This is a genomic window from Ruegeria sp. HKCCE4148 (genome assembly GCF_017872495.1).
Lineage (GTDB): Bacteria > Pseudomonadota > Alphaproteobacteria > Rhodobacterales > Rhodobacteraceae > Ruegeria.
In genome coordinates this window covers 57,344-172,686 of the sequence record NZ_JAEDOS010000001.1, presented here as the reverse complement: position 1 = coordinate 172,686, position 115,343 = coordinate 57,344, and the positions used below count along the sequence as shown (strand labels likewise).

113 protein-coding genes and 1 riboswitch (2 of these 114 running past the window's edge) are annotated in these 115,343 nt (G+C 56.5%); of the genes, 44 read left to right on the top strand and 69 right to left on the bottom strand.

All coding sequences use genetic code 11. The features are described 5' to 3' along the window. On the top strand, positions 1-1,021 hold the 3' portion of the coding sequence (locus I9187_RS00830; RefSeq protein ID WP_171620345.1) for a crosslink repair DNA glycosylase YcaQ family protein. Its footprint begins 200 nt before the window's first position; only the last 1,021 of its 1,221 coding nucleotides appear in the window; its start codon lies beyond the left edge, outside the window; its stop codon occupies positions 1,019-1,021. 3 nt (positions 1,022-1,024) lie between these two features. Here the strand turns inward: I9187_RS00830 and I9187_RS00825 are convergent, their stop codons facing one another. Beyond that, a complete protein-coding gene (locus I9187_RS00825; RefSeq protein ID WP_171237910.1) occupies positions 1,025-1,723 on the bottom strand; it encodes a fumarylacetoacetate hydrolase family protein in 699 nt (232 codons plus the stop codon). Between the two features lie 589 nt (positions 1,724-2,312). Next, positions 2,313-2,747 carry a homoprotocatechuate degradation operon regulator HpaR gene (gene hpaR, locus I9187_RS00820; protein ID WP_171178497.1) on the bottom strand — a complete coding sequence of 145 codons (435 nt, stop codon included), beginning with the start codon at positions 2,745-2,747 and terminating at the stop codon, positions 2,313-2,315. A 222-nt stretch (positions 2,748-2,969) separates the two neighbouring features. Between hpaR and I9187_RS00815 the strand changes: the two genes are divergently transcribed. Beyond that, complete coding sequence (locus tag I9187_RS00815; RefSeq protein ID WP_171178499.1) at positions 2,970-3,740, top strand: HpcH/HpaI aldolase/citrate lyase family protein; 771 nt, start codon at positions 2,970-2,972, stop codon at positions 3,738-3,740. Between the two features lie 4 nt (positions 3,741-3,744). Here I9187_RS00815 and I9187_RS00810 read toward each other — a convergent pair whose 3' ends face one another. Then, positions 3,745-4,887 (bottom strand): DUF3095 domain-containing protein, encoded by a 1,143-nt coding sequence (locus I9187_RS00810; RefSeq protein WP_171178502.1) that lies wholly within the window; start codon positions 4,885-4,887, stop codon positions 3,745-3,747. Between the two features lie 141 nt (positions 4,888-5,028). On the opposite strand from I9187_RS00810, the gene I9187_RS00805 reads away from it, so the two are divergent. The 5 genes from I9187_RS00805 to I9187_RS00785 all read left to right on the top strand — a co-directional run bounded on the left by I9187_RS00805 (position 5,029) and on the right by I9187_RS00785 (position 10,879). Continuing rightward, positions 5,029-6,201, top strand: a complete 1,173-nt coding sequence (locus I9187_RS00805; protein ID WP_171178504.1) for an MFS transporter — start codon at positions 5,029-5,031, stop codon at positions 6,199-6,201. Positions 6,202-6,222: 21 nt separating this feature from the next. Further along, complete coding sequence (locus I9187_RS00800) at positions 6,223-7,254, top strand: glycosyltransferase family 4 protein (protein WP_171178506.1); 1,032 nt, start codon at positions 6,223-6,225, stop codon at positions 7,252-7,254. Between the two features lie 103 nt (positions 7,255-7,357). After that, positions 7,358-8,380 (top strand): aspartate-semialdehyde dehydrogenase, encoded by a 1,023-nt coding sequence (locus tag I9187_RS00795; protein ID WP_171178515.1) that lies wholly within the window; start codon positions 7,358-7,360, stop codon positions 8,378-8,380. A gap of 375 nt (positions 8,381-8,755) precedes the next feature. Next, complete coding sequence (locus tag I9187_RS00790; protein ID WP_171178517.1) at positions 8,756-9,697, top strand: hypothetical protein; 942 nt, start codon at positions 8,756-8,758, stop codon at positions 9,695-9,697. A 264-nt stretch (positions 9,698-9,961) separates the two neighbouring features. Next, a complete protein-coding gene (locus I9187_RS00785; protein ID WP_209509331.1) occupies positions 9,962-10,879 on the top strand; it encodes an endonuclease/exonuclease/phosphatase family protein in 918 nt (305 codons plus the stop codon). A 93-nt stretch (positions 10,880-10,972) separates the two neighbouring features. Here I9187_RS00785 and I9187_RS00780 read toward each other — a convergent pair whose 3' ends face one another. After that, positions 10,973-11,623 carry a carbonic anhydrase gene (locus I9187_RS00780; protein WP_171178522.1) on the bottom strand — a complete coding sequence of 217 codons (651 nt, stop codon included), beginning with the start codon at positions 11,621-11,623 and terminating at the stop codon, positions 10,973-10,975. Positions 11,624-11,768: 145 nt separating this feature from the next. Here I9187_RS00780 and I9187_RS00775 point away from each other — a divergent pair, with 145 nt between their 5' ends. The 3 genes from I9187_RS00775 to I9187_RS00765 all read left to right on the top strand — a co-directional run bounded on the left by I9187_RS00775 (position 11,769) and on the right by I9187_RS00765 (position 14,338). Further along, positions 11,769-12,158, top strand: a complete 390-nt coding sequence (locus I9187_RS00775; protein ID WP_171178855.1) for a hypothetical protein — start codon at positions 11,769-11,771, stop codon at positions 12,156-12,158. A 63-nt stretch (positions 12,159-12,221) separates the two neighbouring features. Continuing rightward, a complete protein-coding gene (locus I9187_RS00770; RefSeq protein ID WP_209940036.1) occupies positions 12,222-13,604 on the top strand; it encodes a leucyl aminopeptidase family protein in 1,383 nt (460 codons plus the stop codon). Further along, complete coding sequence (locus I9187_RS00765) at positions 13,601-14,338, top strand: C40 family peptidase (protein ID WP_171178525.1); 738 nt, start codon at positions 13,601-13,603, stop codon at positions 14,336-14,338. The genes I9187_RS00770 and I9187_RS00765 overlap by 4 nt, the downstream gene beginning before the upstream one ends. Here the strand turns inward: I9187_RS00765 and I9187_RS00760 are convergent. The 10 genes from I9187_RS00760 to I9187_RS00715 form a co-directional block, all read right to left on the bottom strand. Further along, on the bottom strand, positions 14,335-14,685 hold the full coding sequence (locus I9187_RS00760) for a DUF2794 domain-containing protein (protein ID WP_171178528.1): 351 nt from the start codon (positions 14,683-14,685) through the stop codon (positions 14,335-14,337). The genes I9187_RS00765 and I9187_RS00760 overlap by 4 nt on opposite strands. A gap of 73 nt (positions 14,686-14,758) precedes the next feature. Next, positions 14,759-16,423 (bottom strand): iron ABC transporter permease, encoded by a 1,665-nt coding sequence (locus tag I9187_RS00755; RefSeq protein ID WP_171178530.1) that lies wholly within the window; start codon positions 16,421-16,423, stop codon positions 14,759-14,761. A 122-nt stretch (positions 16,424-16,545) separates the two neighbouring features. After that, complete coding sequence (locus I9187_RS00750) at positions 16,546-17,763, bottom strand: phenylacetate--CoA ligase family protein (RefSeq protein ID WP_171237904.1); 1,218 nt, start codon at positions 17,761-17,763, stop codon at positions 16,546-16,548. Positions 17,764-17,782: 19 nt separating this feature from the next. After that, positions 17,783-18,616 carry an ABC transporter ATP-binding protein gene (locus I9187_RS00745; protein WP_171178532.1) on the bottom strand — a complete coding sequence of 278 codons (834 nt, stop codon included), beginning with the start codon at positions 18,614-18,616 and terminating at the stop codon, positions 17,783-17,785. Between the two features lie 111 nt (positions 18,617-18,727). Then, the gene (locus I9187_RS00740; RefSeq protein ID WP_171178534.1) at positions 18,728-20,011 is read right to left on the bottom strand and encodes an ABC transporter substrate-binding protein; all 1,284 of its coding nucleotides are present in this window, start codon (positions 20,009-20,011) and stop codon (positions 18,728-18,730) included. Positions 20,012-20,087: 76 nt separating this feature from the next. Beyond that, a complete protein-coding gene (locus tag I9187_RS00735; protein ID WP_171178536.1) occupies positions 20,088-21,164 on the bottom strand; it encodes a branched-chain amino acid ABC transporter permease in 1,077 nt (358 codons plus the stop codon). A 3-nt stretch (positions 21,165-21,167) separates the two neighbouring features. Continuing rightward, positions 21,168-21,425, bottom strand: coding sequence for a hypothetical protein (locus I9187_RS00730; RefSeq protein WP_171178538.1), 258 nt, complete (start codon positions 21,423-21,425; stop codon positions 21,168-21,170). 3 nt (positions 21,426-21,428) lie between these two features. After that, positions 21,429-22,415 carry a branched-chain amino acid ABC transporter permease gene (locus I9187_RS00725; RefSeq protein WP_171092928.1) on the bottom strand — a complete coding sequence of 329 codons (987 nt, stop codon included), beginning with the start codon at positions 22,413-22,415 and terminating at the stop codon, positions 21,429-21,431. 29 nt (positions 22,416-22,444) lie between these two features. Then, entirely contained in the window at positions 22,445-23,263 is an 819-nt protein-coding gene (locus I9187_RS00720; protein ID WP_171092927.1) for an ABC transporter ATP-binding protein, read from the bottom strand. 52 nt (positions 23,264-23,315) lie between these two features. Beyond that, entirely contained in the window at positions 23,316-25,259 is a 1,944-nt protein-coding gene (locus I9187_RS00715; RefSeq protein WP_171178860.1) for an AMP-binding protein, read from the bottom strand. 294 nt (positions 25,260-25,553) lie between these two features. On the opposite strand from I9187_RS00715, the gene I9187_RS00710 reads away from it, so the two are divergent. Beyond that, positions 25,554-25,952, top strand: coding sequence for a hypothetical protein (locus I9187_RS00710; protein WP_171178542.1), 399 nt, complete (start codon positions 25,554-25,556; stop codon positions 25,950-25,952). 21 nt (positions 25,953-25,973) lie between these two features. On the opposite strand, the gene mutT is transcribed toward I9187_RS00710, so the two are convergent. From mutT to I9187_RS00695, 3 genes are read right to left on the bottom strand one after another with little or no spacing between them, the layout of a single operon-like run. After that, positions 25,974-26,372: an 8-oxo-dGTP diphosphatase MutT gene (gene mutT / locus I9187_RS00705; protein WP_171178544.1), complete on the bottom strand. Its 399-nt coding sequence runs from the start codon at positions 26,370-26,372 to the stop codon at positions 25,974-25,976. After that, the gene (argJ, locus tag I9187_RS00700) at positions 26,369-27,595 is read right to left on the bottom strand and encodes a bifunctional glutamate N-acetyltransferase/amino-acid acetyltransferase ArgJ (protein WP_171178546.1); all 1,227 of its coding nucleotides are present in this window, start codon (positions 27,593-27,595) and stop codon (positions 26,369-26,371) included. Before argJ ends, mutT begins: the two co-directional genes overlap by 4 nt. A 6-nt stretch (positions 27,596-27,601) precedes the next feature. Further along, on the bottom strand, positions 27,602-28,450 hold the full coding sequence (locus I9187_RS00695; protein WP_171178548.1) for a peptidylprolyl isomerase: 849 nt from the start codon (positions 28,448-28,450) through the stop codon (positions 27,602-27,604). Positions 28,451-28,626: 176 nt separating this feature from the next. Between I9187_RS00695 and secA the strand changes: the two genes are divergently transcribed. The 3 genes from secA to I9187_RS00680 all read left to right on the top strand — a co-directional run bounded on the left by secA (position 28,627) and on the right by I9187_RS00680 (position 33,937). Continuing rightward, a complete protein-coding gene (secA, locus tag I9187_RS00690) occupies positions 28,627-31,344 on the top strand; it encodes a preprotein translocase subunit SecA (RefSeq protein WP_171178555.1) in 2,718 nt (905 codons plus the stop codon). 100 nt (positions 31,345-31,444) lie between these two features. Beyond that, on the top strand, positions 31,445-32,362 hold the full coding sequence (locus I9187_RS00685) for a hypothetical protein (RefSeq protein WP_171178557.1): 918 nt from the start codon (positions 31,445-31,447) through the stop codon (positions 32,360-32,362). A 24-nt stretch (positions 32,363-32,386) separates the two neighbouring features. Further along, positions 32,387-33,937: a phosphate ABC transporter substrate-binding/OmpA family protein gene (locus I9187_RS00680; RefSeq protein ID WP_171178559.1), complete on the top strand. Its 1,551-nt coding sequence runs from the start codon at positions 32,387-32,389 to the stop codon at positions 33,935-33,937. 3 nt (positions 33,938-33,940) lie between these two features. On the opposite strand, the gene radC is transcribed toward I9187_RS00680, so the two are convergent. The 14 genes from radC to I9187_RS00610 all read right to left on the bottom strand — a co-directional run bounded on the left by radC (position 33,941) and on the right by I9187_RS00610 (position 45,627). Continuing rightward, on the bottom strand, positions 33,941-34,696 hold the full coding sequence (gene radC / locus I9187_RS00675; protein ID WP_171178561.1) for a DNA repair protein RadC: 756 nt from the start codon (positions 34,694-34,696) through the stop codon (positions 33,941-33,943). A gap of 35 nt (positions 34,697-34,731) precedes the next feature. After that, on the bottom strand, positions 34,732-35,466 hold the full coding sequence (locus I9187_RS00670) for an ABC transporter permease (RefSeq protein ID WP_171178563.1): 735 nt from the start codon (positions 35,464-35,466) through the stop codon (positions 34,732-34,734). Continuing rightward, positions 35,463-36,191, bottom strand: coding sequence for an ATP-binding cassette domain-containing protein (locus I9187_RS00665; protein ID WP_171178565.1), 729 nt, complete (start codon positions 36,189-36,191; stop codon positions 35,463-35,465). The genes I9187_RS00670 and I9187_RS00665 overlap by 4 nt, the downstream gene beginning before the upstream one ends. Beyond that, the gene (gene tenA / locus I9187_RS00660) at positions 36,188-36,862 is read right to left on the bottom strand and encodes a thiaminase II (protein ID WP_171178567.1); all 675 of its coding nucleotides are present in this window, start codon (positions 36,860-36,862) and stop codon (positions 36,188-36,190) included. The genes I9187_RS00665 and tenA overlap by 4 nt, the downstream gene beginning before the upstream one ends. Continuing rightward, positions 36,859-37,794 (bottom strand): ABC transporter substrate-binding protein, encoded by a 936-nt coding sequence (locus I9187_RS00655; RefSeq protein ID WP_171178569.1) that lies wholly within the window; start codon positions 37,792-37,794, stop codon positions 36,859-36,861. Before I9187_RS00655 ends, tenA begins: the two co-directional genes overlap by 4 nt. A gap of 20 nt (positions 37,795-37,814) precedes the next feature. Beyond that, positions 37,815-38,780 carry a HesA/MoeB/ThiF family protein gene (locus I9187_RS00650; RefSeq protein WP_171178571.1) on the bottom strand — a complete coding sequence of 322 codons (966 nt, stop codon included), beginning with the start codon at positions 38,778-38,780 and terminating at the stop codon, positions 37,815-37,817. Further along, positions 38,777-39,373, bottom strand: a complete 597-nt coding sequence (locus tag I9187_RS00645) for a thiamine phosphate synthase (protein WP_171178573.1) — start codon at positions 39,371-39,373, stop codon at positions 38,777-38,779. The genes I9187_RS00650 and I9187_RS00645 overlap by 4 nt, the downstream gene beginning before the upstream one ends. Beyond that, positions 39,370-40,134, bottom strand: a complete 765-nt coding sequence (locus I9187_RS00640) for a thiazole synthase (protein WP_171178575.1) — start codon at positions 40,132-40,134, stop codon at positions 39,370-39,372. Before I9187_RS00640 ends, I9187_RS00645 begins: the two co-directional genes overlap by 4 nt. Positions 40,135-40,136: 2 nt before the next feature. Beyond that, on the bottom strand, positions 40,137-40,331 hold the full coding sequence (gene thiS, locus I9187_RS00635; protein ID WP_171178577.1) for a sulfur carrier protein ThiS: 195 nt from the start codon (positions 40,329-40,331) through the stop codon (positions 40,137-40,139). Continuing rightward, positions 40,315-41,292 carry a glycine oxidase ThiO gene (thiO, locus tag I9187_RS00630; protein WP_171178579.1) on the bottom strand — a complete coding sequence of 326 codons (978 nt, stop codon included), beginning with the start codon at positions 41,290-41,292 and terminating at the stop codon, positions 40,315-40,317. Before thiO ends, thiS begins: the two co-directional genes overlap by 17 nt. Further along, entirely contained in the window at positions 41,289-42,092 is an 804-nt protein-coding gene (gene thiD, locus I9187_RS00625) for a bifunctional hydroxymethylpyrimidine kinase/phosphomethylpyrimidine kinase (protein ID WP_171178581.1), read from the bottom strand. Before thiD ends, thiO begins: the two co-directional genes overlap by 4 nt. 44 nt (positions 42,093-42,136) lie before the next feature. Then, positions 42,137-42,243: riboswitch (TPP riboswitch) on the bottom strand. A 208-nt stretch (positions 42,244-42,451) separates the two neighbouring features. Continuing rightward, positions 42,452-43,720, bottom strand: a complete 1,269-nt coding sequence (locus tag I9187_RS00620) for an ABC transporter permease subunit (protein WP_171178583.1) — start codon at positions 43,718-43,720, stop codon at positions 42,452-42,454. Continuing rightward, positions 43,717-44,523 carry an ABC transporter ATP-binding protein gene (locus tag I9187_RS00615; protein WP_171092888.1) on the bottom strand — a complete coding sequence of 269 codons (807 nt, stop codon included), beginning with the start codon at positions 44,521-44,523 and terminating at the stop codon, positions 43,717-43,719. Before I9187_RS00615 ends, I9187_RS00620 begins: the two co-directional genes overlap by 4 nt. Positions 44,524-44,625: 102 nt before the next feature. Beyond that, positions 44,626-45,627, bottom strand: coding sequence for an ABC transporter substrate-binding protein (locus I9187_RS00610; protein WP_171178586.1), 1,002 nt, complete (start codon positions 45,625-45,627; stop codon positions 44,626-44,628). 293 nt (positions 45,628-45,920) lie between these two features. Between I9187_RS00610 and I9187_RS00605 the strand changes: the two genes are divergently transcribed. Both I9187_RS00605 and I9187_RS00600 read left to right on the top strand, forming a co-directional pair. After that, positions 45,921-46,709 carry an IclR family transcriptional regulator gene (locus I9187_RS00605; protein WP_245222876.1) on the top strand — a complete coding sequence of 263 codons (789 nt, stop codon included), beginning with the start codon at positions 45,921-45,923 and terminating at the stop codon, positions 46,707-46,709. 48 nt (positions 46,710-46,757) lie between these two features. Beyond that, entirely contained in the window at positions 46,758-48,062 is a 1,305-nt protein-coding gene (locus I9187_RS00600) for an FAD-binding oxidoreductase (RefSeq protein ID WP_171178589.1), read from the top strand. A gap of 75 nt (positions 48,063-48,137) precedes the next feature. On the opposite strand, the gene dnaJ is transcribed toward I9187_RS00600, so the two are convergent. Together dnaJ and dnaK are read right to left on the bottom strand one after the other, a co-directional pair. Beyond that, the gene (gene dnaJ, locus I9187_RS00595; RefSeq protein WP_171178591.1) at positions 48,138-49,286 is read right to left on the bottom strand and encodes a molecular chaperone DnaJ; all 1,149 of its coding nucleotides are present in this window, start codon (positions 49,284-49,286) and stop codon (positions 48,138-48,140) included. Between the two features lie 74 nt (positions 49,287-49,360). Beyond that, on the bottom strand, positions 49,361-51,268 hold the full coding sequence (gene dnaK, locus I9187_RS00590; RefSeq protein WP_171178593.1) for a molecular chaperone DnaK: 1,908 nt from the start codon (positions 51,266-51,268) through the stop codon (positions 49,361-49,363). 212 nt (positions 51,269-51,480) lie between these two features. On the opposite strand from dnaK, the gene I9187_RS00585 reads away from it, so the two are divergent. Continuing rightward, positions 51,481-52,083 (top strand): alpha-ketoglutarate-dependent dioxygenase AlkB, encoded by a 603-nt coding sequence (locus tag I9187_RS00585; RefSeq protein WP_171178596.1) that lies wholly within the window; start codon positions 51,481-51,483, stop codon positions 52,081-52,083. Here I9187_RS00585 and I9187_RS00580 read toward each other — a convergent pair. Beyond that, positions 52,080-52,904 carry an ABC transporter permease gene (locus tag I9187_RS00580; protein ID WP_171178597.1) on the bottom strand — a complete coding sequence of 275 codons (825 nt, stop codon included), beginning with the start codon at positions 52,902-52,904 and terminating at the stop codon, positions 52,080-52,082. The two genes, I9187_RS00585 and I9187_RS00580, sit on opposite strands and share 4 nt — an antisense overlap. A 121-nt stretch (positions 52,905-53,025) precedes the next feature. Here I9187_RS00580 and cysQ point away from each other — a divergent pair, with 121 nt between their 5' ends. The 7 genes from cysQ (at position 53,026) to I9187_RS00545 (ending at position 61,054) form a co-directional block, all read left to right on the top strand. Next, positions 53,026-53,823: a 3'(2'),5'-bisphosphate nucleotidase CysQ gene (gene cysQ, locus I9187_RS00575; protein ID WP_171178599.1), complete on the top strand. Its 798-nt coding sequence runs from the start codon at positions 53,026-53,028 to the stop codon at positions 53,821-53,823. Further along, a complete protein-coding gene (locus I9187_RS00570) occupies positions 53,823-54,623 on the top strand; it encodes a manno-octulosonate cytidylyltransferase (RefSeq protein ID WP_171178601.1) in 801 nt (266 codons plus the stop codon). The genes cysQ and I9187_RS00570 overlap by 1 nt, the downstream gene beginning before the upstream one ends. A gap of 70 nt (positions 54,624-54,693) precedes the next feature. Beyond that, on the top strand, positions 54,694-55,677 hold the full coding sequence (galE, locus tag I9187_RS00565; RefSeq protein WP_171178603.1) for a UDP-glucose 4-epimerase GalE: 984 nt from the start codon (positions 54,694-54,696) through the stop codon (positions 55,675-55,677). A 7-nt stretch (positions 55,678-55,684) separates the two neighbouring features. Beyond that, positions 55,685-56,734, top strand: a complete 1,050-nt coding sequence (locus I9187_RS00560) for a glycosyltransferase family 2 protein (protein WP_245222875.1) — start codon at positions 55,685-55,687, stop codon at positions 56,732-56,734. A gap of 178 nt (positions 56,735-56,912) precedes the next feature. Beyond that, a complete protein-coding gene (locus I9187_RS00555; RefSeq protein ID WP_209940100.1) occupies positions 56,913-57,899 on the top strand; it encodes a glycosyltransferase family 2 protein in 987 nt (328 codons plus the stop codon). Further along, positions 57,896-59,596, top strand: coding sequence for a beta-1,6-N-acetylglucosaminyltransferase (locus I9187_RS00550; RefSeq protein ID WP_171237899.1), 1,701 nt, complete (start codon positions 57,896-57,898; stop codon positions 59,594-59,596). Before I9187_RS00555 ends, I9187_RS00550 begins: the two co-directional genes overlap by 4 nt. A 6-nt stretch (positions 59,597-59,602) precedes the next feature. Next, on the top strand, positions 59,603-61,054 hold the full coding sequence (locus I9187_RS00545) for a sulfotransferase family 2 domain-containing protein (protein WP_171178608.1): 1,452 nt from the start codon (positions 59,603-59,605) through the stop codon (positions 61,052-61,054). Here the strand turns inward: I9187_RS00545 and I9187_RS00540 are convergent. From I9187_RS00540 to I9187_RS00505, 8 genes are all read right to left on the bottom strand, one after another. Then, positions 61,038-61,556, bottom strand: coding sequence for a L,D-transpeptidase family protein (locus tag I9187_RS00540; RefSeq protein WP_171178610.1), 519 nt, complete (start codon positions 61,554-61,556; stop codon positions 61,038-61,040). The genes I9187_RS00545 and I9187_RS00540 overlap by 17 nt on opposite strands. Positions 61,557-61,616: 60 nt before the next feature. Further along, on the bottom strand, positions 61,617-62,402 hold the full coding sequence (locus I9187_RS00535; protein ID WP_171178613.1) for an ion transporter: 786 nt from the start codon (positions 62,400-62,402) through the stop codon (positions 61,617-61,619). Between the two features lie 21 nt (positions 62,403-62,423). Continuing rightward, the gene (locus I9187_RS00530) at positions 62,424-63,653 is read right to left on the bottom strand and encodes an RsmD family RNA methyltransferase (RefSeq protein WP_171237898.1); all 1,230 of its coding nucleotides are present in this window, start codon (positions 63,651-63,653) and stop codon (positions 62,424-62,426) included. A 39-nt stretch (positions 63,654-63,692) separates the two neighbouring features. Next, positions 63,693-65,525: an ABC transporter ATP-binding protein gene (locus I9187_RS00525; protein ID WP_171178617.1), complete on the bottom strand. Its 1,833-nt coding sequence runs from the start codon at positions 65,523-65,525 to the stop codon at positions 63,693-63,695. Beyond that, the gene (locus I9187_RS00520; RefSeq protein ID WP_171178620.1) at positions 65,522-67,360 is read right to left on the bottom strand and encodes an ABC transporter ATP-binding protein; all 1,839 of its coding nucleotides are present in this window, start codon (positions 67,358-67,360) and stop codon (positions 65,522-65,524) included. The genes I9187_RS00525 and I9187_RS00520 overlap by 4 nt, the downstream gene beginning before the upstream one ends. 191 nt (positions 67,361-67,551) lie before the next feature. Continuing rightward, entirely contained in the window at positions 67,552-68,706 is a 1,155-nt protein-coding gene (locus I9187_RS00515) for a CCA tRNA nucleotidyltransferase (RefSeq protein ID WP_171178622.1), read from the bottom strand. After that, the gene (locus tag I9187_RS00510) at positions 68,703-69,299 is read right to left on the bottom strand and encodes a CoA pyrophosphatase (protein WP_171178864.1); all 597 of its coding nucleotides are present in this window, start codon (positions 69,297-69,299) and stop codon (positions 68,703-68,705) included. The genes I9187_RS00515 and I9187_RS00510 overlap by 4 nt, the downstream gene beginning before the upstream one ends. Continuing rightward, on the bottom strand, positions 69,292-70,278 hold the full coding sequence (locus I9187_RS00505) for an Hsp33 family molecular chaperone HslO (RefSeq protein WP_171105761.1): 987 nt from the start codon (positions 70,276-70,278) through the stop codon (positions 69,292-69,294). Before I9187_RS00505 ends, I9187_RS00510 begins: the two co-directional genes overlap by 8 nt. Positions 70,279-70,354: 76 nt before the next feature. On the opposite strand from I9187_RS00505, the gene I9187_RS00500 reads away from it, so the two are divergent. Next, entirely contained in the window at positions 70,355-70,801 is a 447-nt protein-coding gene (locus I9187_RS00500) for an NUDIX hydrolase (RefSeq protein WP_171178626.1), read from the top strand. Here the strand turns inward: I9187_RS00500 and I9187_RS00495 are convergent. After that, positions 70,798-72,072 (bottom strand): SpoIIE family protein phosphatase, encoded by a 1,275-nt coding sequence (locus I9187_RS00495; protein WP_171237896.1) that lies wholly within the window; start codon positions 72,070-72,072, stop codon positions 70,798-70,800. The genes I9187_RS00500 and I9187_RS00495 overlap by 4 nt on opposite strands. A gap of 163 nt (positions 72,073-72,235) precedes the next feature. On the opposite strand from I9187_RS00495, the gene I9187_RS00490 reads away from it, so the two are divergent. After that, entirely contained in the window at positions 72,236-72,565 is a 330-nt protein-coding gene (locus I9187_RS00490; protein ID WP_171178630.1) for an Hpt domain-containing protein, read from the top strand. Here the strand turns inward: I9187_RS00490 and ilvA are convergent. Further along, on the bottom strand, positions 72,562-73,788 hold the full coding sequence (gene ilvA / locus I9187_RS00485; RefSeq protein ID WP_171178632.1) for a threonine ammonia-lyase IlvA: 1,227 nt from the start codon (positions 73,786-73,788) through the stop codon (positions 72,562-72,564). The two genes, I9187_RS00490 and ilvA, sit on opposite strands and share 4 nt — an antisense overlap. Positions 73,789-73,845: 57 nt before the next feature. Further along, positions 73,846-74,505 carry a hypothetical protein gene (locus I9187_RS00480; protein ID WP_348540057.1) on the bottom strand — a complete coding sequence of 220 codons (660 nt, stop codon included), beginning with the start codon at positions 74,503-74,505 and terminating at the stop codon, positions 73,846-73,848. A gap of 249 nt (positions 74,506-74,754) precedes the next feature. Here I9187_RS00480 and I9187_RS00475 point away from each other — a divergent pair, with 249 nt between their 5' ends. From I9187_RS00475 to I9187_RS00465, 3 genes are all read left to right on the top strand, one after another. Beyond that, complete coding sequence (locus I9187_RS00475; protein ID WP_171178636.1) at positions 74,755-75,981, top strand: argininosuccinate synthase; 1,227 nt, start codon at positions 74,755-74,757, stop codon at positions 75,979-75,981. A 32-nt stretch (positions 75,982-76,013) separates the two neighbouring features. Beyond that, positions 76,014-76,418, top strand: coding sequence for a DUF1810 domain-containing protein (locus I9187_RS00470; RefSeq protein ID WP_171178866.1), 405 nt, complete (start codon positions 76,014-76,016; stop codon positions 76,416-76,418). Between the two features lie 79 nt (positions 76,419-76,497). Next, positions 76,498-76,779, top strand: a complete 282-nt coding sequence (locus I9187_RS00465; protein ID WP_171178639.1) for an SCP2 sterol-binding domain-containing protein — start codon at positions 76,498-76,500, stop codon at positions 76,777-76,779. Between the two features lie 2 nt (positions 76,780-76,781). On the opposite strand, the gene I9187_RS00460 is transcribed toward I9187_RS00465, so the two are convergent. The 8 genes from I9187_RS00460 to I9187_RS00425 form a co-directional block, all read right to left on the bottom strand. After that, entirely contained in the window at positions 76,782-77,708 is a 927-nt protein-coding gene (locus tag I9187_RS00460) for a 3-hydroxyacyl-CoA dehydrogenase NAD-binding domain-containing protein (RefSeq protein WP_171178641.1), read from the bottom strand. Further along, on the bottom strand, positions 77,708-78,448 hold the full coding sequence (locus tag I9187_RS00455; protein ID WP_171178644.1) for an SDR family oxidoreductase: 741 nt from the start codon (positions 78,446-78,448) through the stop codon (positions 77,708-77,710). Before I9187_RS00455 ends, I9187_RS00460 begins: the two co-directional genes overlap by 1 nt. Next, positions 78,448-79,866, bottom strand: a complete 1,419-nt coding sequence (locus I9187_RS00450; RefSeq protein WP_171178646.1) for a gamma-aminobutyraldehyde dehydrogenase — start codon at positions 79,864-79,866, stop codon at positions 78,448-78,450. Before I9187_RS00450 ends, I9187_RS00455 begins: the two co-directional genes overlap by 1 nt. A 12-nt stretch (positions 79,867-79,878) precedes the next feature. After that, positions 79,879-80,808: a 3-keto-5-aminohexanoate cleavage protein gene (locus I9187_RS00445; protein ID WP_171178648.1), complete on the bottom strand. Its 930-nt coding sequence runs from the start codon at positions 80,806-80,808 to the stop codon at positions 79,879-79,881. Next, a complete protein-coding gene (locus I9187_RS00440) occupies positions 80,805-81,599 on the bottom strand; it encodes an SDR family oxidoreductase (protein ID WP_209509327.1) in 795 nt (264 codons plus the stop codon). The genes I9187_RS00445 and I9187_RS00440 overlap by 4 nt, the downstream gene beginning before the upstream one ends. Beyond that, positions 81,596-83,131, bottom strand: a complete 1,536-nt coding sequence (gene betC / locus I9187_RS00435; RefSeq protein WP_171237895.1) for a choline-sulfatase — start codon at positions 83,129-83,131, stop codon at positions 81,596-81,598. Before betC ends, I9187_RS00440 begins: the two co-directional genes overlap by 4 nt. Continuing rightward, positions 83,128-84,267 carry a ring-hydroxylating oxygenase subunit alpha gene (locus I9187_RS00430; RefSeq protein ID WP_171178662.1) on the bottom strand — a complete coding sequence of 380 codons (1,140 nt, stop codon included), beginning with the start codon at positions 84,265-84,267 and terminating at the stop codon, positions 83,128-83,130. Before I9187_RS00430 ends, betC begins: the two co-directional genes overlap by 4 nt. A gap of 140 nt (positions 84,268-84,407) precedes the next feature. After that, entirely contained in the window at positions 84,408-85,424 is a 1,017-nt protein-coding gene (locus I9187_RS00425) for a GlxA family transcriptional regulator (protein WP_171178664.1), read from the bottom strand. Positions 85,425-85,605: 181 nt separating this feature from the next. Here I9187_RS00425 and msrA point away from each other — a divergent pair, with 181 nt between their 5' ends. After that, a complete protein-coding gene (gene msrA, locus I9187_RS00420) occupies positions 85,606-86,277 on the top strand; it encodes a peptide-methionine (S)-S-oxide reductase MsrA (RefSeq protein WP_171234640.1) in 672 nt (223 codons plus the stop codon). Here msrA and I9187_RS00415 read toward each other — a convergent pair. Next, positions 86,274-87,146: a ribokinase gene (locus tag I9187_RS00415; protein ID WP_171178668.1), complete on the bottom strand. Its 873-nt coding sequence runs from the start codon at positions 87,144-87,146 to the stop codon at positions 86,274-86,276. The genes msrA and I9187_RS00415 overlap by 4 nt on opposite strands. A gap of 3 nt (positions 87,147-87,149) precedes the next feature. Beyond that, a complete protein-coding gene (locus I9187_RS00410; protein ID WP_171178670.1) occupies positions 87,150-89,405 on the bottom strand; it encodes an NADP-dependent malic enzyme in 2,256 nt (751 codons plus the stop codon). A 163-nt stretch (positions 89,406-89,568) separates the two neighbouring features. Here I9187_RS00410 and mutS point away from each other — a divergent pair, with 163 nt between their 5' ends. After that, the gene (gene mutS, locus I9187_RS00405) at positions 89,569-92,184 is read left to right on the top strand and encodes a DNA mismatch repair protein MutS (RefSeq protein ID WP_171727704.1); all 2,616 of its coding nucleotides are present in this window, start codon (positions 89,569-89,571) and stop codon (positions 92,182-92,184) included. A 59-nt stretch (positions 92,185-92,243) separates the two neighbouring features. Here mutS and I9187_RS00400 read toward each other — a convergent pair whose 3' ends face one another. Together I9187_RS00400 and hrcA are read right to left on the bottom strand one after the other, a co-directional pair. Then, on the bottom strand, positions 92,244-92,807 hold the full coding sequence (locus I9187_RS00400; protein WP_171178672.1) for a nucleotide exchange factor GrpE: 564 nt from the start codon (positions 92,805-92,807) through the stop codon (positions 92,244-92,246). Positions 92,808-92,817: 10 nt separating this feature from the next. Continuing rightward, entirely contained in the window at positions 92,818-93,882 is a 1,065-nt protein-coding gene (gene hrcA / locus I9187_RS00395) for a heat-inducible transcriptional repressor HrcA (RefSeq protein ID WP_209940035.1), read from the bottom strand. 112 nt (positions 93,883-93,994) lie between these two features. Here hrcA and rph point away from each other — a divergent pair, with 112 nt between their 5' ends. Genes rph through I9187_RS00375 form a run of 4 tightly spaced genes read left to right on the top strand, consistent with a single transcriptional unit; the run spans position 93,995 to position 96,819 of the window. Then, positions 93,995-94,708, top strand: coding sequence for a ribonuclease PH (gene rph / locus I9187_RS00390; RefSeq protein WP_170655392.1), 714 nt, complete (start codon positions 93,995-93,997; stop codon positions 94,706-94,708). Further along, positions 94,705-95,319: an RdgB/HAM1 family non-canonical purine NTP pyrophosphatase gene (gene rdgB, locus I9187_RS00385; RefSeq protein WP_171178676.1), complete on the top strand. Its 615-nt coding sequence runs from the start codon at positions 94,705-94,707 to the stop codon at positions 95,317-95,319. The genes rph and rdgB overlap by 4 nt, the downstream gene beginning before the upstream one ends. Next, a complete protein-coding gene (hemW, locus tag I9187_RS00380; protein WP_209940034.1) occupies positions 95,309-96,463 on the top strand; it encodes a radical SAM family heme chaperone HemW in 1,155 nt (384 codons plus the stop codon). Before rdgB ends, hemW begins: the two co-directional genes overlap by 11 nt. A 2-nt stretch (positions 96,464-96,465) precedes the next feature. Beyond that, positions 96,466-96,819, top strand: a complete 354-nt coding sequence (locus tag I9187_RS00375) for a YbaN family protein (protein ID WP_171178680.1) — start codon at positions 96,466-96,468, stop codon at positions 96,817-96,819. On the opposite strand, the gene I9187_RS00370 is transcribed toward I9187_RS00375, so the two are convergent. The 7 genes from I9187_RS00370 to I9187_RS00340 all read right to left on the bottom strand — a co-directional run bounded on the left by I9187_RS00370 (position 96,809) and on the right by I9187_RS00340 (position 104,181). Beyond that, on the bottom strand, positions 96,809-97,705 hold the full coding sequence (locus tag I9187_RS00370) for a ParB/RepB/Spo0J family partition protein (RefSeq protein WP_209509325.1): 897 nt from the start codon (positions 97,703-97,705) through the stop codon (positions 96,809-96,811). The genes I9187_RS00375 and I9187_RS00370 overlap by 11 nt on opposite strands. Positions 97,706-97,725: 20 nt before the next feature. Beyond that, positions 97,726-98,529, bottom strand: coding sequence for an AAA family ATPase (locus tag I9187_RS00365; protein WP_171178684.1), 804 nt, complete (start codon positions 98,527-98,529; stop codon positions 97,726-97,728). Next, the gene (rsmG, locus tag I9187_RS00360; RefSeq protein WP_171178686.1) at positions 98,522-99,142 is read right to left on the bottom strand and encodes a 16S rRNA (guanine(527)-N(7))-methyltransferase RsmG; all 621 of its coding nucleotides are present in this window, start codon (positions 99,140-99,142) and stop codon (positions 98,522-98,524) included. The genes I9187_RS00365 and rsmG overlap by 8 nt, the downstream gene beginning before the upstream one ends. Next, positions 99,139-101,007 (bottom strand): tRNA uridine-5-carboxymethylaminomethyl(34) synthesis enzyme MnmG, encoded by a 1,869-nt coding sequence (gene mnmG, locus I9187_RS00355; RefSeq protein ID WP_171178688.1) that lies wholly within the window; start codon positions 101,005-101,007, stop codon positions 99,139-99,141. Before mnmG ends, rsmG begins: the two co-directional genes overlap by 4 nt. Positions 101,008-101,019: 12 nt before the next feature. Continuing rightward, entirely contained in the window at positions 101,020-102,306 is a 1,287-nt protein-coding gene (gene mnmE / locus I9187_RS00350) for a tRNA uridine-5-carboxymethylaminomethyl(34) synthesis GTPase MnmE (protein ID WP_171178690.1), read from the bottom strand. A gap of 31 nt (positions 102,307-102,337) precedes the next feature. After that, positions 102,338-103,609, bottom strand: coding sequence for a transcription termination factor Rho (rho, locus tag I9187_RS00345; RefSeq protein WP_171178692.1), 1,272 nt, complete (start codon positions 103,607-103,609; stop codon positions 102,338-102,340). A 122-nt stretch (positions 103,610-103,731) separates the two neighbouring features. Continuing rightward, a complete protein-coding gene (locus I9187_RS00340; protein ID WP_171178694.1) occupies positions 103,732-104,181 on the bottom strand; it encodes a CopD family protein in 450 nt (149 codons plus the stop codon). A gap of 405 nt (positions 104,182-104,586) precedes the next feature. Here I9187_RS00340 and I9187_RS00335 point away from each other — a divergent pair, with 405 nt between their 5' ends. The 4 genes from I9187_RS00335 to dnaQ are packed head-to-tail and all read left to right on the top strand — an operon-like array spanning position 104,587 to position 107,321. Beyond that, a complete protein-coding gene (locus tag I9187_RS00335) occupies positions 104,587-105,186 on the top strand; it encodes a nucleoside triphosphate pyrophosphatase (protein ID WP_171237890.1) in 600 nt (199 codons plus the stop codon). Then, positions 105,183-106,016, top strand: a complete 834-nt coding sequence (locus tag I9187_RS00330) for a shikimate dehydrogenase (RefSeq protein WP_171178698.1) — start codon at positions 105,183-105,185, stop codon at positions 106,014-106,016. Before I9187_RS00335 ends, I9187_RS00330 begins: the two co-directional genes overlap by 4 nt. Continuing rightward, on the top strand, positions 106,013-106,606 hold the full coding sequence (gene coaE / locus I9187_RS00325) for a dephospho-CoA kinase (protein WP_171178700.1): 594 nt from the start codon (positions 106,013-106,015) through the stop codon (positions 106,604-106,606). Before I9187_RS00330 ends, coaE begins: the two co-directional genes overlap by 4 nt. Beyond that, positions 106,599-107,321: a DNA polymerase III subunit epsilon gene (gene dnaQ / locus I9187_RS00320; RefSeq protein WP_171178702.1), complete on the top strand. Its 723-nt coding sequence runs from the start codon at positions 106,599-106,601 to the stop codon at positions 107,319-107,321. The genes coaE and dnaQ overlap by 8 nt, the downstream gene beginning before the upstream one ends. Before the next feature lie 24 nt (positions 107,322-107,345). On the opposite strand, the gene secB is transcribed toward dnaQ, so the two are convergent. Continuing rightward, the gene (gene secB, locus I9187_RS00315) at positions 107,346-107,846 is read right to left on the bottom strand and encodes a protein-export chaperone SecB (RefSeq protein ID WP_171092779.1); all 501 of its coding nucleotides are present in this window, start codon (positions 107,844-107,846) and stop codon (positions 107,346-107,348) included. 54 nt (positions 107,847-107,900) lie between these two features. Beyond that, positions 107,901-108,401 carry an FxsA family protein gene (locus I9187_RS00310; protein WP_171178704.1) on the bottom strand — a complete coding sequence of 167 codons (501 nt, stop codon included), beginning with the start codon at positions 108,399-108,401 and terminating at the stop codon, positions 107,901-107,903. A 108-nt stretch (positions 108,402-108,509) separates the two neighbouring features. Here I9187_RS00310 and I9187_RS00305 point away from each other — a divergent pair, with 108 nt between their 5' ends. The 3 genes from I9187_RS00305 to I9187_RS00295 are packed head-to-tail and all read left to right on the top strand — an operon-like array spanning position 108,510 to position 110,790. Next, complete coding sequence (locus tag I9187_RS00305; RefSeq protein WP_171178706.1) at positions 108,510-109,169, top strand: Tim44/TimA family putative adaptor protein; 660 nt, start codon at positions 108,510-108,512, stop codon at positions 109,167-109,169. After that, entirely contained in the window at positions 109,166-110,203 is a 1,038-nt protein-coding gene (locus I9187_RS00300) for an MltA domain-containing protein (protein WP_171178708.1), read from the top strand. Before I9187_RS00305 ends, I9187_RS00300 begins: the two co-directional genes overlap by 4 nt. Then, positions 110,203-110,790, top strand: a complete 588-nt coding sequence (locus I9187_RS00295) for a Smr/MutS family protein (protein ID WP_171237887.1) — start codon at positions 110,203-110,205, stop codon at positions 110,788-110,790. Before I9187_RS00300 ends, I9187_RS00295 begins: the two co-directional genes overlap by 1 nt. On the opposite strand, the gene I9187_RS00290 is transcribed toward I9187_RS00295, so the two are convergent. From I9187_RS00290 to hslU, 3 genes are all read right to left on the bottom strand, one after another. After that, positions 110,787-112,007 carry an MFS transporter gene (locus I9187_RS00290; RefSeq protein WP_209940033.1) on the bottom strand — a complete coding sequence of 407 codons (1,221 nt, stop codon included), beginning with the start codon at positions 112,005-112,007 and terminating at the stop codon, positions 110,787-110,789. The two genes, I9187_RS00295 and I9187_RS00290, sit on opposite strands and share 4 nt — an antisense overlap. Then, positions 112,004-113,104 carry an alpha/beta fold hydrolase gene (locus I9187_RS00285; protein WP_209940032.1) on the bottom strand — a complete coding sequence of 367 codons (1,101 nt, stop codon included), beginning with the start codon at positions 113,102-113,104 and terminating at the stop codon, positions 112,004-112,006. Before I9187_RS00285 ends, I9187_RS00290 begins: the two co-directional genes overlap by 4 nt. A 98-nt stretch (positions 113,105-113,202) precedes the next feature. Further along, positions 113,203-114,510: an ATP-dependent protease ATPase subunit HslU gene (gene hslU / locus I9187_RS00280; protein ID WP_171178716.1), complete on the bottom strand. Its 1,308-nt coding sequence runs from the start codon at positions 114,508-114,510 to the stop codon at positions 113,203-113,205. Positions 114,511-114,708: 198 nt separating this feature from the next. Here hslU and I9187_RS00275 point away from each other — a divergent pair, with 198 nt between their 5' ends. Further along, positions 114,709-115,110, top strand: a complete 402-nt coding sequence (locus I9187_RS00275; protein WP_171178718.1) for a DM13 domain-containing protein — start codon at positions 114,709-114,711, stop codon at positions 115,108-115,110. Positions 115,111-115,215: 105 nt separating this feature from the next. Continuing rightward, positions 115,216-115,343 carry the 5' portion of an MFS transporter gene (locus tag I9187_RS00270; RefSeq protein ID WP_171727659.1) on the top strand. The gene runs 1,114 nt beyond the window's last position, so the window shows 128 of its 1,242 coding nt (coding positions 1-128); the start codon lies at positions 115,216-115,218; its stop codon lies beyond the right edge, outside the window.

The following is a 115,343-nucleotide window of genomic DNA, read 5'->3' as shown; positions in this document are numbered from 1 at the left end:
CAGTTATCGCGGCGCGCACCTGAAAAGGCTCTATGAAAGGGAAAAAGAGCTGTTCGAACATTGGACGCATGATGCGGCCGTGATCCCGATGGAGTTCTACCCCCACTGGCATCTGCGCTTTCAGCGCGACGCTGATTTGCTGAAAGCGCGGTGGAAGAACTGGCGACGGGATGGGTTCGAACAACAGTTTGAAACGGTGTTGAAGCACATCCGTGACCATGGGCCGGTGTCGTCCTCGGACGTGGGCAAGGACGAAAAGAAAGGCTCGGGCGGATGGTGGGATTGGCACCCGTCAAAAACCGCCTTGGAGTTTTTGTGGCGGTCTGGCGCGCTTACAGTTGTTGGCCGCGAGGGGTTTCAGAAACGCTATGACCTGACAGAGCGAGTTATTGAAACCCAACTTTGTCCGGGAAACATGCATTGCGATGCAGAAGCGACTGTGGATTGGCTGTGCAACGCAGCACTGGACCGACTTGGATTTGCAACATCGGGCGAATTGGCTGCGTTCTGGGACACGGTCAGCGCAGCAGAAGCCAAAAGCTGGTGCGCAAGGGCGCTGGCCAAAGGCGATATAGAAGAGATCGAGATCACCTGCGCTGATGGGCGGCACCGCAAGGTCTTTGCCCGCTCAAACCTGGCGGACCAGAGTTTGGACCTGCCCCAGCCACCCGGGCGCATCCGCGTGCTCAGCCCGTTTGATCCAATGCTGCGTGACCGCAATCGCGCAGAACGGTTGTTCGGCTTTCACTATCGGATCGAGGTCTTCGTGCCGGAACCCAAGCGCAATTATGGTTACTACGTGTTTCCACTGCTGGAAGGTAACCGTTTAGTTGGCCGGATTGACATGAAAGCGCATCGCGACCGCGACATGTTACGCGTCAAAGCCCTTTGGCCCGAGCGCGGAGTGCGCTGGTCTGACGCCCGCACCCGACGCCTGAACGCCGAGCTGGATCGCGTGCGACGACTGGCGGGAGTCACACAAATCGAATTTGCCAACGATTGGCTAAAAGACCCTAAATAGGGTCTACTTTGCATCCGTCAGGGTCAATTCAATCGGCGCGAGCCCGTCTATCTCACCGCTCAGAACATCACCTGCCACAACCGGTCCAACACCCGCTGGTGTGCCGGTCAGAATCAGATCCCCGGGACGCAGGTGATAGAAGCCGGACAAGTGGCAGATGATTTCGTCGATTTTCCAGATCAGCTCCTCAAGCGTCGCGTCTTGTCGCAGTTCATCATTGACGCGCAGACGGATATGCTTGTCTGCGTCCGGCGACCATTTGCCTGCCGGTGTCAGCGGGGCAAATACCGCACCGTTTTCGACATCCTTGCCCAGATCCCAGGGCCGTTGCTTGTTTCGTTCGCGAATCTGCAGGTCGCGACGGGTCATGTCGAGGGCGCAGCCATAAGCATAAACTGCATCCCAAGCCTGCGCAGAGGTGGCACGGAATACAGGTTTTCCGATCGCCAGCACCAACTCCATTTCATGATGATAATTCTCGGTCCCTGCCGGGTACGGAACCATAGCCCCGGACAGAACCGCGTTGGCTGCAGATTTGGTGAAATAGAACGGTGCTTCGCGATCGACCTCATTCCCCATTTCGGCCGCATGGGCCGCGTAATTCCGACCGACGCAGAAAATACGCCCCACAGGATACTCTGCTGAGGCCCCAACAACAGGGATAGTAACCGGGTCGGGAAGGGAAAACAGACTATTTGACATGGTGCTCTCGGACTATTGTGCTGGTTCATCTTACGACCGCCAGTCCGATCAGCAATACAAGAAAACACGCCGAATTTCGCCAAAGCTTTGTTGGTGTTTCAGCGCAAACCCGCCCAATTCCGGTATGCAGTGCAATGACCGTTTCACAGCAATGTCACTTCCGCCTTTATGACCTTGTCAAAAGAAGAACAAACGTGACTTGGCTCGGGCTTAAGTTGAGTTATGTCCTCAATTACAGATGTTGCAGCCGACAATATGGCCGAACTGAAGCCAGATGCACACACTTGGCAAATTACCTAGCCGATGCGACTTCAGAGGTCCCATTTGCAAGACAATCCATCGGTTGGCAGTTACCAACATCTATTTCGGAGAGCAAAGGCATGTGCCCGTCCCCGGGAGCAACGCTTTAATTAGAGTCTGTTTTGACTCGGCGCACACTCCGAATTGCAGGTCGGACCGTCAGACTACACATGACGCAACCGGCCTCGGGCCAGGCAATGATCCAGTACGAGTCTGGCCGCCCCGCTGGAGAATACCCCCTAAACTCTCCGGCGGGGTTTCTAAGAAGCGTCTTCGCTTTAGCCACTTGTCAGGCTTCGAGATTTTTCAGGTCATTGAGAAGATCCAGCAACAACTCGTGCTTTTCCTGCCCCAGCTGAGACCGAATGCGTTCTGCTTGGGCGATACTTACGGGCAAATTGGCGCGAATGATCTGGGTACCGTTTGTGGTGATCTCAATGATCTGGCGACGGCGATCTGCCGGATGAGAGCGCCGCGAGATCAAACCGCTTTGTTCCAGCTTCTGCAAAATCCGCGTCAGGCTGGGCAACAACAGGCAGGCGCGATCAGCGATGTGTGTCGGTTCCTGTGGGCCTTCTTCGTTCAAAACCCGCAAAACCCGCCACTGCTGTTCGGTGACACCAGCGTCAGCCAGCATTGCACGGATGGGTCCCATAACCTTTTCCCGCGCCCGCAACAGCGCTATGGGCAAAGATCGCGACGTCAGAGGCAGGTCGTCAGTCATAGGAAAATTATCACCGAATTTCAGCTTTTTCGCAAGCAATCCTCCCAGTTCTGGCAAGGCGCTAGTTATCATCATGCGGAGGCAAGGCGCCGCCAGCGTCGATTATGCCCCGTCAGAAAGGCTGCATTCAGACTGGACAATTCACTGTCATAAGAGAAGATGCAGAAAGGACCCGGCACCGGGTCTTTGATAATCATGGTTTGCAAAAGCAAGAGAGATCTGATGGCTGCCCCGGAAAACCCCTTCAAAAAGGCTCTAAATGAGGGAAAAACCCAGATTGGGTGCTGGATGAGCTTTGCTGAATCTGTCACCGCCGAGGTCATGGGCACAGCGGGTTTCGATTGGTTGGTAATTGACGGGGAACACGCCCCAAATGACATCCGTTCGATCCGGGATCAACTCATGGCTTTGGCCGCCAGCCCATCGCATCCGGTGGTGCGCGTTCCAATTGGCGAAACCTGGTTGATCAAAATGGTTCTGGATGCAGGGGCGCAGACCGTGCTGGTCCCAATCGTCGAAAGCGCCGAGCAAGCGCGCGAACTGGTTCGTGCGTGTCGCTATCCTCCGACCGGAGCGCGCGGCGTGGGTGCTATGGCGGCACGGGCGACTATGTATGGGGCTGTCGACGCGTATATTCAAACAGCGGATCAGGAAATCTGCCTGTTGCTGCAAGTTGAAACCCGCGCTGGATTGGATGCCCTGGATGATATTTTACAGGTCGAGGGCGTTGATGGAGTTTTCATCGGCCCCGCCGACCTGTCGACCGACATGGGCTATCAGGGCAACAGCGCCGCCCCTGAGATGCGCGAGGTGATCGCAGACGCGCTGGCGCGGATCAAGGCGTCTGGCAAAGCGCCGGGCATCCTTGCGACCAATGACGAGGCCCGGCAAGCCTATAAAGACATGGGCGCGCAGTTTTTGGCCGTAGGTATCGACGTGATGCTATTGGCGCAGACGGCCCGTTCGCTTTCGGAGCAGTGGAAGGTGTCTTGACCTTTCACGCGCGCATGGCCGCAGCGGCCTGAGCATACCCGCCCGACGCGCCATCAACAAAATGCACATGATCATCCCGGGTGGCCGACGGGACAATGCATGTCATCATCGCTTCGTTTTGTGCGTGCAAACCATAGCGTATCTTTCCACGCGACCGCGCTTGCTCCAGCATGTGTTCGATCCGTTTCAACGTGGACGCATCACAATCAAGCGTCATCTTCAAACCGTCATCAAACTTGCGAAAGTCCGCGTTGCCGCTGACCATCTTCTTGTAGTGGTCCGGCTCGAACTGACCCAGGCGTTTGCCCAGTTTAAACAGGGCTGCGATCAACAGATTCTGGAACAGCAGAACAGTCTTTTGCAATATCATGTTCCGTCCATTGCGTGACACATGCGCGTCAATGTCCAAGCCAGGCGGCGGCCATTTCATGGGCGGGCCGTTCTCGGGCACGGGGTGCCCTGCACGCTCCAGTTTTTCCGACATGGACAGAACGGATTGCACCAGATCGGCAAAATCACCCTCTGACGCTGATGCAGTGGGCTCAACAACCAGCGAGACGATCTGGCCATGCCGAGCCGTACTGTTGGACCATCTGCACGACAGGCCTGTCAGATTCGGCTGGGCGCCCGGTTCTGCTTGATCAACCATGTTGCGGCCAGCCTTCATCTCGGCTTCGGCCCAGGCCAGCCCACCCCCCGAGAACATGGCATAGTCCACGCCGGTAGATGGTGCATAGCGGGCCACGCGCACATCCCGACCGGCGGCTCGGACCTCGGCCATCGATACCATGGCCGCACGCAGAGGCATGGAAAACTCTTCTTCTGCCCAGCGTCGCAAAGCAGCCAATGCATCACGCGCGGCTTCGACCTGACTGGGCGGAACGGCAAAGCCAGCACCGTCGCCACCAAAAACATAGGGAAACAGCTTACCGTTCATGGCGTTGATCATGGCTGAAATCACAGCCGCCCCAACCGTGTTGACGGTTTTGTATCGGCCCCGGGCGATTTCTCCGGTTGAATCAACTATGTCGGCAACGCCGACGACCCATTCATCCGGCACAGCTGAAAACTGCGTCGGGTCCGCCACCAAAGTAAACTCCCGCAGAAGAGGGAGGTTTTCATAAAACTCGGAATGGAGGTCTTTCATGGTCCCCCTCAAATCAATGTTGAGCTTAAATTAGGCGGGCGTAAGTCCAAGTCCCGTTTCTGAAATATACTACACACGCTTGTGCGTTGCATCATGACATGCCAAGCCTTTCCCTAAAGCGCGCAAAATAAGGGGCAAGTTATGCAGGCAGGTTTGGTGGTTTTATGCCTGGGCTACGTACTCAGCCAGTTTTTCCGCGCGTTTCTGGCTGTTCTCAGCCTCGACCTGGAACAGGATATTGGCGCAACACCCGAGGATCTGGCGTTTGCCTCGGGCCTTTGGTTCCTGGTTTTTGCTGCGATGCAAATCCCGGTCGGCTGGGCGCTGGATCGGGTTGGCCCCCGCCTGACCGCAGCGGTGCTGCTGCTGATTGGTGGTGCAGGAGGGGCGGCGCTTTTTGCCGCTGCGTCTACGCCAATGCATATCAGCATTGCAATGGGGCTGATTGGCGTTGGCTGCTCGCCGGTCCTGATGGCCTCATATTTTATCTTTGCCCGAGAATACCCTCCGGCGCGGTTTGCCACTTTGGCGGCTGTGATGCTTGGCGTGGGGTCTGTTGGCAACCTCGTGGCATCCTACCCCACCGCACTCGCGGTCGAGTGGATGGGATGGCGCGCAACGATGGTTGGGCTGGCCGTGATTTCGGCTGCAATTTCTCTTGGCCTTTTGCTGACTGTGCATGATCCGAAAAAGGTTGAGACGGACCAAAAGGGGTCATTGTTGGACCTTGTGAAGGAGCCCGCTCTCTGGTTGATCCTGCCGCTGATGTTGGTCGCATACGCGCCTTCTGGCGCTTTGCGGGGCCTTTGGGCCGGGCCATATCTGAACGATATTTTCGGGTTAAGCACGACGCAAATCGGCACCGCGACCCTGATCATGGGGACCGCAATGATTGCTGGCACTTTTGTCTACGGGCCATTGGATCGCGTTTTTGGTACCCGAAAGTGGGTTGTTTTTGCGGGCAATGCGCTGGGGGCAGTGGCGCTGACCTTGCTGTGCCTGTGGATTGACAACGCAATCTGGCTGTCTGTTCTGCTGCTGGCCGTCATAGGCTTTGCCGGGGCCAGCTTTCCGGTCATCATGGCCCATGGTCGGGCCTTTGTACCACCGCACCTGGTTGGCCGCGGCGTGACCCTTTTGAACCTGTTCGGCATCGGTGGCGTCGGCGTTGCCCAGTTCGTCACCGGTCGGATTCATGCTGCCACCGTTCAGACTGGGTCAACCGCGCCTTACACGGCGATATTCGGGTTTTTTGCCATATCGCTTGCCATTGGTTGCGTGATCTATCTATTCAGCCGGGATAGTGTCGACTGAAGCAGCCATCAGGAGAGCCCGGTGAAAGACCCCGTCGTCATAGCCCCAAATCTGAAACGCAGGCTTTCGGGCGTGACCGCAACTATCGCAAGGCTGGTTCCGCTTCAGGCAAAATCAATCGACATCGCCGCCACGGGTCCGGGCCTGCCCGCCGACATCCCGCATATCCCACTGGGTCGCCTGCCCTTTCTGTCACGCCGTCCAACACGCGTTTGGCACGCCCGCCGCAACACCGAGATGCTTCTGGGCTTGATCCTGCGGAACGTGTTCCGCCTGAAACTCAAACTGCTGTTCACCAGCGCATCCCAACGTCCTCATACTGGCTACACAAAATGGCTGATCGGAAAGATGGACGCGATCGTGGCAACGTCACAAAAAACCGCCGGGTACCTTGAGCGCGACGCACAGGTTGTCATGCATGGTATCAACCTTGAGGACTTTACGCCCCCACAGGACAAGGCCGCCGTTCGGGCAAAACTGCGGCTTCCGGACGGACTGCTGTTGGGATGCTACGGCCGCATCCGGCACCAAAAAGGTACAGATGCCTTTGTTGACGCGATGATCGATCTGTGTGGGCGGTTCGACACCGTTTCAGGTATCGTCATGGGCCGGGCCACCGAGAAGCACACCGCATTTCTGGCCGAGCTGAAAGACAAGGTTGCTAAGGCGGGCTTGTCTGATCGCATCATATTCATGCCCGAGGTCACGGTTGATCAGATTGCCGAATGGTATCAGGTTCTGGACCTGTTCATCGCACCCCAACGGTGGGAGGGGTTCGGGCTCACCCCGCTTGAAGCCATGGCGTGTGGCGTACCGGTTGTGGCCACAGATGTTGGCGCGTTTTCCGAGATCGTGACCGACCCGTCGCTGGGCAGGGTGGTAGCCCCGGACGACATTCCCGCGCTGGCCGACGCAGCGGCGGAGATGCTGGAAAACCGTGATTCCCTTGCACTGTCCGGTCAGGCCGCCCGCACCCATGTCGAACAGAATTTCGATATTCACGGTGAGGCAGAGACGTTGGTTGCGCTCTACCAGCGTCTTCTGAGCGCTTGAAGCGCCTCAATTCGACCTCAAACGTTCGATTCAGCGCCAAAAGCTCTTTTTTCTTTGCCGCAACGCAGCTATGAACGCGCGTCCTTAACTTTGGAGACATGAAATGGGCTATCGCGTCGTTGTCGCCGGCGCCACGGGTAACGTGGGCCGCGAAATGCTGAACATCCTGGCGGAACGCCAGTTCCCGGTCGATGAACTTGCTGCTCTGGCAAGCCGTCGTTCGCTGGGGACAGAGGTAAGCTTTGGCGACAAGACACTGACGACCCAGGACATCGACACGTTCGACTTCACCGGCTGGGACATGGCGTTGTTTGCCATCGGCTCGGACGCCACCAAGACCTATGCCCCTAAGGCCGCAGCTGCGGGCTGCGTGGTGATCGATAACTCGTCGCTTTATCGCTATGACCCGGACATTCCGCTGATCGTGCCGGAGTGTAACCCCGAGGCGATCCACGACTATAAGAACAAGAACATCATCGCCAACCCCAACTGCTCGACCGCGCAGATGGTTGTCGCGCTGAAACCGCTGCATGACCGTGCCAAGATCAAACGCGTTGTGGTGTCGACCTATCAGTCGGTGTCGGGTGCCGGTAAAGAAGGCATGGATGAACTTTGGGATCAGACCAAGGCGGTCTACAACCCCACCACTGAGGTTGAGCCGAAAAAATTCCAGAAGCAGATCGCCTTCAACGTCATTCCCCAAATCGACGTCTTCATGGAAGACGGTTCGACCAAGGAAGAGTGGAAGATGGTTGTCGAGACCAAGAAGATCGTCGATCCGTCGATCAAGGTTACAGCCACCTGTGTCCGCGTTCCGGTGTTCGTCGGCCATTCCGAGGCCGTGAATATCGAGTTCGAGGAATTCCTGGACGAAGACGAAGCCCGCGACATCCTGCGCGAGGCACCGGGCATCATGGTGATCGACAAGCGCGAAGCCGGTGGCTACGTCTCGCCCATCGAATGCGCGGGTGACTTTGCTACGTTCATCAGCCGTATCCGTCAGGATTCGACCGTGGAAAATGGCATCAACCTGTGGTGCGTCTCGGACAACCTGCGCAAGGGCGCGGCCCTGAACGCGGTACAGATCGCTGAACTGCTGGGCCGTGAGGTTCTGAAAAAGGGCTGACGTTCCGGCCCCAATAAAGACCAAGAAGAAACCCGCTGTTTGGTCAGCGGGTTTTTTTGTTTCAGTCAGCCTAGATTGCAAGCCAAACGGGCTCTAGTCGCGCATACAGTTTCTTGGACAGGACATTGAGGCCACAGAACTGCCCTTCCAAATACTGCACCCCGACCTGATTAGTCATAAGCGGACGAAGCAGTCTTTCATACAGTGCCCAATTCCCCCGTCGCAGTTTACACAATCGGCGACGGTTCGAACCATTCGAAGTTCGAGATGCACAACCTTTCACTCCCATGTGTTCTTTTTTTTGTTCGGCACCTCCCTCAACTTACTTTAGGGCAAAAGACGTTCGCAGTAATACTTAATGCTGAGGTTTCTGACATGCTCAAAGGCATCTCGAAGCGTATCACAATAGGCGTATTGGTTGCCGTGGCAGCCGTAATCGGCGTAGGCGTCACTTGGTTCATACTTTATGGACCTGGGACTTGGACTGGTAACATCTCCAATCGCAAACTTTCCGATACGACCGCCAATGCTAGCCTGCCGAGACAGGCAAACGGGCAATCTGCCAATCTTCTATCGGCCTTTCACGGGCTTGACGCTTTGCCGCGGCTTTCCAATGTGATTTGCAAAGGTTCAAAGGGCTATTCTGGGATGCCTGTTATCTTCTCGACCGAGATAGACGTCGCCACGATGCAGGCGGGTGACTTTCAGGTCAGGACTAGGTCTGGCGAAATTGGGATCATGCACTGCGTGTCTGTTCTTCCCGCCACTGATCCGGGAGAGCTGCGTACCGTACTCTTGATCGGGCGGTTGGGCCCTTCGGACACGGACCCACCAGTCAGCGTTGAAATCGTGGGTCATCTGCATTCGATCGACGGGTCGATGGATTTTCGCGGAGCCAGTACGCCAGTAATACCCCTTGAAGACGGGCCATCGATCGCATGGGCTGAGGTTGTGGAAGACTGGACACTTGTTGGCACGCTGGGCCCACCTCGGGTCAGGGGCAGCCTCTGCCAAACAGAGGGCATCGTTCAGGCGGTCCGTGTTGTGTGGGAGGGCGGCGTGACGCTGGAAGACGGTACCGAGCCCGGCGAGGCTGAGCGCGATCTCTACGCGATCACCGTCGAAGCGGCGGATGGGACCCGGCGCGAGGTGAAGCCAGCAGAGCTGGCAAACTTAGGCGATGGAGACAACAACCACATGCTCTGTATGGATACGAAAGACCAACCCATCTCGGTATCCTTCCCAGAGGGAATCCTGACAGACCCAAATGGCGACCTTAACCCGGTCACAAAGGTGGCTATCACACCTCTACCTTGACCACTTGAAAACCGAAATTTGGGGTTTGGGACTCGCCTCCTTAGTGCACGCCCCGGATAACTTTAAGATCTAAACCCATGACAATCCTTACGCAACGCGTGCAAGTAACCGCTGTGGGCGCGAGGCGGCCCTCAATGAGGTAAATTTGCCCGGTCTGTTGACAAAGACGGGCTGGCTTGCCACCTAAATAACAAACCTTGATCGCGGCAGATGTGACCAATCACACCTCAGGCGGTGTCCCGCGCAAGGTGGCTGAGGCAGAGTATGCAGGTTTCGACCAAACGCAGAATTGGCAGAACTCTGACCATCGGATGCGCGAGTGTTCTGATGGCGCTTGTCTTCATTAGCTTTACCGGGCAAATCTTTGCCGTTGGGGACTCGATTGCCCTTTTGCGCCCGCAAGCTGGTATATTGCTGGTACTCTGTTCAGCGCTGTTGCTGTACCTGCGCGCCAGGTATCTCGCTTTGACAACCTTTGCCATTGCTGCGATGGCCCTTGGTTCGATCGCCACCAGCTATGCTGCACCCTCTGCCGATTGCAACGGCACTTGCCTGACGCTTTATCAGAAAAACCTGATGAGCAAAGCTTGGCCGCGCTATTCATTGGCGGACGACATTGTCGCATCCGACGCCCAGGTTGTGACATTGCAGGAAGTGTCCAGCCACAACCAGAAATACATGAGCAACCTGTTCGAACACTACCCGTCCAAGACTGTTTGCGGCTTTCGACCCGAACAAAGCGTTGCCATCCTGACAACCCTGCCCATCGTGGAAAACTCTGAGTTCTGTCTGAAAGGCTCGGGGCTGGTTGGCATTCAGGTCGAGGCCCCTGACGGTACTTCAGTCTGGATTGTATCGATTCACCTGAATTGGCCGTTTCCTTATGATCAAGCGCAGCAAAGTCAGGTTATCGCTGATCGCATTGCGGATTTGGACGGCCCTGTCCTGATTGCCGGCGATTTCAACATGGTACCATGGGGGGCAAGCGTTCAGCGGATCGCTGCGGCGGCGGACAATCAAAGCTTTGGAACCGCCCTGAATACGCATCATCTTGGCAGTTGGAAGGTGCCGCTGCCGATAGACAACCTACTCTTCCCCAAAGGCACAATCGGAACGGTCGAATTGCGCCCTTTCATGGGATCGGACCATCTGGGAAAGCTTGCCAGGATTCGAATAGAGTGACGTACGCGGGCTGGGCGCTCACATGCTAAACAGGTGTGGTTTTCGACAGAGATTGTGCCGTCCACCGCAGGCCCAAATCAAAAAAGAGCCGCTTCAGACGGGAACAAACTTCTTCTGATAGGGATCAAAGCATTCCAGTCCGCCTGCACCGATATCTGTCCACAAGCCATGCAGGCTCAGCGCGCCTTGCCCGACCGCCTCCGAGATGAACGGAAAGGTCATCAGGTTTTCCAGAGACGCCACAACCGCATGGCGTTCGAACTGCCGCGCCTGATCGACACGGTCTTCGATATTGGCCACCAGTTCGTATTTGGGTTTGAGGATGTCCATCCACCGGCCCACAAAGCTTTCCTTGACCTCCAATTGGGGTGCTTCCCCTTTGCACATGTCGATGCACCCCTGAACACCGCCACATTGCGAATGACCCAACACGATCAGATGCGCGACCTTCAGCGCCGTGACGGCGTATTCGATTGCCGCGCTGGTGCCGTGATGATCACCGTCCGGCGCGTATGGCGGCACCAGATTGGCAATGTTGCGGTGAATAAAGAAATCGCCCTGATCGGCCCCGAACATGGAAGTCACATGCACCCGGCTGTCGCAGCAGGATATTACCATCGCACGAGGGCGCTGCCCCTCTTCTGCCAACCGTTTGTACCAAACCTGGTTCTCGGAATATGTCGTGGCTTTCCACCCGTGATAGCGCTTGACCAGATAGGTCGGCAAAGGCTTGGCAAAGTCCATTGTGTTGTCCCAGTTCTTCTCGCTTCAGGACGCTCTAAACCGAATTCAAGAAAAATTCGAGCCATTATCCAGATTCACTGCAAGGTTTTGCAAAGGAATTTCCCGCCAATATCAAAACAACGCCGTGGGGGCGTCAAAATTAAGGGTGAATGTGGTGGAAAAGATAATCGCGCTTGAACACAAGGAATCCGTCCGGCTGGACCCGGATCAACTCGGCGGGCTGTATAGCCAATTGGGGGACAAGAACGCGTTGGACGTGCTGTGCCGCACGGTTGAGGAACTGGCCGTGCGTCTTTCAAACTGTGAACGGTTTTGGCGGCACCGCGAATGGGCCGATCTGCGCAAATGTGCCAAATCGCTGGTTGCAATCTCTGAACAGGTCGGGATGACGGCGCTGGCGCGCGTAGCCGCTGATGTGGCCCAAACCGTCGATGCCGGTGATGCGGTGGCGGCTGCTGCGACCTTGGGGCGGCTGATCAGAGTGGGCGAACGTTCATTGACCGCCGTATGGGACCAGCAGGATCTTTCCGTCTGACGGGGGTTGCAGGTGGATCAGGCGCAGCTAGTCTGTGCGTGGAATTCTAACGCCGAGACGCCCATGACCCTGTCCTTCGCTCTACCCTCTGACACCTCTTTTCCGTTGCATGTGATTGCTCAGCCGGACCTGGAAAGCTGGTTGCAAAAGCAATCGCAGCACGTGCAATCTTGGGTCGCTGTGAACGGGTTTTCGGCGGCCCTGGGTCAGACTTTGTTGGTACCAAGCGCGAGTGGCGCAGCAGAGATGACGCTGGCAGGCTACGGAACCGAAGAAAAACGCACGCGCAAACGGTTCCCGCTGGCCGCTGCCGCTCTGTCTTTGCCAGAAGGAACCTATCACATCGCATCCGGCGTGCCCGCGGACCAGTTAGAGGTTGAATGCCTCGGCTGGCTGTTGGCCGGTTATGCGTTTGATCACTATGCCTCCCAAACCGGTGGGTCAGCGGAACTGGTCGCACCGGATGGGGTGGATGCAGCTCGTATCGAAGCAATGGCGCAGGCCGAGGCTTTGACACGCGATCTGGTCAACACACCCGCGTCGGATATGGGACCAGCACAGCTGCATCAGGCGGTCGAGGCTTTGGCCGCAGAGTTTGGGGCCACTTGCGACACAATCCTTGGTGATGCGCTGCTGGATCAGAACTTCCCGATGATCCACACGGTTGGGCGGGCCGCGGAACAGGCCCCGCGATTGATCGAGCTGAACTGGGGCAACAGCAGCCCAAAGCTGACGCTCGTGGGCAAAGGTGTATGCTTCGACACAGGCGGGCTGAACCTGAAACCGGGTGCCTCGATGGGGCTGATGAAAAAAGACATGGGCGGGGCCGCCAATGTGCTTGGATTGGCTCGCATGATCATGGCGCTGGATTTGCCGGTGCAGCTGCGTGTCCTGATCCCCGCTGTTGAAAACGCGGTTGCGGGTAACGCGTTCCGGCCCGGTGACATTTTGACCTCACGCAAGGGCCTGACGGTTGAGATCAACAACACCGACGCCGAAGGGCGTCTGGTCCTGGCCGATGCCCTGACGTTGGCGGATGAGGGTGAGCCCGATCTGGTGATCTCGATGGCCACGCTCACAGGCGCGGCGCGCGTCGCCGTGGGCCCCGATCTGGCTCCGTTCTATACGGATGATGAAACTTGCGCGTTGGCGCTGTCCAACGCCGCAGTTGTTTCGGCTGATCCGGTCTGGCGTATGCCGTTTCACACACCTTACGAGGCGATGATCGAACCCGGCATCGCCGATCTGGACAATGCGCCTTCGGGCGGGTTCGCAGGTTCGATCACCGCCGCCTTGTTTCTGCGCAGGTTCGTGGGATCGCGCCGCTATATTCATTTCGACATCTATGCGTGGCAGCCCAGCAAGGAACCCGGGCGCAGCAAGGGTGGGCTGGGTCAAGGGCCGCGCGCGATTCTGAACGCTTTGCCCGAGATGTTGGGCCTATGACTCGCCTGCGCATATCCAAACCTGTGGTCGATCTTTTGCGCGACCCTGAAGGGCCTCGCGACAGGCAGGTGCTTTTCGGTGATACGGTTCAAGTCGCAGAAGAAAAGGACGGCTGGAGCCGGGTCATCGCCGACAAAGACGGGTACACTGGCTGGCTGCAAACGGATCAATTGACCCATGATATCCCCGCCACCCGTTGGATCAAAGCACCGGCGACGCATGCATATGAAAGCGCAAACTTCAAAAGCCGCGATCTGGTATCGCTCAGCTTTGGAAGCAAGATCCATGTTTTGGCGGAAACAGATCGCTATCTGGAAACCGAGTGGGGCTTTGTTCCAAAGGTACACACCGCACCAATCTCAGATACGCCACACGACCCGGTTGCTGTGGCCGAATTGTTCCTGGGGACGCCTTATTTGTGGGGTGGAAACAGCCGGTTTGGTATCGATTGCTCTGGGCTTGTCCAAGCTGCGTTGCTGGCCTGCGGCATTCCCTGTCCCGGAGACAGCGGTGATCAGGAACGTGCTTTGGGCACGACACTCGCCGACGGGTCAGCCGCACAAAGGGGCGATTTGTTGTTTTGGAAAGGTCATGTGGCCTGGGTATCCGGAGAAAACATGATTTTGCATGCCAACGCCAGCCATATGGCGGTTGTGTTTGAACCTATGGATCAGGCCATTGAGCGTATTCAGGCGCAGGGCGATGGTCCGATCACAGCTCACAAAAGGCTCTAATCAAGGTTGACCGCCCGGATCAACTTGCGTTCCAACACTCTAAGCACCGCGCGCAAATCGTGGCCGCGTTTCAGGATGCGACCGTCCATTCCGACCACAGAATACATCCCCTGCCGGGACCTAAGCCGCGGGTGCTTTTCGACACGATAGATCGGATGTTCAGCAGTGCGCCGGAAGATCGAGAACACTGCCATGTCGCGCAGGTTCGAGATACCATAGTCCCGCCATTCTCCGGCGGCGACCATCCGGCCATATACGGACAGGATTTGGGACATCTCATGCCGGTCAAAGGCGACGGGCATCTGCGCTGCACTTGCCGAAAACCGGCTGGGAGGCTGCATATTCATACCTCCAGCCTTGCCGGAAATCGCGTTTGAATCAAGCCTGATGCGTTATGACCCAAGAATTCAGGCGGAAGTGTTACCGGCGACCAACCTGACGGCAAATCAGGATCACAGGCAGCAGACCAACGGCTAGAATGACCAGAGATGGCACGGCTGCGCCCTCCAACCTCTCGTCCGAGGCCAGTCTGTAGGCTTGCACCGCCAATGTGTCGAAGTTGAACGGACGCATGATCAGCGTGGCGGGCAATTCTTTCATCACGTCCACGAATACGATCAACAGCGCCGTCAACAGGGAAGGCGTCAGAATAGGCAAATGAACACGCCGCAAGGTCCCCAGCGGTGACTGACCCAGTGACCGCGCAGCGGCATCCATATTGGCGTGCACCGTACTTTGCCCACCTTCATAGGCGCTGAGAGCAGCTGCCAGGAACCGCACCATATAGGCAGCGACAAGCAACCAGATCGAACCTGTGACCAGCAATCCGGTGGACACATCGAAGGTCTTACGCATCCAGGCATCCAGCGCGTTGTCGAACCCGGCGAATGGTACGATCAGACCCACCGCAATCACGCCCCCAGGCACAGCATATCCCAACCGCGCCAGATAAGCCGTCGCTGAGGATGCCCGCCCGGGCCTGAGACGTTGGAAGAACCCGATGCTGATCGCCGCAAAGACGGTGATGACCGCTGCCGTCCCGGCCAGAGTCAGCGAGTTCTGGATGAAACCGATATAGCGCCGCGACAGCAGGTTTTGTTCCGACTCCAGCCCCATCTCAACCAGAATGATCACAGGCAACAAGAACCCGAACAGAACCGGTATCGCACATAGCAGAAAGGCCCCTAAGGCGCGCAGGCCCGTCAGGTCGGCTGCCGGTTGCGCGACATGTTGTTTACCGGCCTGATAATATTTCGCCTTGCCGCGTTGCGTGCGCTCGGCCACGGCCATCACCAGAGCAAAAACCAGCAGGCACAGCGCCAATTGCGCCGCCGCCGCACGGTCCGCCATGGAAAACCAACTGGTGTAGATACCGGTCGCAAAGGTCTGCACGCCGAAATACGAAACGGTGCCAAAATCCGCGATGGTCTCCATCACCGCCAGCAGAACGCCGCCCGCAATTGCCGGCCGTGCCATTGGCAGCGAAACGCGCCGAAACGCCAGCCACGGGTTGTTGCCCAACGCCCGGGCCGCCAAAAACGCCGTTGCGCTTTGCTGCAGAAAGGCCGCCCGTGCCAGCAGATAGACATAGGGGTAAAGCACAAGGATCAGCATCACCGCCGCGCCCTCGGTCGAGCGTATTTCCGGGAACCAATAGTCGCGCGGCCCCCAGCCTGTCACGTCCCGCAATGTGCTTTGAACGATCCCCGGGTGGTCCAGAATGAACGTGTAGGCATAAGCCAAAACATAGGCGGGAAAGGCCAGTGGCAGCACAAGTGCGATTTCCAAAAAGCGTACGCCGGGGAAGCGGGTCATCGTAACCAGCCAAGCGGCTCCGGTGCCGATACTAAAGGTACCTGCTGCAACCAGTACAACAAGGATCAGGGTCGTGACCGTATAACTCGGCAACACCGTTTGCATCAGATGCGAGATCGTATCCGTCCCACCCGTCACTGCTGCCAATACCACGGCAAGCATGGGCAACAGGCAAGCCCCCGCCACGATATACGCGATCCCCGCCAACAGCCGGGTTCCGCGTACGCCACGATTGCGCGATCCGTTTTGTGAGTATTCGATTTCGGCCATCATCCCGGCTGTTAACTGACAAAGGCGAAGGGTCCGCCTTTAATCGACCAAAAAGCTCGGAAACACCAGTACGTAGGCCAATAAATCTGCGGCATTAAATGCCGCAGACCCATTTTCTAAGGCTATTCGTAAACCCGCTGGTCCTCGATGACCAAGCCATCTTTGGGAAGCGAACCCGGGGCCACGACCTCGATCGCGCCTTTCAGCTTCAGCACTTCGGCAACTGACTTGGCGTAGGCGGGGTTTTCGCCGCCCGCGCTTTCGATTTGGACGGTCATCGTGTCCATCTCACCCTGACGCATCGCGATGACGCGGGCTTTGACAATCTCGTCATGCTTGTCGACCAGCGCCGCCACTTGCTCTGGGCGAACGAACATACCCTTGATCTTGGTGGTCTGGTCCGCGCGGCCCATCCAGCCCTTGATCCTTGTGTTGGTGCGGCCGCAAGGCGAAACGCCCGGCATCACCGCCGACAAATCACCTGTTGCAAAGCGGATCAACGGGTAATCGGGGTTCAAAGAGGTCACAACAACCTCGCCCACTTCACCCGGAGCGACCGGAGTACCAGTTCCGGGGGTGACAATCTCGACGATCACATGTTCGTCGATGATCATTCCCTCCATCGCTGGGCTTTCATATGCAATGTTGCCCAGATCGGCTGTCGCATAACATTGTAGGCACGAAATCCCGCGATCAGCATATTCCTGACGCAGTGACGGAAACAGCGCCCCGCCACCAACGGCGGCCTTTGAGAAGTTCAGCGAAACGCCCATCTCATCGGCTTTGTCCAGAATGACTTTCAGATAATCCGGCGTTCCTGCGTAGGCCGTACAACCGACATCCCGCGCCGCTGTCACCTGCAATTCCGTCTGTCCAGTGCCCGCAGGCAAAACGGCTGCGCCAACCGCGCGTGCACCATTTTCAAAGATCATGCCCGCCGGGGTCAGGTGATAGCCAAAGCAGTTCTGCACGATATCTCCAACGCCCACACCTGCAGCATTCAGGAAGCGACCCATGCGCCACCAGTCGTGATCCGTGCTGCCCGGTTCATAAATTGGGCCCGGCGACTGGAATACATGATGAAAATGCCGCGCGGGCTTCACCGTAAACCCACCAAAGGGCGGCCGTTCGGCTTGCGCGCGGGTCAGGTCCGACTTTCGCAACACCGGCAAAAGCGGCAAATCTTCCGTTGAAACTACTTTATTAGTGTCTGAATCCGACAGGTGCGCCGCGAACCCGGGCGCGGATGACACGCGCTTGATCTGTTCCACAAGCGCTGCCGCCTGATCTGAGGCGCGTTGGTCTGCCGAGCGCGTTTCGAGTGCATCGAAATAGGTCATCGCCATATCCTCCATCCGCTCACAGCCACCTCTTGCGGCGGCGATAAGATCGCACGTCGCGGAAGCTTTTGCGGCCTTCATCTGACATGCCGAGGTAGAATTCTTTCACATCTGGGTTCTCGCGCAGCTCGGCAGCAGGGCCATCCATCACCACGCGCCCGGATTCCAAAATGTATCCGTAATGTGCAAACCGCAGAGCCACGTTTGTATTCTGTTCTGCCAAAAGGAAGGACACGCCTTCTTTCTCATTGAGGTCTTTAACGATCCCGAAAATCTCTTCGACCAACTGCGGCGCAAGACCCATCGAAGGCTCGTCAAGCAGAATCGTTTCAGGTCGCGACATCAAGGCCCGACCCATCGCGACCATCTGTTGCTCACCGCCCGAGGTATAGCCCGCTTGTGACTTGCGACGCTCTTTCAGGCGCGGGAAATAATTATAGACCAGTTCCAGATCCTGCTGAACCGCTGCGGACCCATCTTTGCGGGTATAAGCCCCCGTCAGCAGGTTTTCTTCAACAGTCAGGTGTTCAAAACAGTGGCGGCCTTCCATCACCTGGATGACGCCTTTTTCCACCAGGTCAGCCGGATCGCTTTCATGCACGCTTACACCGCGATACTTGATCGAACCTTTTGTAACTTCGCCCCGTTCCGAATGCAGCAGGTTCGACACAGCCTTGAGCGTTGTCGTCTTGCCAGCGCCATTGCCGCCCAGCAATGCCGTGATGCCCCCTTTTGGAACAGTCAGGCTGACGCCCTTCAGCACGAGGATTACGTGATTGTAGATCACCTCGATATTGTTGACTTCAAGCAGGGTTTCCGCCTGCACGTCAGTGGTATTTGCCGCATCCAGCATCAGCGCGTGTCCTCATGCCTGCCCAGCTTGGGGCGTCTGTAAGGAGCGGCAGCGAAACCGCCACTCCGAATGTTAGGGTGCCCCGGATAGGTTCCGGGACACTGGGTTGGCTTACTCGCAGCGCTGCGAGATGTTGTTTTCAGCCGCATAGGCTGCCGAGTCTTCCTCGATCAGCGCGTTGATGACCTCGACGTCAGTTGGCTTGAAATCCTGAACAGGGTTCCATGTTCCAGCGGCTGCATCCCACTGAACAACACCAACAAGACCCGGACCGCCGTGATTGTCACATGAGACCGAGAACTCGGGCCCGAACCCTGCCATGCCCAGCGCTTCCATCTTGGCGTTGGTGATTTCAAGCGCTTCCATGCCATCGCGCATCATCGACGCGTCGATATCTGCTGTGCCATGCATCTCTTGTGCAGTTTTGACCGCCTCGGCTGCCAGCATCGCCGCATAGAGACCGCGATTATACTGCACCGTGCCCAGCTGATCGCCTGCACCTGCGGCCTTACCAGAATCGACAACGTATTTCTGCAGGTCCTCATAAACCGGGTAGTCGTCACCCAGACCGGTGAAGGTCAGCGCCTTGTAGCCGGTGGCCTTTTCACCTGCGGGTTGCACGTCGAATTCAGCACCAGACCACCAGACACCGATGAAGTTTTCCATCGGGAAACGGATGTTGGCAGCTTCCTGAACCGCAACTTGGTTCATGACACCCCAGCCCCACATGATGACAAAGTCAGGCTTTTCACGACGAATTTGCAGCCACTGCGACTTCTGCTCCTGACCGGGGTGGTCGACAGGAAGCAGTGTAAGGTCATAGCCATGCTTTTCGGCCAGTGTCTCGAGCGTGCGGATCGGCTCTTTGCCGTAGGCCGAGTTGTGATAGACCAGCGCAATCTTCTTGCCGCTCAGGTCTCCGCCATTGCTATCCAACAGATAGTTGATCGCGCCGGATGCACCGTTCCAGTAGTTGGCAGGATAGTTGAACACGTGGCTGAACACTTTACCGTTCGCCGCTGAGGTTCGGCCATATCCCATCGTGTGCAGAGGAATGCCATCAGCCGTCACTTTTGGGATCAGCTGATACGTGATGCCGGTCGACAACGGCTGATACACCAGCGCGCCTTCGCCCTTGGTCGATTCATAGCATTCCACACCTTTTTCGGTGTTGTACCCGGTTTCGCATTCCAGCACGCGGGCAGGAACGCCACCGATGCCGCCATCGCGTTCGTTCAGCAGGGTGAAATAGTCGGCATAACCGTCAGCAAACGGGATACCGCCTGCAGCATAAGGGCCAGTCCGGTAGCTGAGCGACGGGAACACAAGGTCGGCCATGACCGGACCTGCGGCCATCACGGCGCCCAGCGCCAGGGTTGCCAGTTTCTTGTTCATCGGGTGTCTCCTCCCTTGATTAATCCGATGTTGGTTTTCGGGCTTGTTGCACCCGTCTTTTCGTTGGACCGGCCCCTCAATGCGGGAACGGCCAGAGTCTGAGTTTCTCTTTGGCCACGCGCCACAATTGGGCCAGCCCGTGTGGTTCGAGGATCAGGAACATGATGATCAGTGCACCCACAATCACGAGGTTAAGGTGCGCCACGATATCTGTCGGCCAGCCAAGCAGGTCGACGCCAAGCAGTTTTAGAACCACAGGCAGCAAAACCAGGAAGGCCGCCCCGGCGAATGACCCAAAGATCGAGCCTAACCCGCCAATAATCACCATGAACAGCACCAGGAATGATTTCTGGATACCAAAGACCTCACCCACTTCGACCGCACCCAGGTAAACCGCAAAGAACAGCGCGCCCGAGATGCCGACAAAGAACGAACTGACGGCAAATGCAGTGAGCTTGGCCTTGAGCGGGTTCACTCCAATGATTTCGGCTGCGATGTCCATGTCGCGGATCGCCATCCAGGTCCGACCCGTTGTTCCACGGGTCAGGTTACGCGCAATTATGGCGCAGACTGTCAGGAAGATCAGGCAGAACAGGTATGTGGCCCAGGCCGGCGCATTCGGACCGGTGATGATGATGCCGAACACGTCCCGCTCGGGCGCGTTGATCTGACCTGATGCCGAATAGTTGTAGAACCACGGCACCCGGTTGAAGAGCCAAACCAGAAAGAACTGTGCCGCCAACGTGGCCACGGCCAGATAAAACCCTTTGATTCGCAGTGACGGTAAGCCGAACAAAACGCCCACAAAGGCTGTTATGCCCCCGGCAAGGATCACGTGGATGAACATGCTCACATCGGGGAAAGCGGTCATCAGCTTGTAGCAGGCATAGGCCCCGACCGCCATGAAACCACCGGTGCCCAGGCTGACCTGTCCGCAATAGCCCACCAGAATGTTCAGCCCGATCGCGGCAATCGCATAGATCAGGAACGGCAGCAACAGCGCGTTGGCCCAATAGTCGTTGATGATGAAGGGAATAATACCAAAAGCCACCGCCAGGACGACGTAATACCGGTACCGGTCGAACTTGATCGGGAAGGTCTGGCTGTCATCAATGTACGAGGTTTTGAAATCCCCGGCTTCACGATAGAACATGTCTTACTTTCCCCATTCTTCCTGTGCCCGGTTACGGGCTGCGGCATCCAATTGGTTGGATCCTTTGGCATATCCGCTCGCCTCTGAGGCGCGCACCAGTTTCAAGTAGGCCAGAACCCCCATGATCAGGCCCGCAAAGGCTAGGATCGCGGCGATGGTCAGCTGGCCTTCTGTCAGGTCGTCTGATGTGAGGGCGATGTACCCGAAGGCCCAGAACCCGGCCCATGCGATCACGTTGATGATGGCGATCAGCTTGGTCATGCCCTACACCCTCTCAATGATCTTCTCGCCGAACAGGCCTTGCGGTCGAAACACCAGGAAGATCAGTGCAAGAACATAGGCGAACCAGTTCTCGGTCGCGCCGCCCAGCGCCGGGCCAAGCGCGAATTCGAACAGTTTTTCGCCCACACCGATGATCAGCCCGCCCACAATGGCACCGGGGATTGAGGTGAAACCGCCCAGCATCAGCACCGGCAGGGCCTTGAGCGCGATGAGCGAAAGCGAGAACTGAACGCCTGATTTGGTGCCCCACATGATCCCTGCGACCAGAGCGACGAAGCCTGCCACCGACCAGACCATGATCCAGATGAAGTTCAGTGAGATCCCGACCGACAGTGCCGCCTGGTGGTCATCCGCCACCGCGCGCATCGCACGGCCCTGTTTGGTGTACTGGCTGAACGCCACCAGCGCAGCCACCAACAGTGCGGCAATCACTGTGGCTACAATGTCCAGATTGTCGATGAAGAAGCCGTAATCGAATATGTTAAAGGTCGTCTCGTCGATCCACAGGTTGATCCCTTGTGGCAGACCAACATCAAGCGTCTTGATCTCGGACCCCCACATCAGGTCGGCCACGCCCTCAAGGAAATAGGCCAGACCGATGGTCGCCATGAACAGAATGATCGGCTCTTGCCCGACCAGATGGCGCATCACGAAGCGCTGCACCGCCCAGGCCAACAGCACCATGACCGCCATCGTCAGAATGATCGCCACCAGCGCAGGCACGTTCCAGCCGAAGTAATGAATATGAGTGCCGAATATAGCGTTGATCAGATGCGCAAACGGCACCTGACCTTTCATGATCCCAACCAGCGTCATCGCAGCGAACAGGGCCATAACCCCCTGCGCATAATTGAAAATCCCCGAAGCCTTGTAGATCAGCACAAAGCCCAGCGCGACCAGAGCATAGAGCACCCCGGCCATGAGACCGTTGAGGATGACCTCCATCGCAAATACGAGTTGTTCAGGCATTTGCGCCTCCCCAAATTTCTGTCTGGATATCAATCATGGCTGACCCCCAGATAGGCGTCGATGACCTCTTGATTGTTGCGCACCTCGTCCGGTGTGCCGTCCCCGATCTTCTTGCCATAATCCATCACGACCACCCGATCGCTCAGGTCCATCACAACACCCATGTCATGTTCGATCAGGGCAATCGTTGTGCCAAACTCATCATTCACGTCGAGGATAAAGCGGCTCATGTCCTCTTTCTCTTCAACGTTCATGCCTGCCATGGGTTCATCCAGCAGCAGCAGCTTGGGTTCCGCAGCCAGCGCTCGCGCCAGTTCGACGCGTTTTTTCAAACCATAAGGCAGTCGGGACACCGGTGTTTTGCGGATGTGCTGAATCTCAAGGAAATCGATAATCTTCTCGACCGCCTCACGGTTCTCCGTCTCTTCCGCCTCGGCCTTGCCCTTCCACCAAGCCTGCTGAAACATGTTGGTTTTCATAAAGCTCAGCCGCCCGGTCATGACATTGTCCAGAACGCTCATACCTTCGAACAGAGCAATGTTCTGAAAAGTCCGTGCGATGCCTTGTTGCGCAACCTCATAAGGCCGCATTGGCGGGCGCTTTGATCCGTGGAACCAAACTTCGCCCTCTTGCGGGACGTAAAAGCCCGAGATCACGTTCAGCATCGAGGACTTACCCGCCCCGTTCGGCCCAATGATCGCGCGGATCTCACCTTCGCGAATGTCGAACGAGATATCCTTGATCGCCACCACACCACCAAAACGCAGCGTGATGTTCTTCATTTCCATCACCACACCGCCAATCTGGCGGCCGTCTTCGGTGACATATCCTTCGGAATTATCCAGCATCAGTTACTCCCTGACACAAAAACGAGAAGATGGGCGGCAGGTCGAGCGGCGCTCATTCCGCCGCAACCTTGTGCTGCGCGACCGGCACAACCGGTGCGTCTACAATCTCCAGAGTTGCAGAAATCGAGCCCTTGCGGCCATCCTCATAGGTCACTTCGGTGGTGGTCGAAACGCTCTCGGACCCATCATATAGCGCGGCAATGATGTCGTGGAACTTGTCCTCGACAAAGCCGCGGCGCACTTTGCGGGTCCGGGTCATCTCGCCATCATCGGCATCCAGTTCCTTGTGCAGAACCACAAAGCGATGCACCTGGCAGCCCGACAGCATTTCATCTGCCGCGACCGATTTGTTGACCTCTTCCACATGGCCACGAATCGTCTCTAACACGCGGGGATGACCCGCCAGTTCTTGATAGGACGCATAGGCCACGTTGTTACGCTCGGCCCAGTTCCCCACTGCCGTCAGGTCGATATTGATAAAGGCTACACAGCGATCCTTGCCGTTGCCAAACAGGACAACTTCAAGGATATCGGGATAGAATTTCAGTTTGTTCTCGACATATTTCGGCGCAAACATCGACCCGTCGGCCATTTTGCCCACATCCTTTGCACGATCGATGATCCGCAAGTGACCCGAGGTCTCTTCAATGAACCCCGCATCCCCGGTGGCCACCCACCCCTCGGCATCCTTTGTCGAGGCAGTCGAATCGGGATTGTTGTAGTACTCAACAAACACGCCAGGCGAGCGATAGTGAATCTCACCCTTATCGTCGATCTTCAACTCCACATCCGGCGCGGGAACGCCAACTGTATCGGCACGCACCTCGCCATCCGGCTGTACGGTGATGAAGACGGTTGCCTCGGTCTGACCGTAAAGCTGTTTCAGGTTGATGCCCAAAGAGCGATAGAAATCAAAGATTTCCGGCCCAATCGCCTCACCCGCCGTATATCCAACGCGGAAGCGGCCATAGCCCAGCGTATCCTTGAGCGGCCCATAAACCAGCAGATTGCCCAACGCGTATTTCAGCTTGTCGCCAAAGCCCACCGGCTTGCCGTCTAACAACAAACCACCAACCTTCTTGGCATGCGCCATGAAGTGGTGGAACATGCGCTGCTTCAGCTTGCCCGCATCCTCCATCCGGATCATCACATTGGTCAGCTGCGTTTCGAACACGCGCGGCGGTGCGAAGAAATAGGTCGGCCCGATCTCGCGCAGGTCCGTCATCATGGTGTCAGCGCTTTCGGGGCAGTTCACGCAGAAGCCGCACCAATAGGCCTGACCGATCGAGAAAATGAAGTCACCCACCCAAGCCATTGGCAGATAAGACAGAATGTCCTCGTTCCGTGTCAGGTGATCAAATTCAGCAGAATTCTTTGCGCTTTCAATGACATTGCGGTTCGACAGCACCACACCCTTGGGTTTGCCTGTGGTGCCCGAGGTATAAAGCATCACGCAGGTATCGTCATAGGTGATCGCTGCGATGCGCTTGTCCAGTTCCGCGTCAAACCGTGCATGACCGGCACTGCCCTCGGCCATAATGTCATCAAGCGCGTTCATCTGGGAATGGTCATACTTCCGCATCCCGCGCTTGTCGGTATAGAGGATGTGTTTGACCTGATGAAGGTTTTCCTGAATTTCGATGACCTTGTCGACCTGCTCCTGATCGCCGCAGACCACGTATTTCGCGCCGCAATGTTCCAGCACATAGGCCATCTCTTCGGCGACTGAGTCCTGATACAGAGGCACAGGCACCGCGCCCACCATCTGCGCGGCAACCATCGACCAATAATGCGCAGGACGGTTGCGGCCTATGACGGCGATATGGTCGCCTTTCTCAACGCCCAATTCCAGAAACCCAAGCGCAATCGCTCGAATCTCTTTGGCGGCTTCCGCCCAGGACCAGCATTGCCAGATTCCGAATTCTTTTTCCCGATAGGCCGGGGCATCCCCGAACTGGGTCACATTGCGATGTAGCAGCGCCGGAAGAGACTGCATCCCTTCAGCGCCCGACTGCGTCTGAGCCAATCTTTCTCTCCTCCCCATCCGGCCCCTCCTCCGAGCCGGAAACGACAGATCGGGAACACGCCCCGGGTGTCGATGTCCCGATAAGGGACGCAGGAAAGATCAACGTCAAGTTTTGCCTGATGTTTTCTCAATTCTTACGAATTGTAACAGGGGTGAAAGGGTGTTCCTGAGAATTGAACGGTTTACAAGATCTCGCTTGGCGAGGCAGGCGATATGTGCGACCTCTAATGCATATGTGTTTTAGGCTATTTTTTAGGTAAGTTGATGACCAACACCATCTATCGGCTTTTCTTCATATTAAGCTTGCTCACGGGATCAGGGGCAGTTGCAGAGCAACCCTCGGAGGTACTGATCCAGGGGCATATTAAAGTTGAAGACGATGAAGTTGTTTTTCGGTTTACGTGTGAAGAGTCTGCGGATTGCAAGGTTGCTATGGGAGATTTTGAAAGCACTCTAAGGCCAGGGCTCAATATCGTTTTCTTCCAGATCGCAAAAAGTACAGGCAAGTTGCAGTTCATCGATGAACACGGTCACGCAATCATCCAATATGGAAAAGACGTCAAAACCTTCTCAATATTTGATGCAGCAGACGATGACTTTGTCAGAAATGGCGCAAATACTCCGGTCGGGTATCTCAAACTGTCAGCGACGCGCGTTGAATAAGTCCGGAACCAGCATGTGCGGCTACAACCAATCCCGCAAAATTGGGATCAGCGGTATGTCCGCCGCAGGCATCGGATAATTCCGCAAATCGTTCGCGCGCACCCATTTCAGCGCCTGACCCTCCTTGGACTGCGGTATCCCCTCCCACTTCCGACAAGCAAACAGCGGCATCAGCAAGTGGAAATCGTCATAGCTGTGGCTGGCAAAAGTCAGCGGCGCGAGGCACGAGGCCCAGGTGTCGATGCCCAGTTCCTCATGCAATTCGCGGATCAGGGCGACTTCGGGGGTTTCGCCGGGTTCGATTTTGCCTCCAGGGAATTCCCACAGACCGGCCATGGATTTGCCTTCGGGACGTTGGGCCAGCAGGACACGGCCCTCGATGTCGATGAGAGCGACAGCAGATACCAGTATAGTTTTCACGAGCGATAATCCGCGTTGATCTCGATGTATCCATGGGTCAGGTCGCAGGTCCAAACGGTGGATTTGCCTTCGCCCAGTCCAAGGTCGACCGCGATCACAAGGTCCTGACCCTTCATATATTCGGCCGCATCCTCCTCACGGTAGTCAGGGCTGACCCAACCTTTTTCCGCCACCAGAATGTCACCGAACGAGATGCTCAGAAGGTCCCGATCCGCCGCCGCACCGGATTTGCCGATGGCCATGACAATGCGGCCCCAGTTCGGGTCCTCGCCCGCGATGGCGGTTTTGACCAGCGGCGAGTTGGCAATTGCCAAACCATGCACCTTGGCGTCCATGTCCGAGACGGCCCCGGTTACGCGAATCTCCACAAATTTTGTGGCCCCTTCCCCGTCACGCACGACCTGTTGCGCGAGGTCCAGCATCACGGTTTCCAGCGCTTCGGCAAAGGCGGCATTGCCAGTGGCGTTCACGCCAGATGCCCCGGTGGCGCACAGCAACAGGCTGTCCGAGGTCGACGTATCGCTGTCCACGGTAATGCAGTTGAAGGTCCGGTCAGTCTGCGCGCTCAGTATGGACTGCAGCGCAGATTGCTCGAGTTGCGCGTCTGTGAAAATATAGACCAGCATCGTCGCCATATCGGGCGCGATCATGCCGGATCCCTTCGCAATCCCAGCAATAGAGACTGTTTTCCCGTCAATCTCGACCTGAGCAGACGCCCCTTTCGGGAAGGTGTCGGTGGTCATGATTGCCCGTGCTGCATCCTCGATAGCATGGCGGCTCAGGCCGGATTTCAACGTCTCAAGCTGCGAAACGATACGGTCATGGGGCAACGGTTCACCAATCACCCCGGTGGACGAGGTAAAGACGCGTTCTATCGGAACGCCGGTGGCCTTGGACACGGCTTGCGTCACCTCGGCCACCGAGGTCTGGCCATAGTGGCCTGTAAAGGCATTGGCATTGCCCGAGTTCACCAGGATCGCCGCAGGCCCTTCGCTGGACCCACCGATCTTGTCCTGACAGTCCAGCACCGGCGCAGCCCGTGTGGCCGAGCGGGTAAAGACCCCGGCGACCGAAGTGCCTGGGTCCAAAACGGCCAGCATGACGTCGGTACGGCCCTGATAACGCACCCCGGCCTCGACAGTTGCGAAGCGCACACCGTCAATCGCGGGCAGGTCAGGGAATGACGCTGGGGCCAGCGGTGAAACCTTGGTAATCTTGGCCACGGGTCTTTACTCCTGAATCAGGTCCAGTTGGCGCATCATTTCGTGGCCTGCACCATCCAGCGCGGGACGCTCGATCTGTGACTGTTGCGTAAGCTCATCAATACGGGCCTGAATGACGTCCTGCTGGATCGTCTGCACAAGTTCTTCGCGCACAATGTCCAATTCAGGCGCTTCGGTCTTGCGCTTGTCATTCAGCTTGACCAGATGCCAGCCAAATTGGGTCTGAACCGGATCCGAGACCTGCCCTTTTTCAAGCGCGATCACGGCGCCTTCGAACTCGGGCACCATTTGGCCCTTGCCAAACCAACCCAGCGCGCCCCCATTGGGGCCGGACGGCCCAGTCGAGTTTTCGCGCGCAAGCTCGGCAAAGTCGGCACCTTCATCCAGCTGCAGCTTAAGCTCTTTTGCTTTTTCCTCGGTCTCGACAAGGATGTGGCTGGCATCAAATTCGTCTTCGCCTGCGAAATCTTTGAATTGCGCATCGTAGGCCGCTTGAATGGCATCATCCGTGACCGCAGCCTCTGTCAACGCGGCGACCGTCTGTACCGCACGCAGCGATCGCTCTTCATTCTCTAAACGCAGGGCGTTTTCAGTGTTCAGGTCATCTTGCTGCTGACCTAGCAATTGTTGCTGGATCAATTGTTCCAGAACAAAGTCGAACAAAACGTCGTCTTCTGCCTGCTGATACTGCGGGGGCAAAACGGCAACGGTCGCTATCACGTGACCAAGTGTGATCTCGTCACCGTTCACACGCGCAACAACTGTGGACGCATCGGGTTGGGTTTCGGCGGCCAGCGGCAGCGCCATCATGGCAGTCAGAGCCAGCGATGGCAGAAAAGTGAGGCCTTTGGGCATTGAATCATCCTATTTCCTTGCCGCGACAGGGCGCAGCGTTGACACTCTGGAACCTGCCGCTTACATCGCTTTGAAGCCTTGGACAGGGCCGCCTTTCACCCCCCGTATCTATGGGTTGCGCGCAAGGTGGGCAAGCCTGTCGCAACCAAGACAAGAACAGATCCGCTGGAGTGAACATGCTGGGACTCGGAACGCTCGCCAAAAAGGTGTTCGGAACACCGAACGACCGCAAGATCAAGGCGACCCGCCCCCTGATCGAAAAGATCAACGCATTGGAACCCGAATTTGAGAAACTGTCGGATCAGGGTCTGATCGAAAAAACGGAAGAACTGCGCAAACGGGCGCTGGATGGCGAAAGCCTAGACAGTCTGCTGCCCGAAGCCTTTGCCAACGTGCGCGAAGGTGCAAAGCGCGCGCTTGGTTTGCGGGCCTTTGACGTGCAGTTGATGGGCGGAACCTTCCTGCATCAGGGCAATATCTCGGAAATGAAAACGGGTGAGGGCAAGACACTGGTCGCGACCTTCCCTGCCTATCTGAACGCTTTGACCGGCAAGGGCGTGCATGTGGTCACGGTGAACGAATACCTGGCCAAGCGCGACTCGGAATGGATGGGCAAGGTGTTTGCCGCCGTGGGCATGACCACCGGTGTGATCTGGTCGGGCCAGCCCGATGATGAAAAGATGGCCGCTTATAAGTGCGACATCACCTATGCCACCAATAATGAGCTGGGTTTCGATTATTTGCGCGACAACATGAAGGCAGATCTGGAACAGGTTTATCAGAAACACCACAACTTCGCGATTGTGGACGAGGTCGACTCGATCCTAATCGACGAGGCGCGGACGCCGCTGATCATCTCGGGGCCTGCACAGGACCGCTCGGATCTGTACACAGCGATTGACGCGCTGATCCCAACGCTAAGCGATGACCATTTCAGTTTGGATGAAAAGTCGCGCAACGTGACCTTCACGGACGAGGGCAACGAGTTTCTGGAAGCTCAGTTGTTACAGGCAGGCCTGATTCCCGAAGGCCATTCCTTGTATGACCCCGAAAGCACCACGGTCGTGCACCACGTGAACCAGGGTCTGCGCGCGCACAAGCTTTTCCAACGGGACAAGGATTACATTGTCCGGGACGGCAACGTTGTTCTGATCGACGAGTTCACTGGCCGTATGATGCCGGGTCGCCGCCTGTCGGAAGGCCTGCATCAGGCGATTGAGGCCAAGGAAGGTGTGCAGATCCAGCCCGAAAACGTGACGCTGGCCAGCGTGACCTTCCAGAACTATTTCCGCTTGTATGACAAGCTGGGTGGTATGACCGGGACTGCGTTGACCGAGGCTGAGGAATTTCAGGAAATCTACGGTCTGGGCGTGGTCGAGGTTCCAACCAACAAGCCAATTGCCCGTATCGACGAGGATGATCAGGTTTATCGCACCGCAATGGAAAAATATGGCGCGATGATCAGCGAAACCCAAAAGGCGCAGGAAAAAGGTCAGCCGGTTCTGCTGGGTACCACTTCGATCGAGAAGTCCGAGCTGCTGAGCCAAATGCTGACCAAAGAAGGCATCGAGCACAACGTTCTGAATGCCCGTCAGCACGAGCAAGAGGCGCAGATCGTTGCAGATGCAGGCCGTTTGGGTGCCGTGACAATTGCCACAAACATGGCCGGTCGCGGCACCGACATTCAGCTGGGCGGCAATGTCGAAATGAAAGTGCTGAAGGCGCTGGCCGAAAACCCCGAGGCTGATCCATCGGAATTGCGAGCCGCAGAAGAAGCGCGCCACGCTGAGGAAAAAGAAAAGGTTCTGGCTGCTGGTGGTCTGTATGTCATGGCGTCTGAACGCCACGAAAGCCGCCGCATCGACAACCAGCTGCGCGGTCGTTCAGGCCGTCAGGGCGATCCGGGCCGCACTGTGTTCTACCTGAGCCTCGAAGACGATTTGATGCGCATCTTTGGCTCGGAACGTCTGGACAAGGTGCTGACCACGCTGGGCATGAAAGAAGGCGAGGCGATCGTCCACCCTTGGGTGAACAAGTCGCTGGAACGCGCGCAGTCCAAGGTTGAAGGCCGCAACTTCGACATGCGGAAAAACGTTCTCAAATTTGACGACGTGATGAACGATCAGCGTAAGGTGATCTTTAGCCAGCGCCGCGAAATCATGTCGGCCAATGACCTGTCCGAGATCGTCTCAGATATGCGCGAGCAGGTGATTGACGATCTGATCGATGAGTACATGCCGCCGAAATCTTATGCCGATCAATGGGATACCGATGGTCTGCATGAGGCGATCAAGGATAAGCTGACCATCGACGCCCCGGTTCAGGACTGGGCCGCCGAGGAAGGCGTGGATGACGAGCAGGTGCGCGAACGTCTGATCAAATCCGCTGATGAGATGATGGCCCAGAAAGCCGTCGCCTTCGGGCCTGAGAACATGCGCAATATCGAAAAACAGGTATTGCTACAAACTATCGACAGCAAATGGCGCGAGCATTTGCTGACGTTGGAACATTTGCGTTCGGTCGTCGGTTTTCGCGGTTACGCACAGCGCGACCCACTGAACGAATACAAGAACGAAAGCTTCCAACTTTTCGAAAGTATGCTGGACAGCTTGCGCGAAACCGTGACTCAGCAATTGTCGCGCGTGCGTCCGCTGACCGAGGAAGAGCAGAAAGAAATGCTCGCCCAGATGGCTGCGCAACAAGCGCAGGCGCAACAGGCGGTGGACAAGGCCGCTGGTCAGGCCGAAGCCAAAGCCGAAGCTACAGCATCCGGTGATGCGCTGCCGGGGTTTGATGAGAATGACCCGTCAACCTGGGGTAACCCGTCGCGAAACGACCCCTGCCCCTGCGGCTCTGGCAAAAAGTTCAAACACTGCCACGGCCGATTGACCTGACGTCAACACACACTGATCACAATGAGTCCGTCTCGCGGCCACAAATTGGCCGCGATTCGTAACGAGAGTGCAAGCTGCTCCTTCAACTGGGGAGGGTGTCTTGTTTGTAGTTCGCAACTACGTGACCATGTGCGGTACCGTCGCCTGTGCTTTGGGCATCGGCTACCTGATGCAAAACGGATCATCTGCGCAGCCCAACGGCGCGCAGGCTGGAATTGATGTCGCTTCGGCATCCGAACAGTCTTCGGTTCTGTCGGGACTGGAAGATATTGTTTTGACGTCTGCCACGCCCTCTGATGCAAATCCCGGCAATGCAGCTTCGGCACCTCGCGGGGTTCCTTCCGCGCTCAAACCGTCGGATTGTAATATCAGTGCCCGTGCAATTGCGGTTTCGGGCGCGATGGCGCGTGTTTCGCTCAAAGCGCCCTGCAACGCGGAAGAGCGGGTTGAGATCCACCACAGTGGCCTGACGGTCAGTCAAATGACCGATGCCTCTGGCGGGTTGCAAATGACCATCCCGGCCTTGTCGGAATACGCGATTTTCCTGATTTCGTTCGAAGACCAAACCGGCACTGTCGCCACCACTCACGTTTCTGACATTGTCGAATACAATCGCGTTGCCCTGCAATGGCAGGGCGAGACCGAATTGCAGATCCATGCTCTGGAGTTCGGCGCCAGCTATGGCGGTGATGGCCATGTATGGGATGACGCATCGGCCAAAGGCGCCGGAAAGGTTTTGCGCCTGGGTCAGATTGGTCACGAAAAGGCACAGAATATCGAAGTGTATTCTTTTCCTGCAGGCGCATCGGATCAGTCCGGTACAATTGACCTGACGGTCGAGGCCGAAGTGACAGAAGCAAATTGTGGGCACACGCTGAACGTGCAAGCTTTAGAGCTTCTGCCAGACCGTCGCTTGCGGTCACGCGACATGTCGCTGACCCTGCCCGATTGTTCACAGGCTGGTGAGTTTCTGGTGTTGAAAAATCTGCTCTCAGACCTGACAATTGCGGCAAAGTAATCCGCAGGCAGGTTCGGCTCTCTTATGACATTATTCCGTGTAGCGGCAGCTGCGCTGATTTCATTTGCCACTGGCGCTCTGGCGCAGGACATCACGCTGACGTCGCATGACGGCAAGGTCGAAGTGACCGGCAATCTGCTGGGCTTTGACGGCGAGTTTTATCGCGTTGAGACGCAGTTTGGCGCACTCACGGTGGATGGATCGGGCGTTACATGTGACGGTCCAGCCTGCCCGAACCTGACCGATTTTGTGGCCGAGCTGTGGTTTTCCGGCTCATCCGTTATGGCTGAAACGGTACTGCCCGCGCTGATCATTGGCTTCGCGCAACAAGAAAGCCTGACCGCAATCCCGGCGCGTGTGGATTCGGACAGCTTTGTCTACGAACTAAGACAGGCTGAGCGCTCGGCACCGCTGGCACGGTTTTATTTTGATGTGGGCACGACGGCGCGTGGATTCAGTGATCTTGTTGCGGATCAGACAGATATTGTGATGGCCCAGCGGGAAGTGCGTGAGTCAGAACGAGAGGAAGCCGAAGCTGCCGGTTTGGGTGATCTGAAACGGGCGCGGCGCTCGCGCGTCATTGCGTTGGACGCAATGGTCCCGGTGGTCGCTGCCGACAACATGATGCAGCAAATCTCGATGGCGGATTTGGCCCGCATCCTGTCCGGGGAAGTGACCAATTGGGCGGATTTGGGCGGCCCAGACGCGCCGATTGCTTTGCATGTCCCGGAAATAGGATCCGGACTTTCGCAAGCTGTTGAAGACCAGGTTTTGAAAACCGTGGATGCAGAATTGTCACCGACAGCGACCCCGCACAGCCGAATCCGCGATCTGACAGACTCTGTCGCAAAAGATCCCTTTTCAATTGGGATAGCCAGCAAAGCTACAGCTAATACCACCCGCATCCTGCCACTGACCGGAGGATGCGGACATCCTCTTGCCGCGACCCGACAATCTATCAAGACCGAGGATTATCCGCTGACTCTGCCGATGTTCCTTTACCTCCCGGACCGACGCCTGCCACGGATCGCGCGACAGTTTCTGGCATACACCCAAAGCCCAGAGGCTCAGATGGCGATACGGGGCGCGGGGTATGTGGATCAATCGCCCGAAAACCTGCCGGTTGACGTGCAGGGCGACCGGCTGGCCAATGCCATCTTAACAGGCGGCTCCGAGGTCGGGTTGGAGGAGTTGCAGCGCATGATCGACACGCTGCGCCCACTTTCGCGCCTATCCTTGTCTGTTCGATTCGAACCCGGCTCTTCGCGCCCCGACGCACAGTCTCGTTCAAACATTCAACAACTGGCCCAGATGCTTGAGACCGGAACGCTGAAGGCGCGCAAGCTGGTGTTTGCGGGCTTCAGCGACGGTGACGGCGGGGCCGCCACCAATGCCCGCATCGCCTTGCGGCGCGCGCAAACCGTGCGCAACGGTGTGCTGGCGGCTGTGGAATCGTCACTGCCCGAAGGTATCGAGGTTTCAGCCGAAGGGTTTGGTGAGGCGATGCCAATGGCCTGCGATGACACGGAATGGGGCCGCAAAGTTAACCGTCGGGTCGAAATCTGGGTTCAGTAAGCGCTACAGGAATCCTTCCGACCGAAAGCTCAACTCGGTCGATTTTCCTATGATCAGGTGATCGTGCAGGGTTAGCCCCAAGGCCGAACAGGCATCCTGAATACGGTTGGTCATGTCGATGTCCGACTGCGAGGGCGTCGGGTCACCAGACGGGTGGTTATGGACCAATATCAAGGCCGAAGCATTCAGCTCCAGCGCCCGTTTTGCAACCTCGCGCGGATAGACCGGTACGTGATCAACGGTTCCTTTGGCCTGTTCTTCATCAGCGATCAGAACGTTTTTTCTGTCCAGATAAAACACCCGAAACTGCTCGGTTTCGCGATGGGCCATGGTGGTGTGACAATAATCCAGCAGCGCATCCCAACCCGAGATCACATGCCGCTGCATCACACGTGCACGCGCCATCCGATGGGCGCAGGCCTCGAGGATCTTGAGATCCGTGATCACCGAATCCCCAACGCCTTTGATCTTGCGCAGACGTTCTTCCGGCGCGGTCAACACGCGGTTGAAATCGCCAAACGCATCCATCAAACCACGCGCCAGCGGCTTGACGTCCTGCCGGGGTATCGACCGGAACAACACCAGTTCCAGCAACTCGTAATCCGGCATCGCCGCTGATCCGCCTGCCATGAACCGTTCGCGCAGCCGCTTGCGGTGGTCTTTTATGTAGGAGGGTAACCGACCTGACGGCAGCGGCTGCGCGGGCGCTTCGTCCGTGTCAAACAGCATAGGGGCTTCGGCAAAGGCGTTCTGGGTCATAGCTTCACCCTGACGCAGAATCAGTTTCTGATTGGTTAACGCCCCTCTCCTTCCATATGCGCGGTGGCGCGGCGGACAATCATGTGCAGAAGGATCGAGAACACACCCAGCGTCAGCATCGCCGCGAACATCAGGTCGGTCTTGGCGCGACCATTGGCCAGCAGCATCAGATAGCCCAAACCTTGCGACGAGCCGACCCATTCGCCAATCACCGCCCCGATCGGAGCATAAACCGCCGCCAGACGCATACCCGAAGCCAACGATGGCAGCGCCGCCGGAATACGGATGTGCCACAGGACCGAACGTTTGCTGGCCTGCATCGTGCGCGCCAAATCCAGATAACCCGGTGGCGTGCGCATCAAACCATCAAAGAAAGACGAGGTGATCGGGAAATAGATGATCAGCACCGCCATCGCGACTTTGGACCACAGACCATAGCCAAGCCACAGGGTCAGCAACGGTGCCAGTGCAAAAACCGGCAGCGCCTGAGTAAACACCAGCATGGGCTGCACCAAAACTCGCGCGGCGCGCGAATTCGCCAATTGCAGTGCTGTGATGACGCCCAGCACCGTACCGACAGCTAAGCCTATGACAACTTCAACTGCGGTGATCCACGCATGCTCGGCGATTAACCACCTGTTCTGCCACCAAGTTTCAGCCACCACGGCTGGTCCGGGCAGGATGAATTTTGGCAATCCGGTCAAGGTTACGATCCCTTGCCAGATGAGCAGAGCAAACAGAGTGGCTGCCAGCGCCGACAGATACCTCATGCTGCGTCCTCCCGCAGAAGCCGCAGCAACGCACCCTGAGTTTCCAGCGTTTCCAGATCATCCACGCTGCGCGGGGCCGGAGCATGAGGCGGGTCGCAAGGGGTCAGGCCGTGTTCGGTCATGACAACAATGGACTGCCCCAAGCGCGCGGCTTCACCTGGGTCATGCGTGACCAAAAGGACAGTTCGCCCCACCAGCGCTTCGGCCGCCAGATCCTGCATATCGGCGCGAGTCCGGGCGTCGAGCGCTGAAAAGGGCTCATCCAGCAGCACGATGGGCCGGTCTTCCATCAACGTACGGGCCAGCGCGACGCGCTGTCTTTGCCCCCCCGACAGCTCGGTCGGTTTCTTGGTCATGTGATCCTGCAGGCGCATCCGTTTGATCAGGCGGTCACGCCGATCCAGATCAGGCTTTTCGCCCCGCAGCCGCGCACCAAGCGAAACGTTCTGAGCCACTGTCGCCCAGGGCAACAGAAGATCATCCTGCGCCATGTAAGCTACCCGATCCGAGACCGGCAAACCGTCGCTTGCTGTGATCTGGCCCAAGAACTTGGCCCCGGTTTCCAGCCCGGCAATCAACCGCAAAACGGTGGTTTTTCCCACGCCCGATCCGCCCAGCAAACAGGTCCAAGCACCCGCGTCCAGGTTCAAGGTCAACGGAGCAAACAGGGTCGCATCATCGATTTTGGCTGATCCGCTGATTGTCAGACCGGGCGCACGGGTCATGGTGTTAGGCCCATTTGCCAGAAGTTCACTTCCAGCTCAGTCGCCGTCCGGAAGGTTTGACACAGACGATGCCAGCGGGGTGAAGGTTCAAAATCCGCCCCAAGTCGCCTTGTTAGAGCCGAATTCAGCAACTCACCTACCGCTTGGCACGCGCCTTGATACTCTTCACCGGCATAGGTGTTGATCCAATCGCGATAGGTCTCGGACGTCGCTTCCTCCGCCAGCCGGGTACCGATCTCACCATAGCCCATAACGCAGGGGGCCAACGCTGCCAGCAGGTCCAGCAGATCACCGCTGTATCCCGCTTCGAGGACGAACCGCGTATATGCAAGATTTTCGGCGCGTTCGGGGGTGGCGAACAATTCATCCTGTGAGATTCCAGCAGCCTCACAGATACCGATGTGCAGCTGCATTTCTTCCGCAACCAAAGCGTTCACGGTGCCGACCGCTGTCAGCATTTCGGAATGCGTTTCCGATTTCACAACTGCCAAAGCCCACGCACGAGAAAAATGGATCAGAAACACGTAATCCTGACGCAGATAGTGAAGAAACGCCTCACGCGGCAGCGTTCCATCCTTCATTCCTTCGACAAAGGCGTGGCGGGTATAGTCCCGCCACGGCCCCTGCGCCGCATCACGCATCAGCGTGAAGGCTTTGCCATACCCGTTCATTGCGCGGTAACATCGATGGTCAGATCACTGACCGGAAGGATGCTATCGATCATGCCGCTTTCGTTCAGGAACGCCTCGAACCGGGCATACCGACCGGCATCAAAACCTGCAGGGCGCAGTGCAAAACGTGGCAACGTATCGACCCAAGCGCGGGCGTTCAGCTCATCTTGCAGTTCAGGCGACGTGCTTGCGAAGATCTCCCAGCTTTTTTCCGGGTTGTTGACGATATACTGGGTCGCTTTTTCGGTCGCAGCCAAAAAGCGGGCGATCTTGTCTTTGTCCATCGTCTCGGGGTTGGCGACATAAATCAGCTCGTCGTAAGATGGCACGCCCTCTTCCTCGATGTAAAAACAAGTGCCCGGACGACCTTCGATATCCATCTGATTGAGTTCAAAGTTACGGTACGCGCCGATCACCGCATCGACCTGGCCAGTCATCAGCGAGGGCGAGAGTGAGAAGTTGACGTTGATCATCTCAACATCGTCCAGAGCAACGTCATATTTGCCCAGAACGGTGCCAAGGATGGCCTCTTCGACACCCGCAACCGAGAAACCGATCTTCTTACCCTTGAGGTCTGCGGGCGACTTGATCGGGCCATCTTCCAGCACCAGAAGGCAGTTCAACGGTGTTGCAACCAGTGTGCCAACGCGTTTCAGGGGCAGCCCTTCGTGGATTTGCAGATGCAGCTGGGGCTGATACGACACGGCCAGGTCCGCCTGCCCAGCAGCAACCAGACGCGGCGGGGCGGACGGATCCGCGGGCGGGACGATTTCGACCTCAAGGCCCTGCTCGGCAAAATAGCCGTTTTCCTGAGCCACAATAATAGGGCCATGGTCAGGGTTGATGAACCAATCCAGCAGGACTGTCATCTTGTCTTCGGCCCAGGCTGGCGCGGCGGCCAAAAGGGCTATGGCTGTCATCAGCTTCTTCATGTCTCGCGTTTCCTTTTCATTCACGAGGTTGAGGCCGCGACGAGGACAATCTCGCCTGGCCAATTCGGTTGCATGTGTTCCGCCGCACGCCACGAGCGCAGGCCTGTCGCACAGCAAAGAGCAAGCCGTTTCCCTTTATTAGGGTCTATCTGTTGCAAGTTTTCAGGTGATATACGGATGGCGTCAGGGTGTGCTGGAACTGGTGCTTCTTCTATACCGCGCAACTCCACGATTTGGTCGGCATCCGTCAGTTGATTAACAGATAGGAAGCGGAAGCACGTATTCGGCTCGGGCGCATCGTCAAAGCGGAACCCCGTACTGCGCAGGGTTTGCGCGTCATACTGCACAATCTGGCCCAAGGGCGAAGGCTCCAGCCCAAGGATCAGGTTGAGCGCCATCTGCGCCTGCATCGCCCCGATCACACCAACCACAGGACCCAGAACGCCCGCCGTAGCGCAGCTGGCCCCACTATCGGGCGCGTCCGGGAACACAGCGCGCAGGGATGGGGCTCCGCCGCAGAATCCACCGACATAGCCCGAAAGCCCCAGAACCGAAGCGCTGATTAACGGTTTGCCTTGCGCGAGGCACGTGTCCGACAGGATATAGCTGGCCGCGTAACTGTCGGCGCAATCCAGAACGACATCGGCTTGCGCCACCAGGGAAGCCGCGTTTTCGCTTGTAAGGGCGTGATTGAGGGCGACAACTTCAACTTCGGCATTCAATGCACGGCACCGGTCAGCAGCGCGTTCGGCTTTTGGATGTCCACAGTCTGCCTCAGCAAACAAGGTTTGCCGATGCAGATTCGACAGATCCACAGTGTCACCATCTACAATCGTGATCCCCCCAACGCCGGCCCCGGCCAAAAGCGGCAGGACCGGCGCGGCCAACCCGCCTGCTCCCACCACCAGAACACGAGCTGAAGACAAGCGGCCCTGTCCTTCGGCGCCCACTTCGGGCAGAAGCGTCTGACGGTTATAGCGGCTCATCGCGTCGCCTCGATCCACGCGCGCACCCGTGCTTCGGGATCCGCGTTTAGGGTGATGTCCGTCACGGCCGAGACAATATCGGCCCCGGCCTCCAGCACCCCCGCTGCGCGCTCGACGCTCATGCCGCCGATACCAACCAAGGGAATGTCGCCAACACGTGCCTTCCATTCGGTCACGCGGGGCAGGCCCTGTTGATGCCATTTCATCTTTTTCAGGATGGTTGGATAGACCGGTCCCAGTGCCACATAGTCGGGATCCATTGCCAACACGCGCTCAAGCTCATCATCGTCATGAGTTGAAACACCCAGCTTTAGACCCGCTTTTTGGATGGCTTTCAGGTCAGCATCATCCAGATCCTCTTGCCCAAGGTGAATCCAGTCGCATCCCAGATCGATGGCATGTTGCCAATAATCATTGATCACCAGAACTGCCCCATGATCGCGGCACAAATCGCGCGAGGCCGCTATCTGGTCGCGAACCTCATCATCAGGCTGATCCTTTACGCGCAATTGCACCAGTTTGACACCCAACGGCAACATCCGGCGCAGCCAATCCGAGTGATCAAAGATCGGATAAAAACGGTCCAGCGTCATGACAGAAATGCCTTTCCAACAACGGGGGTCGAGGGTTCAGCCATATCGCGCGCCTCAATCGGGTCCGCCTGATGGGCCAATTGCCCGGCCAGTGTCGCCTGCGCCATCGCTTTGGCCATCAGAACAGGATCCCCGGCGCGAGCCACGGCCGTGTTCAAAAGGACGGCGTCATAGCCAAGTTCGATTGCGTGGGCCGCATGGCTGGGCAGACCGATACCGGCATCGACCACCAACGGAACATCCGGAAACTCGGCCCGCATAGCGCGCAAGGCGTATTCGTTGTTCAGACCACGCCCAGACCCAATGGGCGCACCCCAAGGCATAAGCACCTCGCACCCTGCTTCTAACAAGCGTTCGCCCACGATCAGATCGTCAGTGGTATAGGGGAACACCTGAAACCCGTCTTCGGTCAGGATACGGGCGGCTTCGACCAACTGGAACACATCCGGTTGCAGGCTGTCGGTGTGCCCAATCAGTTCCAGTTTGATCCACGGGGTCTCAAACACCTCGCGGGCCATATGGGCTGTGGTCACGGCCTCTTTTACTGTATGACAGCCAGCTGTGTTAGGCAGGATCAGGACGCCAAGCTCCCGGATCATCTGCCAAAAGGTCTGCCCCGCACCGGATTCACGGCGCAGGGATACGGTTGCAACACCCGCACCGCTGTCACGGAAAGCCTGCTCCAGAATGGCAGGGCTGGGGTATTGGGCCGTGCCGAGCATCAGCGGGTTGGGCAGTTCCGTTCCATAAAAGGTTTTCATCCTTATCCCCCCTGCATCGGCGCAACGACTTCGACCCGGTCGCCATCGGCCAGTTTGTGCGCGACGCGCAGGCTGGAAGGAACGAAGTCTTCGTTCACTGCGGTGGCAACGCGGCCAGTGAAGCCGCATTCCTCTAGCAGCTCGGCCAGGGTTTCGGCGCGCACATCCCGCGTCTCGCCATTAAGCACGATCTTCATCGACCATCTCCGTATGTGTGTTGTCCAGCGCCAAATCCGCCACACCCTGCGCCAGAGCCGGGGCGAGCAGATAGCCGTGCCGATAAAGTCCGTTGGCATAGATTGTCCGACCCAAGCGACGGATGCGGGGCAAATTGTCGGGAAAGGCGGGACGCAGATCGACGCCGATTTCCAACACCTCGGCCTCACCAAAGGCCGGGTTCAGGGCATAGGCTGCGCTGAGCAGTTCCAGCATGGATCGGGCCGTGATGCGGCTGCTGTCTTCGCTTTCGATCATGGTCGCGCCCAGCATGTAGATGCCATCGCCCCGGGGCACGATATAAAGCGGCATTCGGGGGTGCAAAAGACGCACGGGGCGTGTCAACTCAACGTCCGGGCAACGCACGACCAGCATCTCACCCTTCACACCCCGAAGATCATGCAGGTATTCGCGTGCGTGCAGTCCGCGACAGTCGATCGCGTGCTCAATTTGTGCAGGGGCCAATTTGCGATGGAATTCCACCCCTTGTTCCTTCAAGCCTCGGTGTAGGTCCTGCAATGCCTGGCGGGGATCAAGGTGGGCTTCCTGGTCAAAGAACAGGCCCTTCCCAAACCCGTGCAAATCAGGCTCTAATTCAGCAATTTTTGCGCGATCGGCTTCCACAAACGCTTCGGTCCGACGCGCAAATCTGCGTAGGTCCGGCAGGTCTCGTGTATTGGCGACAACCAGCGTACCGCACCGCTGTACCTTTGTGCGACCAGCCCACCAATCGATTGCCCGCTGACCCAGTCTCAGCACCGGTTCTTCCGCGTTTTCGTATTCGCACCAGGGTGCCAGCATACCCCCGGCCCACCATGAACACCCGTGCGGGCCTGGCGGGCCGCCGGGATCAAACACCTGCACCTTCGCGCCGCGCGACACCAGTTCGCTGGCGACGGCCAGACCGGCCACCCCGGCTCCTATGACAGACCAGACGGTCACTTGGGCCAGACCTGATGGAAATGATGCACCGGACCGTGCCCAGAACCCACGTTCAGCTCATCTGCGCGTCCAATCGCGCCTTGCAGGTATTCATGCGCCTGCGCAACGGCATCCTGCATCGTCAGACCCTTTGCCAAACCCGCGGCAATCGAGGACGATAAAGTGCATCCAGTCCCATGCGTATTTTTGGTGTTCCGGCGCGGGGCCTGAAACTCTGCCACGATACCCGTCGGATCGATCAGCAAGTCATGGCATACCTCACCCGCACTATGACCGCCTTTCATCAACACAGCGCGCGCACCCAAAGCGCAAAGAGCCTGACCCTGGGCGGCCATCTCATCGGGTGTTTCGGCCTCTTTTGCATCCAACAGGCAAGCAGCTTCGGGCAGATTTGGGGTCAAAACCGCCGCCATCGGCAACAGCACATCGCGCAAGGTCTGGATTGCCTCTTGCGCCAGCAAGGCGTCACCAGACTTGGCGATCATCACCGGGTCCAGAACAATGGGTCGCTGAAAGTCGGCCAACCCGTTTGCGACGGTTTGAATGATCTCAGGTGTTGCCAGCATACCGATCTTGACAGCTTTGACATCCAGATCGCCCAGCACCGCTTGAATTTGCGCCTCGATCACGTCCAGAGGAATACCATGCACCGCTGTGACGGCCTGCGTGTTCTGTGCGGTGACGGCGGTGATCACGCTTGCACCAAAAACACCAAGTGCTGACATGGCCTTCATGTCAGCCTGTATTCCGGCACCGCCGCCGCTGTCAGATCCCGCAATGGTCAAGGCAATTGCAGCCATATCGTCGCTCCATCTTCTTTGGGCAACGATGTAGGAAAACTGTCTGCATTCAAAAGACCGTTCCCTACGCCGGAATTGCCCGGATCAGGTTCGATGGGTTAACGCAGCCACGCCTCTCAGCCCTGCAAATAGGGCACCCCAACGGTTGGGGCAGACAATCTCAGCCACCGACACCGAACGCAAGAGCCAAATGGGCGTTATCGGTCAGCAAACTGGATATATCGCTGGTCCGTTTTGCAACACGCGTAGTGGCGCGGCAGGCGCAAAACACATAAGGCGCGGCACCCTGACTGGGAAACCGCGCCTCATGATCTTTATGGGTGCACCCAGACGGTATTGACGTCTGGTGCAAGTCTATATCAGCTTTTGCCTTTCCAGGGCACCAGAATACGTTCGGCCCAGCGCATCAGCATGTCGATGCCGAAGCCGATGACACCAATCAGGATGATGCCCATGATCACGATGTCGGTATTCTGGAATTTGGAGGCAACCATAATCATCATGCCGGCCCCTTTTTCAGCGGCGACCAGTTCAGCAGCAACAACCGTGCCCCAGCAGACGCCCATCGCAACCCGCGCACCGGTGAAGATCTCGGGCAACGAATTGGGGATGATCACATGGCGCATCACCTGCCACTTTGACGCCCCAAGGGAATAGGCCGCGTGTACCTTCGAGATGTTCACGCCGGACACACCAGAACGGGCCGCAATCGCCATGATCCAGAGCGCAGCCAGGAACAGCAAGATGATCTTGCCTCCCTCACCGATCCCTGCCCAAATGATCACCAGCGGGATCAAAGCCAGCGGCGGAACCGGGCGCATAAACTCGACAATCGGGTCGAACCAGCCACGGAACCAGTTGGACAGACCCATGGCATAGCCCAAGGGAATGCCCACAAGCGATCCCAGTAGGAAGCCCACGATCACGCGGAACAGCGAGTAACCCAGATGCTCCCAAAGGGTGAAATTCCGGAAGCCTTCGCTGGCAATCTCGCCCAAGCGCTCGAAAACGTTTTCCGGTGCGGGCAGCCAGATCGGCTCCATCTGCCAGCCCTTGTCCGGGTCGATGTTGAGCGTGCCGCGCTGCGACATGACCACACGACCGAAATCAGTGTTCACAGAACCACCCGGCTCAATCGACTGACCATTCACGGCAACGATCTTTGCACCTTCGTCACGACCGATCTCATCATTTCGGTCAAGGCGGGCCAACTTACTGCGATAGGCCTGCACCACAACGGCATCGTCCTTGGCGAATCCGTCGCCGGGCGCGACCTCGGGTTCATCCACCGGTGCGTCCGCAGGGTGCACGATCACCGTCACTGAGGCGTCATCGGTCTGACCATCAGCCGTTTCAACAGTGTAGGTGAATGAGCCCTCTCCGACATAAGGACCGGGCGCGTGCAAGAAAGACGGCAACAAGGCCGACCCGGTGAATGCGCCCCAAAGCACGAAGATGGCGATGATCGAGATGATTGATGCCTTACGATCCGAGACAACGGCGCTTTCATCGCCGAAAGTGACCGTCTTAAGTGAGGTGAAATCATGGCGGTCTGTGCCTGCAGTCACCAGTTTGACCACAAAGAAAGCGCCGATAAATATCGCGATATAGATCAGAATGGGGATCATTGCGCTGCCTCCGTCCGACCCATGATTTCTTCTTCCATGTCCCAGATCATGCCCAGGATCTCTTCGCGGTTGGTGGCGAAGTCAGGGTGTTTCTTGACCTCACGCAGATCCTGGTCGACGCCCATATCTGCGAAGGGGAGGCGATATTCCTTGTGAATGCGCCCCGGTCTGGGTGCCATCACGAGCAGACGCTCGCCCAATAGCAGCGCTTCTTCCACCGAGTGGGTGATCAGGATGATTGTCTTGCCGGTCTCTTTCCACAGCTTCAAAACCAGCGATTGCATTTTTTCACGGGTCAGCGCGTCCAGCGCGCCAAGCGGTTCGTCCATCAGGATGACATCGGGGTCATTTGCGAGACACCGCGCCAGCGCCACACGCTGCTGCATCCCGCCAGACAATTCGTAGATAGCCTTTTCCTTGAAGTCCTGAAGCCCCACGACCTCAAGTAGATGATCGACCTCGGCCGCGTATTGCGCTTCCTTCTGCCCCTTCATCCGAGGGCCAAAGCTTACATTATCACGCACGCTCATCCATTCGAACAAAGCGCCCTTCTGAAACACCATGCCACGTTCGGCATCAGGGCCAGTGACCGTGTGGCCATTCATCACGATCTGCCCTTCGGTCGGGGCCAGAAAACCCGCAACGATGTTCAGCAGTGTGGTCTTGCCGCAACCTGAGGGGCCCAGCACGCTCATCAACTCGCCTTCGTTCAGATGCAACGTGACATCCTTCAACGCCTGCACGGCCGTTCCGTTAGGCAGGTCGAAGCGCATGGAGATGTTTTCGATGGATAAACCTGTCATATCCCGCTTTCTGTAGATGAGGGCGCCGCCACAAGCAGGCGGCACGCCCGATTGCCGGGGGAGGATCGGCGGGCGCATGGAAATGCGCCACGCCAAACCTTGTTACTTGCCGTCGGCAATCGTCATCGGCTCGGTGTTGACCGAGTTGGCATAGCTGTCCAGCGCACCGTCGATGCTGCCGGCCTCGACAAACACGTCGGCTACGCCCTTCATGAAGGTCTGCACATTGCCGCCCAGCCATTTCTGCGACAGCTGATCATCCATACTGGGGAAACCCATCGTCCCGATGGCCGCGCGCGCGCCTTCAAGATCCATGCCGGATTCTTTGGCAACAACTTCAAGCATCGCATCACCGCCCGCACCCGAGTTCCAACGCTCATTTGCATCCGCAGTTACCTGAAGGAACTGGGCGACCAGCTCAGGGTTTTCCGAGATAAAGCTTTCCGGGGCCGAGGTCACATCGAACACCAGAATACCCAGTTCTTCCTTCTCGGCACCGGTCAACAGAACGTTGCCGTGCTCTTTCATCCGGGACAGACCGCCGCCATAGCCACACGCGAAATCAACTGCGCCCTGGCTTAGGGCCGCAGCGCCTTCAGGCGGGGCCATGTCGACAACTTCAAGGCTGGCCAAGTCGATACCGAAGTGATCCATCTGGCGAAGGAAGCCATAGTGCGCGGCGGTACCCAGTGGCACAGCCACCTTTTTACCTGCCAGCTCGCTGGCGTTTTCCTTATCGATCTCCAGCGCTTCCGACACGACACAGTTGTCGTTCTCAGAATACGTCACAGCGACATCGACCACCTGAATCGCCTGACCAGCGGATGCGGCAACAACGAAAGGCGGAATGCCCTGGCTGACCGCGATCTGCACGTCGCCCGAGGCCATGGCCGCGCTCATCGCAGTGCCGGTTTCAAAGCTCACCCAATTCACCTTGAGGCCAAGTGCCTCGTCATAGGTTCCGTTGGCCTTGGCTTCTAGCATGGGCAGCGGCCATTCCAGGAAGTATGCAACGGTGATTTCGTCCAGGTCCTGCGCAAGCACTGCATGGCTTGTCAACGCAAGCACACTGGTCGCAGCGAGAGTGGCGAGTGTTTTTTTCATGGTATCCTCCGGTTGGGTCACTTTTTTACAGCGCGTTCCGCTGTTTTACTGTGAGAGAGCATTGGGTGCGCCTTACGGTACTGTGCCGTGTATTTTTCTTTTTTGCACGCCGCCAATCAAGAAGCCTCTCATTCTATCGTTGTGCAGAACAGGTGTTCTGAAATAGAACACTAGTGAGTACGCATTCTTTTCGTCAACTGTTTATTCTTCAAGTTTTGCTGTGAGCGTATTCAAAAGTTGAAACGGTTAAAAACTCGTCGTAGTTCTGCAATGCAGTAGATATGGGAGTGGGCATGGCAAGATCGACAGACAGCTCTATCGTCGCAAAGTGCGCTATGATCATGGATGCCCTGACCCACGCAAAAAGACCTATGGGTTTTTCGGATATCGTTGCGCGGACAGGTTTGGTCAAAAGCTCGTGCCACCGCGTACTTGCCGTTCTTCAAAGTGAGCGGATGGTCGAATACGACAAAAGCGGCAGAACCTACAAACCTGGCTCGCGATTTCAGGAATGGGCACGCGCCGGATTTCGACACCCGGATCTTCAGCAGGTTGTCGCAGAACCTGTTGACCGCCTCAGCGAAGCGACAGGATTGAACATTGCGCTGTCTGTTTTGGATGGCGATACCATTTTGTACCTGCGGACAACCAATAATGTTTCGGTTCGGTACGCAGCGCGTGCAGGCGACCACGCACCGCTGCACTGCACAGCCGCAGGCAAAGTTTTCCTTGCGTTTATGCCCGAAAAACAGCGCAATTCCGTGCTCGACTCGGCCGGATTGGAAAAGTTCACCGAATACACAAAGACAAACCTGCCAGAGCTTGAGACCGACTTGGGTGTCGTTCGGAATCAGGGCTATGCGGTTGTCGTGAAAGAGGAATTTCTCCAGGTCATGGGCATGTCCGCTCCTATTTGGAATGATCAGGGCAAAGTCGCCGCCTGTCTTTCTGTTTGGACTTTGACGGCAGACGACACGCCAGAGGAATTGCTTGCCAGCCTTGACTTGCTGAAACAAACCGCTGCCGAGATCTGTAGTCGGATCGGCGGCGAAGCACCCGAAAACTTCCACTTGACGACCTGACGGATGCTATCGAATATTGGAATTATTGTTCCGATATACGAGATTTTTATGTTCGCAACACCACCTGCCATGGCCACGCGGCCGAACTCGCTTTGGGCCAGCACTGCGCCGTCAATGCCCGACAGCCCACAATTGACCGGCGATCTGCACGCGGACGTGTCCATTCTGGGCGCTGGCTTCACCGGTCTGCGCGCAGCATTGGCCTTGGCCGAGGCAGGTACGTCAGCCGTCGTACTCGATGCCGGTGATGTAGGCTGGGGCGCATCGGGGCGCACTGGCGGGCAGGTCAATCCTATGCTGCCTTTCAACTCACCCAAAGACTTACAGCTTATGCTGGGACAGACTTATTTTGAGCGTCTGACCGAAGTGTCTCTGAATTCCGCCGACGAATTGTTCTCGTTGATCGACACCTATCAAATCCCGTGCCAAGCCCGGCAGAAGGGCTGGCTGAGGGTACTGCACAACGACCGGGCCTTGCAAAAGGCCGAGGCGGACGTGAAAGCCTGGAACGAATTTGGCGCAGGAATGGAGCTTCTGCGTGGGGATGATCTGCGAATCACCTCGGGCACTGCTGCCTATTCCAGTGGTGTCGTGACCCCACGCGGTGGCGCCGTACAGCCAATGATGCTGGCGCGCGGCGTAGCAGGTGCCGCCCAACAACGCGGCGTTTCGATTTTTGGAAACAGCGCTGTCACCTCGATGAACAAGGTCGGCGGTAAGTGGCAACTGCGCACAGATCAGGGTTCGGTCACCTCTGACACTGTGATCGTTGCAACCAACGGCTATACCGGCCCACTGGTGCCGAAACTACCCAACAGCATCATGCCTCTGACCCCGATCCAGATTGCAACAGACCCGTTGCCGGAAGACGTCATTGCTTCGATCCTGCCACAGGGGCACACAATCTCGGACAGCCGACGGATCATCATGTATGCACGGCGAGAGCCAGACAATCGGTTGGTCTACGGTGGGTTGGGCCGCATGGACCGCGCGGGCAACCTGGGCGGTTTCGATTGGCTTCAACGAGACGCCGAACGCGTTTTTCCTCAGGTGAAAGGAGCCAACTGGTCCCATCATTGGGGCGGGCGCATCGCGGTTACCGACGACCACCTGCCTCACCTGCATGAACCGCAGCCGGGCCTTTTAATCGGGCTAGGCTACAACGGGCGCGGCGTTGCAATGTCACATGTGATGGGCCGCGTTCTAGCCGAGCGTGCCCTGGGCGCTGACTCTGAATCTCTGACCTTTCCAACAACACCGGTGCGGGCCATGTCCTATCGCCCGTTCAAGATTGCAGGTCTGGGAACGGCGATCTGGTCGATGCGTTTCATGGATTGGCTGGAAACCAGATAGTGCCAAACGAAGCCATGTCGTTTTGATTTTTACAACGGTCAAAACGTAAAAGAGGCGGCAATCGCCGCCTCAGTCTTAGCCTTTCATTCCGTCCCAGAAGGATTTGACGGAAGAGAAAAAGCTTTTGGATTCCGGGTGGTTGTCTTCACCCAGGTCCTCAAACTCGCGCAGCAGCTCTTTCTGACGACTGGTCAGGTTGACCGGAGTTTCCACCGCCAGTTCGATGAACATATCACCAACGCCACCACCACGCAGGGCGGGCATGCCTTTGCCACGCAGGCGCATCTGGCGACCTGACTGACTGCCGGCTGGAATCTGGACACGGCCCCGTCCACCATCAATGGTCGGAACTTCGATCGAACCGCCCAGCGCGGCCTTGGCCATGCTAACCGGAACCCGGCAATAAAGGTTTACGCTGTCGCGTTCGAACAGTTTGTGGTCGGAGACCTCGACAAAGATATAGAGATCGCCCGGAGGACCGCCGCGCATCCCAGCTTCGCCCTCGCCAGCCAGCCGAATCCGTGTTCCGGTTTCAACACCAGCTGGGATATTGACGGACAAAGCACGATCTTTTTCGACACGGCCGGAACCCTGGCAGGATTTGCAGGGGTTCTTGATGATCTGACCCAGCCCAGAACAGGTCGGGCAGGTGCGTTCAACCGTAAAGAAGCCCTGTTGCGCCCGCACTTTGCCCATGCCCGAACAAGTGGGGCAGGTTGTGGGTTCAACGCCACCTTCAGCGCCGGTTCCGTCACAGGACGAACAGGCCACGGCGGTGGGGACGTTAATGGTTTTCTGCAGGCCCGAGAACGCCTCTTCCAGCGACACGCGCAGGTTATAGCGCAGGTCCGAGCCGCGCGCGGCGCGACGGCCGCCGCCTCCTCCGCGTTGACCGCCCATGAAGTCGCCGAACAGGTCATCGAACACATCCGAGAACGCGCTGGAGAAATCGCCCTGACCAAAGCCGCCGCCAGGACGCCCGCCGCCACCCATACCGTTTTCAAAGGCTGCGTGGCCAAAACGGTCGTAGGCCGCCTTGCGTTCGGCGTCTTTCAGAACGTCATAGGCTTCGTTCGCTTCCTTGAACTGCGCCTCGGCATCCGGGTTGTCCTTGTTACGGTCGGGATGCAATTCTTTGGCTTTCTTGCGAAAACCCTTTTTGATCTCGTCCGCCGATGCACCTTTGGCTACGCCGAGCACATCGTAATAGTCGCGTTTTGACATCAGTGTTTCCTTCTGCCTCAACGTAATCGGGCCGGCCCGGCAACCGGACCGGCCCGAATTGGCCCGGTTACCCGTTAGTTACGCTTGTCGTTGTCCAGATCTTCGAACTCGGCATCGACAATGTCATCGTCACCCGGTGCGGCGTCGGCTGCTGCGGGCTCTTCTTCGCCTTCTTCGGCTTGCGCCTTATAGATGGCTTCGCCCAGCTTCATGGCCGCTTCGGTGACGTTCTGGATGCCCGACTTGATCTTGTCGGCATTCTCGGTCTCCAGCTCGTCCTTCAAAGCGGCGATCGCCAGCTCGATGGCTTCGATGGTGGTCGGGTCGACCTTGTCGGAATGCTCTTCCATCGACTTCTCGGTCGAGTGGATAAGGCTTTCCGCCTGGTTCTTGGCGTCGACCAGTTCGCGGCGTTCCTTGTCGGCTTCCGCGTTCTCTTCGGCGTCCTTGACCATCTTTTCGATGTCCTCGTCGGACAGACCGCCCGAAGCCTGGATGGTGATCTTCTGCTCTTTGCCGGTGCCTTTGTCTTTGGCCGAAACCGAGACAATGCCGTTGGCGTCGATGTCAAACGTCACCTCGATCTGAGGCATACCGCGCGGTGCGGGCGGGATGTCTTCAAGGTTGAACTGACCCAGGATCTTGTTGTCCGCAGCCATTTCACGCTCACCCTGGAACACGCGGATGGTCACGGCATTCTGGTTGTCCTCGGCGGTCGAGAAGACCTGAGACTTCTTGGTCGGGATCGTGGTGTTGCGGTCGATCAGACGGGTGAACACGCCACCCAGAGTCTCGATGCCCAGCGACAGCGGGGTCACGTCAAGCAGAACAACGTCTTTAACGTCGCCTTGCAGAACACCGGCCTGAATGGCGGCGCCCATAGCAACCACTTCGTCCGGGTTCACACCCTTGTGCGGCTCTTTCCCGAAGAATTTGGTGACCTCTTCGATCACTTTCGGCATCCGGGTCATACCACCAACCAGAACAACTTCGTCCACGTCAGCAGCCGACAGACCGGCGTCTTTCAGAGCGGCAGCGCAAGGCTTCATCGACTTTTTGATCAGGTCCGACACCAGCGATTCCAGCTTGGCACGGGTCAGTTTCATGACCATGTGCAGCGGCTGACCGTTCGAACCCATCGAGATGAACGGCTGGTTGATTTCGGTCTGCGAGGTCGAAGACAGCTCGATCTTGGCTTTTTCAGCGGCCTCTTTCAGACGCTGCAGGGCCATCTTGTCTTGGGACAGATCGACGCCGTGTTCCTTTTTGAACTCATCCGCCAGGTAGTTGACGATGCGCATGTCAAAGTCTTCACCACCCAGGAAGGTGTCACCGTTGGTCGATTTGACCTCGAACAGGCCGTCATCGATTTCCAGGATGGTCACGTCGAAGGTACCACCACCAAGGTCATAAACCGCGATGGTTTGGGTTTCTTCCTTGTCCAGACCATAGGCCAGAGCAGCCGCTGTCGGTTCGTTGATGATCCGCAGCACTTCCAGACCGGCGATTTTACCGGCGTCTTTGGTGGCCTGACGCTGTGCGTCGTTGAAGTAGGCCGGTACGGTGATGACTGCTTGTGTGACTTCTTCACCCAGATAGCTCTCGGCGGTTTCCTTCATCTTGCCCAGAGTGAAGGCCGAGATCTGGCTTGGGGAGTACTTTTCACCGCGGGCCTCGACCCACGCGTCACCATTGCCGCCATCAACGATGGCGTACGGCACCATTTTCTTGTCTTTTTCGACTTCTGCATCATCCACACGACGGCCGATCAGACGCTTGACGCCAAAGATCGTGTTGTCGGGGTTGGTGACCGCCTGACGCTTTGCAGGCTGACCGACCAGTCGCTCATCTTCGGTGAAGGCGACGATCGAGGGCGTGGTCCGCGCCCCTTCTGCGTTTTCGATGACCTTCGGCTGCGAGCCGTCCATGATGGCCACACACGAGTTGGTGGTTCCGAGGTCAATCCCGATGACTTTTCCCATTTTTGCAATCCCTTTCTCTTCAAGGCGATGTCCCGAGAACCGGACCCGTTACGGCATCCCGTCCCCGATCTGATGTGCGCGACAGCACTACCATCGCGCGTCCCGGCGTATATAAGGGCGAGACCAAGGGCCTGCAAGCACCGTAAAAGGCAGGTTTTCGGGAATCTGTGGCCTTTTTTGGCAAGGATTTGGAAAGGATTGGGGTTTCCGGAATGGCGCGGCTGATTTTGCGGGGGTTCGACATCAGAAAAGGCCATCTGGATCCTGCCACCCAGACGCAGGTCATCGCTGATCTGCGGCCGATTCTGAAATCCGCGCCCTTGTTTCGCCCCGTCACGCCTTCGGGCAAAGAGATGTCGGTGCGTATGACCTCGGCCGGGGATTTGGGTTGGGTGACAGACAAGGCAGGCTACCGTTATCAGGAACAGCATCCCAAGGGCGGAGTTTGGCCCGGCATTCCCAACAGTATTTTGGGTATCTGGCATGACTTGGTCAGCACGGAACATGAGCCGGATTGCTGTTTGGTCAATTATTATGGCGAAGGCGCAAAGATGGGCCTGCATCAGGACAAGGACGAGGCTGATTTTTCCTGGCCCGTGTTGTCAATTTCTCTGGGCGATGACGCCCTGTTTCGCATTGGCAACACCACCCGTGGCGGCAAGACCGAGTCGATCTGGCTCAGCTCGGGGGATGTGGTCGTTATGGGTGGGTCCGCACGGTTGGCATATCACGGGGTGGACCGGATCAGATTCGGATCGTCGCGCCTGTTGCCTAAGGGCGGGCGGATCAATCTGACACTGCGGGTGGCGCGTTAACGGCGGGCATTCCAGCTTTGCGAAACATGCTGGCGCGTAAAGAACTCACCCATCAATCCGATCATCAACAAGGCGATCCCGACCCAAAGCGCGTATTCCCAACTGGTGTTGCGGGGGAAATAGTTCTGAAAAATGAAACCGCGGCACTGATCAATGATGTGAAAAAGCGGATTCCAGGCGAACATCATCAACAACCATCCGCCCATCGTGTTTGCGACAAACATTTTACCGGAAAACACCATGTTCATTCGGCGGTAAATGTTTGACAGCATAGCAACGGTTGTCGGGAACCAGGGTTTGATCGCCATGAACACAAGCCCGATCGCGCATCCGGTGAACCAGGCCAGTAAAACCATCCCAAAGGCACCACCGGGATTCTCAATGTCCAAAGGGGCGACTGCAACATTGTAAATGAACAGAAGGACGCACATGGCCATCACCTGTTTGTACAGCGTGCCGAAAGCCGCCGCCAGGATAAGGACCATCGCATTCATTGGTGAATGCAGCGTCATTGGGTTGTTGGCCGAACCAACCCCGGAAATCGACCCAATCGACTGGATATGCATCATAAACGGAAGGACGCCGGACAGGATATACAGCAGGAATTCACCCCTGATCTTGGCTATGCCACCCCGACCCAGCAATGTCATGAGCAGGTAGAACACCATGCACATCACCACCAGTTGTATGACGTTAATCAAAATGGCGATAACCGCATTCGGGTGCTGTGCCCGCACATTTCTGACAACAGCATGGAACACAAGCTCAGCAGTTGTGAACGCGCCGCCCAGCAGCGATTGATTGCGCTTGAAGTAAAACACTCGAAGGTCTTTCCTGCCTCGTCGCCCTCAATCTGGCATGAATATCTTGCCGTTCCGTAACCGCCACATCATAAGTCGGTCATGAGTTTGGATCAACAAACCACAGGAACGGAGCATTTTTGTGACCTATGACGCGCTTATCCCAGTCATCCGACGTCTTGCCCTTCAGGCGGGTGATAAGATCATGGAGATTTATGAGGCAGATGATTTCGATGTCAAAGTCAAATCTGACTCCAGCCCAGTAACCGAGGCAGATGAGGCTGCAGACGCATTGATTTCCGCCGGTTTGCGCGCAGCTTTCCCGGATATTCTGCTGGTCACTGAAGAACAGGCGGCTTCGCATTCGGAAAAAGGTGATACGTTCCTGATAGTTGATCCGCTGGACGGCACCAAAGAATTCATCAACCGCCGTGGCGACTTTACCGTCAACATTGCGCTGGTCGAAAACGGAACACCAACGCGAGGTGTTGTTTATGCCCCAGCTCGCGGTCGTATGTTCTACACACAAGCAGATGGCCGTTCGGTCGAGGAAACCGGCGCGTTTGACAAGGACACACCTGGTGATTTGACGAATATTTCAGTCTCTAAACCAGACAATTCGGCGCTTTTGGTCGTGGCTTCGAAATCCCACAGGGATCAGGCGACCGAGGATTACATCAGCAAGTACCAAGCCAAAGACAGCAAAAGCGCAGGGTCTTCCCTCAAGTTCTGTCTGGTGGCCACCGGTGAAGCGGATATCTACCCTCGTGTCGGTCGCACAATGGAATGGGATACAGCGGCAGGTCACGCGGTTCTGGCCGGGGCCGGTGGCCAGGTGGTGCGTTTTGACGACCATTCGCCGCTGCTCTATGGCAAAGAAGGCTATGCCAACCCGTTTTTTATCGCCTACGCTCCGGGTGTTGAACTAAAGGAAGCCTGATGTCTGTTCTGATTGCCATCCCCGCCCGCTATGCCTCGACCCGCTATCCGGGCAAGCCGTTGGTGCCGCTATCTGGTGCCACAGGCACTGCGATGACGCTGATCGAACGGTCCTGGCGCGCAGCCAAGTCTGTCTCGGGCGTTGATCGGGTGGTCGTTGCAACGGATGACGATCGTATCCGCGAGGTCTCGGAAGGGTTTGGGGCCGAAGTGGTGATGACTTCGGAAAGCTGTCAGAACGGCACCGAACGCTGCGCCGAAGCGCATGAGGTTCTGGGGGCTGGGTATGATATGGTGGTCAACCTTCAGGGCGACGCGCCACTGACGCCACACTGGTTTGTAGAAGACCTGATCGCGGGCCTGCGCGCGGCGCCGGATGCTGGTGTGGCCACGCCTGTGCTGCGCTGTGACGGCGACGCGCTGAACAGTTTGCTGAACGACCGAAAGCATGACCGTGTCGGAGGAACCACCGCTGTGTTCGGTCGCGATCACAGCGCGATGTATTTCTCGAAAGAGGTCGTGCCGTTTACCTCGCAGACCTATGCAGGCGACGAGCCGACCCCGGTGTTTCATCACGTGGGTGTATATGCTTATCGGCCCGATGCGCTTGCCGCATATCCAGGCTGGCCCACCGGCCCGCTGGAGCAATTGGAAGGCCTGGAGCAGCTTCGGTTCATGGAGAACGGCCGCAAGGTACTGTGCGTCGAAGTCGAGGCCAAGGGCCGCCAGTTCTGGGAACTGAACAACCCGCAGGATGTCCCAAAAATCGAAGAGATGATGGCGGCGATGGGGTTGGAATAACCGATTTTCCCCATGACATCCGGCGGTGCTCAAATTTTAAGTATAGTTAACTCGTTTTAAAGGACGCATCATGACAACTATCCTTGTTACTGGCGGTGCAGGGTATATCGGCTCGCACGCGTGCAAAGCGCTGGCGCAAGCGGGTTATGTGCCTGTGACATATGACAATCTGGTCACGGGTTGGCAGGATGCGGTGAAATACGGCCCTTTCGAGCAGGGCGACCTGCTGGACCGCGCGCGTCTGGACGAGGTGTTTGCCAAACACCAACCGGCAGCCGTGATGCATTTTGCGGCCCTAAGCCAGGTGGGCGACGCGATGAAGCAGCCCGGATTGTACTGGTCAAACAACGTCACCGGTTCGTTGACCTTGATCGAAGCTGCGGTTGCAGCCGGGTGTTTGAATTTTGTGTTCTCGTCCACATGCGCCACCTATGGTGAACATGACAACGTGGTTCTGGATGAATCCACCGCGCAGTATCCACTGAATGCCTATGGTGCATCGAAACGTGCAATCGAAGATATCCTGAAAGATTTCGAAGCGGCCCACGGCCTGCGCCACGTCATTTTCCGCTATTTCAACGTTGCCGGGGCAGACCCTGACGGAGACGTTGGTGAATTCCACCAGCCCGAAACGCACCTGATCCCTCTGATGCTGGATGCGATCGACGGCAAACGCGAAGGCCTGACCGTCTTTGGGACCGACTATGACACCCCCGACGGCACATGTATCCGCGACTATGTACATGTCTGCGATCTGGTCGACGCGCATGTTCTGGGGCTGGAATGGCTGGAACAAGGCAAGGAAAGCCGTGTTTTCAATCTGGGCACCGGATCAGGATTTTCCGTGTTGGAGGTAATCGAGCAATCCAAATCCGTTACCAACCGCCCTGTGCCTTATTCAACCGGGCCTCGTCGGGCAGGCGATTGTACCAAGCTGGTCTCGGGCTCTGTTCGGGCTGAAACTGAACTGGGATGGATGCCAAAACGCTCCACGTTAGAGACAATGATAGCGGATGCCTGGCGCTGGCATCAGAACGGCCACTACGAGAAATGAGGCTAAATTGACCTTCAGCGCGTTACAAAAGCTGCCCAAGATCGGCTGGCGGCAAAAGTATCAGCTGCGCTGGAAACGTCGGCGGCTTCTGTGGCGATCCTTTCGCAGCCGGAACCAGTTGACCTGCCTGAACGATCGGACCGGCAAGATCCGCGCTGGTGACGTGCTGGCTTTTACCACTCTGCGCAACGAAATGACCCGCCTTTCCTGGTTTCTTCGCCACTACCGCCAGTTGGGTGTGCGCCACTTTCTGGTCGTCGACAATGGCAGCGATGACGGCTCGGCAGAGTATCTCTTGGATCAACCAGATGTTTCTGTCTGGCAAACCTATTCAAGCTATCGGGGATCACGATTTGGTCTGGATTGGCTGACTTGGCTCCAGATGCGGCATGGACACGCGCACTGGTGTCTTATGGTCGATGCGGATGAGCTGTTGGTTTATTCCCATTGCGATACCCGGCCCCTTCAGGACCTGACACATTGGCTGGAGCAGAAAGGGCGGGTTGGTTTTGGCGCGTTGATGCTGGACCTCTATCCCAAAGGTCCGTTGGGCCGCGACACCTATGACCCGGATACCGACCCAACAGATCTGCTGTGTTGGTTCGATGCGGGGCCATATCGCGCAGAGCGACAAAGCCCGATTGGCAATCTGTGGGTTCAAGGCGGCGCAAGGGAACGGATGTTCTTCACCCAGACGCGGCAGCGCTCTCCCACTCTGAACAAGATTCCACTGATCCGCTGGTCGCGGCGGTATGCGTATGTGAACTCATGCCACTCGGCCCTGCCGCGCCACCTGAACGCAGCTTATGATGGGCCCGGTGGAGCGGCGCCTTCGGGAGTATTGCTGCACACAAAATTCCTGCCGGAGATTGTTGAAAAGTCCAAATCGGAAAAAGAACGACGCCAGCACTTTCATGATCCAAGCCAATTTGCGGCGTATTATGACGGGATCATTAATCAGCCGGTCATGTGGACTCCACAATCAGTCCGTTATACCGGCTGGAAACAGTTGCAACAAATGGGGTTGATGCCTGGCGGGGATTGGGGCCTGCAATGAAAATACGACAGTCAACCGCACGTTTACACTTTGTCGGTTTAAAAAAGTTGCCTCAGAAGATGCATAGGTGGCATAAACCGGTAATGCCTTGTCCTGCCAACTGGAAAGACGAGGTCGGGGAAAGCTCGCGTAATAATAAAGGTTGGGCAGTCACGTGAGCCTGTTCGAATCCTACAAAATGCGATTGCGGCGCAAGCGCCGTATTCTGCGCTGCCTCAGACGAAGCCGTGAACTGAAACCCGCCAGCGTCAACACATCGGCCATCCGACACGACGACATTCTTCTAATGAGCGTTGTCCGGAACGAAAAAATCCGCCTGCCGTTTTTCCTGGAATACTACCGCAAACTGGGCATCAACCACTTTTTGTTCATCGACAACAATAGCGATGACGGAAGTTTCGAATTCCTACAAGAACAGGCCGACGTGTCAGTTTGGCGAACGACAACCAGCTACAAACGCGCGGGCTATGGTCTGGACTGGTCGAACTACATTTTGCGGATATACGCACATGGTCATTGGGTTCTGACCGTCGATCCGGATGAATTCTTCATCTATCCGTTTTGCGACACCCGCCCTATACGCGCATTGACGGATTGGCTGGATGGCAGCGCCGTGCGCAGTTTTGGAACCATGCTGATCGACATGTACCCCGAAGGTCCGGTAGATGCAGAACCCTACCGCGAGGGGCAGAACCCGTTCGAAATCGCGCGCTGGTTCGATCCCGGGAACTACATGATCACCAAGAACCCGGATTATAAGAACCTGTGGATTCAAGGCGGTCCTAGAGCGCGCGTGTTTTTTCGCGAAAACCCCTCCAAAGCGCCTGCGTTGAACAAGATTCCCTTGGTGAAGTGGGATCGGCGCTATGTCTATGTCAGCTCGACCCATTCGCTTTTGCCGCGGGGTTTGAACCAAGTTTATGACGAGTGGGGCGGGGAAAAAGCCAGCGGGTCACTGCTTCATGCCAAACTGATCGACACCCTTGGCGACAAAGCGCGCGAGGAACTGCAGCGCGGTCAACATTACCGCGGATCAGGTGAATACAAAGCCTATGCCGCACAGCTTGAGGAAAAACCCGTTTTCTGGTGCCAATGGTCCGAGGCTTACATCAATTGGCGACAGCTTGAGATTCTGGGCCTTATGTCCAAGGGGAATTGGGCATGAGTAGCCTGGGCATCGTCATGCTGGTCCATACTTCGCTGGACCGAGCCGAGCAGGTGGCGCGCCATTGGACGGCTGCGGGATGTCCGGTTGTGGTGCACGTGGATCGCAAAGTCCCGGATGGCACTTACGCCCGTTTTGTCGCGTCCTGCTCAAACGATCCCGATATCGTTTTTTCTGAACGTCACCGGTGCGATTGGGGCGGCTGGGGCATCGTCGCTGCCTCGCAAAGCGCATCCGAATTGATGCTTGAGCAATTTCCCGACGTTCGGCACGCGTTTCTGTCTTCAGGAGCATGCCTGCCCCTGCGTCCGGTTCAGGAGCTAATCGATTACCTGGCTGAACGGCCCCGCGTGGATTTTATCGAAAGCGCAACGACATCCGATGTCAGCTGGACCATTGGCGGTCTGGATCATGAACGGTTTACCCTGCGGTTCCCATTCTCGTGGCGCAAACAGCGCAAGCTGTTTGACACCTATGTCAGGCTACAGCGTGCCGTGGGGTACCGCAGACAAATTCCAGATGGTTTGGTGCCTCATATGGGCAGCCAGTGGTGGTGCCTGACCCGCCAGACACTCTCAGCCATCCTTCAAGATCCCAAACGTAAACAATACGACAAGTATTTCCGCCATGTTTGGATTCCGGATGAAAGCTATTTCCAGACCCTTGCACGACAATATTCGACGCATATCGAAAGCCGATCCCTGACTCTGTCCAAATTCGATTACCAGGGCCGTCCACATATTTTCTATGACGATCACCTGCAATTGCTGCGACGCTCGGATTGCTTTGTTGCCCGTAAGATCTGGCCTCAGGCCGAACGACTGTATCAGGCATTTCTGACGGACCAGACCAGTGCCATGAAACCGGCTGAGCCCAATCCCGGCAAGATCGACCGCATCTTCTCGAAAGCGGTGGAACGGCGGACGCGAGGACGCGACGGGCTTTATATGCAAAGCCGCTTTCCACGGCACGGCAGCGAAAACGGCCTGACATCTTCGCCTTATTCTGTATTCCAGGGATTTTCCGAGCTGTTTGAGGATTTTGAATCCTGGCTTGTGACCACCACGGGAGCAAAAGTCCATGGGCACTTGTTCGGACCTGATCGCGCCGAATTTGAACAAGGGGAAACCATCACAAACGGCGCCCTTAGCGACAGCGCAACTTTACGGGATTACAACCCCACAGCATTCCTGTCGAACCTGATCTGGAACACGCGGGGGGAACGGCAGTGTTTTCAGTTCAGCCCAAGAGACACGCAAGAGATCAACTGGTTTTTGGCGCGCGACAAGAACGCCCAGATTTCGGTCATCACCGGAGCCTGGGCAATTCCATTGTTCCGTTCAAACCTCAACTTCTCGGAGATCCGGTGCGAAGCGGCACGGTTGCAGCAGATTGAAACCAAGCAGCTCGAGGTTTTGACCTCGGTCTGGACCAAAGCCCGCATGCGCAGTTGGACCTTGGCCGATTTCATTGAATCGCCGATGGATCCGTTACAGACGATTCTGGATGAGATCGGCGCACATCAGGCCAGCCACTTGACCGAAGTGCCCACCATGGTTGATCTGACCGGTTTCGGGAAGTTCCTGCAAAATCTGAAGAATCAGGGTATGCACCCATATCTGATGGGTGATTTCCCGTCTGACGATGTGTTTGGTCGGCAGACAAAACCTTTCCGAAAACCCTATCTGGTGCAGTGACGGCCAATGGCAGCCAAATATGATTACTTTGTTGTACTGGCGGCCATGCGCACAGGGTCTAACCTGCTGGAGGCAAACCTGAACGCGCTTGACAGCGTGACCTGCCATGGCGAGGCGTTTAATCCCCATTTTGCCGGGAATCTGCAGTCAGATACACTGCTGGGCCTGACGCTGGAAGACCGTGACGCAGATCCGATGAAGCTGCTGAAAGCCATTCGTACAGCACCCGGTGACATCAACGGGTTCCGGTATTTCGAAGAACACGATCCGCGCATTCTGAAGCCCGTTTTGAATGACCATCGCTGCGCAAAGATCATTCTGACCCGCAATCCACTGGACAGCTACCTGTCCTTGAAGATCGCGCGGACCACACAGCAATGGCTGCTGAAGAATGTTAAACGCCGCGTCGATGCCCAAGTCACCTTTGATGCACAGGAATTCTTGGATTATCTGGAACAGGTCCAGAGCCATCAGCACATGCTGCGGCGACATTTGCAAAAGACAGGTCAGAGCGCTTTTTTCATCTCCTATGAAGACCTGACTGAAATGGACGTCCTGAACGGCCTAGCCGAATGGCTGGGGGTCAAAGCGCGACTGACCCGGCTGGACGACACGCTGAAACCGCAAAACCCAGCGCCCGCAGTGTCAAAAGTCACAAATCCTGACGACATGACGCGTGCGCTGGCGGATGTCGACCAGTTTGGGCTGCATCACACCTCTCGCTTTGAGCCGCAGCGCGGTGCCGCCGTCCCGCAATACGTCGCGGCACCAAAGTCGGCCTTGATGTATTTGCCCATTCGTAACGGATTAGAGGCTGTTATAAACCAATGGCTGGCCGATCTGGACGGCGGTAAGACTGGTGATCTAATCACCGATCGCAACCGCAAACAGATCCGCGCCTGGTTGAGGAACCACACCGGTCACCGAAAATTCACAGTCCTGCGCCATCCGTTGGCGCGGGCGCATACCGCGTTTTGCCAACACATTCTAAGTACTGGACCTGGCAGCTACAAAATGGTGCGCAACTATCTGCGGAACCGACTAAAGGTGCCGATTCCAGGGCAGGTGCGGGACACCAATTATTCTGTCGCGCAGCACCGTGATGCGTTTTTAGCCTTTCTCGGCTTCCTACGTCTTAACCTCAACAATCAAACCCCAATCCGCGTTGACGGGACATGGTGCAGCCAATCCCGGGTTCTGGACGGGATTTCCGGTTTCCTTTTGCCAGACCTGATCCTGCGGGAAGAAGACCTGACCACAGCGCTTCCAGCGCTTGCACGAGATATCGGTCATTCAAACCCGCCAAAGCCCAGCACACGCGCGCCTGATGAACCGTTTACGCTGGACCAGATCTATGATGCTGAGCTAGAGGCGCTGGCAGAGGACGTCTACCAGCATGACTATGAGGTGTTCGGGTTTGGAGCCTGGGCCCCGGTGCCGCCTAGGGACGCAAAGTGATTAGCGTGCCTTTGTTGACCATCGCATAAATCTCTTCAATCTCGTCATTCTTGACAGCGATGCATCCTGCGGTCCAATCGGGTGTTTTCCGCGCGCGCTTGAGCTCTGACCGAAGATTCGGCTGGCCGTGAATAAAGATATCACCGCCCGGATTAACGCCTGCTGCCTTGGCCTGAGCGATATCCTGAGAGTTGGGGTAGGAAATACCTAACGATAGGTGATAGCGGCTTCGCGGATTTCTGCGGTCAATCAGATAGCTGCCCTCTGGCGTGCGACCATCCCCTTTTTTGGTTTTGGTGCCTCGTGGCGCAAATCCCAAATCCACATCGTATTCTCGCAAAACCTGCTCATGATGCAGCAGATAGAGTTTGCGTGCGCCTTTGTTGACCACCAAAGAGGTCACTTCGGGCCCATCATAAGTCAAAAATCTTGGGCCAGCTTTGGCACAAGCCGTAAGGCTCAGCGTTGCCATAGCCCCCAATCCGAATGCTCGACGATCCATTTTTCACTGCCTGCTCTGTTTTTTGGAGATTAATATGCCAAAAACCTTGCGAAACGGAAATCACTTTTTGCTGTTCATCTGCTCGGCCAGACGGCGTTCGATGCTTTCCAGCCGTTCCAGCACTTCGTCGCGATAGGCATCGGTTTTAACCTCGTCCTCGGCATGGTGTGCGTCCTGCATCGAGTTCACGATCAAACCCACCAACAGGTTCACCACGGCAAAGGTCGTGACCATGATAAATGGCACAAAAAACAGCCAGGCGTAGGGATATACCTCCATCACGGGGCGGACGATGCCCATGGACCAGCTTTCCAACGTCATGATTTGGAACAAGGTATAGGCCGACAGGCCCAGATCACCGAACCAGGCGGGAAATGACACCGAGAACAGTTTGGTCGAGATTACCGCGCCGATGTAGAATAGGATTGCCATCAACAAGAAGACACTGGCCATCCCGGGCAGGGCCGAAATAAAGCCTTCGACCACGCGGCGCAGGCGGGGCGCCACGGAAATCACGCGCAACACCCTCAGGATCCGCAGGGCACGCAGCACGGAAAGACCACCAGCACTGGGGACAAGTGCGACACCCACGATCAGGAAATCGAATATATTCCAACCGCTTGTAAAGAATCTGCGCCCGGTCGCGATCAGCTTTATTGTGATCTCAGCCACGAAGATGGCAAGGCACAGCTTGTCTAGCGTGACAATCAGCGGTCCTGCTGCGTTCATCAAAGTGGGTGATGTCTCCATCCCCAAAAGAATTGCGTTGAAAATTATGACTGCCGTGATGAAACGCCCGAAAGCCGGGGCTTCGATGATGGTCAGCAAACGCTGTTTGACACTCATGTGTCGCGATCTCCTGTCTGGTCAAGATGCGGCGTTCAGGACAAAGCGCGCAGCAAGTTCCGTGTGTGACGACCACCGAAATTGGTCAACGACCTGTACCCATTCAAGGGTGTAGCCTGCGTTAACAAGGATTTTTGCGTCCCGCGCAAAGCTCACCGGGTTGCAGGAAACATAGGCAATCACTGGTCGACTGGCTTGAGCCAACTCCTCCACCTGCGCCTCGGCTCCGGCGCGGGGCGGGTCTAAAACAATCGCGTCAAAGGCCTTTAGTTCATCAGGCATCAATGGACGACGAAACAGGTCGCGGGCCTCAGTTGTTACGCGTTTCAAACCCTGCGCTCTGCGCCAGCCCTGATCCAGCGCCTGAACCATTGCGGCCTCGCCTTCCACAGCATGAACTTCGGCTTTTTGGGCCAGGGGAAGCGAAAACGTACCGCTACCTGAAAACAGGTCGACGGCGCGCTTTGCACCCTCTGTTGCCTCCAAAACCGCCTGTAATAGAGCCTGTTCTCCGTCCTTGGTCGCTTGCAAGAACGCACCGGACGGCGGAGTGACGGCGGCTCTTCCAAACCGCTGAACCGGCGCCTGTCGCATAGCGATCACTTCACCGTCCCAACTCAGCCGCGCCAACCCGTGTTTCTCGGTCGCTTGAGCCAGCGCTAGTTCCAGCGGACCGTCCAAGGGTTTGCCGCCTCTAACAGCTACATCCAATCCGCCTTCGGAGAGTGTCAGTGTCACCGCCAGAACACCCTTACGGCTTCCACCCAGAACGGCCAGCGCCTCGGCCACAGGAATGGCCGCGGTCAACTCGGGGTCCAACAACCGGCAGTCGGGGATTTCCGTGATCGTGTCCGACGCGCGACCATGAAACCCGGCCAACGTACCTTTCTTTGTTCGTCTTACAGCAACCGTTGCACGCCTGCGCGACTGTTCGGGTGACGTGTGGATCGGGCGCATCTGTGCATCCAGACCCTGCGCGGCCAAGGCGTTGCGCACAATTTCAAGCTTCCAATCGGCCACAAAGGCGTCAGAGGCATGCTGCAACTGACACCCGCCGCAGGCTTTGTAGTGGCGACACGGCGCCTTGACCCGATCTTCGGATGGCGTTTCCACCCGGATATCGGTCAGCACTTGACCCGTCAAAGTGCCGCTTACGACCTCACCTGGTAGAGTGCGCGGGGCATAGACGGGGCCATCGGCAATACCATCGCCCTGATGGCCGAGCCGTGTGATTGTGAATCGCTGCGTCATGAAGGGCCTGATAGCCGGGCTTTCAAGTCAACAAAACCCTTATTCAGCAGCTTCCGCCTGAATAAAGCCGCCAGATTGACGATGCCAGAACCGCGCATACAGACTGCCCTGATCCAGCAGCGTCTCATGTGTTCCGCTTTCGACAATCCGCCCCTGGTCCAGGACAACGATCCGATCCATCTCGCTGAGGGTGGACAGCCGGTGTGCAATGGCCAGAACGGTCTTACCCTCCATTACCCGATGCAGCGCGGTCTGAATCGAGGCTTCGACCTCGGAATCAAGTGCCGAGGTTGCTTCGTCCAGAACCAAAATCGGCGCGTCCTTCAGAATGGCACGGGCCAAAGCGATCCGCTGACGCTGTCCGCCGCTGAGTTTTACACCCCTTTCGCCCAGATGAGCGTCATAGCCTTGGCGACCGTTAGCATCCTCAAGGCTGAGGATGAATTCATGCGCCTCGGCCTTTTTCGCAGCGGTTATCATCTCATCCTCGGACGCATCCGGGCGACCGTACAGGATGTTTTCGCGCGCCGAACGGTTGAACATTGCTGTTTCTTGTGTGACCATACCGATCTGGCGGCGCAGGCTGTCTTGTGTCACCTGCGACACGTCTTGCCCGTCAATACGAATAGCGCCACTTTCCCTGTCATAGAGTCGAAGCAGCAAGGACACGAGCGTCGACTTACCCGCGCCCGAGGCGCCGACGATACCCAGCTTTTCGCCGGGTTTTATAGTCAGGGTCAGATCTGTAACACCGCCTATGTCCCGACCATAAGCAAAGCTGGCATTTTCGAATGAGATTGATCCGTCGTGCACAACCAGGTCTTTTGCGTCCCCCGCATCCTCGACCCGGTCACGCTTGGCCAGCGTTTTCATCCCGTTTTCGATTTCACCCACATTGGCGTAGAGGCCCATTAGAGTGAAACTGACCCAACCCGTCATTTGCGCAATCCGGATTGAGACGGCACCTGCTGCCACTATATCCCCTGCGGTCGCAATGCCGATTTGCCACAACCAAAGCGTCGCACCCAGCAGCAGAACCGGCAAAACACCAGCCAACGTCATCAGGATAAATCGAAAACTGGCCGAAAGCTTACCGAAATCCAGCGACCGTTCGCGCAGTTCCACCATCGAGTCGCGCGCAGCCCGATCTTCAAAAGCGGAATGTGCAAACAACTTAACCGTCTTGATGTTGGTGATCGTGTCAACGACCTGCCCCGAAACCATCGCCCGCGCCCCGGCCCGCGCGGCAGAGCGTTGACGGATGCGCGGCAAATACCAGCGCACAAGCAGGAAGTAGACCACGAGCCAAGCGGCAAAAGGCAGCATCGCAAGCGGGTGAATAGACCCTAACAAAAGCAAAGACCCCACAAGAGACGCCAGGGCAAATACAATGGCGCTGATCGTTTCTGACACGACCGAAGCCATCGCGTTCGACGTTTGCATCTGCTTCTGTGCGATGCGTCCAGCGAAATCATCGTCGAAATACGTCACCGACTGGCCCAGCGTCCAACGGTTCAACTTGGCCAACACCAAGGGTGTGATGTTGGGCATGACGATGTAATTGTTCGAAACCGAAGACAGGCCAAACAGGATCGGACGCACCAGCATAAAGAAAGCGATCGAGCCGAAGATCATCCACATGTTTTGCACGGTCAGAAAATTTTCCGGACCGCTAGACGTTGCCACGTCGATCACACGGCCCAAAATCCAAGCCGTGCCCGCCTCCATCGCGCCGGCTGTGGCCGAAAAGAACGCTGCAACAAACAACATCGGCCAAGCACCGGACAGGCTCCAGCGAATGAACGCTCCCAACGTCTGCGGCGGGGGCGTTTCGATGTTTTTGAACGGTTGGATGAGGTCAGCGACCCTCATTCCGCGGCCTCCGGATTCATGAAGCCGCCAGATTGCCGCGCCCAGAACTGCGCGTAAAGACCACGCTGCGTCAACAGGTCGGAATGGGCGCCTTCTTCGACGATGCGGCCATCATCCATGACCAGAATACGGTCCATCTGCGCGATCGTGCTGAGCCTGTGCGCAATGGCGATCACGGTTTTGCCTTGCATCATGCCGTATAGGGTTTCCTGAATTGACGCTTCAACCTCGGAATCTAGGGCGGATGTCGCCTCATCCAACAACAATATCGGCGCATCTTTAAGGATTACCCGTGCCAGCGTCACACGCTGCCGCTGCCCGCCGGACAGCTTTACACCACGCTCGCCCACATGCGCGTCGTACCCCGTGCGTCCTTGCGGGTCTTGCAGGTCAAGGATGAACTCATGCGCTTCGGCCTGCTTGGCGGCGGCGATCATCTGATCCTCGGTCGCATCAGGGCGGCCATAAAGGATATTGTCCCGCACCGACCGGTGCAGCAAAGCGCTGTCCTGCTGAACCATGCCGATATGACTGCGCAGGCTGTCCTGCGTGACATCTGCGATGTTCTGCCCGTCAATCAGGATCGCGCCCCGCTCGACATCATAAAACCGTAATAGAAGCTTAACTAGGGTCGATTTTCCAGCACCGGACCGACCGATCAAACCGATCTTTTCGCCGGGTTGGATGGTTAGGTTGATGTGGTCCAAACCACCGGCTTCGCGACCGTAGTGGTGCGACAGGTCGCGGATATGGATCTCACCCTTGTTCAGTCGCAAGGGTTTCGCAGCGGGCGCATCCAACAGATCAATGGGTTGGGCAATCGTCTCCATCCCCTCGGCCACGATACCAAGCTGGCGGAAAAAGCTGGTCAGCGCCCACATGATCCATCCGGTCATGGCGTTCAGACGAAGAGTCAGTGCGGTGGCAGCCGCAACGACACCAACCGAGGCGGTGCCTTGCATCCACAACGCAATTGCCCAACCAACAACGCCCACAATCAGCATGCCGTTCAAGGTGACCAGAACCGCATCCATGATCGTAAAAATCCGCATCTCAATCTGGAAAGTTCGGCGGGTTTCTTCGATCGCCTCGCGGGCATAGTCCAACTCTTGCGGACCATGGGCGAACATCTTGACGGAATGGATGTTGGTATAGCTGTCCACAACCCGGCCGGTGACAGTCGAGCGCGCATCTGAGGCCGCTTTTGACGCCGGACCGACACGCTGCACCGTCCAGCGCACCAGCATCGCATAAAACGCAAACCAGATTAGCAAGGGGATCAACAAACGCGGATCCGCTGCGTACAGCAAGATCGCCGCACCGATCAGATAGGCTAGCGAGAAGGAAATCGCATCAAAGACCTGAAAGACCACCTCGCCTGCGGCAGGTGGCGTTTGCATGATCCGGTTCGCAATCCGCCCGGCAAAATCGTTTTCGAACCAGCCAACCGATTGGCGCAGCACATGTTTGTGCGCGCGCCAGCGGATCAGCGTGCCAAAGTTAGGCAGGATCGTGTTGTTCAACAGAAGTACGTCGATCAGATGCAGTAACGGACGAAGCAGCAGAACAAACGCCGCCATCAATAACAGCTCTGTCCCGTGGTTCTGCCAGACTTCTGCAGGAGATCCGCCCAGCAGGTCGACAACGCGGCCCATATAATAGATCAACCCGATTTCGACCCCTGCGACGACGATAGAAATCAGTGCGGCCCAGACAAACACCCGGACGAAAGGCCGCGAATAATCCAACATGAACGGCCACAACTTGGTTGGTGGCGCGTCGGTCTCTTTGTAGGCGACAAAAGGGTTAACGAGATTTTCGAAATAGCGAAACATGGAGAGTGCTCCGATTGAGCAAAAATGTAGACGTGCGAAGAAGAATGGCGCCTGAACACCACCCTTTACGGGGCAAGTGTTCTGGCTTTAGCCGAACCAGATCCCGTAATACATTCGCAGTCCTCCATCCATGTGACAGTCGCACGTAACCACAAACGTGTTGGTTTGTCATCCCCTTTTGAGACTTAGCGCTAACTTGCCAGCAACTCCTCGCGCGACAACGCAAAGCCGGACGCGATCCAGCGGTTTTCAAGCTCGGCCAGTTTCTGGCCCAGCGCTGGTCCTGTGAAAGTGGGGATCAGATCCTTGGCTTGAATTGGAAAACGGGCAGCCGCCCCTTTATGCAAGTCATGCCTCAAGGCTTCGGACCAGGGTTGTTCCAGAAAAGCGCAACGCAGAAGAGTCTCGTGCAAACCGCCTTCGTCACCGTAGCGGTAACCCAGCTCGGCCACGCTGGTGGTGGCTTGTGCCTCGTTACGCATACGGGTCAGACGTTGCAATTGCGAACGGCTCAATCGCAATGTCGCTGCGTCTTCAGGCGTGGCGATGGCTGCCAGCCGTCGCACCGGATCGGGATCAGCACCCGCCGCCTGTTCGAGCGCAACAAGAGGCGCAAGGGATCGGTCGTTTGCGCCCGGCAACAGCTGCGCCAAGACACCCGTGCTGCGCATTGTTGCAATTGCAGGGGCCGGATCGGGCGCTGCCAGTAGTTTCAGCAGTTCCGCCCCGACCCGTTCGCGCGACAGTGATTTCAACCCGTCAAGATTGGCACCAATTGCGGAAAGTGCATCTGGGTCGAACCCAGCCTGTGGATCACCATACCAAGCGTGAAACCGGAAATATCGAAGCGAGCGCAAATAATCTTCGCGTATACGATTCTCGGCCGTTCCAATGAACCGCACCCGTCGCGCCTCAAGATCGGGCAACCCTTCAAGCGGATCCAACACAGTGCCATCTGGCTGCGCATAGATTGCGTTCATGGTGAAATCGCGCCGGGCCGCGTCTTCCTCGACATGATCGGAAAACGCAACAACAGCGCGCCGCCCGTCGGTTTCAACATCTCGACGGAAGGTCGTGATCTCGTGCGGGATACCGGCGCTGACGACCGTGATCGTACCGTGGTCAATACCCGTTGGAATAGCCTTGAGCCCCGCGGCCTGCGCCATCTCAACCACCTGCTGTGGTCGCGCGTCGGTAGCGATATCGATATCCGAGACAGGTGCGCCCAAAAGCGCGTTGCGCACACAGCCACCCACAAAAAGTGCCTGCGCACCAGATGCAGTCAGAGCGGCGCATACCTGTTGGGTCGCTGGTTCACTGACCCAAGGCTCGTTTATCTGCATCATTCATTCACCCGTGCTGCAAGCCCGCGCAATATGCGAGCCGTCGCACCCCAGATATAATAGGGGCCGAACGGAACTGTGTAATATCTGCGTTTCTGACCGCGCCAGCGACGCGACTCAACCAGATAATTCTCGGGATCTAGAAGATGGGCAAGAGGCGTCGAGAAAACCTCATCCACCTCGCCGGGTTCGGGCACAGGTTTGAATGTGTCACGTACCACTGCAACCACAGGGGTGACGTTGAAAGAGGTGACGGTTTCATGCGCCGGCAGAAACCCCAGAACCTCGGGCTGGTCAACGGGCAACCCAATCTCTTCCTGCGCCTCGCGCAGGGCTGCCGCGGTTACGTCGGCGTCACTTTCATCCTGCTTACCGCCCGGAAATGCGATCTGACCGGGGTGATGCTTCAGGGCTGAGGACCGTTTAGTCAAAAGCACCCGAGGCGTTTCATAAGCCAAAGATATGGCCACCAGAACACCGGCAGGACGCAGCCGCCGCCTGGGTGGCAAAACTGTGTCAGGGTTCAGGTCAAAATCGCTGGACCCGTGACCGGGGCGGCGCAAGGCCGCCCGGATCTGTTCAACCGGATCATGCACCTTTGCTGTCTTCAGCTTCAAAGCCCACAGTTGCCGGATCCAGCACGTAATGCGCACCACAGAATTGGCAATCAGCCGTGACCAGACCTTCCGGCGTTGTCATCTTTTCGATGTCCTTCGCCGAATAGATCGACAAGCTCTGGCGCACCCGGTCCTCGGAACAGGTGCAGCCAAATTGAACCGATTGCGCGTCATAAACACGCGGCTGTTCCTCGTGGAACAGACGAACCAATAGATCGGTCGGAGCAACCGAAGGGCCGATCATTTCCAGATCCTCGACAGTATCCAGCAGGATATTGACGCGACCCCAGTTCTCACCCTCTTCGCCGTCCACCAAGTCGCTTGCTGTCAGGATCTCGCCAGTACCTTCACCAGATGCTGCAAAGGGCGAGGCTTTCGGCATGTGCTGCAACATGATGCCGCCGGCGCGCCAATGCTCGCCCACACCAGGCTCGGTCGATTTACCAAAGCTCAACGAGAACCGCGTCGGCAACTGTTCGGATTGCGCGAAATACGCCTCGGCACATGCGCTCAGCGATCCGCCCGCCAGCGGCGTGATACCCTGATACGGTTGCGTGCCTTCGCCCTGGTCGATCATGATGGCAAAATACCCCTCGCCCACCTGATCAAAAGGTGCCGCGTCGGTCAGCCGGTCGCGGTCAAAGCTGGCATATGCACGGATTTGGGCGGCTTGGCCCTCTTCCTGCGGCGCGTAATAGTCGGTTGCGATCATGCGCACCGCCCCTTTGGACTGCACCTGCAACGACAGCTTCCAGCGCAACGCAACGGTCTGGCCGATCAACGCGGTCAGCAAGGCCATTTCAGCCACCAGCGCTTCGACTTGCGGCGGATAGTCGTGCTGCTTCAGGATGCCATCCAGCACGCCATCCAGACGGGCCACGCGGCCACGCATGTCGGATGCATCAAGTTGAAAGGGCAGGACGGTGTCGTCCCACGCGATTTTTGTTCCAAGAGACATGGGGTTTCCTTACACGCCACAGGTTGGCATACCGGCACCATATAGGTCGTACAGATTGGGTTTTAAGGGGCCATACATGATCAGACGGTTTGGTGAAACCCCTCAGGCAGGGCAGAAATACACACTGCGACCGGGAGTGTACGTGCTTTTGCCTCGTGGACGATCATTGTTGGTGACATGGTATGACGACGGCTTCAACCCAGAGCTGCAACTGCCGGGCGGAGGCATTGATCCAGGCGAATCGCCAATCACGGCCCTGCATCGCGAGGTCTACGAAGAAACCGGCTGGCTGGTTGCCAACCCACGTCGCGTCGGCGCCTTTCGCCGCTACGCGTATATGCCCGAATACGATCTGTGGGCGGAAAAGGTCTGCATGATCTATCGCGCGCGTCCTGTCCGCCGCATCGGACCGCCAGCCGAGGCGTTTCACGAAGCACGATGGATAGATGCATCAGATGCGATTGAAAAGCTTGGCAATGACGGCGATCGGCATTTTGCCAAGCTGCACCTTTGGTCGCTTTAAGGGCCGTTATATTCGAAGAACACGGCCGAGACGTCATCCCCTATCCCCTCGTTGGGCGACATCACCTGCGTCAGTCGCCAGAACATGTCATCCAGAAACTCGGATCCGCCATGTTCCGTAACGCAATGTTGTGCCATCTCCTGCAAACCGTTTTCGTCCAACAGACCGCCATCGGCCAGGGGACATTCGGTAAACCCGTCGGAATACAGCAACAGCTTGTCCCCGGGCTGCAATTTTGTCTCGATCTGTTGAAAGCCTGCGTCCTCGATCAGTCCGACAGGCAAACCGCCGTCGCCCAAAAACTCACTACCGCCATCCTTCCGCAACAAAAGAGGGTGCGGGTGCCCGGCCTGCACCATCTTCATTAGACCGTTGCGCAGGTCGACGATGGCATAAACCATCGTGAAATATTCTTCGATCCCCGTATCCGCCATCAGCCTTGAATTGAGCGTTTTGGCGACATCCTCGGGCGGTAAAAGTGCGTAGAATTTGTTAAATCGCTGTTCCATTGCGACGTTCTGATCAAAGTGCTTACTGGACAGATAGCTGCCCAACCGGGCCGTCATCATGGCCGATGTGATCCCGTGGCCGGACACATCAATGCTGTAGAACCCCAACCGATTCACGCCGGGCGAGAACATGCCAACAAGATCGCCGCCAATATGGCCGCACGGTTTCAGCAACAGGCTGACCCGCGAGTTGCCAAAGTCGCGCATTAGTTCAGGCACCAGCGATTCCTGAATCTTACGCGCCTGCATCAAATCCTTGTCGATCGCGTCATGCGCCAGCTTCAGCTCTTCCAGCGCGGATTCAATCAGCCTGTTTTTCTGCGAAAGCTCGCGCTGCATATCTAAAATACGCGCTCCGGCAGAGATACGCGCGCGCAGTTCATCCGCCTCCAAAGGTTTGATGAGGAAATCATCAGCCCCGGCATCCAGACCTCGGGCGACTTCTTGCTTTTCGCTCTTGGACGTCAGCAGAATGAAATAGCTGTATTGGTCCGAATTCAGCGCGCGGAACGCGCAGCAGAACTCCAGACCACTCATCCCCGGCATAACCCAGTCGCTAAGAACAAGATCGGGCGGGTCTGTCTGGCAAAGCTCCAACGCGGCCTCGCCGGTATCGGCCTCGACCACATCAAACCCCCATTTCCTGAGAGAGGCCACCAGGATGCGCCGCTGCAAACGGCTGTCATCCACAACCAGCACCTTGCGGATCGCGCCGAAGTCCAGATCTGATCTGGTGTCCTCAAGACTCGCCCTTGGTACCATTTACACTCAGCTCTTACAAAATTGACCGGTCAAAGAGACCCTAGCGTCTGCGGGCTTAACATCCGGTGAAGACCCGACTCACGTTCAAATGGTGCCCTTAACCTGGTTTTTACCAGCCGTGGTTTAACCAGAACCTTGAAGGTTAAATGGCAGGTATCTCACAATGATCCACTGGGACAGAGTCAGGCAATTGCGGGACGAAGTTGGCCCAGATGAATTTGACGAGGTGGTCGAGATTTTTCTGGAAGAGGTGCAAGAGGTTATCGCGCGTCTGCATCACGATACCAACCGAATCGAATTGGAACAGAACCTGCATTTCCTGAAAGGCAGCGCTCTCAGCCTTGGGTTCGATCAATTCTCGAAACTCTGCCAGGATGGCGAACGGCAGGCCGCGGCAGGTCAAGGCGTAGAAGTTGATCTGCCGGCCCTGCTGGCGCTTTTTGACAGCTCGAAACTCAAGTTCGAAGCAGAGTTGCAACAGAATCTCTGCTAGATCACAAACTGCGCCAGGGTCTCGTCCTCGGTGATGTCTGTATAGGTGAACCCGGCCTCATCCAGATGCGCAAACAGGCGCATGAAGTTTTCAGGTTTGCGGGTTTCAATCCCGATCAGGACCGAGCCGAAATTGCGCGCTGATTTTTTCATGTATTCAAAGCGGGCGATGTCGTCTTCGGGGCCAAGAATACCAAGGAACTCTTTCAGCGCACCCGGGCGCTGCGGCAGGCGCAGGATAAAGTACTTTTTCACCCCCGAGTAACGCTGCGCGCGTTCTTTGACCTCGGGCAAACGTTCGAAATCGAAATTACCACCGGACGTCACGCAGACTACGGTCTTGCCGCGCACAAAGCTTTGGACGTCACCCACCGCCTCAATCGCCAAAGCCCCAGCCGGTTCAAGCACGATGCCTTCGACATTCAACATTTCAATCATAGTGGCGCAGATACGGTCTTCGGACAGGACCAGCACATCCGACAGGTGGCGCGATTTCAGCAAATCGAACGGTTTCTCACCAATTCGTCCGACCGCCGCGCCATCGACGAAGGTATCCACATGATCCAGCACAACGGGATGCCCTGCCGCCAATGCAGCACGCAGACATGCGCCCCCAGCGGGCTCGACAAACAAGCAATGACTGCGATCCCCGAACCACGTCGCCACGCCCGAGGACATGCCGCCACCGCCCACCGGCAACACGACATGATCTGGCACCCCGCCCAGTTGCTCTTCGATCTCAACCGCCAATGAGGCCTGACCTTCGATCACATCCGCGTCGTCGAACGGTGACAGGAAATGCCCGCCCTGCTGCGTGCACCACGCTTGGGCAGCTGCCAGCGTGTCATCGAAATAGTCTCCGGTCAGGTGAATCTCGATATTTTCGCCGCCAAAGATACGAGTCTTTTGGATTTTCTGCTGTGGCGTCGTGACCGGCATGAAGATCACGCCCTTGACCCCCAGATGCTTGCACATGAAGGCCACACCCTGTGCGTGATTGCCCGCGCTGGCACAGACAAATAGGTCCTGCCCCTGCTGCTTGCGCATCGCGTTGAACGCGCCGCGAATCTTATACGACCGCACCGGGCTCAGGTCTTCACGTTTGAGCCAAATGTCCGCGCCATAACGGTCGGACAGATGGGCATTCCGCTGCAAAGGCGTTGCAGGAAACACAGAGCGCATCGCTTGTTCTGCGGCGCGGGCGCGGGTCATGAAATCAGTCATGTCCGCCTCACTGCCGTATCACCGCGAAAAGGGCAAGGAATACATATGTGTACGGGCTCAGGACAGCTGGCGCTTTTCGAAAAAGACACCGTACATGGTGGTAAAGATGCTGACATTGATCATCGGAAGGATGAGCGTGCCGAAAAACACGGTCAGCAACACTCCAACAACCGGAATAATCGCCAGAGCGGTGAAAATCAATTGCACCAGAACCTGGAACAGGAACGCAACAACCAGCAACACCAAAATAGAAGGGCCGACGCCAGTTGTGTTGCTCCAAGCGTCTTTTAGTGAGATCGGGCTTCCAATTGCAGCCGCCGGAAGAATTATGGAAAGGCGGAAGAAGCAAATGACCAGAAAAACCGTGTAGGAAATCAAAATAATAAGGGAAAGCCACGCAAGGCTTTCGCCCAGAACCGCAACAACCAAGCTCATGGGGATAAATGCGATTGCCATTAGAATTCCCAGCATGAGAAAACGACCGAAGTAGGCTAGAATCCTGTCGAAACGGAATGTTGGAAGCACTCCCGTAGGATACTCTTCTAAAAGGATGAAGCGGTGCCATGACACGGCAATCCAGAACATGGTGCCCAACAACACTACCAGCAGGACGAACATAAAGATCAAGATTGACCCGGCAGTCGTGCCCGGAGGTAATTCGCCAGCATTTTCGTCAAGCGCCTCAAGCGGAATACCAAGGGCCAGAAACAAAGCCACAATTGCGATAGTCGCTATCACCGCAGGCCCAACCGTGATTTGCAGGACCTGTTTCAGGTTACCAAACACCATCCGCACTGAATGAACGAAAATTTGCCATCCCAACATCCGAAAACTGCCCCTTCAACCAAACATTGTTTTAATTGCGTATGTTTCACCCCAATTCCCGCTCTGCGTCAATCCACACAGCTTGCCCCCGAGTTCAAAACCCGTTAGGGGCCAATCGTTCTACGCATAAAGGGAAGTCAGATGTCCGCGCCCAAGAAAGTTGTTCTGGCCTATTCCGGTGGCCTTGATACCTCGATCATTCTGAAATGGCTGCAGACCGAGTATGGTTGTGAGGTCGTGACCTTCACCGCCGATCTGGGTCAGGGTGAGGAGTTGGAGCCCGCCCGCCAAAAGGCTGAACTGCTGGGGATCAAGCCCGAGAACATCTATATCGAGGACATCCGCGAAGAGTTCGTGCGCGACTTTGTCTTCCCGATGTTCCGCGCCAATGCGGTCTATGAAGGGCTGTATCTATTGGGCACGTCGATCGCGCGCCCTCTGATCTCGAAACGCCTGGTTGAGATCGCCGAGGCCACCGGTGCCGATGCTGTTGCGCACGGCGCGACCGGCAAGGGCAACGATCAGGTTCGCTTTGAACTGGCAGCTTACGCCCTGAATCCCGAGATCAAGGTGATTGCGCCCTGGCGTGAATGGGACCTGACCAGCCGCACCAAACTGCTGGAGTTTGCGGAACAGAACCAGATCCCGATTGCCAAGGACAAGCGCGGCGAGGCTCCGTTCTCGGTCGATGCGAACCTGCTGCACACCTCGTCCGAGGGCAAGGTTCTGGAAGACCCTGCCGACATGGCGCCTGACTACGTCTATCAGCGCACCGTCCATCCCGAGGATGCGCCAAACGAGCCCGAGTTCATCGAGATCGGCTTTGAAAAAGGTGACGCGGTCAGCATCAATGGCGAAGCGATGAGCCCGGCCACCATCCTCACCAAGCTGAACGAATATGGCGGAAAGCACGGCATTGGCCGTCTGGATCTGGTCGAAGGCCGCTTCGTGGGCATGAAGTCGCGCGGCATCTATGAAACACCCGGCGGCACCATCCTGCTGGAAGCGCATCGCGGGATCGAATCCATCACCATGGACCGCGGCGCGATGCACCTGAAAGACCAGCTGATGCCGCAATATGCCGAGCTGATCTATAATGGCTTCTGGTATTCGCCCGAGCGTGAGATGCTGCAAGCCGCCATCGACAAATCGCAAGAGCATGTCACCGGCACCGTTCGTGTGAAACTGTACAAGGGTCTGGCCTCGACCGTAGGCCGCTGGTCGGATCACTCGCTGTACTCCGAGGCGCACGTGACCTTTGAGGAAGACGCTGGTGCATACGATCAGACAGACGCAGCCGGTTTCATCCAGCTGAACGCACTACGCCTGAAACTTCTGGCCGCACGCGACAAGCGTTTGTCCAAGTGATCGACGAAGACGATAACGACGACGAACTCGATATGTTCATCGAGGCGCAGGACACGGTTTGGGCCGATGTCCTGCGTGAATTGGAACAGGGGCAGAAAACCAGCCACTGGATGTGGTTTGTGTTTCCGCAACTGGCCGAGCTGGGCCAATCTCATATGGCGCAGCTTTACGGCATAGAAGATCTGGACGAGGCAACGAGCTATCTGAACCACCCTGAACTGCGCCGTCGGCTGACGGAAGCAGCGTCGCTGATGCTGTCGCACAAAGGGCGAGATGCGGCTGACATTCTGGGTGGGGTTGATGCAAAGAAGCTTCGATCTTCGATGACGCTGTTTTCTTCTGTCGCGGATGCTCCGGTCGAATTTCAGGCTGTTCTCGACGCCTTTTACGATGGTCAGGCCTGCGATCGCACAACGCAGATGCTTGGTGCGTCATAAAGCCAAGCTCCCGTTGGGTCAGCCTTGCCTGCGCGCCGTCTGACCCTTTACGCATTCGGAAACTGCGAAAGGAACCCGGATGCTTGAAGACATCGCTGATGGAATTCAAAAGGGCCTGAACGGCAAAACCTTTGATGGCTCGTTGAAATTCGACTGTGGCGCAGACGGGGTGATTGTTCTGGCCGACAATCAGGCCACGACGCAGGATCAGGACACGGATTGCACCATCCGTATCTCACAAGACAACCTGACCAAGCTGCTGACAGGGAAACTGAACCCGATGACGGGTGTCGCTATGGGCAAGCTCAAGATTTCGGGCAATATGGGCGTCGCGATGAAGCTGGGTCAGCTGCTCGGCTAAACTCAGCGCAATTCTGCAATGGATTTCTGCATTGCCAGAATCAACGCGTCCCGTTGCTCGGACAGCTCGGCTTGGGTTTTCCCTGCGGCCTCAGCCATCACACCTTCTGTAAGCTGCTGGGCGACATCATCAGTCAAATAGACCTGACCCAAATCATCCCACCATCCATTGAACGTATCGGTGAAATGGTCGCAAAAGGCTTTCAACCCACCCTTGCCAGCGCCGAGGTTGAATAACATGGTCGGCCCCATCGCCGCCCACCTTACACCCGGTCCTGCCCAGACGGCTTTGTCCACATCTTCGACCGACGCAACACCCGACACCACAAGATGAATGGCTTCACGCCACAAAGCAGCTTGCAACCGGTTTGCTACATGGCCGGGCACCTCTTTGTTGACCCGGATCGTGGTCTTACCCACGCTTTCATAAAACGCCTGTGCCGCATCAACCACACCATCGGAAGTTTTCTCATTCCCCATCACCTCAACCAGCGGGATTAGGTGCGGTGGGTTGAAGGGATGCCCCAAAACAAAATGCGACGGGTCAGACCATCCAGGCTGCATTTGGCCAAGTGTTAGACCCGATGCAGAGCTGGCGACGATTGCGCCCTTGGACAAAGCAGGCTCAATCTCGGCAAAGGTTGCATGTTTTATCTGCAAACGCTCAGGCACATTTTCCTGAACAAATCCCGCATCAGCCACTGCGGCAGCAGCGCTGGAATGAAACGTGATGGCGTCCGGGTTTCCATTCTCCGTCAAGCCCAGCGCACCAAGGGTCGACCATGCATTCTCTACATACTGGCATACTTTCCTTTCGACGTTCGGGTCAGGATCAAAGAGGGCAACAGAACGCCCGGATGCCAGAAAAAGAGCTGCCCAACTAGCGCCAATGACGCCTCCGCCCAAGCAGGCCGTGTGCTGTATTTCCATCAGAACAATCCCGGGTTCAAAGGTGAAGCTGCTGTCATACCACCATCCACGGTGAAAAGCTGACCTGTGGCAAAGCTTGCCTCATCCGAAGCCAGCCAGACCGCCATGCTCGCAATATCCTCGGGTTTCCCAAAACGACCTGCAGCATGGCGGGCAATCGCATCCTTGTGCGCGGCATCAGGGTCATTGGCCAACTCGAACGCGGCGTCCAGCATTCCTGTTTCAATCCATCCGGGGCAAATCGCGTTGCAGCGGATCTTTGGCCCGTGATCGACCGCAATAGAACGGGTCAAGCCATGCACAAATGCCTTGGACGCGTTGTAAAGCGCCATGGACGGATCAGCGGTATTCCCGGAAATAGAGCCTATATTAATGATCGCAGCGCCCTCATCCATCCGAGGTATGTAAGCCCGGCACATATTGAAGACGCCCTTGCAATTGGTGCCAATCACAGCTTCCCAATCCGCGTCCGAACTGTCTGGAACAGTCTTTTCGACCTGCACACCAGCATTATTCACCAGAATGTCGATGCCGCCTGCGGCCTCGGCCAACGCTTCGACAGCGTCCGTGTCCGTGACATCCAGCGGACACCAGATGATGTCGTCAGCCAACCCATCAGGCCGCGCCCCGCGTCCACATGTCGTCACTGTCGCGCCTTCACGGCGAAAGGCTTCGACTATTCCTCGGCCAATGCCTTGCCGCCCACCTGTCACAAGCGCTCTTTTCCCAGCCAACCGCATCAGTGTGCCACCATCACATGGCGCACGGACGTGTAGGCATCCAGCGCATAAACCGACATGTCACAACCCGTGCCTGATCCTTTCATCGCAGCCCAGGGCATTTCCGCCGCTGGCATTCCGTGCGTATTCACCCAGGTCATGCCGTACCGCAGCCGCGCCGCCATTTTCATCGCGGTCGAGACATCCTTGGTCCAGACAGACGACGCCAACCCGTACCGCCCCGCGTTTGCAATCCGAAGGGCTTCGTCCGCCTCGGTAAATCGCGACAGAGTCACGACCGGGCCGAACACCTCGCTGCACGCGATCTCAGCGTTATTATCCACATTTGCGACGACGGTCGGCTGATAGAAGAACCCTTCCCCCTCACCAACCTTGCCACCTACGGCGATTTCAGCGCTGCTGCGGGCGCGATCGACAAATCCGGCGACCCGGTCGCGTTGGGCGGCTGATACGATGGGCCCCATTTCTGTACCATCGGCCTTTGGCGCACCGATCCTGATCTGAGCAACCTGATCAGCGACGGCAGCAACCACTTTGTCGTATACATCATCCTGCACCATCACCCGACAGGGCTGAGCACAATCCTGACCTGCGTTGAAGAACGAACCGTATCGGATCGTCTCGGCCACGGCGTCGATATCAGCATCATTGAACACGATGACCGGTGCCTTGCCCCCCAGTTCCAGATGCACATGGCGGATCTGGTTGGATGCAGCGCGCATCGCGGCCATTCCGGTCGCAGGTGAGCCGGTGATGGAAATCCCCTCAATCCGTGGGTCATTGATCAGGCTGTCACCAACCGACATGCCCCGACCATGGACCACGTTCAACACACCTTTGGGCAATACATCTGCCAGCAACTCTGCCAGCCGCAGAGTGGCCAGCGGCGTGATTTCGGACGGTTTCATTACAATGGTGCAGCCCGCCGCCAGAGGCGCAGCGATCTTCCATGCCGCCATCATAAGCGGATAGTTCCACGGTGCGATGGACGCCACGGGGCCAATCGGATCCTTTCGGATCATCGACGTGTGGCCCGCAGCGTATTCTCCGGCCACTGACCCGCTTATCGTGCGTGAGGCACCGGCCATGAAGCGGAAAGTGTCGATGGTCAGAGGCATCTCTTCATCGCGGGCCATCGGCCACGGCTTGCCGACGTCCAGTGTCTCTAACTCGGACAATTCATCTGTATTTTCTTCCATTACATCCGCAATCGTATGCAGATATCCCGACCGCTCGGCGGGCGTGACAAGCCGATAGGTGTCAAAGGCTTCATGGGCAGCACGTGTTGCGGCTTCGATCTGCTCGGGCGTTGCCTCGGGCACATGGGCTACTGTCTCGCCGGTGGATGGATCCAGAACGGGCAGAGCATCGCCCTGACCCTCAACCATCTCTCCGTTAATAAGCATCTTCGTCTGCATATCTTTCCCCCGTCAAAAAGCGGTCTGGTCGTTGCCCTTAAGGCCCAAACGTTGGCGGGCCTCGTCCGGTGTAGCGACCGTCAGGCCAAGATTTTCGATGATTGAGCGAATCTTGCGGACCTGATCAGCGTTGGACTTCGCCTTTTCGCCGGGCCCGATGTAAAGGCTGTCTTCCAGCCCAACCCGCACATTGCCACCAAGAATCGCGGCCTGTGTCGTGAAGGCCATCTGGTGGCGACCTGCGGCCAGCACCGACCATTCATAGCTATTTCCAAACAACTTTTCGGCAATTGTGTGCATGTGCATCAAGTTATCGGGGTCGGCACCAACACCGCCCAGAATCCCAAAAACCATCTGGATGAAAAATGGCGGCTTTACCCAACCCTGATCCACCACCCAAGCCAGGTTGTAGAGATGTCCCAAATCGTAGCATTCGAATTCGAATTTCGTGCCGTGACCTTCGCCCAATTCCTTCATCGCATATTCGATATCAGCAAACGTGTTGCGGAAAATGAAGTCGCGGGTCATGTCCAGAAACTCGGGTTCCCAGTCATGTTTCCAGCCTGAATATTTCTGCATCATAGGGAAGATGCCGAAGTTCATCGAGCCCATGTTCATGCTGGCCATTTCGGGGCTGGCCCGTAATGCCGCACGCAGGCGTTCTTCGCGGGTCATGCCCAACCCGCCACCGGTTGAGACATTCATCACAGCACCGGTTGCTTGTTTGATGCGGGGCAGGAACTGCATGAAAAGGTCAGGGTCCGGATCTGGTCGACCGTTTTCCGGATTGCGGGCATGAAGATGGATGATCGCAGCCCCGGCCTCGACGGCACCAATACTGGCCTCGGTGATTTCGTTTGGCGTGATGGGCAAGTGTTCTGACATGGTCGGCGTATGAATCCCGCCAGTCGGAGCACATGTAATGATGACCGGTTTGCTCATAGCTTCATCTGCTGGACTTGTGCGCTCAGCCCTCCGTCCAGAACCCAAAGTTGACCGCTGGCATATCGAGCCTCGTCCGAAGCCAGCCAATTCACCAGATTCGCGATGTCGTCGGGCGTGCCATATGTGCGCATCGGGTGCACATCGCGCACGGCCTGCTGCAACTGGTCGATGGTCTTGCCGCCACCGCCCGAGCCATCGCCGGTGAAAAAGCTCTGCAACATGGGTGTGTCGACATAGCCGGGGCATATGGCATTCACACGAATACCTTCCGGTCCATGATCACACGCCATTGCACGCGTCAGTGCATGAACAGCACCTTTGGTCGCGCAATAGGCGGCAAGGCCGGGGTCCGCAATGAACCCATCGTAACTCCCGAAATTGATGATCGAGGCTGACGTTCCCGACGTGGCCCCTTTGCGCAACAGTGGCAACGCGTGTTTTGAGGTCAAAAACGTGCCGTTGACATTCACAGCGAAGGACTGGTTCCATTCCTCCAACGTGGTCTGTTCGATAGTTTTCTCGATCTCAATACCAGCGGCGTTGACCAGAATGTCCAATTGGCCAGCTTCCGCACCAACCTGTTCCATCGCGGCAATCGCATCAGCTTCTTGCGTGACGTCCAGTTTCACAAAGATGCTGCCGTCGTCATCATGGGCTGACAAGGATCCTTCGGGCTTCAGATCAGCCGCATAAACCAGTGCGCCTTCGCGCAGAAAACGCGCCACGATCGCGCGCCCGATCCCGCCGCGCCCACCGGTTACAAGCGCTGTTTTGCCGTCCAGCATCATTCTTTGGTCTCCTTCAATGGCGGATAGCGATAGCGAGTCGCTGCAACCGTCCAATCCATGTGATTGCGTACATATTCCTGCGTGGCGTCTCGTGGCGGGGTGTAGTCCCAGGCCTCTCCGGCACCCGCCTCCATCGCGGCGTGCAAGGCGCGCCGGGACTTTTGCGTTGCAATGACGTCCGCACGCAGGCTTTCGCTGTTCCAACGTCGCGCCACGTCTTCAGCAAACTTTGCGGAATGTTCAGCGTAAGCCGGGTCATCGACCACATTCACCTTTTCCAACGGATCCTTGGACAGGTCGTAAAGCTGAGGTGGGTCCGGGTCGCAGTGAATATACTTCAACGGCCCGCGTCGGATCATGAATACCGGATAAGGCGTCATCTCGGCGCAATATTCGCCGATGGCTTCATCCACAGGGTCAGCTTCTCCGCGCGCAAGCGGCATCAAGGATCGGCCATCAATCGGCTCCCCGAAGATCGCGTCAGAACCGCTGGCGATGTCCACAAATGTCGGCAACAGGTCGAGCAGGGAACAGGCGTTGGCAGCACAGCCTTTGGCAACACCGGGACCCGCCATGATCAGCGGCACACGGGCCGAGTGTTCAAAGAAATTCATCTTGTACCACAACCCACGCTCACCCAGCATATCGCCGTGGTCTGCGGTGACGATGACGATGGTATTGTCTAACGCGCCGATGTCTTTCAAAGCTTTGACCATCGCGCCGACCTTGCTGTCAAAGTAACTGACATTGGCCAGATAAGCGCGACGCGCGCGGCGGATTTCTTCCTCGTTCAGAGGGACATAGCTTGCCTCGATCCCATCCATCACGCGACGTGAGAACGGGTCTTGCTCTTCGGGCGTCAGTGTAAATTCCGGCATCGGGACGTCTGCGTCGGAATACAGGTTCCACCACTCGGGCTTGGCGACATAGGGGTCATGCGGATGGATAAAGCTGGCCACCATACAGAACGGAGCATTGTCCCCAGCCGCCCGATCGCGGCCCCTGTCGATCAACCAGCGACGCGCGGCAAATTCGACCTCGTCGTCATAATCCGTCTGGAAGGTGGCGACCGCCTCACCGCTTTCCTTGACGGTTTGCATGTTGTGATACCACTTGTCGATCCGCTCGTCCGGGGCTTCCCAGTCCGGGGTCCAGGCAAAATCGGCGGGGTAAATGTCGGTTGTCACACGGTCCTGAAACCCGTGTTTCTGGTCTGGCCCAACGAAATGCATCTTGCCCGACAGGCAGGTCCGGTAGCCCAGCGCCTTGAGGTAATGCGCAAAGGTCGGGACCGAGGCACGAAACTCGCTGGCGTTGTCATATGCCGCGATGCGACTGATCAGCTGCCCGGCCATGAACGCAAATCGCGACGGCGCGCAAAGGGGTGAGTTGCAATAGGCCGCGTCAAATCGCATCCCGCGTGCGGCAAGCGCGTCGATGTTTGGGGTCTTGACCGTTGGATGGCCGTAAGCGCCGCAAAAATGCGGCGCCAGTTGATCGGCCATGATCACAACGATGTTCGGCCGTGTCACGGTGCAGCCTTTGCATATGCGTCCAGAACTAGCCCATGGAAATGATGCACCGCATGTTCCGATTTGCCCGAGCCATTGGGATCATGCACGATCCGGCCTTGCGTAAAGGCCGGGGTGCTCATACCGCGCTGTACGCTTTCGACAATGTCGATGTCTTCGCGTTGCAGAACCTCATCAAGATAGCGGATGGCTTCCAGTTCGGCTTCGTCTGGTTCCGGGGTTTCAAGGAAGAAATCATAGGTTTCGAGCGTGCGGTCAGGACCAATCGGGATAATATTCAGCACGATCATCGAAGACCGCCCCGGATAGCGCATCAAACATGTCGTGGGCCACAACCACCAAACTGCATGGGTTCGTACTGTGGCATTGGACACGTCATAAGCAGTGTTAGCACCCTTACCCGCCTCGGCCATATGGCTGGAGTAGATGCCGTATGTGGTCACCTTGTAGGTGTCCATATCGACCAAATCACAGAAATCCTTGTGCGCTGTCGGGCAGTGGTAGCATTCAAGGAAGTTGTCGACGACGTTCTTCCAGTTCGACTTGATGTCATAGGTCAGGCGGTGACCAAATGACAGCTGCTCGATATCCGGTGCCCAATGGCGGATTTCGGTTTCCAGATTCCCGGAAACTTCGCTCAAAGGCTGTGCATTAGAGTCTAAGTTGACGTATATGAACCCCGCAAACTCTTCGACCTGTACTTGGTCCAGGCAGATATCCGATGTTTTGAAATTAGCCAGGTTCTCGGTCTCGGGCGCGCGCACCAACTGGCCGTCCAGTTTATAGACCCAAGCGTGATACGGGCACATGATACGCGTGGTTTCGCCCTCGCCCGACAACAGATGATGTGCGCGGTGTTTGCAGACATTATAGAACGCACGCAATGTGCCCTCGCGGTCGCGCACGACAGCAATCGGACGTCCGGCGATTTCGACGGTTGTGTATGACCCTGGAACGCGCAGCTTTTCAACGTGGCACACCCATTGCCAGGTCTTGGCTAGCACTTCGTTTTGATCGACCTGATACCAGGACGGATCGACATAGGCTTCGGCTTTCAGGGAACTGGTATTGAAGGGATCGGTGCTAAAACCATCGGAAATCCGCTCGAACTGGGTTTTGGACGGCAGCTGGCTCATGGGTGGCTCCACAGCTCAGGGACAGGCTTTGCCCCAATGATTGACGTGTGGCGCGTATGATCCTCTGAGTCTTGGTTCGTCTCTTAACTTTTTTCGCCTTATTGTTTTCCGTTTTAGCCAACTTGATGATCCCGATTGCGTCAGTCTTTGGGCTTGCGATGCATCGGCCAAGCGCGGAACTCGAATGGAACTCTGCCCTCGACCCTGTCGCGCGTGGGGGGCAGGCCAAATCTTTCTTTATAAGCCCGGCTGAAATGCACCGGGCTGGAAAAGCCCGACGCCAGAGCGACCTCTGCAATGGGAAGCTCAGTCTGCGTGACCAGGCCACGTGCCCGATCCAAGCGAATGTCACGATAGTAAAGCGCGGGCGTTTTCTTGATGTAGGTCGCGAACAGCCGATCCAGTTGGCGATGAGAGATTCCCGCGCGTTTGCAAATCTGGGGAACGGGAATCGGCTCCTCAAGATTGGCCTCCATCACCTGAATCGCCGTTTTAAGCTTGGCGGGCACTGTCGTTCCCAAAGGCTCGGTTCCTTGGGGTTGCTGTTGTTCCGTGGGGCCACGCAAACGATCGTGAAAAACGTATCTGGCCGCTGCATTGGCAAGGGCGCTGCCATGTATCCCCTGAAGAATCTGCAGGCCAAAGTCAGTTGCTGCAGAGCCACCGCAACAGGTAAGCCGATTGCCGTCCATAACATAAAGATTCTCAACGACCTCGACTTCCGGATAAAGCTCCTGCAAGGCATCGATATGCTCGTAATGAACGGTGGCGCGCCGTCCGTTCAATAACCCCGCCTGCGCCAAAATAAAAGCGCCGGTATCCAATGCGCCCAAAGTCGCGCCGCTGCGCGCAAATTTACGCAAAGCTGTTCCCAGTTTGGATGTCAGGTGCCGTTCTGGTGTCCAACTGGAAGAGACAATGGCAATATCAGCCTCGGTGAACGAAAGCGCGTCAAGCGGTTGAGTTTCAATGCCAGCGCCGTTGCTGGACACACAGAAACCACCTGCTTCTGATACGAAGTCCCATTTAAAATAAGGCTTTCCATCCAGATAGTTGGCTGCACGAAACGGATCTATGAATGCCATGGTTGCCGCCATATTGAAGCTGGGCGCAACTATGACCAGCACGCGCGTCGAAACCTGCATCTCCTGTGTCATCGATCCTGAATCCAACCTTGCATCACCACATCTCAGAAAAGGTCTTTTGACTGCGATACACAAGGTTTCTTAGGGCTGGGCTGAATTTGATAAACTCGCCTCACCAGCGCGTGACATGAGATGTCAGGCAATTGCATGTTGATCCAAGTCGGGTCACCTTGGTCGTGAAAGGAGACCTGACATGACACGGACTGCTTACCTCGACACGCTTAAACCAGCCCTTCTGTTCACGCTGATCGCCTTGGCAGCGATGTTGCGTGCTTTACCTGCGCCGGCGGCCGGAACAGAAACACTGACAGTAGCCGGAGGATGTTTCTGGTGCGTTGAATCTGATTTTGAGTCTGTCCCCGGCGTCATCGAGGCTGTTTCAGGCTATACCGGCGGCAAGTCAGCTAATCCCACTTATGATCAGGTCTCAAAAGGAGGAACCGGCCATTATGAAGCGGTTCAGATCACGTTCAATCCAGTTCAAATCTCACGGGAAACGCTTCTGAACATGTTCTTCCGCTCGGTCGACCCCACAGATGCCGGAGGTCAGTTCTGCGATCGCGGTGATAGCTATCGCACTGCGATTTTCGTCTCTAACACAGGGGAAAAAGCTTTGGCCGAGAAAGCAAAAGCAGATGCGCAGCGGGCCCTGGGCCAGACAGTGGTAACGCCGATCCTGAGCGAAGGAACTTTTTACCCAGCCGAGGCGTATCATCAGGATTACTACAAGGGGAACAAACTGATTTTGACCCGCTTCGGGCCGAAGCGACAGCACAGCGCATACAAAGCTTACCGCAAAGCCTGCGGCCGTGACGCGCGCGTCAAACAGCTTTGGGGTACTGACGCGCCGTTTGTTGGATCTTAGTCAAAGGACGCGTCGCGCACCTCTTTCAAATCGGGGATAACATCAGCCGTTCCGTGCCGCGTGACCATCAGGGCCGCGGCGCGGTTTGCTTGCAGAATAGCCTGTTCCATCGGCATTCCACGATCCATTCCTGCCAGTACATAGCCGGTGAAGGTATCGCCTGCCCCTGTTGTATCCACCGCTTGCACCTTATGTGCCGCAAACTCGACCGGTTCGCTGCCCTGCTGTAAATACCGCGCGCCCTTTGAGCCCAGCGTGACGATGACGTGCCGCACTGGCAAATCAGCGGCGCTTAAGCCGGTTTCCTGACGCAATTGTTCAGCTTCGACCTCGTTGAGGATCAGGAAATCCAGATAGGGAAGAACCGCCTTCACAGCCTCTGCCTGAAACGGCGCTGCGGCGTAACACACGGTTAGCCCCAGCCGGTGCCCCAACTGCGCAGCTTCCACTTGTGCGTTGGTTTCATTCTGAAGGATCAGCAGATCGCCCGTGTTTGCTGAGGATAGCGCTTGTCCCAGATCACTGACCTCTAACGCATGATTGGCACCGGGATACAGGATGATCAGATTCTCGCCCTCAGCATCCACCGCAATGATCGCGTGTCCGGTTGGCAAATCGACCTCTGAGATAAAGCGTGTATCCACGCCATATTCCGTCAATCGATCCTTCGCCCAGCGCCCATCCTGGCCAACAGCACCGATATGGCTGACGCGCGATCCGGCCCGAGCCGCAGCCACCGACATGTTGGCCCCCTTGCCGCCCAGAAACCGATCCAGTCCAAGGGCGGCCAGAGTTTCCCCCGGCGCAGGCAGATGCGGCAGGTCATAGACCATATCCGCGTTGATCGAGCCGAGGTTCCAGATTGTCATGTCTTATCCGATGTCGCACGAGGCCAGAATGGCCATGTTTAGAATGTCATTGGCGGTCGCAACGGTCGAACAGATTTGAATCGGTTTGTCGATGCCTGACAGAATCGGACCAATTACAGTTGCACCACCCATTTCTTGCATCAATTTGGTCGAGATGGAGGCCGAGTGCCGCGCCGGAACAATCAGAATGTTCGCCGGACCGGTCAGACGCTGGAAGGGATAGGTAGCCTGCTGATCAACGTTCAACGCCACATCCACGGTCATCTCGCCTTCGTATTCAAAGTCAACACCGCGCTGGTCCAGCACCGTCGGAGCCACGTGCATCTTTTCGGCCCGTTCGGACACCGGGTAACCAAAAGTCGAGAAGCTGACGAAGGCCACCCGGGGCTCCAGGCCCATGTGACGCGCAACCGCAGCCGATCGTTCAGCAATGTTTGCCAGGTCATTCTCATCCGGCCATTCATGAACCAGCGTATCGCCAATCAGAACAATCCGGCCCTTGTGCAAAAGGGCGGTCACACCAGCGGCCCCACGCGCTGCATCGGCATCAAACACGTGGTTGATCCGATCCATCACATGCGCCGATTTGCGCGTCGCACCCGTAACCAGCCCATCCCCATGGCCATGGGCCAGCATCAATGATGAAAACACGTGCCGATCCCGCGCGGCGAGGCGGTGAATGTCCTTTCGGTCGAAACCCTTGCGCTGCAAACGGTCGTAGAGGAAATTCGAATAGCTCTCGAGATGCGTTGTGTTGGCGGCATTCACAACCTCCAGCTCACGCACAGCGTCACCCAAGCCCGCTTCTTCCAGCTTGGCCCTGACCTCATCGGCGCGACCGACCACCAGCGCCTTTCCGAAGCCGGATCGTTGGTACATGACCGCAGCGCGCAGCACCCTTGGATCATCACCTTCGGCAAAGATCATCCGGCTTTGTGCCTGACGCGCACGGGCGTTCAAACCGCGCAGGATGCTTGCGGTCGGATCCATGCGGGATTTCAGGCTCAGCTCATAGGCATCCATGTCGATGATCGGGCGCCGCGCCGCACCGGTGTCCATCCCGGCCTTGGCAACGGCTGGCGGGATACGGTGGATCAGACGTGGGTCGAACGGTGTCGGGATGATATAGTCGCGCCCGAAGGTCAGAGATTTGCCATAGGCCATCGCGACCTCGTCCGGCACATCCTCGCGCGCCAGATTAGCCAACGCATGGGCGCAGGCAATTTTCATTTCGTCATTGATAGCGCGCGCATGGATGTCCAATGCGCCCCGGAACAGATAGGGGAAGCCAAGTACGTTATTGACCTGATTGGGATAATCGCTGCGCCCGGTGGCGACGATGGCATCAACGCGGACTTCGTGTGCTTCTTCCGGAGTGATCTCGGGGTCAGGGTTCGCCATCGCAAAGATCACTGGGTTGTCCGCCATGCTGGCGACCATCTCTTGCGTGACCGCACCCTTGACCGACACGCCCAGGAACACATCCGCGCCCTTCATCGCATCTTCCAGCGTACGCAAATCTGTAGAGATGGCATGCGCGGACTTCCATTGGTTCATACCCTCTGTACGGCCCTGATAGATCACGCCTTTGGTGTCGCACACGATGCAGTTCTCGTGCCGCGCGCCCATCGCCTTGAGCAACTCGATACAGGCGATCCCTGCCGCACCCGCACCGTTCAGGACAATCTTTACATCCTCGATCTTCTTACCCGAGATTCGCAGTGCGTTCAGCAAACCCGCCGCGCAGATCACCGCCGTGCCATGTTGGTCATCGTGGAAGACTGGGATATCCATCTCTTCCTTCAGGCGCTGCTCGATGATGAAGCATTCAGGTGCTTTGATGTCTTCCAGGTTGATCCCGCCAAAGGTGGGGCCCATCAGGCGTACCGCACGGCAGAACTCATCCGGGTCTTCGGTGTCCAGTTCGATATCGATCGAGTTCACATCAGCGAACCGCTTGAACAGGACGGATTTCCCTTCCATTACCGGCTTCGAGCCCAGCGCGCCAAGATTGCCCAGGCCCAATACGGCGGTACCGTTCGAGATCACGGCGACCAGATTACCTTTGTTGGTATAGTCATACGCGGTTTCGGGCGCTTCGGCGATGGCTTCACATGGAACAGCAACACCGGGGCTATAAGCCAGCGACAGATCACGCTGCGTGGTCATGGGCACGGTGGCTTGCACCTCCCACTTGCCGGGGGTCGGGTCCAGGTGAAAGGCCAGTGCTTCTTCTTTGGTGATCTTCGCTTTGGGCATGGAATTGGTCGTTTCTTTACAACTGCGGGACCTTCGCCTCATAGCGCAGGCAACCGCGCGCCTCAACGAGAATACGTTTTCACCTTTCGCAGCAGATGGGGGATTTGTAAGGTCGCGCCCGGAATACGCCAAAAGGGGGCCGCTTTTGTCCACAGTCACGCCGATGATGGCGCAATATCTCGAGATCAAAGAGGCCCACGCCGATGCCCTGCTGTTTTATCGCATGGGCGATTTCTACGAGATGTTCTTTGAAGATGCCGTCAATGCCGCCGAAGCGCTGGACATCGCCCTAACCAAACGCGGCAAGCACAATGGAAATGATATTCCAATGTGCGGCGTGCCAGTGCACGCAGCCGAAGGGTATTTGCTTACACTGATCCGCAAAGGCTTTCGTGTCGCTGTCTGCGAACAGATGGAAAGCCCTGCGGAAGCGAAGAAAAGAGGCTCTAAATCAGTCGTAAAGCGGGACGTCGTGCGTCTAGTGACGCCCGGCACACTGACCGAAGACGCCCTGCTGGAAGCCCGCCGCCACAACTTTCTGGCTGCCTATGCCGAGGTTCGGGATGAGGCCGCCTTGGCCTGGGCCGATATCTCGACCGGCGCGTTTCACGTGATGCCTCTGACCTCGATTCGGCTCAGCCCGGAACTGGCACGGCTGGCCCCGTCCGAGTTGATCGTGGCCGACGGTGTTCAAGACAAGCTTAGTGAGCCGGTTCGGGATCTGGGGATTTCTCTGACGCCTGTGGGACGTGCCAGTTTTGACAGCACAGCAGCGGAAAAGCGCATATGCGGCTTGTTTCACGTCGGTGCGCTGGATGCGTTCGGGACTTTCGGTCGCGCCGAAGTTTCGGCGATGGGCGCACTGATCGATTACCTTGAGATCACGCAAAAGGGCAAATTACCCCTGCTGCAAACCCCTCTCAAAGAATCAGAAGACCGCGTCGTCCAAATTGACGCCGCAACACGCCGCAATCTGGAACTGACACGGTCGCTCTCTGGTGGGCGCGCCGGGTCTTTGTTGTCCGTGGTCGATCGCACCGTAACACCCGGCGGCGCGCGGTTGCTGGAACAGCGCCTGTCCAACCCGTCCCGAAATCTGGACGTGATCCATGCGCGCCTGGATGCGGTAAGCTTCGCAACTGAGGACAGCCTGATTGCGTCAGACCTGCGTGAAGCGCTACGCAAAACACCGGATCTGGACCGCGCCTTGTCACGCTTGTCGTTGGACCGAGGTGGTCCGCGCGATCTGGCTGCCATCCGTAACGGGTTGGCGCAAGCGGCCACGATTGCCAGTTTGTGCAGTGTCCAAGAGTTGCCAGTACTGTTGTCAACCGCCGTCCAAAACCTGACTGGGTTTGACGATCTCTTGACCCTTCTGGACGAAGCGCTTGTTGCGGAACCACCTCTGCTGGCACGTGACGGCGGCTTCATCGCCCCCGGTTTCGAAGTTGAACTGGACGAAGCCCGTACCCTGCGCGACGAAGGCCGCTCGGTTATCGCCGGCTTTCAACAGAAATACGCGGAACACACGGGTATCGCCTCGCTTAAGATAAAGCACAATAATGTGCTGGGGTACTTCATCGAAACCACAGCGACCCATGCCGAGAAAATGCTGAACCCGCCGTTCAGCGAAACCTATATCCACCGTCAGACCACCGCCAATCAGGTGCGTTTCACCACCGTCGAACTGTCAGAGATCGAAACCCGTATCCTGAACGCAAGGAATCTGGCGCTTGAGATTGAAAAGCGGCTCTATCAAAGGCTTTCTGATGAGGTTTTGACCCTTGCAGCACAGCTTAATCAAGCTGCCCGCGGGCTGGCAGAGCTGGATTTAACCACTGCCCTCGCCGATCTGGCACGCGGGGAAAACTGGTGTCGCCCACATGTGGACACATCACGTGCGTTCAACGTGCACGGCGGTCGACATCCGGTCGTTGAGCACGCCTTACGGCAGCAAAGCGGCGATGCCTTTGTCGCCAACGACTGCGATCTAAGCGCGGATGACGGCGCGGCCATATGGTTACTGACCGGCCCCAACATGGCTGGTAAATCAACCTTCCTGCGCCAAAACGCCCTGATAGCCCTGCTTGCCCAAATGGGCAGCTACGTGCCTGCTGAACAGGCCCATATCGGCGTTGTCAGTCAATTGTTCAGCCGGGTCGGTGCATCCGATGACCTGGCCCGGGGTCGCTCGACCTTTATGGTGGAAATGGTCGAAACCGCTGCAATTCTCAATCAGGCCGATGATCGCGCACTGGTCATTCTCGATGAAATTGGCCGCGGCACCGCCACTTATGACGGCCTCTCGATCGCGTGGGCTACGCTTGAACATCTACATGCATCCAACAAATGCCGCGCTCTGTTCGCAACTCATTACCACGAACTCACCGCTTTGGCCGGTAAACTGGAAGGCGTGGATAACGCAACCGTTGCGGTCAAAGAATGGGAAGGCGAAGTGATCTTCCTGCACGAGGTCCACAAGGGCGCCGCCGACCGCTCCTATGGTGTGCAAGTTGCCCAGCTTGCCGGATTGCCTGCATCAGTCGTCGAACGCGCTCGCGTGGTACTGAATCAATTGGAAAAAACCGAACGGGAAGGCGGTAAACAAAAGGCTCTGATCGACGATCTGCCTTTGTTTTCTGCAGCATCACCGCCACCGCCGCCCTCAACCAAAGCATCTCCTGTCACAGATATGTTGAGCGACGTCCTGCCCGACGAACTCACCCCACGCGAAGCGCTCGACCTGATTTACAAACTGAAAGAGGCGGCCAATTCCTGACCGCCCCTTCTTCTTGTTGATAAATACGGCCGCCAGAGGCTTGGCCTCTTCGAGGCCAACTAGTTCGAAGGTGTTGACGACACCCCAACCTGCGCCGGACGCAGCAAGCGGTCGTGCAACATGAAACCTTCGGCAGACACCTGAATGATGTCGCCGGCTTTTGTGCCGGGCACCGGTGCCTCAAACATCGCCTCATGCACATTAGGATCAAAGCGGTCGCCAACCTCAGGTGTGATCACCTCAATCCCGTGCTTCTGGAACACATCCTTCAGCGCGCGCATGGTCAATTCAACGCCTTCCAGCAGGCCAGCAGCAACTTCTTTCTGCTCATCCGTCGCTGCCTCAAGCGCGCGCTTCATGTTGTCGTAAACCGGCAGCATGTCCCGTGCCAGCTTGGAACCGCCATATTGTTCCGCATCGCGACGCGCCTTGTCGCCACGCTTGCGTGCATTCTCGGCATCTGCCAGCGCGCGCATGAACTTGTCTTTATAATCGTCCCGCTCAGCGCGCAACTCATCCAATTCCAGCGCTTCGTCGCTGATCTCTGCAAACTCCTCGGCCAGCTCTTCCGCTTCCGCAGACATGATATCGTCCAGAAAATCTTCGTTCTTCGGCTCTGCCATCTCTTACCCTCTAGCTCCGGTCGGATATCAGCTTGCCGACCAGTTGCGCCGTATAATCCACGATCGGTACGATCCGTCCATAATTCAGACGCGTTGGCCCGATGATCCCGACCGCACCGATTATCTTACGATCAGCGTTCATATATGGAGACACCACCAAAGAGGAACCCGAAAGTGAGAAAAGTTTGTTCTCAGACCCAATAAAAATGCGCACACCTTCGCCATCTTCGGTCAATTCAAGGAATTCAGCGATGTCCCGCTTACGCTCCAGATCATCAAACAGGGTCCGAATCCGATCAAGTTCTTCGGCCCGACCCGGTTCGTTCAAAAGATTCGCCCGTCCACGCACGATCAAACGGGCCGAGTCGCTGCCATCTCCGTCCCAGACGGCCATTCCACTTTCCACCATCTCACGCGCCAGAACGTCGATCTCTTGCTTGCGTGCATCAATCTGCGTCTGCATCTGCCGACGCACTTCGCTGAGTGTCCGCCCCTCGATGAGCGCATTAAGGAAGTTCGCAGCCTCACGCATCGAGCTTGGGGTTTGTCCGGGCGGCGGGGTGAACAGGCGGTTTTCCACATGACCATCCAAGAAAACCAGCACTACCAAAGCCCGATCATGACCCAGTGATACGAATTCAATATGTTTGATTTCCGATTCATGCTTGGGCGTTAAAACCAGCGAGGCGCCTTGTGTCACGTGTGACAAAGCCGAGCCCACACGATCGAGCATTCCGCCAACATCGCCTGTGTTAGAGCCTAAAGTTTGTTCTAATTTCTCGCGATCATCCGCGCCCAAGTCTCCGACTTCAAGCAATCCGTCCACAAACATCCGCAGACCTTGCTGCGTTGGAATTCGACCAGCGCTGATGTGGGGGCTGTCCAGAAGACCCAGAAACTCCAGATCTTGCATCACATTGCGAACGGTCGCTGCGCTCACCTTTTCGGACAAGGTGCGCGTTAAAGTGCGACTGCCGACAGGCTCACCGCTTTCCAGATAGCTCTCGACAATCAAACGGAACACTTCGCGAGACCGGTCGTTCATCTCATCCAGAATTTTGCTTGCTTCGCTCATGCGTCTTCCCCTGCTCGTTCGTCATTAAATCGCAGGCAAATGAAAGGTCAATCGGGGTTGCATCGTAATGCTGCGGGGCGTTATCCCCAACCCAGCAAACAAAGGAATTCCGATGCGACCCTCTGGAAGAGATTTAAGCGAAATGCGCGCCGTTTCAATCGAAACGGGGTTCACCAAACATGCCGAAGGTTCCTGCCTGATAAAAATGGGCGACACTCATGTGCTGTGCACCGCAACGATCGAAGATCGCGTGCCGCCCTTTATCAAAGGCTCCGGCTTGGGCTGGGTCACGGCTGAGTACGGTATGCTGCCTCGCGCCACCAACACTCGGATGCGGCGCGAAGCCGCCAGCGGCAAGCAAGGCGGTCGCACCGTGGAAATCCAGCGCCTGATCGGCCGCGCCCTACGCGCTGGTGTGGATCGGGTCGCGCTGGGTGAGCGTCAGATCACCGTGGACTGCGACGTGATCCAAGCCGACGGCGGCACCCGCTGCGCCTCGATCACCGGCGGTTGGGTGGCCCTGCGGCTGGCTGTGAACAAGCTGATGAAAGCGGGCGATGTTATCTCTGACCCCCTAGTGGACCCGGTAGCAGCTGTGTCTTGCGGAATTTACGCCGGTCAACCGGTTCTGGATCTGGATTACCCGGAAGACAGCGAAGCCGGCGTCGACGGCAACTTCATCATGACCGGATCCGGCAAACTAATCGAAGTGCAGATGAGCGCCGAAGGCTCGGTCTTCAGCCGCGCTCAGATGGATCAGCTGATGGATCTGGCCGAAAAGGGCGTCGGCGAACTGGCAGCTGCGCAAAAGGCCGCTACAGCATGACCCGCAAGTTCGACGGGGACAGGCTGCTGGTCGCCACCCATAACAAAGGCAAGCTCGAGGAGATGGCGCATCTCCTTGAGCCTTTTGGCGTCACTGTTGTGGGTGCTGGGGACATGAACCTGCCCGAGCCGGAAGAGACTGAGGACACATTTGTCGGTAACGCCCGGATCAAGGCCCATGCCGCCGCCAAAGCCACCGGCCTGCCTGCCCTGTCGGACGATTCCGGGATCACCATCGACGCGCTGGATGGCGCGCCGGGAGTTTACACCGCCGACTGGGCGGAAACGGCAAATGGTCGTGATTTCCTAATGGCCATGAATCGCGCACATAATGAGTTGGAGGCTAAAAAAGCCCCTCTCCCGCGCACTGCGCAATTCCGTTGTACACTGGTCCTGGCCTGGCCCGACGGACATGACGAGGTGTTCGAAGGCATCGTCCCGGGCCACCTGGTCTGGCCGATCCGCGGCAAGGACGGATTCGGCTATGACCCGATGTTTGTTCCGGACGGGCACGACATTACCTTTGCCGAAATGGATCGCTGGGAAAAGAACAAGATCAGCCACCGCGGCCGCGCGGTTGAGAAGTTCGTGAAAGGCTGCTTTGGCGGATGATTGGCGCAACGGGGGCTTTGGCCTGTACGTGCATTGGCCTTTTTGCGAGGCCAAATGCCCCTATTGCGACTTCAACAGCCATGTCTCGAAGAAAATTGACCAAGAAAGATGGCTTGCAGCTTATCTGAGCGAGCTGCGCCGCTCTGCCTCTGAAACGCCGGGTCGGGTACTGAACACGATTTTCTTTGGGGGCGGCACCCCGTCTCTGATGGACCCGGAAACCGTTTCTTCCGTGATTGATGAGGCGCGCGCGCTTTGGCACCCATCCAATGACATGGAAATCACTCTCGAGGCCAACCCCGGCTCGGTTGAAGCAGGTCGGTTTGCAGCTTATCGAGATGCCGGCGTAAACCGAATTTCGATGGGCGTTCAGGCGCTGAATGACGACGATCTACGGCGTCTGGGCCGCATTCATACTGTTGCCGAGGCCCAAGCCGCCTTTGAAATCGCACGGACCTGCTTTGATCGTGTCAGTTTTGACCTGATCTATGCCAGACAGCACCAAACACCTGAAGCCTGGCGCGCGGAACTGAGCGAAGCCCTGTCGATGGCCGTGGACCACCTGTCGCTGTACCAATTGACGATTGAAGACGGAACTGCCTTTGGCGATCGCTATGCCGTTGGAAAACTGCGTGGGTTGCCCGAAGATGACAGCGCCGCCGACATGTATCTGATCACGCAGGACATTTGCGAAGCGCACGGTTTGCCCGCTTATGAAGTGTCCAATCACGCGCGCACGGGGGCTGAGTCGCAACACAATCTGATCTACTGGCGATACGGTGATTATATTGGCATTGGTCCCGGCGCCCATGGGAGGCTTACGCTTAACGAAGAAAAATACGCAACCGAGACCTATCTGAATCCACAGCGCTGGCTTGACGCTGCAGAGCGTGGGGGTGGAGAGAAAGGACGAACAACACTGTCCCTTGAAGACCAGGCGAGCGAATACCTTATGATGGGGATGCGAATTTCGGAAGGACTAGATATTGATCGGTGGGAGCTCTTAGCAGGCCGAAAACTCTCGGAAGACACGGTTGATCATCTGATCGGGATCAAAATGATTGAACATGAAAACGGCAGACTTCGGGCAACATCAGATGGTCGCGCTGTACTGAACGCCGTCATTCGGGAGCTTTTGAGCTAGCCATGCATTACCTTTGGGCCGGACTGGGATTGTTATGTGTTGCGCTGGCAATGGTTGGGGTTGTCCTACCCCTTTTGCCAACCGTCCCATTTCTGCTATTGGCTGCGTTTTTCTTTGCCCGATCTTCTTCGCGTTTGCACACTTGGTTGTTGACCCATCAACTGTTCGGACCGCTGATACAAGATTGGCAAAGCTCAGGCGCAATCCGCCCTAGTGCAAAAAGGGCGGCAACTGTTTCAGTCGCCGCCGTTTTTGGAATCTCAATTTGGATGTCCGCCCCGGTTTTCGTTTTGGCCATTCAAGCTGTCGTTCTGGGGGGTGTTTTGATCTTTATCTGGACGCGACCTAACGGCTGAGCTTAGCGCACAGATCATCAAGCTGATCCAAGTTCTCATATGTTAGGACAACCTGACCCGTCTCTGTTCCAGCCTTGTGATTGATCGAGACTTTCATCGCCAGAATTGCAGATAGATCTTTTTCCAAAGCGCGCGTATCGGCATCCTTGCCCGCATCCAGATTTCTGGACCGCGGTGCAGCGCGTTCGGCGTCACCTTGTTGCTGCTTCTTGACCAAAGCTTCGGTTGCGCGCACCGAAAGCCCCTCTTTGACGATCTGCTTCGCCAATTCCGATGGGTTTTCGGCCGTAATCAGGGCTCTTGCATGTCCTGCAAATATTTTTCCTTCAATAACAAGGGCTTGAACATCCATTGGCAAGGACAAAAGACGCAGAAGGTTTGCAATGTGGCTGCGGCTTTTACCCAAAGCTTCAGCCAGCTTTTCCTGCGTATGGCCGAAACGATCCATCAGTTGCTTGTACCCAGCGGCCTCTTCCACCGCGTTCAGGTCCGCGCGCTGGATGTTTTCGATTATCGCAACTTCCAGAACTTCGGTGTCGTCAAAATCCCGCACGATGACAGGGATATCATGCAGCTGCGCCATTTGCGCTGCCCGCCAACGACGCTCCCCTGCAACGATTTCGTATTCATCAGCTCCGGTCGACCGGACAATCAGAGGCTGGATAATACCCTTTTCCTTGACCGAGGCGGCCAATTCGTCCAGCTGTTCGGGCAGGAATGTGCGGCGCGGCTGATTGGGATTGGCCTTTAGCTTCTCAATTGGAACCTTAAGATCGGGCCGACGCACTTCGGACTGTGCCCGCCCTTCCGTTTCGGTATTTACGTCCGCCATAAGAGCGGACAGCCCGCGCCCCAACCCTCTGGATTTTGTTTTTTTGGCGCTCATGTCGCCCTCCTCATTTCCGCCTACGCAGCGGTTTTATTGTTCTTGTGCATGATCTCGCGGGCCAGATGCCGATAAGCCATCGCGCCAAGCGAACCCGAATCATATTGCAACACTGGCAGCGCATATGACGGAGCCTCGCTGACTCGCACATTTCTGGGTATCTTTGTCTTAAAGACCATCTCACCCAAATTGTCACGCGCATCCTTTTCAACCTGACGGGACAAGTTGTTGCGGTTGTCATACATGGTCAACACAACACCTTCGATTCTCAGATCAGGATTTGCTGTTTGCCGAACCTCTCGGATCGTCAGCATCAGTTGAGAAAGACCTTCTAAAGCAAAGAATTCACTTTGCAGCGGCACAAGGACTGAATGCGCCGCCACCATTGCATTGACGGTCAACAGGTTCAAAGACGGCGGGCAATCGATAAGGATGAAATCAAGGTTGAAAGCATCAACCGCAGTCTGCCTCAATGCATCGTGCAACAAATAACTGCGCTTTTCATTGGATATCAATTCAATGTCGGCAGAACTCAGATCAACGGTTGCCGGAACAACCATAAGGTTTTCTATTTCCGTCTCTTGAACAACGGCCTCTAACGGAGCGTCGTCAAGGATGAGGTCATAGGTTGTCCAATCCCGATCCTCTACACCCAATCCGGTGGACGCATTCCCTTGAGGATCAAGATCAACCACCAAAACCCGGCAACCGGATTCCGCAAGCCCTGCTGCAAGATTGATTGCCGTCGTTGTTTTCCCCACTCCGCCCTTCTGATTGGCGACCGCAATAATCCGAGGTCCTGAAGGTCGGGACAGATCAACCACGTGATACTCCTTTGATTTTAAGGATAACGGCCTGAGGTTCAGTTAAACTTGTAATCGGCTCGACGTCGAAATTCCATTCTTCTTGCGCCTCTGACAGTTCTTTTTTCCAGGTTGCGCCTTTGGGCAACAAAGCTGTTCCCGTTTTACTTAAATGCCTGTCGCAAAAGGACAATAATACCCGCAACTCTGCCAGGGCACGAGCCGAAAGGACATCTGCATCCAAAGGATCAACACTTTCGATTCGCTTCGAAATCACCTTGCATTTGATTTCACATTCCCGCGCTACATTGCGTAAGAAGGCAGACTTCCTTTGATCACTTTCAACGAAAGTAAATCGTGAGTCTGGTGAATGATCAGCCGCGATCAAGGCGCATACCATTCCCGGAAATCCGCCTCCACTGCCTATATCCACCCAGCTTTTGTATTGACCAGCACATCTATAAACTTGCACGGAGTCGAGGATATGGCGATCCCAGATGTGTTCCAGACTACTTCGGGACACTAGATTGATTTTAGGATTCCAGCGATTTACGAGATCAACGTAGGTTTTCAAACGCTTGAATGTTTCACGTGAAACATTTAGCCGCTCAAATGCCGAATAACCAGCGCTCATGCCCGTCGCGCCCTGTCTTCGCGGCGTAGCTTCGCAAGTACAAGTGTCAGCGCGGCAGGTGTTACCCCCTCGACTCGACTTGCTTGGGCTATGTTCGAAGGCTTCGCCTGCGATAGCTTATGCTTCATCTCGGAAGATAAGCCATCTAAAGAGGAATAGTCGAAGTCGCGAGGGATAACATAAGATTCATCCCGCTTCATCGCCTCCACATCTCGCTTCTGGCGCGCAATGTAGTTTGCATAAAGCGCGTCACGCTCAATCTGAAGTCGGATTTTTTGATCCACATCTTGTAGATCCGGGATCAATGGTAACAGATTGTCGAAAGATACGTCCGGAAATGCCAAGATCGCCATCCCGTCGCGGCGATTGCCATCTTGGTTGACGTTAATTCCGGCCGACAGCACCTGTTTCGGTGTGTATGTACGCTCTGCCAGCTTAGCCTTTACCGCATCGAGCTGGTCCATTTTGTCTTTGAAGTGCGCCTCACGATCGGACCCAACGCATCCAATATCCATGCCAATCGGCGTCAAGCGCTGGTCTGCATTATCAGCACGTAAGGAAAGCCGGAATTCCGCACGTGATGTAAACATCCGATAAGGTTCAGCCACACCGCGTGTTGTAAGGTCATCTACCATGACCCCGATATAGCTGTCAGATCTTGTGAAGTGCACAGGATCACGGCCTTGCACTTCAAGCGCTGCATTGAGCCCGGCAACCATACCCTGCGCGGCGGCCTCTTCGTATCCTGTGGTTCCATTGATCTGACCAGCCAAGTACAACCCCGGAATTTCTGGCAGAGACAGTGTCGCGGTTAGAACACGAGGATCTACGTAGTCATACTCAATGGCATATCCTGGTTGCAGAATCTCTGCTTTTTCAAGGCCTTTGATGGATCGTACATACTGCAGTTGGACGTCCTGAGGAAGTGAGGTTGAAATACCGTTAGGATAGATCGTGTGATCATTCACTCCTTCGGGTTCCAGGAAGATCTGATGGGATTCCTTGTCTGCAAATCTTACAATCTTATCCTCAATAGACGGGCAATACCGAGGGCCTATACCATCAATATGGCCACCGTACATCGCTGACTTTGAAAGATTGGCCTCGATGATCTCATGTGTTTGTGCGTTGGTATGCGTTATTCCACAGGAGATCTGCGGTGCGACCACGTCTGTCGACAGAAATGAGAATAGTGTTGGCTCTTCGTCCCCGTCTTGACGCTCTAGATCGGACCAGTCAATTGTCCGCCCATCCAAACGAGGCGGCGTACCTGTCTTCAAGCGTCCCAGCGGCAAATCATAACTATCCAAACGTTCGGCAAGCTTGATAGAAGGGCGATCTCCCATCCGCCCACCAGGTCGTGAGACGTCACCGATATGAATGACTCCGCGCAGAAATGTCCCAGATGTCAGTATGACTGCCTGCCCGGAAATCTCTGATCCATCCGCAAGCAAAACGCCGGAAACACGCGGCCCGTTCATAAGAAAGTCGACAACTTCACCGACGATAACGGACAGATTGTTCTGGTTTTGCGTTTCTTTTTGCATCGCCGCCCGGTAAAGCGCTCGATCCGCTTGTGTTCTGGGGCCCTGTACTGCAGGTCCTTTACGACGATTCAACAAACGAAACTGAATGCCGGCTTGATCCGCAACACGCCCCATAACGCCGTCAAGAGCATCAATCTCACGAACCAAATGGCCTTTCCCCAAGCCACCAATTGCCGGATTACAGGACATTACACCAATGTCCGATGCGGACAGGGTTACCAAAGCAGTATTGGCACCCATCCTTGCAGAGGCATGAGCAGCCTCTGTCCCGGCGTGCCCAGCACCAATAACGATGACATCAAACTTCGAATGTTTCACGTGAAACACTCCTTACTTTCCCAAACAGAAGCTAGAGAAGATTTCATCCAGCAGTGTTTCGACATCTATTCTGCCCACCAGCGATTCAAGTGCCCTTATGGCGGTTCGTAATTCTTCCGCGGCGATATCATACATCTCTGGACCTGATTCCAGAACCGGGATTGCCGATTGGAGAGAAGTCAGTGCCCCATTGATTGCAACCCGATGTCGTTCCCGCGTTGCAATACCATGGGTGGTAGTTCTTTCACAAAGGACATACGAAATCTGGTTTACAAGCGCGTCAATCCCCTGCCCTGTTTTACCAGAAACGCCGAGACTATTTTCACTTCGAAGATCAGCTTTCGGCAAAACATGAATATCACCTGCCTGCATCCCAACCCCCAGGTCTTCGGGTGTATCTGACAGGAAAACACGCAGGTCGGCGGCCTCCGCTCTGCTGCGCGCCAACTTGATACCCAAGTTTTCAACATGATCCTCAGTTTCACGCAACCCGGCCGTATCCAGCAAAGTCACAGGTAAACCAGCCAGATCCATCCGAACTTCGATCACGTCCCGCGTGGTTCCAGCGTATTCCGAAGTGATGGCGGCGTCTCGACCTGCCAAAGCGTTCAGAAGAGTGGACTTTCCTGCGTTCGGAAGCCCAACAATTGCAACTTCAAACCCCGTGCGTATACGTTCAGCGATTTTTACTCCTTCTGCCTCACGGCGAAGGTCTGACAAGACACCAGTGATCAATTCGCGAACTTCAGGCGTTACATCCGTTGGAACCTCTTCATCGGCAAAGTCGATGACAGCTTCCAGCAAAGACGCAGCGCGGATCAAATCCCGGCGCCACCGTTCTGCCAGTATGCCCAGCTCACCAGCCAGAATTGTTTGCGCTTGTTTGCGTTGCGCCTCGGTTTCGGCATCAATCAAATCGGCCAGGCCTTCGACCTGCGTCAGATCCATCTTGCCATTCTCAAGCGCTCGGCGTGTGAACTCGCCCGGCTCCGCGATGCGCAGCCCTTCAGTATCCGACAAACATTGCAATACCGCGTTGACGGATGCTGTACTGCCATGAATCTGAAGCTCTGCCACATCCTCTCCGGTGAAACTGGCCGGGGCCTGGAACGTAAGAACCAAGCCATCGTCAAGACGCGCACCACCCTGATCCCGCAATGTGCGCAGAACCATGCCACGTTCAGGCAGCGTGCCACCTGTCAGCCGCGCCGCCGCAGAGTGCGAGTCCGGCCCTGAGAGGCGGATGACCGCCACCCCAGCTTTGCCTTGCGCGCTGGCCAGGGCAAATATCGTATCCATGAATAGCCCCCGCGTCAGTACCGGTTCGGCGTCAGGTGTTCATTGAATCGAAGAATTCCGAGTTCGTCTTGGTCTGCTTCAACTTGGATAGCAGGAACTCGATTGCATCGGTCGTGCCCATCGGGTTGAGGATGCGGCGCAGAACGAAGGTCTTAGCCAGATCGCCCTTGTCGACCAGCAGGTCCTCTTTCCGGGTACCGGACTTGAGGATGTCGATGGCCGGGAACACACGTTTATCAGCGATTTTACGATCCAGAACGATTTCCGAGTTACCGGTGCCTTTGAATTCTTCAAAGATCACCTCGTCCATCCGGCTACCAGTGTCGATCAGCGCGGTGGCGATGATGGTCAGCGATCCACCCTCTTCAATGTTCCGTGCCGCACCAAAGAACCGCTTGGGCCGTTGCAGAGCGTTGGCGTCCACACCACCGGTCAGAACTTTACCCGAGGATGGGACCACAGTGTTAAAGGCCCTACCAAGTCTTGTGATCGAGTCGAGAAGAATAACAACATCTCGTTTATGTTCGACCAAACGCTTGGCCTTTTCGATCACCATCTCGGACACGGCCACGTGGCGTGTTGCGGGCTCGTCAAAGGTCGAGGACACAACCTCACCCTTCACCGAGCGCTGCATGTCGGTCACCTCTTCCGGGCGTTCGTCGATCAGAAGGACGATCAGGTAACACTCTGGATGGTTCTGTTCGATTGAATGCGCGATGTTCTGCAGGATGACCGTCTTACCGGTCCGCGGAGGCGCCACGATCAGCGAGCGCTGGCCTTTACCGATCGGCGACACAAGGTCGATCACACGGGCCGACTTGTCTTTGATGGTCGGATCCTCGATCTCCATCTTCAGACGCTCATCTGGGTACAGAGGCGTCAGGTTGTCGAACAGGATCTTGTGCTTGGCCTTTTCAGGATCTTCAAAGTTGATCTTGGTGACCTTGGTCAGCGCAAAGTAACGCTCATTATCATCAGGTGCCTTAATCTCACCCTCAACAGTATCTCCGGTGCGCAGCGAGTGTTGACGGATCATATCGGGCGAGACATAGATATCGTCGGGACCTGGCAGATAGTTCGCCTCGGGCGAGCGCAGGAAACCGAAACCGTCCTGCAGCACCTCAAGCACACCATCACCGCCAACGGTCCAGCCCTCATCCGCGCGTTCGCGCAGAATCTGGAACATCATCTCGCCTTTCCGCATGGTCGAGGCGTTTTCGATCTCCAGTTCTTCGGCCATCGCCAGAAGGTCTTTGGGGCTTTTGGCCTTCAGGTCGGCCAGATTAAGGGCGTCAGTTGTCATGATATATACCTTCACCGCGATCAGCGCGGCACGAAGTGAAATTTCAGTACGGAAGATACGCCGCCCGGACGGGCGAGTTGTCCCCTACATAAGCGCGACTGCTTTCGGAGTCAAACAGCCCGTCAGAACTTCAGAATGACCGCCAGAACGATGATAACCATCAAAACGGTCGGAACCTCGTTCATCATACGATACTGCCGCCCAGTGAGCTTATTTCGGCCTTCCAGGAAATCCTTGCGACGCGCCATCAACCAGTGATGGAACCAGGTCATACCGATCACGGCTGCACCTTTGATCCAAGGCCAGGACCAATCCCATCCAACAATACCCGGTGTGAACACCATGATCAGGCCGCACACCCAAGCCACGATCATCGCAGGGCGCATGATCACACGCAGCAGCTTTTCTTCCATTTCAAAGAAGATTTCTTGCGCCCCGTCGACAGCCTGAGCTTTTTCAACGTGATAGACGAACAAGCGTGGTAGATAGAACAGACCCGCCATCCATGAGATCACGGCCATGATATGGAGTGACTTCACCCACGGGTACAGCGTGAAAAGAAGATCAGTCATCTTGGCTCCGAGCGTTGTTCGGAACTCTCCCTAATAAAAAAATAAAGAAAGAGAAAGGAAGATGGTTTTGTAGGGATAACAATTTCCGTGGATTACTTTTTTACCCATGTGTTTTCCCCAGGTGGACAGAACTTTTTGATTTTCTAGTGATTCTGTTGAAACTTAATTTATAATAATAAAAACAGATACTTAAGTCTGTTACACCCAGGTAGCGTTTGGGGATAACTCTTTGGGTATCATGGGACAATCAGATTATCCCGGTATTCCAAGTTATCCTTGTCCTGGCTGGATTGGATTAGAGCGACTCGAGGATCTTTCACGCGAATTTCCTGGGGTTGCGTGTCAACCGTAAAACCATACAAAGCACCCCAGAGCTCTCATCGACTTTCACACGGGGTTTTCCACATGTCTGTCCCCATTCTTCTCGCCTCGGGATCTGCCATACGGGCACACTTGCTTGAGAACGCAGGCGTTCCATTCACGGTTCAAACCGCGCGCGTGGATGAAGAGACCGCCAAGCGCGCCTTGCTGGCTGAAAGCGCATCACCACGAGATATTGCCGACACGCTTGCGGAAATGAAAGCCCGCAAAGTCAGCGACAAGAATCCTGGCGCTATGGTGCTGGGGTGTGATCAGGTTCTGGATTTTGACGGTCAGCTGCTGTCAAAACCTGAAAACCCGGAACAAGCAGTGGCTCAGCTAAAAGCGATGCGCGGCAAACGGCACATGCTTTTGTCAGCGGCCGTGATCTATCAGGACGGTGAGCCGATCTGGCGGCATGTAGGACAGGTACGATTGCGGATGCGGGCCAGCTCTGATGCCTATCTGAAAGACTATGTCTCACGGAACTGGGACAGTATCCGCCATGCCGTCGGAGCATATAAGCTGGAAGAAGAAGGCGTCCGGTTGTTCGCCACCATTGACGGCGACTATTTTAATGTTTTGGGTATGCCATTGTTGGAGCTTCTCAATTTTCTGGCTGTCAAAGGGGTGATCGATCAATGACGGACTACCGGGTTCCTCTGGCCGGGGTGATCGGACATCCCATTGGGCATTCGCGTTCCCCGAAACTGCATGGCCATTGGCTGAAGACGTATGGTCTTGCCGGGCACTACATCCCAATGGATGTTGCCCCAGCCGATCTGGAAACCGTGCTACGTACGCTGCCCAAAGCCGGTTTTGTTGGGGCCAATGTAACTGTTCCCCACAAGGAAGCAGCGTTGAAGATCGCGGATCACGTGTCCGATCGCGCAACGGTGATTGGTGCTGCGAATACACTGGTGTTCCGCGAAGATGGCTCGATCCACGCAGATAACACTGATGGGTACGGGTTCATGGAAAACCTGCGCAGCGGTGCCCCCGACTGGAATGCCAAAGACGGCCCGGCTGTTGTGTTCGGGGCCGGAGGGGCAGCTCGCGCCGTTCTGCAAGCGTTGTCTGATGCAGGTGTGCCGGAAATCCTGTTGACCAATCGGACGCGCGCCCGTGCGGATCATCTGAAAGAGGAATTTGGTCAACGAATCCGCGTTGTAGATTGGGTTCAGGCCGGAAACGTCATCGAAAACGCGGAACTGGTGGTCAATACGACCTCATTGGGGATGCAGGGCCAGCCGGAATTGCGGGTTCCACTGGATGGGTTGCAGCCCGGTGCCGTGGTCACGGATCTGGTCTATGCTCCGTTTAAAACAAACCTTCTGAAAACTGCGGAAGAGGCAGGATGCACCACAGTCGACGGATTGGGCATGTTGCTGCACCAGGCGGTTCCTGGATTTGAACGGTGGTTCGGTGTGCGCCCTGAGGTGGACGCGGATACGCGCGCGGCTGCTTTGGCATGAGTTTTGCGCTGGGTCTGACTGGTTCCATTGGTATGGGGAAAAGCACCACGGCGCAGATGTTTGTCGAAGAAGGCTGCGCCCTGTGGGATGCGGACGCTGCTGTGCATCGGTTATACGCGCCCGGAGGTGCTGCAATTGAACCGATGCGTGCAGTTTTCCCTGCCGCTATTGTTGACGGAGCTGTAAGCCGGGACGCGTTAAAGCAGATCATTGCGAAGGACTCTGATGCGTTGAAAGCAATCGAAGCGATTGTGCATCCTCTGGTCGCGAAAGATCGCGCTGTATTTCGCGAAAACACAACAAGCGACATTCTGGTGTTCGACATACCCCTTCTTTTCGAAACAGGCGGAGACGCAGCCATGGACGCCGTCGCCTGCGTTTCGATCCCGGCGGATGAACAAAAGCGCCGTGTTATGGAACGGGGAACCATGTCCGAGGCGCAGTTCGAACAGATCCGCGCCAAGCAGATGCCGAATGCAGAGAAATGCGCGCGATCAGACTTCGTGATCGAAACAGACACGCTGGACCATGCCCGTCAGCAAGTGCAGGATGTGGTCAGGCAGATACGGGCGGGGATGAATCATGCGTGAGATCGTACTTGATACCGAAACCACCGGGTTCGATCCCGAAAGCGGCGACCGGATTGTTGAGATTGGTGCCGTAGAGCTGTGGAACCACGTCGCGACGGGTGAAACGTATCACGTCTATATCAACCCGGAACGCGGTATGCCGGATGAGGCGTTTGGCGTGCATGGCATCGGCCCGGATCTGTTGGACAACCCGCGTCCACCGGAAAAGGGTGAGGTGACGCTGAAAGACAAACCGGTGTTTGCCAAGGTGGGTCACGGGTTTCGTGAGTTTGTTGGGGATGCGCGGTTGGTGATCCACAACGCATCGTTCGACATGAAGTTCCTGAACGCTGAACTGAAGTGGATGGGCGCGCCGTTGATCCCGATTGAACAAGCACTGGATACGCTGGCAATCGCCCGCAAACGGTTTCCCGGCTCTCCGGCGTCTTTGGATGCGCTTTGCCGACGTTTCAATATCGACAATTCGAACCGTGTTCTGCATGGCGCTTTGCTCGACTCTGAAATTCTGGCCGAGGTTTATCTTGAGTTGATCGGTGGGCGGCAGCCTGATTTTGGCCTGTCAACATCCGCATCATCCGCATCCGGTGGCGGTGAAGACTGGCGGCCAATGTCGCGCGGCACACCGTTGCCTTCCCGGATCACCGAGGATGAGCGCGCAGCGCATGAGGCATTTGTAGAAAAGCTGGGCGAAAGCGCCCTGTGGACCCGCGCCTGATCCGATCAGGCGCGGGTCAAAGCCTTAGGCGTCGGTCTTTTCTGCCTGAGCGGCCTGACGACGCATTAATTCGTTGCGATACAGCGCGACGAAATCGATATTGTCCAGGTTCACCGGCGGGAAGCCGCCATCACGGGTGATGTCGCTGACAATGCGGCGCAGGAACGGGAACAGCATCCGGGGGCATTCGATCATCAGGAACGGGTGCATTTGATCTTCTGGCACACCTTCCACGTGGAACAGACCGCAATAGTCCAGCTCACACAGGAACAGCACATCATCCATGCCTTTGGCCTTGGATGTCAGGTTCAGCTTGATGGACACTTCGAACTGATGTTCAGCGCTGCGCTTTTTCGCGTCCAGGTTCACCTGAACAGCGATTTCCGGCTGCACGTCGCCTGACACACCCTTTTGCGCCATCACGTTTTCAAAGGACATATCACGGATGAACTGCCCCAGAACCCGCATCTGAACCTGCGGGGCGGCTTGGGCCGCAGTGTTTTCTGCAGCGTTTTCTTCGGCCATGGATCTACTCCAAAATTGAATTTCGCCACTGCTTAGCAAGTTGGGCGCGGCACCTCAATGCTGGTGGGGGCCTTCCACCCATTTCGATGGCTTTGAAGGCTCTTTTTTCGGGCGAACTTCACTGAATTCACCGTCAATGATGTCCCCTTGCTCGAAAGGGTTTTGTTGTGACTGAAATCCAGTGCCCGTTCCCATCTGAAAATGTGCCACGGTGACTTTCGACTTCAGATAGCGGAACACAGCGACACGAACGCCCGGTACCAGCAAGGCAAATCCTATGGCATCGGTGAAAAAACCCGGTGTCAGCAGCAATGCGCCTGACAAAAGGATCATCGCACCGTGGGCCAAAGGCTCGGTCGGGTCGTCCAGTTCAGCAAAGGAACGCTGCAGATTTCCCAGTGCCATGCGACCTTGTGTCCGCACCAAAACCGTGCCCAAAACCGCGGTCAGCACAACAATGGAAAGGGTTGGCCAAAGGCCGATCAGACCACCAACCTGAATAAACAGCGCAATCTCGATGATGGGCACCAACAAAAATGCCAAGAACAGATACATTTGCGTTATCCTTTCCCTAAGGCCGGGCTGTGGACTTGCCACCCACGCTCACCTACATAGTAGCATGAGGCCGCGTATACAAAGTCGCGGTTCTGAAAAGAGGATGAAATGAACGAACCCATGATCCAGCTACTGGTCCTGGCCGGAATTGCCGTTTTCCTGATCCTGCGCCTTAAAAGCGTGTTGGGTACGCGTGAAGGTTTTGAAAAACCACCTTTGCAGCAACAGCCTGAAGCGCACAAATCGCGTCGCGATTTCGAGGTGATCGAAGGCGGCCCGGATCATGACATCACTGACCATGTCGCTGAAGACAGCGAACAGGCGCAAACCCTGGCCGCCATGAAACGGGTTGAGCCCGGCTTTTCGGTCAGTGAATTTGTTCACGGCGCGCGTGGCGCTTATGAAATGATCGTTATGGGGTTCGAAAAAGGAAACCTCGACGAAATCCAGCCATTCCTGTCGGAAGAGGTATTTGAGTCTTTCGTTGCGGGTGTTGCTGCACGCGAAGATCAGGGCCTGACCATCGAAGCCGAATTCATCGGCGTCCGAGAGACCGCCCTGTCGGATGTTAAATTCGATAAGGATACCAATGAAGCCGAGATCACCATGAAATTTGTAGGTGAACTGACTTCGGTTGTGCGGGATCGCGGCGGTGATATTGTCGAAGGCAACCCCAACACCGTGAAACGCCAAAAGGACAGCTGGACCTTTGCTCGTGTGATGGGCAAGGACGATCCGAACTGGCTGCTTGTTGCCACGGACGCATGATTGCAACGCTCCGGTCGCTTTTTCTGGTGGGTGTAATGACCGCTGCCAGCGCTGCCGGAGCCGAGGCAACGCGATCCATTCTGTCGTTTGACGATCTGCAGGGCTGGGCCGATGATGACCACGGCGCAGCCCTTTCCGTTTTTCTGAACACCTGCGGCGATCTGAAGGACCCGGACTGGCGCGCGTTATGCGCTGTAGCAGAGACGTATGACACGGATGCAGCAAAGGCATTTTTTGAGCTCTTCTTCCGCCCAGTTCTGGTCGAGGATGGCGAAGAAGCCCTGTTCACGGGGTATTTTGAACCCGAACTCGATGGTGCGCGCCGCCGAACTGATCGCTTCAAATATCCTATTTACAAGATGCCGCCCGAAGCGCGAGATGGGCCATGGCTCAGCCGTCGGGAAATCCTGACTGGTGATGTGATGCAAGGGCGCGGTCTTGAGATTGCCTGGGTGGACGATCCAGTTGAGTTGTTTTTCTTGCAGATTCAGGGGTCTGGACGTGTCCGGCTGCCCGATGGCGGTGCTTTGCGCGTTGGCTATGGCGGTGCGAATGGTCATCCCTACAGATCTATAGGAGTTGAGTTGGTGCGGCGCGGGGTCTTGGGCGCGCATGAAGTTAGCGCCCAGATGATCCGAGCATGGGTGCGCAAGAACCCAGAATCTGGTGCCGAGCTGCTGTTCCACAACCCATCCTATGTGTTCTTCCGCGAAGTTTCGCGCGTTGCGCCCGAACTTGGGCCGCTGGGCGCGATGAACCGGTCAATTACCACGATGCGCAGCATAGCTGCAGATCCGACCTATACCCCGTTGGGGGCTCCGGTCTGGGTTGAGAAAGACGGCAAAAACCCAATGCGTCGCCTGATGATCGCGCAGGATACAGGTGCCGCGATCAAGGGCGCCCAGCGGGCAGATATCTTTTTCGGAACGGGTGACGAGGCCGGGCAAGCCGCCGGCAGGTTAAAAGATCCGGGTCGGATGGTCGTACTGTTACCAATACAGCGGGCCTATGCTCTATTGCCGGATGAGTTCTGATGACCCGGCGCAAACTGACGACAGAAGAGATCGAGCTGTGGCGCAAGGTCGCCAAACAGGCCGAGCGGATGCATCCGGAAATACCGCAGACGGTTCATCCGACCTCTTTGCCGAAACCCAAGCCCAAGAAAACGCCGAAACCCCGGTTTGAAGCGTTTGAACTTGGTCAGGCCCACCAGGCAAAGCCCAAGCCGAACGATTTGAAGCCGTCGGTCACAGATGCGCTGCGCAAAGTGCCGGTTCAGATGGACAACAAGGCTTTCGGTCGGATGAAACGAGGTAAACTGAAACCCGAAGGCAAGCTTGATTTGCACGGTATGCGGGTCGACACCGCGCATCCCGCTCTGATCCGTTTTGTCTTGACCGCGCAGGCACAGGGAAAGCGGCTTGTTCTGGTCGTGACCGGGAAAGGCAAAGACCGGGACGAACCTGGCCCGATCCCAACACCGCGCGGCGTTCTGCGGAACCAGGTACCCCATTGGCTGTCCATCCCGCCATTGGCGCAAGCGGTGATGCAGGTCACGCCTGCTCATATCAGCCACGGCGGAGATGGGGCGTATTACGTTTACTTGCGGCGTATTCGCTAAAGGGTACGTACCGCGCTGGTGACACCTATGTGGACCAGTGCGCAGACCAAAAGGAAAAAGATGCCAATCCAAAGGAATTGAGTGTCCAGCGAAACGCCCCAATCGATCAGCACTCCGGTCCAGCCCGGTCCGATGGCTGATCCAAGGACCATAACGGCCGTTGCCATCGCCTTGATCGCGCCGATGTGTCGGGTGCCATAGAACTCGGCCCAGAAGGCGCTGGGCAAGGTGCTGTTGGCCCCGACGGTCAGGGCCAACAGGATCAGCCCGATCGTAGCACCCATGACCGAGGTCGACAGGCCCAGAACGACAAAACCAAGAGCTAGAGGCAGCTGGTAGTAGGGCATCATCCGCGCCGTGCCCCATTTATCCAAGGCCCATCCGGCGGAAAACATCGAAAGCAGCGACACCCCGGTATAGACCGGGAACAGGGCGACCAGTTGGATATGGGCCCATCCTTTCACCTCGGCCAAATGCACTTGGTGAAAGAAGAATGCCGTAATAAAAGCCGATGGACCCAGAACAGCTGGCGTCATGAACCAGAACAATGGGTGGCTTAGCGCATCGCGCCGTGTCCAGTGACGGCCGTGCATCCCGGTGGCTGAGTACGCACTGGCCAGGCTCTGCGGTGTGCGTTCTTCCCGAAGCAGGCGCGTCAAAACAGGGATGCCCAGCAGAGTGATGACGGCAGCGACCCCCCACAGCAATCGCCAGTCCAGAAATACCATGGCGGTGACAAAGATCAGTGGCAGTAAGGCTTCGCCGAGTGCATAGCCGATGGACGCAATAGAAAGCGCTTTGCCTCGTGTCGCGATAAACCATCGCGCCATCGCGACCATCGCGAGATGGGTGCTCATACCTTGTCCAAACAGGCGCAGAAGGAAGATTGCCGCCGGCAACAACACAACCCAGCTGTTCATTGCCATGGCCAACGCTGCCAATGCCAACCCAAGCAGCACAACAGGCCCCAACACGCGGACACGAAAAACATCTGTCAGGCCGCCTGCCCATATCATTACTACCGCTGACACGAGCGTACCCAAAGAATACAACCCACCCCACGCGCCGTGGCTAAGCCCGAAAGCGGCGCGGATTTCGCCTGCAAAAACCGAGATAAAGAAGGTCTGACCAAAGCTGGACAGGAAGGTCAGCAATACACCCGCGCCCAGCCACGCCGCGTTGTCGATGAGTAAGCGGCGCAGGCTAAACTGCGTCACGGAGTATTCACCTGTGCCTGTCCTGTTTCAGTTAGCACAATTTCCGTTGCGCCATCAGGGTTACGCTCGCTGGGCGGCACCAGAATATCGATTGCTGGGCGGTCCTCGCGTCCAAAGGTATTGTTGACGCGCCTCAATGAGTTGAGGATCGACAGCAATGCCGGAGACGTCGCCGCAACGAAGTGTGATGATGTCGCATCGCTGTTAAACGCTGTTGTATCAATCACGCTGATCGGGAATTCCTCGAGCGTCTCAACCGAGCTGATGTTTCCAAGCCTTTCACCCTCATCCGTGCCGCGCAGTCGGGCCGAGATGTTCAGGATTTTGTCTTTCTGGGAAACCATCACAAGGAATGGATCGGGTGGATTGTCGATCCGTTTCATTTGCGAACGGAACAGATCAAGATCCAGATCGGGTGAGATCAGCACGACGCCCTCGATGTTTCGATTGGCCCATCCGGGTTCCTGCAGTTCAGCTTGCCGCATCATTTCCATCGACAAGGCCCCACCCATGGAATGCGCAACCAGAATAACGCGCTTCACACCCATGGATTTCAACTCGCGGATGGTCTGTTCCAAACCGTCGCGCGCAAACAACATGCTGTCCAGGTCATAGGCGTACCCATAGCCGGTGGCGCGGCTAGGCCACGAATAAACCAGCGTCGATCCCGGTAGACCAATGTCATGCGTCAGCTGGGCGGCACGAAAGATCGTTTCAGTCTGGGTCGAGTTGTAGCCGTGCACAAAAATCGTGACGTCGTCCTGCCCACGCAGGTGTTTGCGCAGCCCCTTTGGCCCGTCCAACTCTGTCACATCCGCCAAAACAAATTCCTTCTGCGGATTGGGGTTTGCATATGAGAATTTGAGCGTGCCCGGGGTATGCGTTGGCGGAATCGAAACCGTGGTTTCCAGAAACTTGAGCGCCTGGCCACGACGAAACCCATAAGAGCCGTCGGCTTCACGTGCACGGGTCGTGCTGGCGAAGATGGTTTCAGGTGTGCCGATATTTACCGCATTAGGCACAATCTCGGACACCGTCCGGTCAACGCAGGCGCTCAGCGAAAGGGATACGAGTAAAATGATGAAATAGCGCAGCACGGGCCAGCCCTCGGGGTGAATCGTGCATACGCTAGCGGATTCTCGACCAACGTCCAGCGGGGCCGACCGAAAACAGCGGCAAAAACCGGCCTGTACCGTTACAAAACGTAACGGCTGAGGTCGGTTGATTTGGTCAATTCACCTAGATTGTCGCTGACAAACTGGTTATCCACAGTAATTTCTGTGCCAGCCTTGTCCGGTGCCGCGAAAGACAGGTCCTCAAAAACCCGCTCCATCACCGTATAAAGCCGCCGTGCGCCAATGTTTTCAACGCTTTGGTTTACATCCGCAGCAATCTTAGCCAGTGCTGCAATTCCGTCATCGGTAAAGCTGACCGTGACTTCTTCGGTCCCCATCAGGGCGGTGTATTGCCGGGTCAGCGCGTTGTCGGTTTCGGTCAGGATGCGCACAAAGTCTTCTTCCGTTAGGGCGCGCAGTTCCACACGGATCGGCAGACGTCCTTGCAATTCCGGCAGCAGATCCGAAGGTTTGGCGATGTGGAATGCACCAGACGCAATGAACAGGATATGGTCGGTTTTCACCGGACCGTGCTTGGTGCTGACGGTGGTACCTTCGATCAGAGGCAGCAGGTCACGTTGTACGCCCTCGCGGCTGACATCGCCGCCGCGTGCGTCCGAGCGGGCGCAGACCTTGTCGATTTCATCCAGAAACACGATGCCATTCTGTTCGACCGATTCCAGAGCGATCCGATTGACGGTTTCGTCATCCAGTAGCTTGTCGGCCTCTTCCCCGATCAAAGCATCATAGCTTTCGGCGACGGTCATGCGTTTTTTGACAGTGCGCCCGCCAAACGCCTTGCCGAAAATGTCACCCAGATTCATCATGCCCATCTGACCGCCCGGCTGCCCTGGAATGTCAAACATAGGCATCGGGTTCGAGGTATCTGATAATTCCAGCTCGATCACTGTGTCGTCCAGCTCCCCGGCTTTCAGTTTCTTGCGGAACATCTCGCGCGTGCCTTCGCGAGCGTCTTCGCCCGCAATCGCGGCAATCACGCGATCTTCGGCGGCCTGATGCGCGCGCGCTTTGACGTCTTCACGCATGTATTCGCGGGTTTGGATAATGGCTGCATCTGCCAGATCGCGTACGATCTGTTCTACGTCGCGACCAACGTATCCTACCTCGGTGAACTTTGTGGCCTCGACCTTGATAAAGGGCGCACGGGCCAGTTTGGCCAGACGACGGCTGATCTCGGTCTTGCCAACGCCGGTGGGGCCAATCATCAGGATATTCTTGGGATAGACCTCGTCCCGGATATCATCAGCCAGCTGCTTACGCCGCCACCGGTTGCGCAGGGCAACGGCCACCGCTCGTTTGGCATCCTTCTGGCCGATAATGAAGCGGTCCAGTTCCGAGACGATCTCGCGCGGGGTCAGGTCGGTCATGTGTATTCAATCCGGTTGTTTCGAGACGGAACCTAATCATAAGACACGAAAACACAAGCTGATCACGGAAAACTCACGCCAACTCACAGGTGCCACACGGAAATTCGTGACGATGTGAATCGCCAGAGGCGTTTCGCGTGCTGCATAGTTATTGCGACGGGCAATTCAGCCTGGATACATCAGTGGAGATACCAAATCATGATGACTCGTCGTTCGCTTTTTGTGAAAGCTGCTGCCACGGGCGCGGCCCTGACACTGGCCGGCACCACCGCTGCTGTGGCTGGCGGTGCCAAAAAGAAAGGCTCGTTCGAAGGCCGATCGAACCACATCACAACCGGTTCCGTGAAGCTGGTCAAAGACGGTGATCGGTACATCGTCGAACTGGGTGACGACTTCTCGCTGGACAACGGCCCTGATCCTCGCGTCGCTTTTGGTAAAGACGGAACTTATGCCCCGGACAGCAAACTGGGTGCGCTACTGCACCTGACCGGCAAGCAATCCTATGCCGTGCCGCCCACAATGGATGTGTCTGGCTACAACGAAGTGTACATCTGGTGCGAGGTCGCTGGTGTGCCGCTGGGCGTCGCGTCACTGAAGTAGCTACATCGCTCAGAGGCCGACCCATCCGGCCTCTGACACATCGTTAGGTAACAGAGCAGCTGTCTGTTACAATCGCCCCAAGCCATTGGAACCGGGGGCGTTTTCATGACCAAGATTGCCAAGATCACCTTGTTGTTCGTGGTTTTTGTCGACCTGATCGGTCAAGGCTTGGTTTTTCCTATCATCAACTCGCTCATCATGGAGACGAAATCAGGCTTCCTGCCGGATGGCAC

Coding starts and splice junctions, on each gene's coding strand:
- secB (WP_171092779.1), bottom strand. CDS start 107,846: ATGGCCGAAGAAAACGCTGCAGAAAACACTGCGGCCCAAGCCGCCCCG.
- I9187_RS00410 (WP_171178670.1), bottom strand. CDS start 89,405: ATGCCCAAAGCGAAGATCACCAAAGAAGAAGCACTGGCCTTTCACCTG.
- I9187_RS00335 (WP_171237890.1), top strand. CDS start 104,587: ATGTCTGTCCCCATTCTTCTCGCCTCGGGATCTGCCATACGGGCACAC.
- rho (WP_171178692.1), bottom strand. CDS start 103,609: ATGACAACTGACGCCCTTAATCTGGCCGACCTGAAGGCCAAAAGCCCC.
- I9187_RS00430 (WP_171178662.1), bottom strand. CDS start 84,267: ATGAGCCAGCTGCCGTCCAAAACCCAGTTCGAGCGGATTTCCGATGGT.
- I9187_RS00465 (WP_171178639.1), top strand. CDS start 76,498: ATGCTTGAAGACATCGCTGATGGAATTCAAAAGGGCCTGAACGGCAAA.
- I9187_RS00735 (WP_171178536.1), bottom strand. CDS start 21,164: ATGTTCTATCGTGAAGCCGGGGATTTCAAAACCTCGTACATTGATGAC.
- I9187_RS00605 (WP_245222876.1), top strand. CDS start 45,921: ATGGCAAGATCGACAGACAGCTCTATCGTCGCAAAGTGCGCTATGATC.
- I9187_RS00460 (WP_171178641.1), bottom strand. CDS start 77,708: ATGGAAATACAGCACACGGCCTGCTTGGGCGGAGGCGTCATTGGCGCT.
- I9187_RS00755 (WP_171178530.1), bottom strand. CDS start 16,423: ATGGCCGAAATCGAATACTCACAAAACGGATCGCGCAATCGTGGCGTA.
- I9187_RS00275 (WP_171178718.1), top strand. CDS start 114,709: ATGATGACTCGTCGTTCGCTTTTTGTGAAAGCTGCTGCCACGGGCGCG.
- I9187_RS00375 (WP_171178680.1), top strand. CDS start 96,466: ATGCATTACCTTTGGGCCGGACTGGGATTGTTATGTGTTGCGCTGGCA.
- I9187_RS00665 (WP_171178565.1), bottom strand. CDS start 36,191: ATGACCCGTGCGCCCGGTCTGACAATCAGCGGATCAGCCAAAATCGAT.
- I9187_RS00520 (WP_171178620.1), bottom strand. CDS start 67,360: ATGTTTCGCTATTTCGAAAATCTCGTTAACCCTTTTGTCGCCTACAAA.
- I9187_RS00585 (WP_171178596.1), top strand. CDS start 51,481: ATGGCGCGGCTGATTTTGCGGGGGTTCGACATCAGAAAAGGCCATCTG.
- I9187_RS00770 (WP_209940036.1), top strand. CDS start 12,222: ATGACCCTGTCCTTCGCTCTACCCTCTGACACCTCTTTTCCGTTGCAT.
- I9187_RS00680 (WP_171178559.1), top strand. CDS start 32,387: ATGACATTATTCCGTGTAGCGGCAGCTGCGCTGATTTCATTTGCCACT.
- rdgB (WP_171178676.1), top strand. CDS start 94,705: ATGACCCGCAAGTTCGACGGGGACAGGCTGCTGGTCGCCACCCATAAC.
- dnaJ (WP_171178591.1), bottom strand. CDS start 49,286: ATGTCAAAACGCGACTATTACGATGTGCTCGGCGTAGCCAAAGGTGCA.
- I9187_RS00740 (WP_171178534.1), bottom strand. CDS start 20,011: ATGAACAAGAAACTGGCAACCCTGGCGCTGGGCGCCGTGATGGCCGCA.
- I9187_RS00765 (WP_171178525.1), top strand. CDS start 13,601: ATGACTCGCCTGCGCATATCCAAACCTGTGGTCGATCTTTTGCGCGAC.
- rsmG (WP_171178686.1), bottom strand. CDS start 99,142: ATGAGCGCTGGTTATTCGGCATTTGAGCGGCTAAATGTTTCACGTGAA.
- I9187_RS00500 (WP_171178626.1), top strand. CDS start 70,355: ATGATCAGACGGTTTGGTGAAACCCCTCAGGCAGGGCAGAAATACACA.
- I9187_RS00400 (WP_171178672.1), bottom strand. CDS start 92,807: ATGGCAGAGCCGAAGAACGAAGATTTTCTGGACGATATCATGTCTGCG.
- I9187_RS00425 (WP_171178664.1), bottom strand. CDS start 85,424: ATGACACAGGAGATGCAGGTTTCGACGCGCGTGCTGGTCATAGTTGCG.
- secA (WP_171178555.1), top strand. CDS start 28,627: ATGCTGGGACTCGGAACGCTCGCCAAAAAGGTGTTCGGAACACCGAAC.
- I9187_RS00440 (WP_209509327.1), bottom strand. CDS start 81,599: ATGATGCTGGACGGCAAAACAGCGCTTGTAACCGGTGGGCGCGGCGGG.
- I9187_RS00725 (WP_171092928.1), bottom strand. CDS start 22,415: ATGCCTGAACAACTCGTATTTGCGATGGAGGTCATCCTCAACGGTCTC.
- I9187_RS00340 (WP_171178694.1), bottom strand. CDS start 104,181: ATGACTGATCTTCTTTTCACGCTGTACCCGTGGGTGAAGTCACTCCAT.
- hslU (WP_171178716.1), bottom strand. CDS start 114,510: ATGACCGACCTGACCCCGCGCGAGATCGTCTCGGAACTGGACCGCTTC.
- I9187_RS00760 (WP_171178528.1), bottom strand. CDS start 14,685: ATGAATATGCAGCCTCCCAGCCGGTTTTCGGCAAGTGCAGCGCAGATG.
- I9187_RS00645 (WP_171178573.1), bottom strand. CDS start 39,373: ATGACGCTGGACCGTTTTTATCCGATCTTTGATCACTCGGATTGGCTG.
- I9187_RS00545 (WP_171178608.1), top strand. CDS start 59,603: ATGGCAGCCAAATATGATTACTTTGTTGTACTGGCGGCCATGCGCACA.
- rph (WP_170655392.1), top strand. CDS start 93,995: ATGCGACCCTCTGGAAGAGATTTAAGCGAAATGCGCGCCGTTTCAATC.
- hrcA (WP_209940035.1), bottom strand. CDS start 93,882: ATGAGCGAAGCAAGCAAAATTCTGGATGAGATGAACGACCGGTCTCGC.
- msrA (WP_171234640.1), top strand. CDS start 85,606: ATGACACGGACTGCTTACCTCGACACGCTTAAACCAGCCCTTCTGTTC.
- I9187_RS00815 (WP_171178499.1), top strand. CDS start 2,970: ATGGCTGCCCCGGAAAACCCCTTCAAAAAGGCTCTAAATGAGGGAAAA.
- I9187_RS00570 (WP_171178601.1), top strand. CDS start 53,823: ATGTCTGTTCTGATTGCCATCCCCGCCCGCTATGCCTCGACCCGCTAT.
- I9187_RS00475 (WP_171178636.1), top strand. CDS start 74,755: ATGTCCGCGCCCAAGAAAGTTGTTCTGGCCTATTCCGGTGGCCTTGAT.
- I9187_RS00780 (WP_171178522.1), bottom strand. CDS start 11,623: ATGGACTTTGCCAAGCCTTTGCCGACCTATCTGGTCAAGCGCTATCAC.
- dnaQ (WP_171178702.1), top strand. CDS start 106,599: ATGCGTGAGATCGTACTTGATACCGAAACCACCGGGTTCGATCCCGAA.
- I9187_RS00640 (WP_171178575.1), bottom strand. CDS start 40,134: ATGAAAACCTTTTATGGAACGGAACTGCCCAACCCGCTGATGCTCGGC.
- I9187_RS00655 (WP_171178569.1), bottom strand. CDS start 37,794: ATGAAGAAGCTGATGACAGCCATAGCCCTTTTGGCCGCCGCGCCAGCC.
- I9187_RS00650 (WP_171178571.1), bottom strand. CDS start 38,780: ATGAGCCGCTATAACCGTCAGACGCTTCTGCCCGAAGTGGGCGCCGAA.
- I9187_RS00710 (WP_171178542.1), top strand. CDS start 25,554: ATGACCAACACCATCTATCGGCTTTTCTTCATATTAAGCTTGCTCACG.
- I9187_RS00610 (WP_171178586.1), bottom strand. CDS start 45,627: ATGAAAAAAACACTCGCCACTCTCGCTGCGACCAGTGTGCTTGCGTTG.
- I9187_RS00305 (WP_171178706.1), top strand. CDS start 108,510: ATGAACGAACCCATGATCCAGCTACTGGTCCTGGCCGGAATTGCCGTT.
- I9187_RS00515 (WP_171178622.1), bottom strand. CDS start 68,706: ATGATGCAGATAAACGAGCCTTGGGTCAGTGAACCAGCGACCCAACAG.
- I9187_RS00555 (WP_209940100.1), top strand. CDS start 56,913: ATGCGATTGCGGCGCAAGCGCCGTATTCTGCGCTGCCTCAGACGAAGC.
- I9187_RS00750 (WP_171237904.1), bottom strand. CDS start 17,763: ATGACCTATTTCGATGCACTCGAAACGCGCTCGGCAGACCAACGCGCC.
- I9187_RS00670 (WP_171178563.1), bottom strand. CDS start 35,466: ATGAGGTATCTGTCGGCGCTGGCAGCCACTCTGTTTGCTCTGCTCATC.
- mnmE (WP_171178690.1), bottom strand. CDS start 102,306: ATGGATACGATATTTGCCCTGGCCAGCGCGCAAGGCAAAGCTGGGGTG.
- I9187_RS00540 (WP_171178610.1), bottom strand. CDS start 61,556: ATGGATCGTCGAGCATTCGGATTGGGGGCTATGGCAACGCTGAGCCTT.
- I9187_RS00310 (WP_171178704.1), bottom strand. CDS start 108,401: ATGTATCTGTTCTTGGCATTTTTGTTGGTGCCCATCATCGAGATTGCG.
- I9187_RS00550 (WP_171237899.1), top strand. CDS start 57,896: ATGAGTAGCCTGGGCATCGTCATGCTGGTCCATACTTCGCTGGACCGA.
- coaE (WP_171178700.1), top strand. CDS start 106,013: ATGAGTTTTGCGCTGGGTCTGACTGGTTCCATTGGTATGGGGAAAAGC.
- I9187_RS00695 (WP_171178548.1), bottom strand. CDS start 28,450: ATGCCCAAAGGCCTCACTTTTCTGCCATCGCTGGCTCTGACTGCCATG.
- I9187_RS00490 (WP_171178630.1), top strand. CDS start 72,236: ATGATCCACTGGGACAGAGTCAGGCAATTGCGGGACGAAGTTGGCCCA.
- I9187_RS00805 (WP_171178504.1), top strand. CDS start 5,029: ATGCAGGCAGGTTTGGTGGTTTTATGCCTGGGCTACGTACTCAGCCAG.
- I9187_RS00790 (WP_171178517.1), top strand. CDS start 8,756: ATGCTCAAAGGCATCTCGAAGCGTATCACAATAGGCGTATTGGTTGCC.
- I9187_RS00495 (WP_171237896.1), bottom strand. CDS start 72,072: ATGGTACCAAGGGCGAGTCTTGAGGACACCAGATCAGATCTGGACTTC.
- thiD (WP_171178581.1), bottom strand. CDS start 42,092: ATGGCTGCAATTGCCTTGACCATTGCGGGATCTGACAGCGGCGGCGGT.
- dnaK (WP_171178593.1), bottom strand. CDS start 51,268: ATGGGAAAAGTCATCGGGATTGACCTCGGAACCACCAACTCGTGTGTG.
- tenA (WP_171178567.1), bottom strand. CDS start 36,862: ATGAACGGGTATGGCAAAGCCTTCACGCTGATGCGTGATGCGGCGCAG.
- galE (WP_171178603.1), top strand. CDS start 54,694: ATGACAACTATCCTTGTTACTGGCGGTGCAGGGTATATCGGCTCGCAC.
- I9187_RS00370 (WP_209509325.1), bottom strand. CDS start 97,705: ATGAGCGCCAAAAAAACAAAATCCAGAGGGTTGGGGCGCGGGCTGTCC.
- ilvA (WP_171178632.1), bottom strand. CDS start 73,788: ATGACTGATTTCATGACCCGCGCCCGCGCCGCAGAACAAGCGATGCGC.
- I9187_RS00810 (WP_171178502.1), bottom strand. CDS start 4,887: ATGAAAGACCTCCATTCCGAGTTTTATGAAAACCTCCCTCTTCTGCGG.
- thiS (WP_171178577.1), bottom strand. CDS start 40,331: ATGAAGATCGTGCTTAATGGCGAGACGCGGGATGTGCGCGCCGAAACC.
- I9187_RS00745 (WP_171178532.1), bottom strand. CDS start 18,616: ATGCTGGATGCGGCAAATACCACTGACGTGCAGGCGGAAACCCTGCTT.
- I9187_RS00620 (WP_171178583.1), bottom strand. CDS start 43,720: ATGATCCCCATTCTGATCTATATCGCGATATTTATCGGCGCTTTCTTT.
- I9187_RS00530 (WP_171237898.1), bottom strand. CDS start 63,653: ATGACGCAGCGATTCACAATCACACGGCTCGGCCATCAGGGCGATGGT.
- I9187_RS00445 (WP_171178648.1), bottom strand. CDS start 80,808: ATGAGCAAACCGGTCATCATTACATGTGCTCCGACTGGCGGGATTCAT.
- hpaR (WP_171178497.1), bottom strand. CDS start 2,747: ATGACTGACGACCTGCCTCTGACGTCGCGATCTTTGCCCATAGCGCTG.
- mutS (WP_171727704.1), top strand. CDS start 89,569: ATGATGGCGCAATATCTCGAGATCAAAGAGGCCCACGCCGATGCCCTG.
- I9187_RS00715 (WP_171178860.1), bottom strand. CDS start 25,259: ATGCAGTCTCTTCCGGCGCTGCTACATCGCAATGTGACCCAGTTCGGG.
- I9187_RS00295 (WP_171237887.1), top strand. CDS start 110,203: ATGACCCGGCGCAAACTGACGACAGAAGAGATCGAGCTGTGGCGCAAG.
- I9187_RS00505 (WP_171105761.1), bottom strand. CDS start 70,278: ATGTCTCTTGGAACAAAAATCGCGTGGGACGACACCGTCCTGCCCTTT.
- I9187_RS00720 (WP_171092927.1), bottom strand. CDS start 23,263: ATGCTGGATAATTCCGAAGGATATGTCACCGAAGACGGCCGCCAGATT.
- I9187_RS00330 (WP_171178698.1), top strand. CDS start 105,183: ATGACGGACTACCGGGTTCCTCTGGCCGGGGTGATCGGACATCCCATT.
- I9187_RS00795 (WP_171178515.1), top strand. CDS start 7,358: ATGGGCTATCGCGTCGTTGTCGCCGGCGCCACGGGTAACGTGGGCCGC.
- I9187_RS00455 (WP_171178644.1), bottom strand. CDS start 78,448: ATGCGGTTGGCTGGGAAAAGAGCGCTTGTGACAGGTGGGCGGCAAGGC.
- I9187_RS00600 (WP_171178589.1), top strand. CDS start 46,758: ATGTTCGCAACACCACCTGCCATGGCCACGCGGCCGAACTCGCTTTGG.
- I9187_RS00415 (WP_171178668.1), bottom strand. CDS start 87,146: ATGACAATCTGGAACCTCGGCTCGATCAACGCGGATATGGTCTATGAC.
- radC (WP_171178561.1), bottom strand. CDS start 34,696: ATGACCCAGAACGCCTTTGCCGAAGCCCCTATGCTGTTTGACACGGAC.
- I9187_RS00450 (WP_171178646.1), bottom strand. CDS start 79,866: ATGCAGACGAAGATGCTTATTAACGGAGAGATGGTTGAGGGTCAGGGC.
- I9187_RS00730 (WP_171178538.1), bottom strand. CDS start 21,425: ATGACCAAGCTGATCGCCATCATCAACGTGATCGCATGGGCCGGGTTC.
- I9187_RS00470 (WP_171178866.1), top strand. CDS start 76,014: ATGTTCATCGAGGCGCAGGACACGGTTTGGGCCGATGTCCTGCGTGAA.
- I9187_RS00785 (WP_209509331.1), top strand. CDS start 9,962: ATGCAGGTTTCGACCAAACGCAGAATTGGCAGAACTCTGACCATCGGA.
- I9187_RS00825 (WP_171237910.1), bottom strand. CDS start 1,723: ATGTCAAATAGTCTGTTTTCCCTTCCCGACCCGGTTACTATCCCTGTT.
- I9187_RS00525 (WP_171178617.1), bottom strand. CDS start 65,525: ATGAGGGTCGCTGACCTCATCCAACCGTTCAAAAACATCGAAACGCCC.
- I9187_RS00300 (WP_171178708.1), top strand. CDS start 109,166: ATGATTGCAACGCTCCGGTCGCTTTTTCTGGTGGGTGTAATGACCGCT.
- I9187_RS00535 (WP_171178613.1), bottom strand. CDS start 62,402: ATGAGTGTCAAACAGCGTTTGCTGACCATCATCGAAGCCCCGGCTTTC.
- I9187_RS00615 (WP_171092888.1), bottom strand. CDS start 44,523: ATGACAGGTTTATCCATCGAAAACATCTCCATGCGCTTCGACCTGCCT.